General features: G+C 37.3%; 104 protein-coding genes, 2 pseudogenes and 2 CRISPR repeat arrays (1 of these 108 running past the window's edge). Of the genes and pseudogenes, 67 read left to right on the top strand and 39 right to left on the bottom strand.

Annotated features, from left to right (window positions below):
* Positions 1-805 precede the first annotated feature (805 nt).
* From VXS03_RS12440 to VXS03_RS12480, 9 genes are all read left to right on the top strand, one after another.
* Positions 806-1,309: a toxin-activating lysine-acyltransferase gene (locus VXS03_RS12440; RefSeq protein ID WP_327764052.1), complete on the top strand. Its 504-nt coding sequence runs from the start codon at positions 806-808 to the stop codon at positions 1,307-1,309.
* Positions 1,310-1,312: 3 nt separating this feature from the next.
* Entirely contained in the window at positions 1,313-2,680 is a 1,368-nt protein-coding gene (locus VXS03_RS12445) for a protein adenylyltransferase SelO family protein (RefSeq protein ID WP_327764053.1), read from the top strand.
* Positions 2,681-2,691: 11 nt separating this feature from the next.
* On the top strand, positions 2,692-3,864 hold the full coding sequence (locus tag VXS03_RS12450; RefSeq protein WP_327764054.1) for a glycosyltransferase family 2 protein: 1,173 nt from the start codon (positions 2,692-2,694) through the stop codon (positions 3,862-3,864).
* A 64-nt stretch (positions 3,865-3,928) separates the two neighbouring features.
* Entirely contained in the window at positions 3,929-4,216 is a 288-nt protein-coding gene (locus VXS03_RS12455) for a hypothetical protein (RefSeq protein ID WP_327764055.1), read from the top strand.
* Positions 4,217-4,257: 41 nt separating this feature from the next.
* On the top strand, positions 4,258-4,431 hold the full coding sequence (locus tag VXS03_RS12460) for a hypothetical protein (protein ID WP_327764056.1): 174 nt from the start codon (positions 4,258-4,260) through the stop codon (positions 4,429-4,431).
* A gap of 310 nt (positions 4,432-4,741) precedes the next feature.
* Positions 4,742-5,746, top strand: a complete 1,005-nt coding sequence (locus VXS03_RS12465) for a radical SAM protein (protein ID WP_327764057.1) — start codon at positions 4,742-4,744, stop codon at positions 5,744-5,746.
* A 6-nt stretch (positions 5,747-5,752) separates the two neighbouring features.
* Positions 5,753-7,027: an HlyD family secretion protein gene (locus VXS03_RS12470; protein WP_327764058.1), complete on the top strand. Its 1,275-nt coding sequence runs from the start codon at positions 5,753-5,755 to the stop codon at positions 7,025-7,027.
* A gap of 3 nt (positions 7,028-7,030) precedes the next feature.
* Positions 7,031-9,163 (top strand): peptidase domain-containing ABC transporter, encoded by a 2,133-nt coding sequence (locus tag VXS03_RS12475; RefSeq protein WP_327764059.1) that lies wholly within the window; start codon positions 7,031-7,033, stop codon positions 9,161-9,163.
* A gap of 4 nt (positions 9,164-9,167) precedes the next feature.
* The gene (locus tag VXS03_RS12480) at positions 9,168-9,809 is read left to right on the top strand and encodes a DapH/DapD/GlmU-related protein (protein ID WP_327764060.1); all 642 of its coding nucleotides are present in this window, start codon (positions 9,168-9,170) and stop codon (positions 9,807-9,809) included.
* Here the strand turns inward: VXS03_RS12480 and VXS03_RS12485 are convergent.
* A pseudogene (locus tag VXS03_RS12485) lies at positions 9,807-9,980 on the bottom strand (transposase); the annotation flags it as partial. The gene VXS03_RS12480 and the pseudogene VXS03_RS12485 overlap by 3 nt on opposite strands.
* 652 nt (positions 9,981-10,632) lie before the next feature.
* On the opposite strand from VXS03_RS12485, the gene VXS03_RS12490 reads away from it, so the two are divergent.
* Positions 10,633-10,833, top strand: coding sequence for a hypothetical protein (locus VXS03_RS12490; RefSeq protein ID WP_327764061.1), 201 nt, complete (start codon positions 10,633-10,635; stop codon positions 10,831-10,833).
* 140 nt (positions 10,834-10,973) lie between these two features.
* Here the strand turns inward: VXS03_RS12490 and VXS03_RS12495 are convergent, their stop codons facing one another.
* Entirely contained in the window at positions 10,974-11,825 is an 852-nt protein-coding gene (locus VXS03_RS12495; protein WP_327764062.1) for an SIS domain-containing protein, read from the bottom strand.
* Between the two features lie 251 nt (positions 11,826-12,076).
* Between VXS03_RS12495 and murQ the strand changes: the two genes are divergently transcribed.
* Both murQ and murP read left to right on the top strand, forming a co-directional pair.
* A complete protein-coding gene (gene murQ / locus VXS03_RS12500; RefSeq protein ID WP_327764064.1) occupies positions 12,077-12,982 on the top strand; it encodes an N-acetylmuramic acid 6-phosphate etherase in 906 nt (301 codons plus the stop codon).
* Between the two features lie 31 nt (positions 12,983-13,013).
* Positions 13,014-14,468: a PTS N-acetylmuramic acid transporter subunit IIBC gene (gene murP / locus VXS03_RS12505; RefSeq protein ID WP_327764066.1), complete on the top strand. Its 1,455-nt coding sequence runs from the start codon at positions 13,014-13,016 to the stop codon at positions 14,466-14,468.
* A gap of 1,069 nt (positions 14,469-15,537) precedes the next feature.
* Here murP and VXS03_RS12510 read toward each other — a convergent pair.
* Positions 15,538-17,205, bottom strand: a complete 1,668-nt coding sequence (locus VXS03_RS12510; protein ID WP_327764068.1) for an RluA family pseudouridine synthase — start codon at positions 17,203-17,205, stop codon at positions 15,538-15,540.
* Between the two features lie 246 nt (positions 17,206-17,451).
* On the opposite strand from VXS03_RS12510, the gene VXS03_RS12515 reads away from it, so the two are divergent.
* Positions 17,452-17,733, top strand: coding sequence for an HPF/RaiA family ribosome-associated protein (locus tag VXS03_RS12515; RefSeq protein ID WP_327764069.1), 282 nt, complete (start codon positions 17,452-17,454; stop codon positions 17,731-17,733).
* 111 nt (positions 17,734-17,844) lie between these two features.
* Here the strand turns inward: VXS03_RS12515 and VXS03_RS12520 are convergent, their stop codons facing one another.
* The 8 genes from VXS03_RS12520 to cyoA are packed head-to-tail and all read right to left on the bottom strand — an operon-like array spanning position 17,845 to position 24,414.
* Positions 17,845-18,345 (bottom strand): hypothetical protein, encoded by a 501-nt coding sequence (locus tag VXS03_RS12520; protein WP_327764071.1) that lies wholly within the window; start codon positions 18,343-18,345, stop codon positions 17,845-17,847.
* A 15-nt stretch (positions 18,346-18,360) separates the two neighbouring features.
* Positions 18,361-18,864: a copper chaperone PCu(A)C gene (locus VXS03_RS12525; RefSeq protein WP_327764072.1), complete on the bottom strand. Its 504-nt coding sequence runs from the start codon at positions 18,862-18,864 to the stop codon at positions 18,361-18,363.
* A gap of 9 nt (positions 18,865-18,873) precedes the next feature.
* Entirely contained in the window at positions 18,874-19,494 is a 621-nt protein-coding gene (locus VXS03_RS12530) for an SCO family protein (protein WP_327764074.1), read from the bottom strand.
* Positions 19,491-20,408 (bottom strand): heme o synthase, encoded by a 918-nt coding sequence (cyoE, locus tag VXS03_RS12535; RefSeq protein WP_327764076.1) that lies wholly within the window; start codon positions 20,406-20,408, stop codon positions 19,491-19,493. Before cyoE ends, VXS03_RS12530 begins: the two co-directional genes overlap by 4 nt.
* A 13-nt stretch (positions 20,409-20,421) precedes the next feature.
* Positions 20,422-20,790, bottom strand: a complete 369-nt coding sequence (gene cyoD, locus VXS03_RS12540; protein WP_327764077.1) for a cytochrome o ubiquinol oxidase subunit IV — start codon at positions 20,788-20,790, stop codon at positions 20,422-20,424.
* Positions 20,790-21,434, bottom strand: a complete 645-nt coding sequence (gene cyoC, locus VXS03_RS12545; protein ID WP_327764079.1) for a cytochrome o ubiquinol oxidase subunit III — start codon at positions 21,432-21,434, stop codon at positions 20,790-20,792. The genes cyoD and cyoC overlap by 1 nt, the downstream gene beginning before the upstream one ends.
* A 15-nt stretch (positions 21,435-21,449) precedes the next feature.
* Complete coding sequence (gene cyoB, locus VXS03_RS12550; protein WP_442957448.1) at positions 21,450-23,537, bottom strand: cytochrome o ubiquinol oxidase subunit I; 2,088 nt, start codon at positions 23,535-23,537, stop codon at positions 21,450-21,452.
* Positions 23,527-24,414, bottom strand: a complete 888-nt coding sequence (gene cyoA, locus VXS03_RS12555) for a ubiquinol oxidase subunit II (RefSeq protein ID WP_327764081.1) — start codon at positions 24,412-24,414, stop codon at positions 23,527-23,529. The genes cyoB and cyoA overlap by 11 nt, the downstream gene beginning before the upstream one ends.
* Before the next feature lie 514 nt (positions 24,415-24,928).
* Here cyoA and VXS03_RS12560 point away from each other — a divergent pair.
* The 4 genes from VXS03_RS12560 (at position 24,929) to VXS03_RS12575 (ending at position 30,303) form a co-directional block, all read left to right on the top strand.
* Positions 24,929-25,894: a LacI family DNA-binding transcriptional regulator gene (locus VXS03_RS12560; protein WP_327764082.1), complete on the top strand. Its 966-nt coding sequence runs from the start codon at positions 24,929-24,931 to the stop codon at positions 25,892-25,894.
* Between the two features lie 93 nt (positions 25,895-25,987).
* Positions 25,988-27,721, top strand: a complete 1,734-nt coding sequence (locus VXS03_RS12565; RefSeq protein WP_327764084.1) for an alpha-glucosidase — start codon at positions 25,988-25,990, stop codon at positions 27,719-27,721.
* A gap of 59 nt (positions 27,722-27,780) precedes the next feature.
* On the top strand, positions 27,781-29,403 hold the full coding sequence (locus VXS03_RS12570) for a PTS transporter subunit IIBC (protein ID WP_327764085.1): 1,623 nt from the start codon (positions 27,781-27,783) through the stop codon (positions 29,401-29,403).
* Positions 29,404-29,490: 87 nt separating this feature from the next.
* A complete protein-coding gene (locus tag VXS03_RS12575; RefSeq protein WP_327764086.1) occupies positions 29,491-30,303 on the top strand; it encodes an endonuclease/exonuclease/phosphatase family protein in 813 nt (270 codons plus the stop codon).
* Positions 30,304-30,365: 62 nt separating this feature from the next.
* Here the strand turns inward: VXS03_RS12575 and VXS03_RS12580 are convergent, their stop codons facing one another.
* Positions 30,366-30,974: a DUF3157 family protein gene (locus VXS03_RS12580; RefSeq protein WP_327764087.1), complete on the bottom strand. Its 609-nt coding sequence runs from the start codon at positions 30,972-30,974 to the stop codon at positions 30,366-30,368.
* A 186-nt stretch (positions 30,975-31,160) separates the two neighbouring features.
* Positions 31,161-33,275, bottom strand: a complete 2,115-nt coding sequence (locus VXS03_RS12585) for an FUSC family membrane protein (protein WP_327764089.1) — start codon at positions 33,273-33,275, stop codon at positions 31,161-31,163.
* Positions 33,276-33,512: 237 nt separating this feature from the next.
* On the opposite strand from VXS03_RS12585, the gene VXS03_RS12590 reads away from it, so the two are divergent.
* On the top strand, positions 33,513-34,172 hold the full coding sequence (locus VXS03_RS12590; protein ID WP_327764090.1) for a nitroreductase family protein: 660 nt from the start codon (positions 33,513-33,515) through the stop codon (positions 34,170-34,172).
* An 18-nt stretch (positions 34,173-34,190) separates the two neighbouring features.
* Here the strand turns inward: VXS03_RS12590 and VXS03_RS12595 are convergent, their stop codons facing one another.
* The 4 genes from VXS03_RS12595 to VXS03_RS12610 all read right to left on the bottom strand — a co-directional run bounded on the left by VXS03_RS12595 (position 34,191) and on the right by VXS03_RS12610 (position 37,662).
* On the bottom strand, positions 34,191-35,132 hold the full coding sequence (locus tag VXS03_RS12595; RefSeq protein WP_327764091.1) for a LysR family transcriptional regulator: 942 nt from the start codon (positions 35,130-35,132) through the stop codon (positions 34,191-34,193).
* 67 nt (positions 35,133-35,199) lie between these two features.
* On the bottom strand, positions 35,200-35,919 hold the full coding sequence (locus VXS03_RS12600) for a sulfite exporter TauE/SafE family protein (RefSeq protein ID WP_327764093.1): 720 nt from the start codon (positions 35,917-35,919) through the stop codon (positions 35,200-35,202).
* Between the two features lie 113 nt (positions 35,920-36,032).
* Positions 36,033-36,527, bottom strand: coding sequence for a hypothetical protein (locus VXS03_RS12605; protein ID WP_327764094.1), 495 nt, complete (start codon positions 36,525-36,527; stop codon positions 36,033-36,035).
* A 388-nt stretch (positions 36,528-36,915) separates the two neighbouring features.
* Complete coding sequence (locus tag VXS03_RS12610) at positions 36,916-37,662, bottom strand: hypothetical protein (RefSeq protein ID WP_327764095.1); 747 nt, start codon at positions 37,660-37,662, stop codon at positions 36,916-36,918.
* A 183-nt stretch (positions 37,663-37,845) separates the two neighbouring features.
* Here VXS03_RS12610 and VXS03_RS12615 point away from each other — a divergent pair, with 183 nt between their 5' ends.
* The gene (locus VXS03_RS12615) at positions 37,846-38,166 is read left to right on the top strand and encodes a hypothetical protein (RefSeq protein ID WP_327764096.1); all 321 of its coding nucleotides are present in this window, start codon (positions 37,846-37,848) and stop codon (positions 38,164-38,166) included.
* A gap of 76 nt (positions 38,167-38,242) precedes the next feature.
* Here the strand turns inward: VXS03_RS12615 and VXS03_RS12620 are convergent, their stop codons facing one another.
* From VXS03_RS12620 to VXS03_RS12640, 5 genes are all read right to left on the bottom strand, one after another.
* A complete protein-coding gene (locus tag VXS03_RS12620; RefSeq protein ID WP_327764097.1) occupies positions 38,243-38,701 on the bottom strand; it encodes an NfeD family protein in 459 nt (152 codons plus the stop codon).
* Between the two features lie 14 nt (positions 38,702-38,715).
* Entirely contained in the window at positions 38,716-39,672 is a 957-nt protein-coding gene (locus VXS03_RS12625; protein ID WP_080155856.1) for an SPFH domain-containing protein, read from the bottom strand.
* A gap of 309 nt (positions 39,673-39,981) precedes the next feature.
* On the bottom strand, positions 39,982-41,082 hold the full coding sequence (locus VXS03_RS12630) for a YdcF family protein (RefSeq protein ID WP_327764209.1): 1,101 nt from the start codon (positions 41,080-41,082) through the stop codon (positions 39,982-39,984).
* 133 nt (positions 41,083-41,215) lie between these two features.
* Complete coding sequence (locus VXS03_RS12635) at positions 41,216-42,469, bottom strand: winged helix-turn-helix domain-containing protein (protein ID WP_327764098.1); 1,254 nt, start codon at positions 42,467-42,469, stop codon at positions 41,216-41,218.
* A gap of 395 nt (positions 42,470-42,864) precedes the next feature.
* The gene (locus tag VXS03_RS12640; protein WP_327764099.1) at positions 42,865-43,317 is read right to left on the bottom strand and encodes a DUF3069 domain-containing protein; all 453 of its coding nucleotides are present in this window, start codon (positions 43,315-43,317) and stop codon (positions 42,865-42,867) included.
* Positions 43,318-43,530: 213 nt separating this feature from the next.
* Here VXS03_RS12640 and VXS03_RS12645 point away from each other — a divergent pair, with 213 nt between their 5' ends.
* From VXS03_RS12645 to VXS03_RS12665, 5 genes are all read left to right on the top strand, one after another.
* The gene (locus VXS03_RS12645) at positions 43,531-44,505 is read left to right on the top strand and encodes a GGDEF domain-containing response regulator (protein ID WP_327764100.1); all 975 of its coding nucleotides are present in this window, start codon (positions 43,531-43,533) and stop codon (positions 44,503-44,505) included.
* A 181-nt stretch (positions 44,506-44,686) separates the two neighbouring features.
* A complete protein-coding gene (locus tag VXS03_RS12650; RefSeq protein ID WP_327764101.1) occupies positions 44,687-45,346 on the top strand; it encodes a YceH family protein in 660 nt (219 codons plus the stop codon).
* 112 nt (positions 45,347-45,458) lie between these two features.
* Entirely contained in the window at positions 45,459-45,746 is a 288-nt protein-coding gene (locus VXS03_RS12655) for a GIY-YIG nuclease family protein (protein WP_327764102.1), read from the top strand.
* Positions 45,747-45,831: 85 nt separating this feature from the next.
* Positions 45,832-46,374 carry a YaeQ family protein gene (locus VXS03_RS12660; RefSeq protein ID WP_327764103.1) on the top strand — a complete coding sequence of 181 codons (543 nt, stop codon included), beginning with the start codon at positions 45,832-45,834 and terminating at the stop codon, positions 46,372-46,374.
* Positions 46,375-46,694: 320 nt separating this feature from the next.
* Positions 46,695-47,351 (top strand): YdcF family protein, encoded by a 657-nt coding sequence (locus VXS03_RS12665; RefSeq protein WP_327764104.1) that lies wholly within the window; start codon positions 46,695-46,697, stop codon positions 47,349-47,351.
* A gap of 100 nt (positions 47,352-47,451) precedes the next feature.
* On the opposite strand, the gene VXS03_RS12670 is transcribed toward VXS03_RS12665, so the two are convergent.
* From VXS03_RS12670 to VXS03_RS12680, 3 genes are all read right to left on the bottom strand, one after another.
* Positions 47,452-48,819, bottom strand: a complete 1,368-nt coding sequence (locus tag VXS03_RS12670) for a TrkH family potassium uptake protein (RefSeq protein ID WP_327764105.1) — start codon at positions 48,817-48,819, stop codon at positions 47,452-47,454.
* Positions 48,816-49,478 (bottom strand): potassium channel family protein, encoded by a 663-nt coding sequence (locus VXS03_RS12675; protein ID WP_327764107.1) that lies wholly within the window; start codon positions 49,476-49,478, stop codon positions 48,816-48,818. Before VXS03_RS12675 ends, VXS03_RS12670 begins: the two co-directional genes overlap by 4 nt.
* A gap of 539 nt (positions 49,479-50,017) precedes the next feature.
* Positions 50,018-50,377 (bottom strand): VanZ family protein, encoded by a 360-nt coding sequence (locus VXS03_RS12680; RefSeq protein WP_327764109.1) that lies wholly within the window; start codon positions 50,375-50,377, stop codon positions 50,018-50,020.
* Positions 50,378-50,588: 211 nt separating this feature from the next.
* Here VXS03_RS12680 and VXS03_RS12685 point away from each other — a divergent pair, with 211 nt between their 5' ends.
* Positions 50,589-50,918 carry a hypothetical protein gene (locus VXS03_RS12685; protein ID WP_327764111.1) on the top strand — a complete coding sequence of 110 codons (330 nt, stop codon included), beginning with the start codon at positions 50,589-50,591 and terminating at the stop codon, positions 50,916-50,918.
* A gap of 68 nt (positions 50,919-50,986) precedes the next feature.
* On the opposite strand, the gene VXS03_RS12690 is transcribed toward VXS03_RS12685, so the two are convergent.
* Positions 50,987-52,369, bottom strand: a complete 1,383-nt coding sequence (locus VXS03_RS12690) for an endonuclease/exonuclease/phosphatase family protein (RefSeq protein WP_327764112.1) — start codon at positions 52,367-52,369, stop codon at positions 50,987-50,989.
* Between the two features lie 164 nt (positions 52,370-52,533).
* Complete coding sequence (locus tag VXS03_RS12695) at positions 52,534-53,067, bottom strand: NADPH-dependent FMN reductase (protein ID WP_327764113.1); 534 nt, start codon at positions 53,065-53,067, stop codon at positions 52,534-52,536.
* Positions 53,068-53,200: 133 nt separating this feature from the next.
* Between VXS03_RS12695 and VXS03_RS12700 the strand changes: the two genes are divergently transcribed.
* Both VXS03_RS12700 and speG read left to right on the top strand, forming a co-directional pair.
* Positions 53,201-54,100, top strand: a complete 900-nt coding sequence (locus VXS03_RS12700; protein WP_327764115.1) for a LysR family transcriptional regulator — start codon at positions 53,201-53,203, stop codon at positions 54,098-54,100.
* Positions 54,101-54,238: 138 nt separating this feature from the next.
* On the top strand, positions 54,239-54,763 hold the full coding sequence (gene speG, locus VXS03_RS12705) for a spermidine N1-acetyltransferase (protein ID WP_327764116.1): 525 nt from the start codon (positions 54,239-54,241) through the stop codon (positions 54,761-54,763).
* A 65-nt stretch (positions 54,764-54,828) separates the two neighbouring features.
* Here the strand turns inward: speG and VXS03_RS12710 are convergent, their stop codons facing one another.
* On the bottom strand, positions 54,829-55,488 hold the full coding sequence (locus tag VXS03_RS12710; RefSeq protein WP_327764117.1) for a glutathione S-transferase: 660 nt from the start codon (positions 55,486-55,488) through the stop codon (positions 54,829-54,831).
* 183 nt (positions 55,489-55,671) lie between these two features.
* On the opposite strand from VXS03_RS12710, the gene VXS03_RS12715 reads away from it, so the two are divergent.
* Positions 55,672-57,105: a coniferyl aldehyde dehydrogenase gene (locus VXS03_RS12715; protein WP_327764118.1), complete on the top strand. Its 1,434-nt coding sequence runs from the start codon at positions 55,672-55,674 to the stop codon at positions 57,103-57,105.
* Complete coding sequence (locus VXS03_RS12720; RefSeq protein WP_327764120.1) at positions 57,098-57,532, top strand: RDD family protein; 435 nt, start codon at positions 57,098-57,100, stop codon at positions 57,530-57,532. The genes VXS03_RS12715 and VXS03_RS12720 overlap by 8 nt, the downstream gene beginning before the upstream one ends.
* A gap of 85 nt (positions 57,533-57,617) precedes the next feature.
* Here VXS03_RS12720 and VXS03_RS12725 read toward each other — a convergent pair whose 3' ends face one another.
* The gene (locus VXS03_RS12725) at positions 57,618-58,190 is read right to left on the bottom strand and encodes a PhnA domain-containing protein (RefSeq protein ID WP_065176687.1); all 573 of its coding nucleotides are present in this window, start codon (positions 58,188-58,190) and stop codon (positions 57,618-57,620) included.
* Positions 58,191-58,530: 340 nt separating this feature from the next.
* On the opposite strand from VXS03_RS12725, the gene VXS03_RS12730 reads away from it, so the two are divergent.
* The 6 genes from VXS03_RS12730 to VXS03_RS12755 all read left to right on the top strand — a co-directional run bounded on the left by VXS03_RS12730 (position 58,531) and on the right by VXS03_RS12755 (position 68,128).
* Positions 58,531-59,817 carry a trypsin-like serine protease gene (locus VXS03_RS12730; protein ID WP_327764123.1) on the top strand — a complete coding sequence of 429 codons (1,287 nt, stop codon included), beginning with the start codon at positions 58,531-58,533 and terminating at the stop codon, positions 59,815-59,817.
* 895 nt (positions 59,818-60,712) lie between these two features.
* The gene (locus VXS03_RS12735; protein ID WP_327764124.1) at positions 60,713-62,692 is read left to right on the top strand and encodes a HAMP domain-containing methyl-accepting chemotaxis protein; all 1,980 of its coding nucleotides are present in this window, start codon (positions 60,713-60,715) and stop codon (positions 62,690-62,692) included.
* Positions 62,693-62,751: 59 nt separating this feature from the next.
* Entirely contained in the window at positions 62,752-64,050 is a 1,299-nt protein-coding gene (locus tag VXS03_RS12740) for an ABC transporter substrate-binding protein (RefSeq protein ID WP_327764210.1), read from the top strand.
* A 164-nt stretch (positions 64,051-64,214) separates the two neighbouring features.
* The gene (locus VXS03_RS12745; protein WP_327764125.1) at positions 64,215-64,880 is read left to right on the top strand and encodes a response regulator transcription factor; all 666 of its coding nucleotides are present in this window, start codon (positions 64,215-64,217) and stop codon (positions 64,878-64,880) included.
* A gap of 15 nt (positions 64,881-64,895) precedes the next feature.
* Positions 64,896-66,287, top strand: a complete 1,392-nt coding sequence (locus tag VXS03_RS12750; protein ID WP_327764126.1) for an ATP-binding protein — start codon at positions 64,896-64,898, stop codon at positions 66,285-66,287.
* Positions 66,288-66,598: 311 nt separating this feature from the next.
* Entirely contained in the window at positions 66,599-68,128 is a 1,530-nt protein-coding gene (locus tag VXS03_RS12755) for a cytochrome c peroxidase (protein WP_327764128.1), read from the top strand.
* A gap of 66 nt (positions 68,129-68,194) precedes the next feature.
* Here the strand turns inward: VXS03_RS12755 and VXS03_RS12760 are convergent, their stop codons facing one another.
* Complete coding sequence (locus tag VXS03_RS12760) at positions 68,195-69,028, bottom strand: helix-turn-helix domain-containing protein (RefSeq protein ID WP_327764130.1); 834 nt, start codon at positions 69,026-69,028, stop codon at positions 68,195-68,197.
* 101 nt (positions 69,029-69,129) lie between these two features.
* Positions 69,130-69,945, bottom strand: coding sequence for a GNAT family N-acetyltransferase (locus VXS03_RS12765; protein WP_327764131.1), 816 nt, complete (start codon positions 69,943-69,945; stop codon positions 69,130-69,132).
* A gap of 192 nt (positions 69,946-70,137) precedes the next feature.
* Here VXS03_RS12765 and VXS03_RS12770 point away from each other — a divergent pair, with 192 nt between their 5' ends.
* The 4 genes and pseudogenes from VXS03_RS12770 to VXS03_RS12785 all read left to right on the top strand — a co-directional run.
* The gene (locus tag VXS03_RS12770; RefSeq protein WP_327764133.1) at positions 70,138-70,524 is read left to right on the top strand and encodes a transposase; all 387 of its coding nucleotides are present in this window, start codon (positions 70,138-70,140) and stop codon (positions 70,522-70,524) included.
* Positions 70,525-70,554: 30 nt separating this feature from the next.
* Positions 70,555-71,142 carry a Mobile element protein gene (locus tag VXS03_RS12775; RefSeq protein WP_327764134.1) on the top strand — a complete coding sequence of 196 codons (588 nt, stop codon included), beginning with the start codon at positions 70,555-70,557 and terminating at the stop codon, positions 71,140-71,142.
* A gap of 410 nt (positions 71,143-71,552) precedes the next feature.
* Positions 71,553-72,944: a multidrug transporter subunit MdtD gene (gene mdtD / locus VXS03_RS12780; protein WP_327764135.1), complete on the top strand. Its 1,392-nt coding sequence runs from the start codon at positions 71,553-71,555 to the stop codon at positions 72,942-72,944.
* Between the two features lie 257 nt (positions 72,945-73,201).
* A pseudogene (locus VXS03_RS12785) lies at positions 73,202-73,312 on the top strand (arginase family protein); the annotation flags it as partial.
* Between the two features lie 50 nt (positions 73,313-73,362).
* Here the strand turns inward: VXS03_RS12785 and panB are convergent.
* On the bottom strand, positions 73,363-74,154 hold the full coding sequence (gene panB / locus VXS03_RS12790) for a 3-methyl-2-oxobutanoate hydroxymethyltransferase (protein WP_327764136.1): 792 nt from the start codon (positions 74,152-74,154) through the stop codon (positions 73,363-73,365).
* 248 nt (positions 74,155-74,402) lie between these two features.
* On the opposite strand from panB, the gene VXS03_RS12795 reads away from it, so the two are divergent.
* Together VXS03_RS12795 and VXS03_RS12800 are read left to right on the top strand one after the other, a co-directional pair.
* Positions 74,403-74,813 (top strand): hypothetical protein, encoded by a 411-nt coding sequence (locus VXS03_RS12795; RefSeq protein WP_327764138.1) that lies wholly within the window; start codon positions 74,403-74,405, stop codon positions 74,811-74,813.
* Between the two features lie 148 nt (positions 74,814-74,961).
* Positions 74,962-75,393 carry a GNAT family N-acetyltransferase gene (locus VXS03_RS12800; protein ID WP_327764211.1) on the top strand — a complete coding sequence of 144 codons (432 nt, stop codon included), beginning with the start codon at positions 74,962-74,964 and terminating at the stop codon, positions 75,391-75,393.
* A 179-nt stretch (positions 75,394-75,572) separates the two neighbouring features.
* Here VXS03_RS12800 and VXS03_RS12805 read toward each other — a convergent pair whose 3' ends face one another.
* Positions 75,573-75,803 carry a PAS factor family protein gene (locus VXS03_RS12805; protein ID WP_327764212.1) on the bottom strand — a complete coding sequence of 77 codons (231 nt, stop codon included), beginning with the start codon at positions 75,801-75,803 and terminating at the stop codon, positions 75,573-75,575.
* Positions 75,804-76,210: 407 nt separating this feature from the next.
* Here VXS03_RS12805 and VXS03_RS12810 point away from each other — a divergent pair, with 407 nt between their 5' ends.
* The 8 genes from VXS03_RS12810 (at position 76,211) to cas6f (ending at position 90,525) form a co-directional block, all read left to right on the top strand.
* Positions 76,211-76,465, top strand: a complete 255-nt coding sequence (locus tag VXS03_RS12810; protein WP_327764139.1) for a hypothetical protein — start codon at positions 76,211-76,213, stop codon at positions 76,463-76,465.
* Positions 76,466-76,506: 41 nt separating this feature from the next.
* On the top strand, positions 76,507-77,307 hold the full coding sequence (locus tag VXS03_RS12815; RefSeq protein ID WP_442957449.1) for a RecX family transcriptional regulator: 801 nt from the start codon (positions 76,507-76,509) through the stop codon (positions 77,305-77,307).
* A gap of 54 nt (positions 77,308-77,361) precedes the next feature.
* Positions 77,362-81,891: direct repeats of the CRISPR family, unit length 28 nt; unit sequence TTTCTAAGCTGCCTGTGCGGCAGTGAAC.
* A gap of 202 nt (positions 81,892-82,093) precedes the next feature.
* Positions 82,094-83,071: a type I-F CRISPR-associated endonuclease Cas1f gene (gene cas1f / locus VXS03_RS12820; RefSeq protein WP_327764140.1), complete on the top strand. Its 978-nt coding sequence runs from the start codon at positions 82,094-82,096 to the stop codon at positions 83,069-83,071.
* Positions 83,072-86,344 carry a type I-F CRISPR-associated helicase Cas3f gene (cas3f, locus tag VXS03_RS12825; protein WP_327764141.1) on the top strand — a complete coding sequence of 1,091 codons (3,273 nt, stop codon included), beginning with the start codon at positions 83,072-83,074 and terminating at the stop codon, positions 86,342-86,344. It abuts the gene before it with no gap.
* Between the two features lie 387 nt (positions 86,345-86,731).
* On the top strand, positions 86,732-88,003 hold the full coding sequence (gene csy1, locus VXS03_RS12830) for a type I-F CRISPR-associated protein Csy1 (RefSeq protein ID WP_327764142.1): 1,272 nt from the start codon (positions 86,732-86,734) through the stop codon (positions 88,001-88,003).
* Positions 88,000-88,947, top strand: a complete 948-nt coding sequence (gene csy2 / locus VXS03_RS12835; protein WP_327764143.1) for a type I-F CRISPR-associated protein Csy2 — start codon at positions 88,000-88,002, stop codon at positions 88,945-88,947. Before csy1 ends, csy2 begins: the two co-directional genes overlap by 4 nt.
* A gap of 19 nt (positions 88,948-88,966) precedes the next feature.
* On the top strand, positions 88,967-89,965 hold the full coding sequence (gene csy3 / locus VXS03_RS12840) for a type I-F CRISPR-associated protein Csy3 (protein ID WP_327764144.1): 999 nt from the start codon (positions 88,967-88,969) through the stop codon (positions 89,963-89,965).
* 5 nt (positions 89,966-89,970) lie between these two features.
* Entirely contained in the window at positions 89,971-90,525 is a 555-nt protein-coding gene (gene cas6f, locus VXS03_RS12845; protein WP_327764145.1) for a type I-F CRISPR-associated endoribonuclease Cas6/Csy4, read from the top strand.
* Between the two features lie 180 nt (positions 90,526-90,705).
* Positions 90,706-94,217: direct repeats of the CRISPR family, unit length 28 nt; unit sequence GTTCACTGCCGCACAGGCAGCTTAGAAA.
* A 187-nt stretch (positions 94,218-94,404) separates the two neighbouring features.
* Here the strand turns inward: cas6f and VXS03_RS12850 are convergent.
* Positions 94,405-94,584 (bottom strand): hypothetical protein, encoded by a 180-nt coding sequence (locus VXS03_RS12850; RefSeq protein ID WP_327764146.1) that lies wholly within the window; start codon positions 94,582-94,584, stop codon positions 94,405-94,407.
* Between the two features lie 245 nt (positions 94,585-94,829).
* The gene (locus VXS03_RS12855) at positions 94,830-95,261 is read right to left on the bottom strand and encodes a hypothetical protein (RefSeq protein WP_327764148.1); all 432 of its coding nucleotides are present in this window, start codon (positions 95,259-95,261) and stop codon (positions 94,830-94,832) included.
* Between the two features lie 439 nt (positions 95,262-95,700).
* Here VXS03_RS12855 and VXS03_RS12860 point away from each other — a divergent pair, with 439 nt between their 5' ends.
* The 17 genes from VXS03_RS12860 to VXS03_RS12940 all read left to right on the top strand — a co-directional run bounded on the left by VXS03_RS12860 (position 95,701) and on the right by VXS03_RS12940 (position 111,634).
* Complete coding sequence (locus VXS03_RS12860; protein WP_327764149.1) at positions 95,701-97,776, top strand: TonB-dependent siderophore receptor; 2,076 nt, start codon at positions 95,701-95,703, stop codon at positions 97,774-97,776.
* A gap of 197 nt (positions 97,777-97,973) precedes the next feature.
* Positions 97,974-98,747 (top strand): DUF3450 domain-containing protein, encoded by a 774-nt coding sequence (locus VXS03_RS12865; RefSeq protein WP_327764150.1) that lies wholly within the window; start codon positions 97,974-97,976, stop codon positions 98,745-98,747.
* Position 98,748: 1 nt separating this feature from the next.
* Positions 98,749-100,116: a MotA/TolQ/ExbB proton channel family protein gene (locus VXS03_RS12870; protein ID WP_327764152.1), complete on the top strand. Its 1,368-nt coding sequence runs from the start codon at positions 98,749-98,751 to the stop codon at positions 100,114-100,116.
* Positions 100,116-100,649, top strand: a complete 534-nt coding sequence (locus VXS03_RS12875) for a MotA/TolQ/ExbB proton channel family protein (protein ID WP_327764153.1) — start codon at positions 100,116-100,118, stop codon at positions 100,647-100,649. The genes VXS03_RS12870 and VXS03_RS12875 overlap by 1 nt, the downstream gene beginning before the upstream one ends.
* Positions 100,646-101,050: an ExbD/TolR family protein gene (locus VXS03_RS12880; protein WP_080174088.1), complete on the top strand. Its 405-nt coding sequence runs from the start codon at positions 100,646-100,648 to the stop codon at positions 101,048-101,050. The genes VXS03_RS12875 and VXS03_RS12880 overlap by 4 nt, the downstream gene beginning before the upstream one ends.
* The gene (locus tag VXS03_RS12885) at positions 101,050-101,700 is read left to right on the top strand and encodes an energy transducer TonB (RefSeq protein WP_327764156.1); all 651 of its coding nucleotides are present in this window, start codon (positions 101,050-101,052) and stop codon (positions 101,698-101,700) included. Before VXS03_RS12880 ends, VXS03_RS12885 begins: the two co-directional genes overlap by 1 nt.
* On the top strand, positions 101,700-102,887 hold the full coding sequence (locus tag VXS03_RS12890; RefSeq protein ID WP_327764157.1) for a hypothetical protein: 1,188 nt from the start codon (positions 101,700-101,702) through the stop codon (positions 102,885-102,887). Before VXS03_RS12885 ends, VXS03_RS12890 begins: the two co-directional genes overlap by 1 nt.
* Positions 102,888-103,200: 313 nt before the next feature.
* Positions 103,201-104,850, top strand: a complete 1,650-nt coding sequence (locus VXS03_RS12895) for a phosphoethanolamine transferase (RefSeq protein ID WP_327764159.1) — start codon at positions 103,201-103,203, stop codon at positions 104,848-104,850.
* 221 nt (positions 104,851-105,071) lie between these two features.
* Positions 105,072-105,701, top strand: a complete 630-nt coding sequence (locus tag VXS03_RS12900; RefSeq protein WP_327764160.1) for a PepSY-associated TM helix domain-containing protein — start codon at positions 105,072-105,074, stop codon at positions 105,699-105,701.
* 37 nt (positions 105,702-105,738) lie between these two features.
* Positions 105,739-106,263, top strand: a complete 525-nt coding sequence (locus VXS03_RS12905; RefSeq protein ID WP_327764161.1) for a DUF2271 domain-containing protein — start codon at positions 105,739-105,741, stop codon at positions 106,261-106,263.
* A 14-nt stretch (positions 106,264-106,277) separates the two neighbouring features.
* Positions 106,278-107,111 (top strand): DUF4198 domain-containing protein, encoded by an 834-nt coding sequence (locus VXS03_RS12910; RefSeq protein ID WP_327764162.1) that lies wholly within the window; start codon positions 106,278-106,280, stop codon positions 107,109-107,111.
* Positions 107,112-107,202: 91 nt separating this feature from the next.
* Positions 107,203-107,520: a hypothetical protein gene (locus tag VXS03_RS12915; RefSeq protein ID WP_327764163.1), complete on the top strand. Its 318-nt coding sequence runs from the start codon at positions 107,203-107,205 to the stop codon at positions 107,518-107,520.
* Complete coding sequence (locus VXS03_RS12920; protein WP_327764165.1) at positions 107,517-108,095, top strand: DUF6162 family protein; 579 nt, start codon at positions 107,517-107,519, stop codon at positions 108,093-108,095. Before VXS03_RS12915 ends, VXS03_RS12920 begins: the two co-directional genes overlap by 4 nt.
* Positions 108,096-108,164: 69 nt before the next feature.
* Entirely contained in the window at positions 108,165-109,073 is a 909-nt protein-coding gene (locus VXS03_RS12925; RefSeq protein ID WP_327764166.1) for a metal ABC transporter solute-binding protein, Zn/Mn family, read from the top strand.
* The gene (locus VXS03_RS12930) at positions 109,070-109,825 is read left to right on the top strand and encodes a metal ABC transporter ATP-binding protein (RefSeq protein WP_327764167.1); all 756 of its coding nucleotides are present in this window, start codon (positions 109,070-109,072) and stop codon (positions 109,823-109,825) included. Before VXS03_RS12925 ends, VXS03_RS12930 begins: the two co-directional genes overlap by 4 nt.
* Positions 109,825-110,700: a metal ABC transporter permease gene (locus tag VXS03_RS12935; protein WP_327764169.1), complete on the top strand. Its 876-nt coding sequence runs from the start codon at positions 109,825-109,827 to the stop codon at positions 110,698-110,700. Before VXS03_RS12930 ends, VXS03_RS12935 begins: the two co-directional genes overlap by 1 nt.
* A 25-nt stretch (positions 110,701-110,725) precedes the next feature.
* Positions 110,726-111,634, top strand: a complete 909-nt coding sequence (locus tag VXS03_RS12940) for a metal ABC transporter solute-binding protein, Zn/Mn family (protein ID WP_327764170.1) — start codon at positions 110,726-110,728, stop codon at positions 111,632-111,634.
* Between the two features lie 74 nt (positions 111,635-111,708).
* Here the strand turns inward: VXS03_RS12940 and VXS03_RS12945 are convergent, their stop codons facing one another.
* The 3 genes from VXS03_RS12945 to VXS03_RS12955 all read right to left on the bottom strand — a co-directional run bounded on the left by VXS03_RS12945 (position 111,709) and on the right by VXS03_RS12955 (position 113,995).
* Positions 111,709-112,266, bottom strand: coding sequence for a manganese efflux pump MntP (locus VXS03_RS12945; RefSeq protein ID WP_327764172.1), 558 nt, complete (start codon positions 112,264-112,266; stop codon positions 111,709-111,711).
* Between the two features lie 151 nt (positions 112,267-112,417).
* Positions 112,418-112,933, bottom strand: coding sequence for an NUDIX hydrolase (locus tag VXS03_RS12950; protein WP_327764173.1), 516 nt, complete (start codon positions 112,931-112,933; stop codon positions 112,418-112,420).
* 9 nt (positions 112,934-112,942) lie between these two features.
* The gene (locus tag VXS03_RS12955; protein ID WP_327764174.1) at positions 112,943-113,995 is read right to left on the bottom strand and encodes a GGDEF domain-containing protein; all 1,053 of its coding nucleotides are present in this window, start codon (positions 113,993-113,995) and stop codon (positions 112,943-112,945) included.
* Between the two features lie 341 nt (positions 113,996-114,336).
* Here VXS03_RS12955 and VXS03_RS12960 point away from each other — a divergent pair, with 341 nt between their 5' ends.
* A complete protein-coding gene (locus tag VXS03_RS12960) occupies positions 114,337-114,546 on the top strand; it encodes a DUF465 domain-containing protein (protein WP_327764175.1) in 210 nt (69 codons plus the stop codon).
* A gap of 53 nt (positions 114,547-114,599) precedes the next feature.
* Here VXS03_RS12960 and VXS03_RS12965 read toward each other — a convergent pair whose 3' ends face one another.
* Positions 114,600-115,343 carry the 3' portion of an alpha/beta fold hydrolase gene (locus VXS03_RS12965; RefSeq protein WP_327764176.1) on the bottom strand. It continues 135 nt past the right edge of the window, so the window shows 744 of its 879 coding nt (coding positions 136-879); the start codon falls outside the window, past its right edge — the gene reads right to left on this strand; its stop codon occupies positions 114,600-114,602.

The following is a 115,343-nucleotide window of genomic DNA, read 5'->3' on the forward strand; positions in this document are numbered from 1 at the left end:
AATTTAATGCACTACTACAGCTTGCCCACAAATGTATTTAGACGTTACAGCGCGTTAAGCATGGTGAGTTATTGTTCAGGCGCTATCACTCAGTTGCAGCTAAGGCTTGCTGTAAGATACTAACCAAGCTTTGATCAAATAAGTAAAAGTTAATATATTGTTTAACCTTTAAAATTACAGCCAGTATTTATTGACTATTACAATATTGAGTAATGATTCATTTGGTGTAATACCACCATATTCATCGCTGCTGAGCATACTTGATCTAAAACGAGTTGTTCGGATCCCAATTGAAATTCAAGCGTATTCTTTTAGTCATCGTGTCAACCATTAAATTATAATGTGATGATGTCATTTCTGACGAGCTAGTTAAATTAACTATGCTTTTTGCATCGGAGGTTTATATATAAAAATAACCTTATTTTTTAAAGGATAATTACATTATGCTTATAGGTATAAATAAAATATTGAACTTAATCATATGTAAAAAATAAAATAGTAGAGAGTTATATGTGTATTTTTTTAAATTATGGTTTGATCTGTTATAAATCTAAGTATTAACCATTGTAATGTGGCAAAGTAAGTCATTTTTTTAGCAAGTTAAATTTAGTGTAATAATATGGTTAATTTGTAAATTATAAAAAATAAATGCGAACATAATCACATTTCTAAAATAGCTTAATATTATAGTTTGATTGTGAATGTTAAAAATTCATTACTTACTTACATTGAATTATATAATTTAAGTAGTTAATGATATTAATTAATAGAGTTGTTTTTAAATTTACTCATGGACACTTTTATAATGATTTTAGATAATTCTAACCTCTCGGTTAGCACTAAAAACTCTTTATTTATGGAGAGGAAACAATCAGGTAAAACGAAGAGTAATATATTACAAGAGATTGGGTTACTATTAGAAGTAACAGTTAAAGATGAGATTCATAAAAATGTAAATATTAATTCATTTTTATATTGGGTTAAGCCTGCTATATTACACGACCAGTATATATTAATTAAAGGAAAAGGTGATATTAATCCAATAGGTTATGTTTTTTGGGCTTGGGTTGGTAATAATACACTTACTGAATATTTATATGATGATAAGTTTGTTCTTCACCCAATGTGTTGGAATGATGGTGATAATTTGATTATTGTTGACTTCATGTGCACAGAAAAAACGTATATTTTATCGTTAATTAAATCATTATATAGAAGTGCTAGAAATAAAGCGTTTATATCATACAAAGATATCAATATATGTGTTCGAGATAATTCAGGTTCAGTCATAAAAAACAATAGGAAATAGATCGTGAGTATTAAAGCCATTTCTATAGATAAAAATAAATTATTAAAAAAAAGTTTACCTGATATATCTTTTTCTTCATTTGATACTTTCCGATTAAAAGGCGTCGAACTTGTTTGGTTTAATAATGATTTATTAAAAAAATACAATATTAATGGCTCAAAAGAAGAAATAGAGACATTTTTATTAAATGAATATTCTTATGTGTTACCTAATTATGCAGATTCTAATCGCTTAATATTCAATGAATGTAAAACGTTCTGGGCTGATCGTTATGGCTCTAGACATGAAGTTTGTAATGGGGGGAGTGCTCGTTGTGGGTTTGATGGTGCTTTTCAAGTTAAGGGGATTGGTGTGACACCATTAGTGGCACAAAATATGAGTAAATCACATTCTCATGGAAAACTATTTTTAGATGAAGCAATTTCTGAAGCTATTTGGGGCGAAATTTGTCATCAACATTTACCTTTTGGATCAATTAGGACTTTAGCTATTATTAAAACAAATGTTCAAGAAGGGTTTTCATATTCAGATAATTGTCCTAAGAAACCATGTGCTTTAGCGATAAGGGAGTTTTCTATTCGTCCTGCTCATTTTGAAAGAGCAACATTTTTTTGGCCCTTTCCTGAATATATTTCTTTAAGAAATGATGATACAGCTCGGGTGAAAGAGTGTATTAATTATTTACCGAGATCATTTGGCCTGAGTGATTCAATATTATCGTCAAAAAAAGAATTATTTGATTGTTTAAAAAACCTTGTACTTCGTATAGCAAAACAAATTGCATATTCTAGAGTAAAGGGAATACCACATGGCTCTTTGACTAGTTCAAATATAGGCATTGATGGTCGTTTTCTTGATTTTGGAACAATTACTGCTGTTCCTGATTTTGGTAACTATGTTATTGCTAATGGTGTCGGTGCTGTTTGGGATGATCATTTATTAATTACACAGTGGTTGAAAAATTTATTTTTTAACATAGAAAAGTATTCATGTTTGAATGATAATTTATCACAGAATGATATTAATACGTTAATTGAAAATTTCATCAATGAATTAAATTACCAAGAAAATTATGCAATTTTAGAAGAACTTGATGTTAAGAATAAAAGTAAAGATAACTTAATATTAGCAGGTGATATAAAAATAGATTTGATCTCTCGAAACAGAATAAATATTGGTGATTTTTGCGTTGAAGATTTTAAAAGTAAGATTGTTAATTTAGCGAAAGAAAAGAGGTTGAAAATTGGTAATGTTAAGTTTGAACTTCGAGATTTAAAGTATTCATCATTTACTATTTTGAATGATGAATACTTAAGTAAGAAAAAACATTCAAATGAATCAATCAACAGATTAATTGCTAATTATTGCTAAGGTGTCGAATAATGTTTGATTTTCTTGAGCTAATTTTAATTTTAACATCATCAATAACATTATTTATAACGGTTGTATTATTGGTGTTTTATAAATATGGAAAAGAACAAGTAAATGTTAATACATTACCGTCAGTGTCTGTTTTTGTTCCTTATTATAATGAAGGTTCTGATATTTTATTAAAGACATTATCTTATTTAGATAATCAAGAATATCCATTACTGCTTGAGGTTTTAATAATAGATGATGGGTCAACGAATGACAGTAAAAAAGCTGTTGAGCAATGGTTAAATGTTCCAAGGCGACAAAAGTACTTATTAATAAACAAACATAAAAATAATGGGCGTAAAGGTTTTGCGTTGGATTATGCTCTCAGCTTAGAGATTGCAACAGGAGATGCTTATGTCATTGTTGATAGTGATACGTTTATTGAACCAAATGGCATTAAAGCGTTAGTTAGTAAGTTATGGTCTGATGATAGATATGCGGCGGTATGTGGATATATTACTCCGAGCAACTATAAAGACAGTTTTATTGGATTATTACAGCATTATGAGCATATAAGTTTTTATGGTGCGATAAGAGCCGCACAGGATAAGTTAGGTTACGTCCCTGTTTTAGCAGGCGCTTTTGTTGCTCACCGCGCATCAGTAGTTAAAGATATTGGCGGTTGGAGTGAATGGTTGGTTGAGGATATTGCTTGGTGTTGGAAAGCAATATCGAATGGATATAGAGCAGGATATGCGCCAAAAGCAAAAGCTTCAACACAATGTCCAATTGATTCAAAAAGTTTATTTAATCAGAGACGAAGATGGGCTAGAGGGCGAGTAGAAGCGTATGTTGTCGCGTGGAAAACGCATTGGTTTGCAGGTTTTTGTTCAACCCCTTGGTTTGTTATTACAGCGTTACAATATATTTTTCCATCGAGTATGATTTTATTAGGGGTAATGGTGATATTTCATATTTGGATCCCTCTTCTTTTAGGTGGAATAAATATGATCTTTTATTTAATGCTTGTTCATTTATATATCAAAGATAACGATTTAAAACAGGAATTAACGACGAGTCAAATATTAAAGGCACCTTTGTTTTCATTAGTATTAGAGTCGATTACTTGGTTGCCAAACCTTTTGGGATATATAGATGAAATCGTAGGGAAAAAGAAAACATGGCTAACAAGGTGAATGATCTTTTAGCCTTAAATGAGTGCAGTACTTTTTTTACTGTAAAAATAAAAAGGAAATTATTATGTATAATTTAAATGCAAATGAGATATTACTGGTCGATGGTTGCGGAGATGGCGCAGGAACAAATCGTAATAATTCAGGTGGTTACCGTGGTAATCATACTTCTTATGGTGGTCAAGGTGGCGGATTTGTTGGCACTCAAAGTAATGGGCGAAATTTAGGTTCTGCCTGCGGTTTAGCTGTAGCTGGAGCTGTAGTTGGCGGACTAGGGATGATTTCTTCTGGAGGGCTTTCTGGTTATGCTGCTGTTTCTTCTGCCTTGGGGGCAGCATCAGCTTGTCGTAATTAATTTTTATAGAGGGAGTGCTATCACTCCCTCAAGGAATATAAATGAAAAAAATAATTTTCACTTTAGCTAACATATATTATTTATATTTGTTAGGTGGGATAATAAATACTCAAAATGATTTTTTATTATTATCTGTGTTATTTATAACACCTGTTGGATTATGGAATATAATAAATTTTATTGAAATTAAAGCTATAGAATTGTTGCGTAAATAAGTCGATGTTTAATTGAGTTTCTATTTTAAATAAAATCATATATTTACAATTGTTCAAGTTGCAGATTAAAATAAAGTAAAATAACCGATAGAATCCTCCCATTTTACAGTAAAAGAAAATGTAGTATCTGTAGAATTGAATGGAAACTTAAAATTATTATTTTTGCCATTATTTTATATGTAATTGTTAATCTTTTTGAGGACTATATTTTGTTTTATGTTTATATTTTTGTGGGGAGTTTGAAATATAACGGGTACATATAACGCCTGTTATATTTGTTGTTTTTTGTTGATATTAAGGTGATGTATTAATGGCGATAATAAAAGAAGCTATAAATATTAGAAGTAACTGTGAGGTTTTTTCAATAAACTGGGCTTTAATGAATAACTGTAACTATAAATGCAACTATTGTCATCCAGACTTAAATAGTGGGTCAATTAAAGCGCCATCGTATGATGTCGTGGTTAATTTTGTAGAAAATATAATGTCTCATTCTAAAAAACTTAGTTTAATTCCTTATTTTGAATTTGGAGGTGGAGAGGTCACTATTCTTAGATACTTCACTGATCTTGTTAAGTTTATTAATGAAAAAAATGGTGTGGTTTGTATTGTTTCAAATGGTTCAAAGTCTTTGTTATGGTGGCGAGAGAATGCTGAATATCTAAATGGCGTAAGCCTTAGTTACCATGTTAATGACATCAAAGATGAAGTTCATTTTTTGAAAGTGGCCAAAATATTAGAAAAATCGAAAAATACTCGATTGCATGTCAATGTGATGATGGATCCTCAAAAGTTTAATGATTGTTATTTGTTCGCTGAAAGTTTAAAAGAACAGGTTAAATGTTCAATTGCACTACAACCTCTATTTGAAGGTTTTGGTCACGGTGGTATTACAAAAAAATACAATTATACTGATAAGCAAGAGTCATTGATGCAAAGCTTCAAAGGCTGGCCAGACGAAAAGAATCTTCCAGAGCCGAGATCTTTTCTCGAAATTGAATATCTAGATGGCTCAAAAGAGACGCGATCAACTTTTGATTTACTTATTAATGATCAAGTAAATTTCATTGGTTGGGATTGCTATGCAGGGGTTGAAAGCATAGTTATTACGTTTGCTGGTGAAATATATCGTGCATGGTGTATGCAAGATGGATCAATTGGTTCTATATATGATAAAAAAGTTATTTTACCGATAAAACCTATTCGTTGTCATACAAAAATTTGTCAATGTGGTGCAGATCTTTCTTCAACTAAAATTAATAAGCGATTAGTTGAACCATTAGGTAATGCTATTGATGTGATTCAAATTATTTAAGAGATAATGGGTATGGTTGCACGAGGAAAAAATCTTTATCGACCAGAGTATTTTGAAGCACAAAAAATAAGTAATGAAGGACGTATATTACTTAATACTTCTTTTAATCAAAATATTTATCTTGTGCTATCAATATTTTTATTGATAGCTATCGTTATTTTTATTTCTTTTGCCGAATATACAAGGAGAGAAACGTTAATCGGTATTGTTAGTCCTTTAGGTGGCATGGTTAAAGTTCAAGCTAATGATTCTGGCTTTGTAGAACAATTATTTGTCAAAGAAGGGGATCGTGTTGAAAGTATGACATCTCTTTATGAAATAAAAACAGAGAGGTTTGATGATACAGGTGTTGGTGTCAAAAAACGCATATTAGCATCTATTGAAAATCAATATAGACTTTTATTTGAACGTAAGAAACAAGAAATACAAAAGGCAGCTTTTGAGCGAGAAGCGTTGACTGACGATATTAATAGATTAGATGATGAAGCTAGTATTTTACATCATGTATTAAAACTTTCAAATAGTGAACTTGAGCTTACTCGATCGTTATTTAATAAACAAAAGCCATTATTTAATAACAAATTCATATCAGAAGTTGAGCATCAAAAAAAACAACTTGAATTGTATTCTAAAGAGTCCCAAGTACAAATTCATAAATTAAATCTTCAAAAATTAATAAGAGAAAAAGAAAAGCTCATATTTACGCTTAAAAGTACTGATATTAACTTGAGTCTTATGCTGAAAGATATTGATAAACAACTTGAGGTTATTACACAAAATAAAGTGGAATTTATATATCAGAGTGATAGTCAAGTTCTTTCTCCTATTAAAGGCGTAATAGCCTCAATACTTGCGGTTGAAGGACATTCTGTGAGTAATGGTCAGACTTTATTAGTTATTTCGCCTGACAGTGAAAAAGCATTTGTCGAACTGTATGCCCCAAGTAGAAGTATTGGTTTTATAAAGGTCGGGCAAAAAGTTAGATTAAGATTTGATGCATTTCCTTATGAAAAATTTGGGGTACAGGCAGGGATTATTACTAGCATATCTAAATCAGCAATTGCAGCCGATATGATTTCAAATCACGGTTTGGTAAATAACACTGAAGTTGGAGGATTGTATCAAGTAAGGGTTGAGCTATTGAAGCCAACAATAACGGTTTATGGGCGTGAAGAGCGTTTTGTTTCTGGTATGACTGTTATCGCTGATGTTGAACTTGATACTCGCAAAATATACGAATGGGTGCTTGAGCCATTATATACAATTAAAGGGAAAGTTTAGTTCATGGAAATAATAAATGAATTGGATTGGGAATGGGGAGATAAACTTTCTTTAGTGCGCCAAACTGAAAGTGCGGAATGTGGCGTTGCTTGTCTAGCAATGATTGCTGATTGGCATGGTCATAAAATAAGTTTAAGGCATTTGAGATCAAAGTTTGGTATTACACAGCATGGAATGTCATTTACTCGTCTTATTGAGTGTGCTGAGCTTTTAAAACTTTCAGGTAGAGCGGTGAGACTTGATTTAGATGAATTGCATCAGTTGAGTACACCTTGTATTTTGCATTGGAATTTAAATCATTTTGTTGTTCTTAAATCTGTAAAAGAAAATAAGGTTGTTATTCATGATCCTGCAAATGGTGTCGTTAATTTAACGCTTGCTGATGTGAACAAACATTTTACTGGTATTGCTCTTGAGTTAACACCTACACATGAGTTTAAAAAAATAGATGAGAAAGAAAAAATAAGGCTATTCGAAATTATTGGTAAAACAATAGGTTTAAAATCTTCATTAATAAAAATTTTTGGATTTTCTTTAGTGTTAGAAGTTCTTTCTCTATTACTTCCAATGCTAAATCAAATCGTTATTGATGAGGTATTAGTAGGTTATGATAAAAATTTATTGGTATTGATTATACTCGCTATACTTCTTATTACAGCAACTCAAACATTAATAGGTTTAGCGAAGGAGTGGGCAACGATAACGCTGTCAGTTAATTTTAATATGCAATGGACAGCAAATGTTTTTCATCATCTATTTCGTTTACCGATAGATTGGTTTGAAAAACGTGATATTGGTAGTATTAGTGCAAAATTTTCAGCTGTGAATGTTATTCAAAATACGCTAACAACCAGTCTGATTCAAGCATTGCTTGATGTTGTTTTGGTTGTAGGCACATTGACAGTGATGTTTTTATATAGTCCATTACTTTCGATGATAGCGATTATTGCTGCTGGTATTTATGTGATATTACGTTTTGCATGGTTTGGTACATTTAAAAGAGCAGAAGAAAATACGTGGGAAGCCAATACTAAAGAGGAAAGTTACTTTATAGAAACAGTACGTGGAGTATTAAGTCTTCGAGTTAATGGAACATTACCATGGCGAGAATTAGCATGGAAAAATTTGAATATTAATAGACGAAATACACAGTTATATGAATTAAAGTTAGTGATGATATATAACACGATAAATATTACTATTATTAGTTTAGTTTCAGCAGCAGTGCTTTGGTTTGGTGCAAATTTGGTTCTAAGTGGACAATTTACAATTGGAATGCTTGTTGCTTTTCTATCATATCAAGGACGTTTTTCAGGAAGTATTAGTTCATTAATAGATAAATATTTTGAATATAAAATGCTTTCTGTTTATAACGAGAGACTGGCAGATATCGTTCTTAATCAGAAAGAAGTAAACAATGATTATATAATTGCATCAACTCAATATAAACCAGACGGTAATAATATTAGTTTGATTGATTTTTGTGAAGTTTCATTTTCTTATGGCATAAATGAACCACTCTTATTGAATAACGCTTCATTTAACGTAAAGCATGGGGAAATTGTTGCTTTGATCGGCTCCTCTGGATGTGGAAAATCAACAATATCTAAATTATTACTTGGTATTTATAAACCGACAAAAGGTTGTATACGTTTTTTTGGAAATTCCAATTTATCAATAAAAGAGATCCGAGGACGTATTGGTGCTGTACTTCAAGATGATCAATTGTTTAGCGGTTCAATAATTGAAAATATTACTTTTTTTGGTTCGGAATTAGATGAAGAATGGTTAGTTGAATGTGCTCAAAAAGCAGGTGTACATGATGATATTGAGCAATTGAACATGGGATATCACACTTTAATTGGCGAAATGGGAGCGAGTTTATCTGGAGGTCAAAAACAAAGAATACTCATTGCCCGAGCATTATATAAAAAACCAGAATTATTGATATTAGATGAAGCAACAAGTAGTTTAGATATTTATACAGAATCACTTGTTTGTCAGACTTTCAGAGATATAGGGATCCCTATTATTATGATTGCTCACCGACCAGAAACTATTGCATCTGCTGATAGAGTATTTTTATTACATGATGGTTCAATAAAGGAAGTACCTAATACATTTAGAGTGGGGTGAATTTATGTATATTTCAAAGAGAATACTGTGTTCACAAAATGATTCAAAATTAACAGATATACAAGTGATGGGACGATATGCTCAATATTTTAACGCTAACTTTTGGGTTAGTTTTTCGGGTTGTCCATCTATTACGATGACACAAGTAAATGGCTCTGGTGTGATTTCAAATTTAGATATCAAAACAAATACAATAGATATTGATTCTGGTTGTTATATTGAATCAACAGAGCTTCCAGCCTTTCCTTCTGGTCCAACTAAATTGACATGTGTTGCATTAAGAGATGAAAAATTTGGTCGAATTAGGATAGGAAAAAATTGCGTTCTCCAAGGAACATCTATCTGCTCATATAATTTAGTTGATATTGGTGACAGAGTTATTTTTGGTCCTAATGTGGTTATTATGGATTGTAGTGGACATGCAATTGAACGACGGGGGGATTCTGATGAATGGGAACGATTAAAAATATCACCTGTTTATATTGGGGATGATGCATGGTTAGGTTATGGCGTTATTGTATTACCAGGTGTTTCTATAGGTAAAAGAGCTGTAATTGGTGCAGGTAGTGTAGTAAGTAAAGATATTCCTGATGACTGTGTAGCTGTAGGGAATCCTTGTATAGTTAAGCGTTTATTGATCCAATAGTGAATTTGACTCTGGAAATACTTTTCTGTTTTTAATAGCTTTATGAATAACACTATTCAGTGACTCAATAGCGTTCGTTGTATAAATTGCTTTTCTGATATTCTTTAGGTGTCTGAAAAACGAATTTAAATTCTCCCAATTATTTATCCACGACCTTGATATTTGAGGATATGAAGTGGTCAAGGAAACGATTGGCGGTCTGGTGGGCTGTGCAGCAATTGGTATTGGTAATGGTTGGAGGGCTGAGGTTGGCTTGGTTTGCTCTAAGTTGTAATAAATAATAAGACGAGATAAAAACGGAGGAAGAATATGATATATTACAATGTCATATTCTTTAAAACATGGAAAGATGTTCTATCTGTAAAAAAAATTTAAATATTAAAATTATTTTTTAGGAATGATTACAGTTCATTTATCAACTATTCTATTGAGTGTGTTCATTAGAGAAAATAACAATGAGTTTAATTATGTTTATTTAATATAATTTTGGTTGATATGTTTTATTATTTATAATGGTTTTTTGAAGGTTAGTATTAGATGAAATGGTTAATCTAACTATTTCTTATTAAATGTTTTATTTGATACTGATTGAGTTAGTATAAATGATGAGAATAGAACTATATTAATATGCTTGATTAAGGTAACATTCTGTAGATAGGGGAATGTAACTCCACATGAAATAATAAACGTTGTAGTTACAGATATGGAATAAATAGAAAGGTTATCCAAGGTTGAATGATATAGTTAATGACTTATTTCACCTAATCAGTTAGTTCGAAATATCTTTATCTACTTAGTTATATTTATGAAAACGAGGTGTGTAATGGAAATATTATTTTTTATTGCTTTTGTTGTTTCGCTGTTAAATGTGGTGTACGCGTTAGCTACAAAAAATATATTATTTTCCGGTGGTTGGATTAGTTATTATGATAATAAGCTAAATTTTTTTGCCGGTTTGGTTACTTTTATAGCATTTATTTTTTTCTATGGTGGTTTTTACTTTTTTATTTTTCCATCATTATAATCTTCATACGCTAATGAAGTTTACTTTTTGCTATCTCCAGCAGTTTGCTTAGCTCGTTGTATATTAATATAAATGTTTAAACTAAGTGTTTTATTAAAAATACTATGTCCTTTATACCTACGCTATACATAAACAATAAATCAGATCCTTTCTACTGCGGAGGATATCTCGTTGAGTAATAGTTTTGCTTTATCACTTTTCAGTTGTAATAACGTCATAAAAAGTAGGTCTGTAATAACATTTTGTGCCGTTCGAGAAGAAATAGAAGAACTGCGAAACTGTTTTTCATCAGCAATGGTATCAATCGTGTAGTGGGCTAATTTTCGTAAGGGGCTTTTTTTAATATTGGTTAACGCAATAATTGTTGCGCCTTTATCATGGGCTGATTGGGCTGCAACAAGTATTTCTCTGCGTGTGCCTGAAAATGAAATCGCGATGAGTATATCGTCTTTAGTGAGTGTATTTGCTGTGGCAACTTGGACATGCGTATCTTGTTCGTTGAGTGCTGTAATCCCGATTTTTAACAGTTTAAAAGTAAGATCTTTCGCCGTTAATGCTGAACCACCAATACCGACAATTTGAATACGGTGCGCTTGATTGATCTGCTTAACAATAGCCTCAAATTCAGAAAAATCAATAGCATTGGTTGTTGCAATCATAGCGTGGGTTTTCTCTTGAATTAACTTTTGGGCAATGGTTAATGAAGAGTCATCGCTATGAATTTTGTTATGAATGGGTCTTTTAGGCTCTAGAATGGCCTTTTGTTGAGCAAGATCTTCAATAATGGCAAGTTTAAGAGCCGTAAAACCTTTAAATCCAAGCCGTTGGGCAAATTTGATGACACCAGATTGAGAAACGCCAACTTTGGCGGCTAAATCTTGGCTAACATAAGCGCTTAATGATGCTGGATCTTCAAGAATAAAGTCTAATATTTTCACTCCATTGCTCGATAAACTACTTCTCTGGTTTTGCATTTTCTCTAAAATACTCATAATTCCCTCATTTTTTTGAATTAATTATTCAATGTTGGCTAAAGATTATTCTTGTGATGATATTTTATTATTTTACTGAAATTAAAGGAATAAGTTTGGTTTTTCGCTCTGTATCTAGATATTGCTAACGCTATTTATTCTCTAATTTTGGCATGAAATGAATAATTTTAGTTGTGATTATTGTCACTTAATTGAATTTTTTATTCTATATGATTTCTCTCAAACCTAATAGTTAAGCAAGAGAGCAGATTATGAAGATCGACCTAACAACCTTAGTGACCGAAAGCCGAAATGTAATGAGTGAGAATATCGATATGCTTTCAACAATTGATATGTTGAAAGTGATTAATCAGGAAGATCAGAAAGTGGCTTTAGCGGTAGAAGCTATTATTCCTGAAATAGCGGAGGTTGTTGATCTTATAGCAAATGCTTTTCAATCTGGTGGTCGCTTGATTTACATAGGTGCTGGAACGTCAGGTCGATTAGGTATCTTAGATGCCAGTGAATGTCCTCCCACATATGGCTCAAACCCTGATGTTGTGGTTGGTTTAATCGCGGGTGGACACCAAGCTATTTTAAAAGCGGTTGAAAATGCAGAAGATAACCTTGAACTTGGTGCTGCGGATTTGCAACAAATTGGTTTTAATCAAAAAGATGTACTTGTAGGGATTGCTGCAAGTGGGCGTACGCCTTATGTATTAGGGGCGATGAACTATGCAAAAAGTATTGGTGCAACGGTTGCGACATTAAGTTGTAATGCCAACAGTCCAATGACGCAGATTGCAGACATTAATATGACACCCATTGTTGGACCTGAAGTCGTAACGGGTTCTTCAAGAATGAAGGCTGGTACCGCGCAGAAATTAGTTTTGAATATGTTAACCACTGGCGCAATGATTCGTACCGGAAAAGTATTTGGAAACCTAATGGTTGATGTTGAAGCAACCAATGCCAAGCTTATTCAGCGTCAGCATAATATTGTGGTTGAAGCGACGGGATGCTTAGAATCACAGGCAGCTGCTGCATTAGCCCAATGTAATAATCACTGTAAAACCGCCATCTTAATGATTTTACTTGATATTGATGCAGAGTTGGCAGCAGCAAAACTGAGTAAACATAATGGCTTTATTCGTCATGCACTTTTAGACCAAGAATGATTAAACAATAGGTTTTGTTAAGGAGCATAAGATGGCCAAAATAACCGCTTCAATGATACAAGAAATACTCACGGCAATTGGTGGCAAGGGAAATGTTATCAAATGTGGTAACTGTATGACGCGATTACGTCTTACATTACAAGATGATAACTTAGCTGATCGAGATTCAATTAAGCGCATTGCTGGCGTCATGGGATTAGTTGAAAGTGATGATCAATTTCAAATTGTTTTAGGGCCGGGTAAAGCACAAACGGCGGCTGAAATGATGAATAGCATGCTTGAGAAAGAACCGGGAGAGGCAGGGGATATATCAAACCAGCAAAGTGATCTTAAAGATGTTGCTTCTGCGCATAAGCAACAATTAAAGAAAAAACAAACCAGTGCAGCGCAGCGTTTTCTAAGTAAGTTTGCGACTATTTTTACGCCTTTAATTCCAGGTTTTATTGCCGCGGGTTTGCTACTCGGTATCGCGACATTATTAGAACAACTTTTTGTGCTTGGTCATGCAACACCTAATACGCATTTACTTGATTTAATTGCGTATATGAAAGTCTTTAGTAAAGGGTTGTTTAGCTTTTTAAGTATCCTAATTGGTTATAATGCTCAACAAGCATTTGGTGGTTCAGGTGTTAATGGTGCGATATTAGCGTCTTTTTTTGTATTAGGTTATAACCCAGATGCAACCACTGGCATTTACTCAGGAATGACGGATTTTTTTGGTAACGGTATTGATCCTCGAGGCAATATTATTGGGGTGTTAATAGCTGCCATTATTGGTGCCGGTGTTGAGAAAAAAGTCCGTCAATTTATTCCCGACAATCTAGACATGATTCTAACCTCGATGATCACCTTGTTGATTATGGGAGCGGTAACCTTTGTGATAATCATGCCGATTGGCGGTGAGCTATTTAAAGGTATGTCATGGTTATTCATCAACCTTAATGGTAATCCATTCGGCAGTGCGATCTTAGCCGGACTATTCTTAATCTCAGTAATGTTTGGTATTCACCAAGGTTTTGTACCTGTTTATTTTGCTTTGATGGATGCTCAGGGCTTTAATTCACTTTTTCCCATTTTAGCGATGGCAGGGGCAGGACAAGTTGGCGCAGCATTAGCGTTATATGCTAAAGCTAAAAAAGATTCTTTGCTACGAACGCAAGTCAAAGGCGCAATTATTCCGGGTTTCTTAGGTATTGGCGAACCACTTATTTACGGCGTTACGCTACCGCGTGTTAAACCTTTTGTTACTGCTTGTGTTGGCGGTTCTGCTGGTGGTTTCTTTATTGGATTAGTCTCTTACATGGGGTTACCAATTGGTTTAAATACGGTATTTGGTCCATCAGGTATTGTTGCCTTGCCATTAATGACATCAAGCTCAGGTATTTTTGCGGGTATGGCAATATTTACCATCGGTTTGCTAATTTCATATCTTGTTGGATTTGCAATGACATGGTTCTTCGGTACCAAAAATGTTGATTTAAGTTAAGAACACATGATTGAGAGGCCGATTTAATAAGCATTCTCTATTCATTGAACATTTAGGTTCAGCGGGTTAGTCAGGCCTGATTTCGATATTCAATCGGAGTCAGGCCTTTTTAGTTGTTTTTACTGCATTTTAGGCTGTGTTTACAGTGAATGACGGGGGTTGAGCTTGACAATCTCTCTGCTTAATTTACGTCATCTCGGAAGGCGAGGAATGAGGCTATCCGTGATCTACTCAACGCGTGCTTGAGCCTAAAAGACGCCAGTGAAACACGAAAAATTTCACAGATAAACACTAACTCTACAACGCGTGGATAATAGATTCCCTATCGCCCTCGTGGGCATTCACTGTAGGGAATGACGGGGGGGGAGCATGGCAATCTCTCTGCTTAATTTACGTCATTTCGGAAGGCGAGGGACGAGGATATCCGTGATCTACCCAACGTGTGCTTGAGCCTAAAAGACACCAGTGAAACACGTAAAATTTCACAGATAAATACTAACTTTACAACGCGTGGATAATAGATTCTCTATAGCCCTCGTGGGCATTCACTGTAGGGAATGACGGGGGGGAGCATGGCAATCTCTCTGCTTAATTTACGTCATCTCGGAAGGCGAGGGACGAGGATATCCGTGATCTACTCAACGTGTGCTTGAGCCTAAAAGACACCAATGAAATACGTAAAATTTCACAGATAAACACTAACTCTACAACGCGTGGATAATAGATTTCCTATCGCCCTCATAACCAGTTTTTAAATATTTAAAGGAAAATTATGGGGGTCCTATGTTCTTAATAACTAATTTCTGTCCAGTTTTTAGTTAGTCAGGGTGTGAGTTAACTTGTGATTACCAAGCGACTTTGTCATTACGATAACTACCAAGGGAATATGTCGGGACTCAATTAGCCACCCATTTCACATAACACCAGATATCTACCGAAGTTATAAACTGATGAATGACCTCTCTTTTAGTTATTTGACGGTAATATTCAGAGCAGCAATGATAAATAAATCAAAAAGATAACATTCGCTTTATTGCTTGTTAGCTTTATATCCGCTATCTAACCCGACTTAAAAATCGGCATCGACCTCAAATACCATTGGCTCACCAGTGATGGGGTGGGTTAGGCCAAGGTATTGTGCGTGCAAATGTAAGAGATCTGCTTTTTGACCATATAAGTCATCACCAATAATCGGCATGTTCATGCCGTTGTGGTGGGCAGAATGAATGCGTAGTTGGTGAGTACGGCCTGTTTTGGGGTAATAATATACCTTGGTTTTACCGTCTTTACGCTCAAGAACCTGCCACTTGGTGAGTGCAGGTTTACCGTGTTCATAACAGACTAATTGGCGCGGACGATCGTCTAAATCAACCCGCATTGGTAAGTTAATTTCACCATGATCCTGCTCGGCAATACCATCTAATAAGGCCACGTAACGTTTTTCTGCGGTGCGTTCAATAAACTGTTTTTGCAAGGCTTTATGCGCATCTTTGGTAAGTGCAATCACTATTAGCCCAGAGGTCGACATATCTAGACGGTGGACAATTAATGGGCTATCACTGTCAGGGAACATCGCTTGCATGCGGCTATAAACAGAATCGGTGATGGTTTTGCCAGGAACCGATAGAAACTCTGCCGGTTTATTGATAACCACCATCGCATCGTCTTGATACACAATCTCTAGCTCTTTGCCTTCCGCTGGGTTTTGTTCGAGCGGGTTCGCATCAATGTCTAATCCTGCCAGCATATGTTGTAAAATCGGCTCGCATTTGTTTTTACACGCTTCATAGAAGTATTTGTGCTTACGAATTTGCGCAGCAGGTGAGGATCCCCACCAAAATTTAGCCATAGCTAAAGGCTTCAGGTGTTGCTTAAAAGCATGCTGAAGTAATTTAATCGTGGCGCAATCTCCCGCACCTTGCGGCGGTGTTATACCATCAAAGAGATCATTTAAATCTTGTGTTTCGCCATACTGATTTAGAAATTGATATTGTGCGTAGCGCTGTTGTTGTAATGCTGCCATTAAGCTGTCGTATTCTGATTTGAGTAACGCCAACTCTGCCGTATCAGCTTGTAACTTATCGCTAATATCAGCCAGTGTTTGAGCCCATTGCTGACGAATTGTTTTCTGTTGGTGCTTATCAAATGCACTTTCACGGGCTAAGCGATGGAATTCTTGAGTCATGAACTCGCTATCGTTACTTTTTTCCGCCGCTTTGCGTTGTAATTTACGTTGTTTGCGCTGTTCTATCATTTGTAATCGAAATGACTCAGCGGCTAACTCGGCTTGAGTTTGAGCTGTTTGATACTGCTGTTGTAATTGAATGTAGCTTGGCTTGCACTCAATTGCGGTTATTTTAGTGCTAAGTTCATCAATCAATGCTTGCTGAGCCTTCATCGCAGGATCGATGTTGCGTTCACCAAACACAGGGGGAACAAAGTGAGGTAGGTGGGTTAGGTTGGCAATCTTGTCTGAAAATGCTGATAAATAACCGAGTTCACCTTGCTGGTTTTGAACCAATAACACGCCAAACATGTGACCCATGCCATCATCATTATCTAACCCAAAATTATGCTGCCATTGATCTTGAGTCGCGATATGGTGCTGTAACTCTTGAGCCGCTAATACACATAATGGATGAGGCGTGTAGCAAAAAGGAAACGTAAAATGCTCAGGTAGCGGTAGCGTATCAATAGCGGCAATGAAGCGAGTAAAATGATGATTAGATGCGTGCATGATGGTATCTATTACGAACAAGGGCGGCGATTCTAGCATTTTTAGCGTTAAAATTCGAGTTAACGTAAGTTTCCTCTTTTCGTGAGTGTTTAAATATAAGTTTTAATGAAATTTATTACCTCGTAATTGGATATATATTAAAGAACAAAAATTGGATATTAATATTACTTTTTTATGATGGCGACATTTTAAAACTTTAGGCTTATAGTTAATTTCAGATATTTAAGATAATTACTGAGGTGTATCATGAGCTTAAAAATCAAATGTGAACATATGGAATTAACAGATTCAATTAAATCATCAGTTGCTGGCTATATTGAAGAGATGATGATCATTGATCCTGAGTTTAAACATATCCATGTTGATATCATCAAAGAAGATACAGGTTATGCTGTTGATTTAAAAATGGATACAGAAGAATTTAATAAAGTGACAGCGAAAGCTCATAATGTCAATCTAGATGAGTGTATGAAAGAAGCATTCTTCCATTTTGAAAAAGTAATTGAAAAGAAAGTGGCTCACCAATAATAGGTGTTACGCATAAAAATAAAGAAAAGGCTCATATTTGAGCCTTTTTTATTGTGTATTAATTGATTATTTTAGAATAATGAAAATGGTTAAATAAAAAGAGGATACAGCTTAATTATTGATTATTTGACGGGTTGTAACTAAACAAATATTCGGTAATTGGTCGGTTAAAAAAGCCTGTTTTCCTTTAATTCGTTTACTATTTAAAACGTAAGTCCTGTCATTGAGTTTGCCTTGAAAATCCCACTTGCTGAATGCTTCGTGACGAGCATCAGAACACGAAGTTTGTAATACGTAACTTTCAGTGACCGATGTATCACAGCCTCCTGCTATATTTTTTACACCGTGAAAGGTGACGTGGCTATCACGATCTCGATAGCTGGTTACTGCCAGCGCATTGAAGAGGTGAACATCAGTAGGCTTATCATTATAAGGCAAAATACGATGTGGATTTGTCTTCAATGTTACTTCCGCTAATTGTATTAATTCATTTGAGCATGGGTTGTGTTGATGCTCAAGAACACTTTCCATTGACGTTTTGGCATTAACTGGTGCAATAAACACACTAGGCAATAAGCAAAGACCGGCAACTGCAATCTGCACACTTTTCATATTACCTTCTCCGAATTAATACTTTTTAATTGGCACGACTAAAAGTTGTACATCGAACTGTTTACCATTATCTTGTTTCATGGTCACTGTGATCACTTGATTTGGTTTAAGGTCTTGTTTGACACCCATAAACATTAGGTGATATCCCTTGCTTGCAAGAATTAGGTTGCCATTGGCAGGGATCTCAAGTTTATCCACTTTACGCATTGCCATCGTATTATCACGCATAAACATACGGTGAAATTCTGTATGTTTAGCAATAGCACTGCTTGCGCCAACGAGTGTGATTGCTGTATCACTGTTATTGATAATCTTCATATAGCCAGCGCTGACACTCGCGCCTGGGATTGTGGCTTTTGCTGTTGCATTTTCAATTGTTAATGTGGAATCTACTTTTTGAATATTACTGTAATTTGGCTGAGATTGAGTATGACTATCGGCATGAGCAACATCTGTAGCAAAAGCCGTAGAATGAAAACAACCAATTAATAATGCGAGGTATAAAGAACTTTTTTTCATTGTTATCTCCTATTTTTTAGCAATAGCTTTTGCATAAATACGTTCAATGCCCGCAGCTAGTTCAACTGGGGTAGTGTTATGGCTCATTGCTCCCACTAACTTACCTGTTTCATCAATAATGTAAAAACGAGAAGAGTGATCGACGGTGTAGCTTAATTCAGATGATTCCATATCAACAATGTCAAAATAGACACCATATTGTGTAGATAAAGCCTCTATTTGTTCGTTTGTACCAGTTAAACCAATAACTCGTTCATCAAAAAATTTAGCAAATTTATGTAATGACACTAAATCATCGCGTTCAGGATCAACACTGATAAACAATCCTTGTACATGTTTATAGGTGGTGGGTGATAGTTGAGCAAACGCACCTGATAATGTTCCCATGGAAGAGGGGCAGACTTCAGCACAGTTTAAAAAACCAAAATAGAGCACCACAATATTACCTTTAAATTGATCAAGGCTAACGTTGCCGTTAACACTGTTTAGCTCAAATGGACCACCAAGATCTTTGAGTGGTTTTACATTCTCACCAACAGGCGTTGTAGTGTTATAAATATAGCATCCCATTAAGGTAGCGAGAAATAGTGCGCCTACAAGGAGTACTATTTTAGTCGGATTTTTCGTCATGAATGAGGCTCCATTACTACGGTAGGTAATGCGCTAACTTGATAATCATCGACAAGGGTATCAGATGAAAAATCAAGAGAAATTAACGTACAAAGCACCATGATATTGAAAATGGAACATAGCAGCATTTTTTTACCCCATTGAGCATTTGGGACTTTCTGATAACCCACTTTGGCAATATATAACCAATGTAAGCTTACTAATCCCATGCCTAATGCATACCAACTTCCTACATAACCAAGGTAGGTTAGGGTTAATGCTGCTAGTGCAAATGCAATGATATAACCAATGATATGGTAACGTGCACGAGCAATGCCGATTTCAACGGGTAAAACTGGAATTGAGGCTGATTTGTAATCATCAAAACGGTAAATTGCAATTGCGTATGAGTGAGGTATTTGCCATAAGCAGAATGTGATAAACAGTATTGCGGCACCGCTATCAAATTGGCCTGTTACAGCGCAATAACCAATCACGGGAGGGCAAGCGCCAGATAAGCCACCAATTAAAGTGCCATAAATTGATTTACGCTTGAAATAGAGGCTATATAAACCGACATATACCACGAAACCAAGCACTCCAAATTGAAATGCGACGGTAGACGTGTATTTATAAAGCGTAAAAAAACCGCCAATACATAATATTGTCGCCCAAACTAATGCATATGAGACGGGAATGATTTTTTTGACTAATTCTCGCTCACAGGTACGTTTCATTAATTTATCAATATCTATATCGATGACATTATTGAACACGCAACCTGATGCGACTATCAAGGTAGTACCAATACAGACAGCCATAAGTAATAGGCCATCAATATTGCCTTGAGACGCCAGTAATACACCACCAATGGCAGCAATAAGATTGCCACCGATAATGCCGGGTTTGGTCAGTTTCAGATAAGGTTTAATCATAGAACATCCTTGATCAATGACCCATTAGCATGTTGTGGTTTAAGTGATCCATGATCCACAACGAACCAATAAGAATAATAGCCACAATAACGACTACGAAGACAGCTGATGATGTATTCCACATTTGTTCCGATGAGGTGTTCATATGCAGGAAGAACACCAGTTGGACTAATATCTGCGCAACAGCGAAAACCATGATCACGCCAATAATAAACTGGGTAGAGCCAACGCCAGCCATCACCATAGCGAAAGGTACAATGGTTAAAATAATAGAGAAGATCAGTCCTCGAACATACTCTTTTACACTGCCGTGAGCTTGGCCGCCTTGGCCATGTGCTGTTGAATGTTGATTAGTCGAGTGTTGATTAGTTGAATTGTCCATTACAATACCCCCATTAAGTAAACTACACTGAATACACAAATCCAGATAACATCAAGGAAGTGCCAGAACAAACTTAAACAAGCTAATCGTGTTTTATTTCCTGCAGAAAATCCGTCGCGCTTAAAATGGAAGAACAATACAATCATCCATACTAAACCTGCAAAAACGTGCAGTCCGTGCGTCGCAACCAGTCCATAAAATGCTGACCAATAGGCACTACTGTGGAATGTCGCACCTTCACTACTAAAGTGATAAAACTCATACAGTTCCATCACTAAAAAAGACAAACCAAGTCCAAATGTAATGCCTAACCATTTGAACATACCTTTCATATCTTCATGGTTGGCTTTGAGCATTGCCATGCCAAATGTGAAGCTACTGAACAATAATAGTGCCGTTTCAGCTAATACAAAGCTTAGATTAAACAGTTCGTTAGGTTCAATTAAGCCAGCAAAGCTATTGGAATAAACAGCATAAACAGCAAATAATGTACCGAATAATAAGCAGTCACTAAGGATATAAATCCAAAAGCCAAAAATAGTATCACCAGCATAGTCGTGATGGTCATGATCATCGCTATTATGACCATCGTTAGACTGAACAGGGACGTTGAGATTAAATGTATCTTTTATTTCTGTCGTCATAATTGTTTTCGCCCCTTATGCAATTGAGTCGGCAGGTTTCAGATCTGATGGATCGAAATCATCATCATCTTCACCATCTTTGTGCCCAAATGTTTTCTCACCATGAACGTTAGCAAGATGTTTACGTTCAATTGCTTCCACTTCAGAGACTTCAACATAGTAATCTTTACTGCGCTGAAAGCTGTAAACAATCCAAGAAGCTATCATGCCAACGGTTCCAGCAATGACCATCCACCAAATATGCCAAATGAAAGCAAAACCAAACATCAATGAAAACATACTGATGACGACACCTGCCCATGTGTTCTTCGGCATATGGATTCGCTTATAACGCTCAGGCTTTTGGTAAGCTAGGCCATCTTCTTTGGCGTAATAGTGTTCGTCACGATCATGAATCGTAGGCAATAAAGCAAAGTTATAGAATGGTGGTGGTGATGATGTTGCCCATTCTAAGGTGCGGCCATTCCAAGGATCACCGGTGAGATCTAGGTTTTGTTTACGATCACGAATACTAACGAATATTTGGTAGAATTGAACGGCAACACCAGCGGCAACAATACAGACACCAAATGCAGCAACCCATAAGTAAGGCGCCCATTCTGGATTGTCAGCAACATTAAGACGTCGAGTCATACCGTTAAATCCAAGGACGTAGACCGGCATAAAGGCAACGAAGAAGCCAACAGTCCAAAGCACACATGAAATCTTACCAAGGCGCTCATCAAGGGTGAATCCGGTGGCTTTCGGGAACCAATATGTTAAACCTGCAAAATAGCCAAAGAGGGCTCCACCGATAATCACATTATGGAAATGGGCAATAACGAATAGGCTATTATGTAGAACAAAGTTAGCCGCAGGGATTGCAAGCATTACTCCCGTCATACCACCAATGGTAAAGGTGATCAGAAAGGCAATTGTCCACCACATGCTAGCACTGAATTCAACTCGTCCTTTATACATGGTAAACAACCAGTTAAAGATTTTAACTCCGGTCGGAATTGAAATAATCATGGTTGCAATGCCAAAGAAGGCGTTAACACTTGCGCCTGCGCCCATAGTAAAGAAGTGGTGCAGCCAAACGATAAACGACAACACCATAATCACCATTGTTGCCCACACTAATGATGTGTAACCAAATAGACGTTTACGTGAGAATGTGGCTGTAATTTCAGAGAAAATACCAAAAGCAGGCAGCACCAGAATATAAACTTCAGGGTGACCCCATGCCCAGATCAGATTGACATACATCATTTGGTTACCACCCATATCCGTGGTAAAGAAATGGGTGCCAACATAACGGTCAAGAGTGAGTAAGGTCAGTGTGACGGTTAAAATCGGGAAGGCTAGTACAATCAATGCATTTGCGCACAATGATGTCCATGTAAATACGGGCATTTGCATCATTTTCATGCCAGGTGCACGCATACGGATAATAGTAACAACAAAGTTAATACCCGTTAATAATGTCCCTATCCCTGATATTTGCAGTGACCATAGCCAATAATCAACCCCGACCCAAGGGTTAGCATCCATACCAGAGAGTGGTGGATAGGCTAACCAACCTGTTGCTGCAAACTCACCAACAAAGAGCGACATATTAATTAAAATAGCGCCAACAACGAATAGCCAAAAACTCAAGGAATTTAAAAATGGAAAGGCAACATCGCGAGCACCTATTTGTAATGGCACGATAATATTCATGAGACCCACGACAAATGGCATCGCAACGAAGAAAATCATGATCACGCCATGGGCGGTAAAGACTTGATCGTAGTGTTCTGGTGGAAGATAACTTGCGTCAATTGTTGACGCAGCTTGTTGGGATCGCATTAAGATGGCGTCGGAAAAGCCTCGAACAAGCATGACCATAGACACAATGATGTACATAATGCCTATCTTTTTATGATCGACAGAAGTAAACCATTCACTCCATAAGTAGTGCCATTTTTTTTGATACGTAATTAAACCTAATAACCCTAGGCCGCCGAGTACTACAGCTATCATTACGGGAAAAACGACTGGATCAGAAAAGGGAATAACATCCCAATTTAACTTGCCGAAAATTGGATCCGCTTCGGCGTATACATCTCCTTTATAGGCCATTTTGGACTCCTGCATGTTTTTCAATAATATCTTTGAATTTTAGCGGTGCGACAGAGGCAAAGTATGTGACTGGATGCGGCTTTGAAATTTGCTCTTTGGCATTTGCTGTGAGTTGATCGTAACTGTTGTTATTTAAAACAAGTTCTGATGCTTTGACTTTTTGAACCCATTCTTTAAATGCAGCGTCTTTAACGGCATGGGCTTTAAAGCGCATGTTAGCAAAGCCATAACCGCTGTAATTGGCGGAAATACCGCGATAAGAACCTTCCTCTTTAGCCATGAGATTTAAACGGTTTTCCATACCAGCCATTGCGTAAACTTGGCTACCTAGTTGTGGAATAAAAAATGAATTCATGGCGGTATCGGAAGTGACTAAAAATTTCACAGGGCGATTAACGGGTAGTGCTATTTCATTGACTGTTGCAATTTGTTGTTCTGGGTAAATAAAAAGCCATTTCCAATTCATCGCAACAACTTGAATTGTTAATGGTTCTTGTTCAGAAACAATCTCTTTTCTTGGATCAAGTGAGTAAGATGTTTGATAAGTGATCCACCCTAATGCTAGTACGATCAAGCAGGGTACAGTCCATACGACCACTTCTATCTTGGTTGAATGTTCCCATTCTGGCGTGTATTCCGCCTTTTTATTGCTGTGGCGATATTTATAAGGAAAATAAATCGCCATGAATAAAACGGGCACGATAATGATGGCCATTAGAAGCACGGATGTAATGATTAAAGATGATTGGGCTTCACCAATACTGCCTTTTGAATCAAATAGTACCATGTTACTGCTGGTAAAAAGAGTTACCAAAAGTAATACTGAGAGTAATGTAAGCAGGATGATAATTACCTTCTTACTTCGAATTATTTTCATTTGTCCTCCGTGAACTTGATTACTCATAACAAGGCAAAGCAATAATCGTTATTTTATGACAACCCATTTGTTGCTTAATGTTTGCAATTTTGTTGCGATTGTATCATTTCAAGTGATGAAATATAACTCACTAATGAATAAAAATTACTTGTATATAAACATTTAAAAAACACAAAAAGTCTATATATTCATCACTTATTGTACATTAAACGATCTAAGTAAAGCTGTGTTATGAGTTTTATCACTCTATTCTTGATCAATTTAAGCAAGTAATAAAACGCTATTTTTACTTAAATGTGTTAAAAATGTTAAAATATGTACTTGGGTTGTGTTTTTGAAAAAAGATTTTGATTTATTGGCTATTTAGTAGACATTTGCTGAGGCATTGTTTGTAGCTTACGGAAGGGAATAATAATATTGATAATAATAGGTCGTGTTGTGCATTTAGTTACTGTGTAATTTACTAATATATTGGATACTATCAAAATGATAAGTACAGATTAATGAAGATATTATGACGCAAAAAATGACTATGGCTGATATTTCAAAACAGCTTGGAATTTCAAAAATGACAGTGTCACGTTATTTTAATGGCGGTTATGTTTCAGAAGAAAATCGTATTAAAATTGATGCGATCGTAAAAGAAAACCATTATACCCCAAATAAATTTGCACGTTCTATTCGCAGTCAATCGAACATTATTGGCTTCATTGCGCCACGCATTGAATCTTATACGACCAGCTTAGTAATTAAAGGCGCTTTAGCAGCAGCAAATGAATCTAATGCTCGTATGTTATTTCATGCAACAGGGTTTAGTCATGAATCAGAGCGCCAAGCGGTAAGTGAATTTAATGGTCTTAATGCCCTTGGCACTATTGTTATTGCTTCAAAGCACAGTGTCGAAGAGCCTTTTTATAAAAGATTAGAAAACCTGATTTTTATTGGTAAAGCTATTCCTGAACAGTGTTGTTTATATTATCCAGAACAAGCGGCGATTACGGCACTCGTTTCTCATACTATTCATCAGTTACAACAACAGCAAGCTCCCTTTACAGCCATACATTATATTTATGACGCGCGTATGTTGTCGTTACGTACTCAACTGATACAAGTGACGATTGCGACTGTTGCACCTGCTTTACCTCTTGATTTACAGCCATTAGTTGATTCTGAACAAAAAGAGGCTTATCAAACAATTACCTTACAAGCTAATCACATTTATTTTTGTGCTACCGATAATATTGCGATGCGGTTATATCGTTTAGCTAAAGAACAACATCTAAAAATTGGTCATGATATTTGGGTTATCGGTATTGGTGATTATGATTATAGTGATTTGTTAGTACCGAGCTTAACCACCGTTGCTTTTAATTATTATCAAATGGGATATCAGGCAGTAAAGAAGCTTATTAAGCGAGATTCAAGTTCTTGTGAAGGCCAATTTGAGTTAAAAATTAGAGAAAGCTCTCAGTTCATTTAAAAACCTTTTGCATATCGCTGCATTCGATCCTACCGTATGTGTTATCGGTAACACATACAAATAATGTACGATACGTTTAGTAAGGTTAAATGGATGAATCACCCTAATAATACGTCAGCAACATCGCTTGCATGGTGGAAAACTGCCACTGCTTATCAAATATATCCACGCAGTTTTTTTGACAGTAACCAAGATGGTATTGGTGATATTACTGGCATTATTGCCAAACTTGATTACTTGGTTGAACTTGGTATTGATTTGGTGTGGATTTGTCCATTTTATCAATCACCTAATGATGATAATGGTTACGATATTAGTGACTATCAAGCTATTCATCCCGATTTTGGTTGCCTTGCTGATGTTGATTGTTTAATCAGTGCAGCACATGAACGTGGTATTCGTATCATTATGGATTTAGTGATTAACCATACCAGTGACGAGCATCCATGGTTTATTGAATCACGCCAAAGTAAAACTAATCCTAAGCGTGATTGGTATATTTGGCGCGATGGTAATGCTCCAACCCCGACAAGTCCTACCAATGCTCCTAATAACTGGGAAAGTATATTTCATGGCAGTGCGTGGCAATATGATGCGGCTACTGCGCAATATTATTTGCATTTATTCTCTAAAAAACAGCCGGATCTTAATTGGCAGAATCCTGAAGTTAAACAAGCATTATTTAGCATGATTCATTGGTGGTTAGCGCGTGGTATTGATGGCTTTAGAGTGGATGCTATTAGCCATATTCAAAAACAGCCGGGTTTACCATCATTGCCTAATCCAACGGGTGATGATTATGTGTCTTCGTTTGACTACCACATGAATGTAAATGGTATTGAGCAACATTTATATGAGTTACGTGACCAAGCTTTTGCTCCTTTTGATATTGTGACTGTTGGTGAAGCCAATGGGGTTGAAGCACAAGATGCATTAACGTGGGTGGCTGAGCCCACTGAAAACGATAAAGGTGGCGTCTTTAATATGATTTTCCAATTTGAACACATGAAGTTGTGGTCAGAAGAGCAAAATCGTGAGCAGTTTGATTTGGTGGAATTTAAGCAAATTTTAACCCGTTGGCAAAATGCGTTAGAAGGTAAAGGGTGGAATGCTTTATACCTCGAAAATCATGACCAAGCTCGTAGTATTAATACGTTTGCAAATGCCAATTATTGGTATGGCAGTGCAACCGCATTGGCTGCCTGTTATTTTCTAATGAAAGGAACCCCATTTATTTATCAAGGTCAAGAAATTGGCATTGTTAATCATACGTTTACTGCATTAGATGATTTTAATGATGTGTCGGCTAAAAACTTAATAGCTAAATTGCAGCATCAAGGAAAGACAGATCAACAGATATTAGATTTGTTAAATCAAGTTTCACGCGATCATAGTCGTTTACCTATGCCGTGGAATGAACAGCTATTTGGTGGCTTTTCAGCAGTGACACCTTGGCTGGTCGTTAATCCTAATTACACCGATATTAATGTTGAACAACAACAGCGCGATCCGCACTCGATTTTACAGTTTTATAAACGGCTAATCACCCTTCGAAAAAATAATCCAAGTTTGATTACGGGACGCTATCAATTATTACTAGAAAATGATGCTCATATTTATGCTTATCAACGAATTGAGTCTGATAAAACATGGACGATTATTACGAACTTGAGTGATCACGAGACAAGAGTTGATCTTGATATTAATCAGCTAGGAGAGTTAGTTCTCGATAATCAAACGCCGAATAACACCAACATCCGTACTGACTTTATGACGACACAATTAGCGCCTGCTTATGCGGCATATGTGTTTGTAAAAAAACAATAGTTATATTTATGGCAGGTCAGTGATGACGTAAACCTGCCATCTCAATCAAGGAATTAGTTATGAGTAAATTACTTTCGTTTGATTTCTGGCAACGATTCGGAAAATCATTGATTGTTGTGATTGCAGTAATGCCCGCAGCAGGGATCATGATTTCGTTAGGTAAAGTTGTTGCTATGTATGCTGGTGGCATTGGTGCTATCGAAACCCTCGGTCATATTATGGAAAATATTGGCTGGGGCGTTATTGTTAACCTACATCTATTATTTGCCGTTGCAATTGGTGGTTCATGGGCTAAAGAGCGAGCGGGAGGGGCATTTGCTGCCGTGATAGCTTTTATACTGATTAACCGCACTACAGGGGTTATTTTTGGTGTTAATGGCGGCATGATGAGTGATCCTCATGCAACGGTCATGAGTCTGTTTGGTTCTGAGTTGCCGGTTTCTCAATTTTTCACCACTATTCTCGGCGCGCCAGCATTGAATATGGGGGTATTTATTGGCATTATCTCAGGCTATTTAGGGGCTAATTTATATAACCGTTATTATGATTACTCTCGTTTACCTGAAGCGTTAGCATTCTTTAATGGCAAACGTTTTGTGCCTTTTATGGTGATTTTATATTCAGTGATTATCGCATTTGCACTCGCGGTTGTTTGGCCATTAGTACAAGGTGCATTAAATGAATTTGGCCAATGGATTGCAAGTTCAAAAGATAGCGCACCTATTATTGCTCCGTTTGTTTACGGTACCTTAGAGCGTTTATTACTGCCATTTGGTTTGCACCATACACTAACTATTCCAATGAATTATACCGAACTGGGTGGGGCATATCAGTTATTAACCGGACCAAGTGCAGGTTCAAGTGTTTATGGTCAAGATCCATTATGGCTTGCATGGGTGAGTGATTTAAATAATCTTAAATTAACCGATCCTGCAGCTTACCAGCACCTATTGGCGACTGTTCACCCAGCACGCTTTAAAGCCGGTCAAGTAATCATTGCTGCGTCATCTTTAATTGGTATTGGTCTAGCTATGTACCATTGTGTTGATAGCGATAAGCGTCTGCAATATAAGCCAATGTTCTTCTCAGCATGTTTAGCTGTATTGTTAACAGGTGTGACTGAGCCGATTGAATTTATGTTCATGTTTATTGCACCGGTTCTGTATGTTGCTCACGCTGTATTAACGGGATTAGCTTTTGCGCTAGTGGATCTGATTGATTTACGTGTGCATGCTTTTGGTCTAATTGAACTGATTACTCGTGTTCCGATGATGATTTCTGCAGGAATTGGCAGTGATTTAATTAGTTTTGTGATGGTATGCATTGCTTTCTTTGCGATTAACTATGCTTTATTCCGTCTACTTATTATCAAATTTAATTTACCAACGCCAGGACGTGCAGGTAATTATATTGATGAGAAAGCAGAAGGCATGTCACAAGATGATAAGCTTGAAATTATTATTCAAAACCTTGGTGGTCGTAGCAATATTGCAGAGATTGATGCATGTATGACGCGTCTTCGTATTACAGTAAAAGATCCCGCATTGGTTGCTGATTATACCTTGTGGAAGTCAACGGGTGCATTAGGCTTAGTGATTAAAGATCAAGGGGTTCAAGCTATTTATGGCCCTGGTGTTGATGTAATTAAATCAGCGTTGATAGATAAGTTTGCAACGGCTTAATCCGCTGCTGTGAAGAATGACATTATGATAAGCGTAGGTAAAACACTGCGCTTTTATCTCAATACATCATTAGTAAGTGAATGATTTATGAAGTTATTGACATTAAATACTCACAGTTGGCAAGAATCAGATCAATTACAAAAGTTAGCCATAGTTGCTCAAGCCATTATTGATCAAGATTGTGATGTAATTGCATTACAAGAAGTTAATCAACACCATCTTAGTGCAACCATCAGCGATAAAATATGCGGTAATCATCCTGTGCATACTGATAATTATGGCTATTTATTGCAGCAAAAATTAGCCGAAATGGGGCATGATTATCAGCTGACATGGGATTTTGTCCATCAAAGCTATGAGGTCTACCAAGAAGGATTGTCTTTTTTAACCCGCTTGCCGATTATCGAGTATCAAGTGATCGATTTAAATGATAATTATGATGAAGATAATTGGAAGCATCGACGAGCTGTACGTATTAAAGTACTTTATCAGCAGTATGAGCTAGATCTGTATAATTGTCATTGCGGTTGGTGGAATGATGAACAAGGTTCGTTTGCTGAGCATTTAAATCGAATTACAGCGACATTATCACCACGATTGAGCTTTTTATTAGGCGATTTTAATAACCCGAGTCATATTCGCGATCAAGGTTATGATTATGCATTACAGTGTCACTTATTTGATTGTTATGCCATGGCTAAAATAAAAGACACCGGAATAACGGTTGTCAAAAATATTGATGGCTGGCAGCAAAATAGTGAATCATTACGACTAGATTATATTTTCAGTAATCAACCACTACCTGTAATAAAACATCAAGTTATCTTTAATGGTGATTTTTATGATGTGGTATCTGATCATTTTGGAGTAGTTACTGATGTTAGTATTGGCACTGAATAAATAACTATTTAATTTTTAATGAAAAAGCTCAAAGCTATACTATAGTTTGAGCTTTTTGTTGTTTATCTCATATCAACATCAGTGATTTCAGCATCAATAAAGTAACGATCAGCTTTTGGTACATCAAAGATAATTGGCTTACCTTGATGCTGTGTTTTAGGGCGGAAATAAGTCTCAGGCATGCGATTAATTGAGCGCCATATAGTGAACTCGTCCGTAGCTATTGTTTGGCCATTATTATTACTTAAACGCACTTTCATGGTGACATTGACCACTGATTTCGAACTTTGGTTTGTCATCATGGTTGGAATAATAAGTGTGCCATTTTCGTAATGTGCTGCCGTTAATAGAACATCCATGCCACTGTCACTGAGTTGTTGAATAGCTTTCGTTGTCCCTAATTCAATTTCAACACCTTTGGGAGCACTAATAATTGGAATCGCTACCGCTGATGTTGTAATAACAGGAATAGCCTTTTCTGTTGCAGGTGTTGTTTTGATTGCTGGGCTGGTGGTTTGTTCATTGGTTTGTGCTTTATATTGCCAAGTAAAGTTATCGTGCAGAATAACTTGGCGTCCGTCTTTAAGTGTGATGGTTTGATCCGCTGCCCATGCTGAACTTGAAGCGATTAAAGCAATAACAATACCGCACAGTTGCGTTTTTTTTAGCATTATTCTGTCCTTAACTTCTGATGCTTTTAAGGATGTAATTCTAACAGTTTTAAAGCTAAATAACGTTAATTCCGTTATAGATAACTGTTAGTAAATATAAGGGATAACTAACGTATAAAAAAGCCAGCACAATGGCTGGCTTGTCGACAAAAACGGCGCTGTTATCTGAACAATTATGCCGTAATATTATTGTGCTTGATGGTTGATGGCATTAAGAAAAAGTGCAATTTCTTTTGCTAGTAATGCGATTAACTGGTCATTATCAAGGCGATATATCTCATCTTCAATATAAGTAAAAGACTGATAAATCAACTGTTCTTGCTTAGATATATGTTTAAATAACTCGGTATGATTTAAGGTTTGTTGCAACAACTGTTGAAGTTGTATTAATGAATGAGTCGCACTTTTCATCTCAGATTCTATTTGAGTATTGAGTGTAATTTGCTCTTTATTTTCATTTATCTGGGTTAATATTCGTAAAATAATATTAGAACTACGGCTGCAAAGAAGAATGTGTTCACTTGTTTGTGAATTACGTTGCGGCTCACCTAAATATCCCATCCAGTGATCAAATAAGTTGGTATCGTAGACCACACAATCTTGAAAGTGACGCTGTAACTTTTCAGCGTGCTGAGGATCTTTATTTGATAAGTAAAGATGAAAGCTAACCAAGTAATCGGTATAACCTTTGATAGTGGTTGATAGCTGGGTTGGAAATGATTTCTTTTGCCAACCGGGCGTTAGAATAAATACAAAGACAAGAGGAATAAAGACGCCTAATACTGTGTTATCTAAGCGCGGTAACATAATGTTGTCTCCCTGCCCATTAAGCGAGAAACCAGCAAAAACAAATAAAGTAACGAAGAAGACTGCAAACCCATAATGTCGAGCAGAAGTATGAAAAAATAACACTGCAGCAATACAAAATACAAAAGGTAAAATGTCTGTTGATACTTGAAAGTGCAGTAACCCACCGACCATGATTAACCCACAAACGGTACCGGTAAGACGTTGTAGCAACCGCGTCCATGTCATTGATAAATTAGGTCGTAATATTAACAAACTAGTCATAAGTGTCCAAAAACCAAAATCAAGATTCAGTGAACGTACAATAATAAGGCCAGTAGTAAGACTTAATGTACCTCGAAGTGCATGACGGAAATAACTTGATTTTAGCGTCATTTGGCTTACGAGTTTAGAAACAATGTCTTGCCATTTCCAGGTGAGAACAATGGGTTTAGATACGGTTTGCTTAGCGATTGTAACTGACGTTGATTTGTTTTTAAGTTCTTGTAATAAAAGATAAATAATATCCAGTTTATTAATAAACGAATGCGCTGTTATTGCTTCGTCTTGTGCTTCTTCGGCTATCTGATATTGGCGTAGGGCTTTGAAATCGATGTCAGGTAGGGGTAAATGGTGCACATTATTAACACTAACTTGTGCCAAATATTGACTAATGTATTGATTCACTTGATGAATGTTTTCTAACCATTGAGGGTTATATTGTTTTAATAATGGCGTTGATGTGAAATACATTAAGCGTGTTTGTTCGTTAATACGCTCTGCTATTTTTAAAAAACGATAAATATCTTGTAATTTAGCGCTATCTTCACCGCAGCAAAATTGCTGATGAATACGGTATTCAAGCGTATGCGACAAGGTTGCTATTTGAGAGCGAAATTGAGCGGATTGAATAAAAAGCTGGTTTTTATCTGTCGCAAGGACAAAGCCTTGATCATGAAGCATGAGCTTCTTTGCTAATATTTGATAAAGATCTGACAAAATATCCTTTGATTCTTGGTTTGGCAGAAAATATATCGCTAGTATTTGCCAGAAAATATACCACATAGCTCCTCCTGTAAGCCAAACAGGAACCAGCCATACAGGACGACCGTCTAAGTGTAATAACATCGCGTAAATAGCTAATAGAATAGCGGCAAACCCAATAGCACCTAATCGAGGCGTTAATACCGCAAGCATAAATAGGGCAAAGCTAACAATAGCTAATGAACCAACAAAGAGTAATGAATGGGGAAAGACAACTTCAATGCCTAAACTGATACAGAAAAAGAGGGGTAAGGCTATCATAAAGTCATAGATGCGGTATTTAGTCACACTAGAAGTATCAGCAAAGCCACAACTTATACTGCCTAGTGAGAAAGCAATCCCCATAGTGACATGTCCCATTAGAAATAATGGAATAGAACAACTGACAAAACTGAGTGCCGCGATGTTGGTTCTTAAGTTTAAAAAAGTGCGTAGTGATGGGTAACGAAGCAAAATATTTGATTGAATCATGGTTAGCACGATAGTTAAAAGTACATAGACGAACTTATAATTTATCGCTTGTTGGTATGTTTAGCCAGTATCATAACGAATATTAATAAGAAAACACGATAAAATTGATGACTAAGTGGTAAGTTAATCTGTTTTATTATGGAAAAAAAAGCCATAATCATTGGACGTAAATGCTATTTATTGTCATTTAATATCTCTCTATTATTACTCCATCGATGAGTTAAGAGAGATATTATTATGCAACATCAAATTATTACTGATCTTCACAACCGTTATACAGCTAAACAATATGATAAAACTAAAAAAATTAGCGCTGAAAATATGGATGTGATCAAAGAAGCGATTCGTTTGTCTGCATCATCAATAAATTCACAACCATGGAAATTTATTGTATTAGAAAGTGATGAGGCAAAGTTACGTTTTCATGAGACATTTGCAAATAAATATCAAATGAATCAGCGACATGCAACTGAAGCCTCACACATTGTTTTATTTGCACATAATCCTTTTTATACTAAGGATGATTATCGTAAAGTCGTGGATGCTGAAGTATCGTCTGGTCATTTAGCAGCAGAGAATTATGATAATATGTTAAATGGTGCTTATGGGTTTGCTGAGTCAAATACAGATGAAAATGGCTTTAATGGCCATTGGACTAAAGCACAAACTTACATTGCTTTAGGTAATACCCTGCATGTACTTGCGCGATTAAATATTGCATCAACGCCAATGGAAGGGGTAGATTCTGAGCTTATAGGTTCTCTTTTTAATGTTGAATTAGATGGTTATGTTTGTGAGTTTGCATTAGCAATGGGTTACCATCTAGAAGGGCAAGATTATAATTACGGCTTACCCAAAGCACGTTTAGCAGCAGAAGATATTATTACTGTACTGTAACGTATTGAAATACAAGTATCATAGAATCAGTTGATGCGGTAGGTACATTGTCCAACGTGGTGGTGTACCGATATAATCTTGTACTGCTTGAATAAATTCCTTAACTAACATAGTGTGTTTTCGATGTGGGTATATGGCATAAATTGCGGTATCAACGCGTGAAATAATCATGTTAGGCAATAATTGCACTAATCCTTGTTGCTCTAATGAGCCTTCTAAATTAGATAAATCAATAAGTGCGTAGCCAATCCCATCTTTTGCTGCATTTATCATGGTTTTTACATCGCTGACTTTATATTTTGTTTGCATTTTATAGTGACAAAAGCGCTCATTTGTATGGGCGTTTTTGATTCGTAATTGGTCTATTGTTAAGTCAACATTACTGTATACAATCGCTGGAAGTTCAGAGAGTTGCTGTGGTGTTGTTGGTAAACCATGATGTTGAACAAAGTCGTTTGATGCTATTAAAATAAAATGAGTATCTGCAATTTTTTTAGCAATTAAATTAGATTCAGTCAGTTTTCCAAGTCTAAATGCAATATCAAATTGTTCTGAAATAATGTCCGACTTTCTATCGTCTAGTGAATGGGAAATTTGTATATTCGGGTATTGTTCCATAAAACGAGCGATTACAGGTTGTAAGTAATTTTGACCAAAATAAATAGGCGAAGTAATACGTAAAATACCTTTGGGTTGTGATTGATATGAGTTAGCAATTAGCTCTATATCATTTAGCACCTCATTAAGCTTGGCTGTTTGCTTTAGGATTTCCTCTCCTGCTGATGTTAATGAAAATGATCGCGTTGAACGGTTTAATAGTTGAACGCCTAACTCAGCTTCTAACTTTTTAATTTTTTTTGATAATGAAGAATTATCCATTTCATGCAATGCTGCTGCTTTTGAAAATGATCCTTGATTAACAACATCAGCAAATAATAATAGTTGAGTTGCAAGTGACATTTTTATTCCTTCAATAGACAATGACAATGTAGTTAGCTGCTTTAGATAAATATGATTGTTCGATTATCTACATTACACTTTTATAAACCGCGATAACACCGCAAGCTAGGCATAATGTTAATGCGCCATACCGAATGGTTTGTTTTGGTAAGGATTGAGTTGTTTTTAATGCCAACCAATATCCAGCCCAAGCTGCAGGCAGTAGAGGGAGAGTCAACCATAGTTTTTCGATATTCAAAAAACCAACGGGTATAAGTGTTATTAATGAAATTATCGAACTAAATACAAAAAAAGCCGATAAATTACCACGTAATTGATTTGCTTCTTGGTGCTGCAATAGAATTGCCATCGGTGGGCCGCCAATTGCAGAGCTAGTACCAAATAGCCCTGAGAAAAACCCTGCAATCACCATTCTTTTAGGTGTTGGCTCAATTCTAAATGGCATTACACTAATAAATACTGCGAGAAGTACTAATAGACCGACCCAAAGGGATAAGGTTTGTGTTGATATAAAAATAAGTAACATTGCACCTGCGATGGATCCAGGTATTCGACCTAAGATTGCCATTTTTAAACCGCCTAATTCAATACTATTACGGTGCTTTAGACTGTTAAGTAATGAAATAAAGAGGGCAACTAAACAGATCGGGGCAGGGACATACTGAGGTGCAATGATGATAAGAATAGGGGCTGAAACAATAGCAAGTCCAAAGCCTATGGCTGTTTGAACAAAAGAACCGACAAAGATCATTGCAATAGCCAGTAATGTTATTGGGTCAATAGTCATAGTTAGGTTTTTACATTAAGAATTATTGAATGTTGCTATTGTTATGCACCATGTCTTTTTATGCAATCAAGAAATTAATCAGCATGATATAAATCATGCTGATTGAAATATGCCTAATTGTTATATTTTTTTTCGAGTATTTTTTCTACAACTACGATGTAAATAATTAACACCATACTAATGCTGAATAAGTTTAATAAATACTCTGCATCACGAGCATTTGATAATGTTTGACTAAATAACATTATTGTTGTGGCTACAAATGATGTAAGTGCAGATCTCATTAACCATGGACGATCGTGGCCAATAAGAAATTCTTTATTTATAATTGACATGAATATAAATAAAAATGGTAGGCATTGTAAAATAATAATAATTGGAAATAAAAGTTCAAAAAAAGGTGAGAAAAACAAATGACCAATTCGACTTTTATCCCAACTACCTACTATATTATCATGCCAACCACCCCATGTTAGTCCGTAATAAGCAGTTTTAGGATGTATGATTCCTAAAGAAATACCAACTACTTTATCAAGAAATCCATTTTTAAACCAATATGCTGCTAAAAAAAGTTGTACTGGTATTATATATAAAGAAAGCTTTTTCACTCGTGACTATCCTAAAAATAATAGATGATTAATCATAGTAATGAATTATCAATTTCATGTTAAGTTAAACTAAAAGTAATGGATTTGGAATTTAAATCACAAAAATATCTATTGTTATTGTTATTGTTATTGTTATTGTTATTGTTATTGTTATTGTTATTGTTATTGTTATTGTTATTGTTGTTGTTGTTGTTGTTGTTGTTGTTGTTGTTGTTGTTGTTGTTGTTGTTGTTGTTGTTGTTGTTGTGAATGATACGTGCGGGATATATTTATCAAAACGTGCATATTTATGTGGTATTTGTTTTTTACCTGTAAATTATATTATTTTTTATAACATACTTGTGAGTGCTTTATAATCGGCTAATATTAACTAGTTAAAAGTAGAACGTTATTTCGATAATTTATCTAAGAAAAGTAAGCCTTGCCGTAAACCATGAGAGGTTAAAGTAGTATAAAAATTATCGATATCTGCTAAATATTGGCTGATGGCGTATTTTTCTTGACTATTTGTAGTCATATTTAAAAAAATAAGACACACCGTTCCTGTTCTTGAGTGGATCACTTGTTCCAATAATAATGTTCCAGCTTTGGATGATAATTTGATGCCTAAATCTAGAGTATTGTTTGTCATAGCATGGCTAAAAACAGATAAAAGTTCATTATCTATATCTTCAGCCTGTGAGAATAATGAAGAAAGGTATTTGACGTGTTTAGTCGCGAGTGCCGCTATCATATTTTCAAGGTTTTCTTGAATAGGGGCATGCTGCCACTGCAACATATCACTTGATGTCACTGTTATTACTTGGTCACAAGTGTTTGCTTTATCTATTGCAATATCATGATTTGATATATAAAACATATTAAAACACTGTTGGATCACAGTTTCGAAATTAACGTCGGGGATAGTAATGTTTTGTTGTGCCAATATTTGAGCTGTAGTGTTTTTAGCCTCACTGTGGAGTGATTGCACCATTAAATACAGGGTAAAAAAAATCTTTCCTTGAAAAATAGCCTCATGGATACGATCATCTACTGATGCTGATTGAGCTGTTAATCCAGTAAATGTAGCTATCTCTCTGACAGCAGCCTGAATTTGAAGTTCAATACTTATCGTGTCATTCAATCTTGTACTCATTAGCGTATTCCTTTTATCGCAGGTACATTTTAATTGTGGTACAAGTTATTGGTTTCTGCACAGTGTGAACGTCGATATTGTGAATAATGTTCACTTTTTTTGATAGCGTCTTTAATTTACTCCAACTATATTCTTTCTAAGTGACGTCATATACTGTAATAAAAATATAAAGACGTATTTATTATGAATGTTACTTACAGTGAAAATAGGCATTTACGTAAATTTTTCCATTTACATAATCAATATCAGGAAATTATTTGTCAGGATGTAAGAGAGCGATTACCTCAATTGATTATTCAACGTTCTGAAAAAATAAAGACAGCAAGACAATTACGTTGTAGTGGTTTGAGGATTTTTGAATATAAAATTGTTGTAGCAAAGGATGCTGTATTTAGATTGGCTTATACCTATTTTAATAATACTATTAATGTAATATTTATTAGTCAGACAATAATTAAAAATCAATTTTGTAAGTTATTAGAAAAAACAGAACTTGTTGATTAATCGATATAATAATGGATGAAAAAGCCGCTAGGTAATATTAGCGGCTTGGTTATAATGAGGTTTGTGAAGTAAGACGTTATTTTACAGGGTGATCAACAGGCTTTACCCATAAAATACCGACCTCTTTTTTTATGACCTCAACCATGACACCTTTTTCTATGGGTGTTTTTGATTTAATTTGCCATTGAATACCTGAGTAATTATAAGTATAACGTTCTGATGGCAATAACTCTTTTTCAAGTTCAAATGTTATAACAGCAAAATCACTCTTTATATCAGTCTTACTGGGTTTGTTCTGTAATCTTTTTAATGGCTTCCAAAGTGTGATAGCTAATACTAAGGTGATAATAGCTAAGGTTAATATCGTCGTTATCCAATTCGCCTCAAGCATACCGATGTAAATTAAGCCACTGGTAATCAACAGTGCAATGCCCAAAAAAAGCAGCACAAAGGTACTCAAGCCGAGTACTAACACTTCAATGATAAGAGTAAGTAATCCCAATATCATTAATATTTGTGGGATATTGCTAAACATATTGCCCCTTAGCTCTAAGCGTTACTTTTTTGAGCTTTATTAATTGAGTTTATAATTGATAAACCTTGAGCAACCATTGAACTTGCATTAGTGCCATCTTCAGGTAACAAAACAACTGAGGATTCTTTCGCGATAGCCTTTTTGGCTTCAATGGCTTTGGTCGCTAACTCAAGTTGAATTGCTTTTTGGCCTTGTTCTGTGTCTGCGGCTTCACCAATCTTACGTATTGCCTGAGCTTGTGCATCGGCAACAGCTAAAATAGCAGCAGCTTCACCTTCAGCTCTAAGAATTTGTTCTTGTTTATCTGCTTCTGCTGCTAGTACTTGGGCTTGTTTTTTACCCTCTGCGACGTTGATTGCTGATTGGCGATCACCCTCAGATTCAAGGATTTGTGCTCTTTTTTCTCGCTCTGCTTTCATTTGTGCTTCCATTGCTTCCATAACAGAACTTGGTGGCACAATGTCTTTAATTTCGTAGCGAAGTACCTGTACACCCCAAGGGTCAGAAGCCGTATTGATGGCAGCAACAATGTTTGCATTGAGTAGGTCACGCTCTTCAAATGTTTTATCTAATTCCATTTTACCTAATTCAGAACGCATTGTGGTTTGTGCTAGCTGAGTGACCGCAAATTTATAGTCATCAACACCATAAGTGGCTTTGTAAGGTTCTAAAACACGGAAATACAGCACACCATCGACAACAAGACTGATATTGTCTTTTGTTATTGCTGATTGTGAAGGAACATCAACGGCGGTTTCTTTAAGGCTTCGTTTGGCACCAATACTATCAATAAATGGAATAATGAAATTTAAACCTGCTTCTTTCGTTGCTCGGTATTTCCCAAAACGTTCAATAAGCCATGCTTCATTTTGTGGTACAAAGATAATGCTTAATTTTAGCGTAACAACAATAAATATGAGTAAGTATAATTGTGGGCTGGAGAGTAAGTTAGTAATTAGATCTAATGGCATGTGTTAAATTCCTTCTGTTTATTTGATATTACACGCAGGTTTTATGTTATTTACTGAGACTGATGTAATAGTTAATTGATATGCAATATTCTATTTGTTTGTGTCTTGAGCTAATAATATGTTATCACACCTGTTTCTTATCCTTGTTATACGCGATCACATTCGTGATGTATAATATGCGAATATTTACAAATGGTTTGTGAATAATGGCATTGCATGTTAACAGCAGGGTAATGACGATAGAAGGGGATTAAACAGGTACAAATACGCTTAGCATCGGGCTTTAAACGTATCTGTATTTGTAGATGTTTAGCGTTGTTCAAGCGGATATGAACGATAACTCCATAATCCATAAACGCGCAATGCATCACGATAAATACCAAGTAGCTCTTTGTCTGAGGGAATCGTTAATTCCGCCAATGGTTTATCTTCAACACCGACACTGTCAAAACTAATACCACGAGGCCCTGTTTGCCAACTGGCAATATCAAATAAAGTTTGTCCTCGTCTAACATGACTAGCTGAACTTACAATCGTCGCATGATCAATCTTGTGTCGTGCTAATGCATAACTGACATACAGCGCATTTTCAACAGTACTGCGTGCGTAATTATCTTCAATTATACGATGTGGAGATATACCGTGTTTAATTAACCAGTCAGCCATAAGTTTACCTTCAGTTTTATGATTCTGAGGTACACCGCCAGTGACAATAATAAGAGAGTTAGGGGATTGCTCTGCAAGTGTTAATGTTAGTTTTAGCCGTTGAATAAGAATCTCATTCATTGTTCCGTTAGGATTTAGTGCATAACCTAAGGTAATGATAGCTGTATTACCGCTATAAGGTTTGGTAGTCATTGTTTTTAGCGGTGTTGCAATAACATGATCGACAGTATTTATAATGTGTTCTATATCTGCTTGACGGCCAGGATTGATGGATGCAAGTTTAGCCATTTGTTGTATAGATGCTGCATTATTACCTTTAAAGTTTTGCCAAACTGCAAGATATGATAGAATGTCAATATCATCAGGGGCTGTTGCTTGTGCTTGTGTAAAGAGTGTAATAGCGCGATCTACATTACCATTATATATTTGCGCATTTGCAGCTGAAATAAGTAAATCAGTGCGGTATGGCTCGAGTTGGTATGCTTGTAATAAGTGGGTCGTTACAATTTCAAGATTACTGGGCATTTTTGCCGTAAAACCCGCGTGGGAGATGCGAGTAGGGGATTGAAAGGCAATCAATGCGTCTGTGAGCAGTTGATCGACTACTTGGCGTTTAGTGGTATATGGTGAAAGATCTGTCGTAGATGTAATACTTTGAGGTGTAGCTAAATTATTAGCTAACGAAAAAGTAGAATGTAAACCAAATAAACATCCAATAAGGAGTGAAGTTGTGTTTTTTTTCATCATTATTTAAGTATTATTGTTTTAACTATAAATATACTTAATTAAGATGATAAAAAACGTGATCGTTTCGTGTTATTTATTGTGAAAAAATTGTGTTTTTTAATGATGAGATCATCGTCTCATTAATGTTCATTTATTTGTAGTGTTCAGCTTGTAATAATGTTAGTGGATTGTTTCGACTGCTATGCAACCAATAAAGGCCTGAGTTTTCATTTAAAATGAGTTTTAAGCGTTTTTGAGCCATAACAATATGATCGTAATGGATAGTATTTTTTTTATACATATTAGTTCCGTTATCATCATCTGAAAAAAGGATGGCTTTATTACTGCTTAAACTGACATTATTTTGATAAGCCCAATGAAAAACTTTTGGTGTTATTTTTAATGTTGCAATAAATTGTGAATCTTTTTTAGTTAATGTTAGTGATTCAGCCGAGATTGACAGTGCTTGATAACGTCCTGTTTTGTTGTTGGTAATAAAGTTAACTTTTGAATAATCGAAAACATTATTTTTATCTGTTGATGATATATAAAAATTAGATATCTTTGAGACCATACCGTTGCTACTAACGTATGAACGATAGACAATCGATAAGGGTTCACGCATTGAATCTGTTTCATTATCAATTTTTAGATGAAAGTGTTTTTTATTTGTGATTATATTCTGTGCAAAATTTGTCCATGCATCAGGAGCGATTTTATAGTTGAAATCAGTGTTTGGCTTACATTGGTTGGTATCTAATATAATTTGACACCAAGCAATAGAATAAAACCCATTAGATTTATAAAAATATATTTTTTGATTTTTATCTAATTGCGGTGAAAAAATAGTTTTAGCCTTGTTTCTTAAATCCACTTGCTGCTCTAAATTTTTAGTAATAAAGGTAATATTATTTGAACCAATATTTTCATGTTCAATTAAAAAATTAGTCGGCTTTATTGTAGAAGGAGCCATATACCATGCACAGCTACTAAATAGAGTTGCAGCAATAATACCTAAAGAAATAATGACTTTTTTATTAATTTTTTCAATAATACTACTTGCTTTTTGTTCATTAAGATCAATTTCTTCACGTGTAAATTCACGAATTTGATAGCCTACTCGAGGTAATGTTTCAATAACATCACCTTTATTCTTTTCATTAAGTTTGACTCTTAATGCTCGAATAACTTGAAATAGCGAAGCTTCTGTAACAATACGGTCGGGCCAACCTACCTTTAATAGATCATCTTTAGTGATAGGTGTGCTGTGATTCTCAATAAGGTGGCTTAAGATATATTGTTCTGACAAATTTAGCTTGAGCGTAGATTCAGACGTTTTAAGTACACCTTGACTTGCTATAAAGCATACTTTTGTCCTAAATCTTATTTGCTCAGTATTTGCCATCTATAAACCTCAATGTTTTTTATTTTTATTCATTCTATCATAAAAGTGCGTAATATAACTTATAGGTGTTAAAAGTCATATTTAATGATTGTCATCATGTTAATGATATTAACTATAGTTATAGTGAACATTATTATCTATAGTTATTTAACTGATAAATAAAATATAATCAATCAATAATATAATTATAAATTAGCAATGAACAGGAATATGCCTAATGAGTACTCCTTATGTTATCAGAGGTTGTTTTTTATCAATAAACAGATATATATGACGTAATTTTGACAGTTGCTAATGTTAATTATGAGTATCTATAAATAAATGACGCCAGTAATTAAAAGAAAGAAAGAGCAAAACACTCTTTCTTTTCGTCTTATTTTTCGTGGAAATGAGGATTATTTTTGAAAAATCTCAGTAAACTCACGCTTCATTGGTGGGTTACGACGTGCTTTTTTCAATTGTTTACACATGTCTTTCACGCAGTTAGCTAATACTTTATCAAGCATTGATGCTTTGTATTCAGCTTGGTCGTCTGCACTCATGTCTTCTGGGAATTTAGTGTCTTGCATCTCACCTAGAAAATCAACGCCAGAGTAGCTTTGACTTAATGCAACTAGAGAATGGAATTGTTCAAAATTATCCAAAACATTTTGTGCGCTTGCTGGTAATGCATTCCATGCTTCACGTGATGTAGGTTCTGATACCTTATAAACGTTTACAAGCATATCAATCAACTCTGCTGGCACTTCTTCAAATGTCACGACTTGGCGAAGTTCTGGAGAACAGTCATCTAATGTATATACTGTCTCATCGATGATTTGCTCTTCGTTGTTATTAATTTCAGACATAGTTTTTCCTAACGCATTGTGTTTTGTGAGGAGGAATCCTATATTCCTACTGATAAATGTCAATATATGATTATAAAAGTCATAATAAAATTTATTTTAGTGAATAGTCATGGTGTAATCACGCTGTTAAGTTTTTTTTTTATAAATAGAACATATGGCATGAAGAATGCAATAAGTTTTATATTATATGGTTGCAATCGTAAAGGATTTAATATGGGAGTGATGCGGATTTTAATTGCCGATGATGTCGCCAGTGAGCGATTATATTTAACGGCATGTCTAACAAACCTAGGTCATCATGTTAAGTCAGTATCATCAGCAGCTGAACTGCTGAAGTGTTACACAGAATTTCAGCCTGATTTGTTATTAATTGATATTGAGATGCCAGAACAAAATGGTATTGATTTAGTACATACCATTCGGCTTCAGTATCCAGAGTGGGTACCGGTCATTTTTTTAAGTGGCATCGATGACCCTCATGTTATTGCAAAAGCTATTGATGTTGGTGGGGACGATTATCTAGTTAAACCCGTAAATCCAATTATATTAGCGGCTAAAATGCAAGCTATGAGTCGTATAGCAGTAATGCGGCAACGGTTAGAACATACAACGTCGCAGCTACAAAAAGTAAATAAATTATTGTTAGAACAAGCGAATAAAGATCCATTGACGAAATTGGCTAATCGTCGTTATCTTGATCAAAAGTTAACCGAATTTATTTCATTACATGGTCGGAATAATTTACCTCTGACTATTATTTTGCTAGATGTTGATTTCTTTAAGCTTTTTAATGATTATCAAGGGCATATTGAAGGGGATAATTGTCTCAAATTATTGTCATCAAATTTGAAAAAAACATTTAATAGAGCGGGGGAAATTTGTGGTCGATATGGCGGCGAAGAATTTATTATATTGATTTGTAATTGTGATGAGAAGCAAGCGATTAAAGAATGTCAGCGGCTAAAGGATGCAATTAAAAAATTGGCGATACCGCACGCTAATTCATTAATTAGTGATCAGCTAACGGTCAGTCAAGGTGCTATTTCTTGGGTACCTACAGGGTTGGAATTAGTTGAACATTTATATCAAGCCGTTGATACTTTGTTATACCAAGCAAAAGAAAATGGACGCGATCAATTTGTTACTGCTGAATATCCTCATTCTTTAGTGAGTCATAATGAAAACTAACTTTTACTTTGCTGTGGTTAAAAGAAGTGTATTTTGAGAACCTAACTACTTGCTGGTAAAGATAAATGTGCTAATCTTCTAAGAGTATTTTGACACTGTATTGTAGTAATGGCTTTTCAGAGATGAGTGTCGAGATCTTACGTTTATGAAAAAGCCATTGAGTGAGATGAATAGGATGATCATGGATATGCAATTAACAGAACAACAGGCTCGAGTGATTGGTTGTTTACTTGAGAAAGAAATTACTACTCCAGATCAATACCCATTAACGCTTAATGCGTTGACGACAGCATGTAATCAAAAATCAAGTCGTGAGCCTGTAATGGCACTCGATGAAGCAACGGTACTTGATACGGTTGAAGAACTGAAAGAAAAACGTATGGTGAGCGATGTATCCAGCTTTGGTAGTCGTGTCTCTAAGTTTCAGCATCGTTTTTGTAATACTGAATTTGGTTCATTACAATTTACCAAGCAAGAACTGGCAGCCATGATTGTACTGCTACTACGTGGTCCTCAGAGTGCTGGTGAAATTCGTACTCGGACTAACCGATTATGTGATTTTGCCGATACCCAAGAAGCTGAAGTGGTACTTGAACAGTTAGCATCAGCGGATAAGGGACCTTATATTATTAAGTTACCAAAAGAATCAGGTAAACGTGATTGCCGTTACATGCACTTACTCAGTGGTGATATTGATATCGATAATTACACTCCAGCTAAATCAGTTGTTGCAAGTACCGCTATTAGTGAAGAGCGAATTATTGCATTAGAATGCGAGGTTGAACAATTAAAGCAACAACTCGTTGAATTGCAATCAATGTTAGAGTCATTAACAGAGTAGTTTCTATTTTCTAAGAATACTGGTAGATTGTCTCGCCAGTTTTACTGTCGTTTTATCGTTTATATAGGCTCAACATTATATGTTGGGCCTGTGTGTTTTTAGGCCTGTTATTATGTCATCCACACCTTGGTTTGTTTATCTTATTCGAACTCACAAAGGAATGCTTTATTGTGGTGTCACGATTGATGTTTGTCGTCGGTTTGAAGAACACCAATATAGTAAAAAAGGGGCTAAATACCTAAAAGGTAAAGGCCCTCTAACATTGGCGTGGTCACAACAAGTGAATTGTAAACGTGACGCAATGCGGTTTGAATATTTTATTAAGAAACGACTAACAAAAGCACAGAAAGAAAATCTTATTCAACAAGATATATCGTTATATAGCTTGTTTTCAGATTAAAATAATATGTATATTTTGTGTAGGTAATAAGCATATACGCTGTTATTTGCACTTGTTGTTTAGTTATCATTTTGAAGGGTTACCCATGGCGATCAGTGCCACTATATATAAAGTAAACATGAACGTAGCAGACATGGATCGCCATGTTTACCTCGATGGTCAGCATACTATTGCTTGCCATCCATCTGAAACATTACAACGCTTCATGCTACGAGTGCTTGCTTGGGGATTAAATGCAGATCCAGAATTACAATTTACTAAAGGTGTAAGTTCTGCAGAAGAACCTGATTTATGGACTAAAAATTTAGTTGATGAAATTGAATTGTGGGTCGAGTTAGGTTTACCAGATGAAAAACGTATTCGTAAAGCATCACATCGCGCTAAGAAAGTGATTGTTTACGCTTATGGCGATCATGCTGCTCCTGTATGGTGGCAGGCGAATAAAGCTAAGATTAATGCATTGAGCAATGTATCTGTTGTCTTTATACGTGATGAAGAACTAAAAAGCTTAGAGACATTGGTTGAGCGTTCAATGCAACTGCAATTAACTATTGAAAGTGAGCAAGCGTGGTTAAGTGACCAACATGGAACCAGCATTGCGATTCTTCCTGAATGGTGGCAGCGTTAATTACTTCAGCTATATATGGAGTAATAATTAACTGAGTGGAGTAAGTGTAAGCTTGCTCCACTTTTTTTATGCTACGATAGTCTTATGGTATTTGTATGATGGTATAAATACCATGATTGTTGATGTAACATATATTGGTGTTTAGGATATTAAAATACGACTTATTATGAGATTAATATTTTGCATATTAGCAATTCGCAAATTATTATTTAATTTTTCGTTATTGAAAGAAAATCTTTAACGTTATATTTTATTATCAAGGCTAGTTATTTTAATCGCCTATGTTTTAAATGTAATGTATTGATACAAAGGGATTGATTATGTCCGTAGGAATTTATCGTTCAGCTAAAATTATTTGGGATTATCATTTATTGCAGCAGCCATTAGTAAAAAGTGATTGCTTGTTTGTATTGTGCAGTAATGATACTAGGGTTGCAGAATATGCAGCTCACCTATTTTTAAAAGGCTATGCACCTTATATTGTCTTCTCTGGTAATGTCGGTGAGATCACTCAGGGGTTATTTCCATGTTCTGAAGCTGAGTATTTTGCGAATATTGCTCGTGAATTGGGAGTGCCAAATGACTGTATTTATATTGAACCTTTAGCAACGAATACTGGGGATAATATAATAAAAACGCGTGAGCTACTTATCAATCAAGACCTTGATCCTCAACGATTTATCTTAGTTCAAAAACCATTTATGGAACGCCGAACTTTAGCTACATTTGAAAAGTTATGGCCAACCAAAACCGCACAAGTGACATCACCGCGATTAACATTTGATGAGTATGCAAATGATGTGATTAGCTACGGTGATATGATTAATGTGATGGTTGGGGATTTACAACGAATCCGTTATTATCCTGAATTGGGTTTTTCAACAGAGCAAGATATTCCAGCGGTGGTATGGCAAGCTTATGAGAATTTAGTTGCCGCTGGCTTTGATGATCATTTAGCCACAAATATTCCTCGCTAGCGATCTCATAGGTAAATAAAAAGGCGTGTTTCTTTGATTAGGAAACACGCCTTTTTATTGAGTATAGCTGGAGATATTACGTTACTGCTTTATATTGCTATTAACCAGCAGCAACATTATCTTCAGGATAACGTAATAATGTTGGCTTTGGACGAGCTAACATATAAGCCAGTGTTAGTGGACCTAAACGACCAATAATCATTACAATAATAATAATATATTTACCTGGTTCAGACAGTGTTGCTGTTAAACCCGCAGTTACACCCACCGTTGCAAAGGCTGAAATAGTTTCAAACATCACCTCATAGAACGGCGCTTTTTCTGTCAGCATTAAAGCAAACATCGCAATCAACAGTACAATGCCACTGACGACAATAATAGCTAATGATTTTGTTACCGTTTGATTTGATATTGTACGTTTAAAAAGTACAACACGATCACGCTGCTTTAAGAATGACCATGTAGCCAAAATAGCCACAACAAAGGTCGAGACTTTAATACCACCACCTGTTGATGTCGGACCGGCACCAATCAGCATTAATAACATCAGCACTAATAAACCAGGCTCTGTAAACGCACCAATATTGACGCTATTAAAGCCAGCAGTACGAACGGTTGCTGATTGAAAGAATGCAGCTAGCCATTGCCCAGAGGTATTCAAGCTTCCAAGTGTTTGCATATTATCGTGTTCAAGTAACCAAATCATCACCGTACCTGACAATAATAATATGGGTGTTGCAATAATCATTATTTTTGAATGCAGTGATAAAAAATGGAAACCACGATGTAAATTACGTTGTAAATCTGAAATAACAGTAAAGCCTAAACCACCTAAGATAAATAACATCGCAACAGTAATGATTACCAATGGATCATCAACATATTGAGTTAAGTTATCTGAAAATAGTGAGAAACCGGCGTTATTAAACGCTGAAATAGAATGGAAAACGGCAGTAAAAAGCCCTTTATCCCATCCCATCATTGGTACCCAGCGTAGTGATAGAAAAAAAGTACCAATCAATTCACAGACAATAACAAAGATAATAATGTGCTTAACGAGTAAACGAATATTGATGAATTTTTCTTGCCCGAGTTGCTCTTTTGTTAGCGATTGTTGGCGTAAGCTAACGCGTAAGCCAAACATATATAACAAAACAGCAGATAAGGTCATTTGTCCAAGACCACCAATCTGCATTAAGATCATTAATAACACTTTTCCGCTGGTTGAAAAGTGAGTACCAGTATCGACAACGCCTAATCCCGTTACACTAATAGCAGATGTTGCGGTGAACAGAGCATCAACAAAACTGAGTCCTGATACAGAAAAGACGGGTAATGTTAATAAAATTGCGCCAGGGATCAAAATAGCCAAAAAACTAAAGATGATAATTTTGGGTTCTGACCACCGTTTATCGCGCTTATTGGTTTTTATTGGGACATACATTGTCCGATTAGGGATAAAACTCATAACTTTCTTAATGTTTCTGATAATACATCTTCAGGGCCTGTAATAATAAGGATGTCACCAACTTGCATTTCCATATCCATATCAGGAGCCTTACGTACTTCTGGACCACGCTTAAGTGCTAATACTTGTGTCGCATCGCTACCAGCACAAGGGTGCTTAGATATAGGCTTGCCCATATTTCGAGCGGTAACAACAACTTCAGCTAATGAAATACCGCTACCTAGCTCTGAAAATTCAAATACACGTTTATCGAGCATGTTACGTGCAATACGAATACCCATATCAAGTTCAGGTCTTATGATCTTATCAGCGCCAATTTTTGAAAGGATTTTACAATGTGGGGCATCTTTGGCTTTGACCCAAACTGTTTTTACACCGGCATCTTTAAGTAATAGGGTCGTTAATATATTGGCATTGATGTCATCACCAATAGCAACCATGACTAAGTCATAATCATCAAGTTTAAGTTCAGCAATGGTTGCTTCATTTGAACAGTCAGCAACAACGGCTTGCGTTGCAATATCAGCAGCCTTACGAACACATGTCTCATTAATATCAATAGCCAGTACTTGTGCTCCTCGTTCGCTAAGCTCTTCACACAGAGACATACCAAAGCGGCCAAGGCCAATAACAGCAAACTGTTTGTCTTCAGGATTCATTTTCTTTCCCCACATTACTTTAGTGTAATGCTTTATTTGTTTTGTTGTTGATTGTAAAAACATTAAGTTAACAAATTAGCCATTACTATGCTATCTGAGCGTCCTTGTTCTTATGTCATTTTGTGTTATGACGATATACATAGAAACATCAAATTCCAGTTAGAGATAATTTTTCGGATATTGCTCGCATTTTTTAGGTAATTCAAGCTAGTGAATCATATGCATTGTTTATGGCTTTTTTTATAGAAATCACGCGATACCGATAACCATTTGATTAAAAATGTTTTTTCATTGATTTTGTTAATTATGATCAGTCTAACTATTGAAAATAGTAATCTTATATTTAGCTCTAAATATAATTGACACATAATATATGCTGCATTATCAGCCTATATAGTACGGCTTTTATTATTTTAGAATAGTTTAAAAGAAGTATCATAATAGGCTAGATATGCCGTTTTAGGTAAAATAGACGTAAACGATCCTGATTTTGTCATCGGCGAGTCAGGGAATATAGAAAGTTTTCTAGATATAAATGATTAATTTGTTTTCTTACAAATAAACGCAATAATTCTCGCGATAATGAAACCACAAATCAACCCGCCAGTATTTGCTGCAAGGTCAAGCCATTCACCATAACGGTTAACGTAAGGTTGAATTAACTCAATGGCACCACTCCAACAAAAGAAAAATACAGCGATCCATTGCCATTGTATTGGTTTAACAAAAGCGACTGCAAACATTAACGTTGCATAAGCGATAAAGTGATGGGTTTTATCTGTTCCTGAGACTACGGGTAACTCTGCTTGAGGTGTTAAAGATAAGACTGTTATCAGTACAAGAATCAATAGGCTAATAAGTTTCCAGTGCGAGTGAAAAAGTTGGCTAAAGCGTGACATGGTCGATGTATCTCGTAAGAAAATATTCTATAAATTATATCGTTGCTGATTAGTGATAACAACTGGAATGCATAGTGATAACTATGGTGAATAGACGTTAAATGAGTGTAGTGTCAAACTTATTTACATTCGTATTAATTATAATTGAATAGAGTATATTGATAGTAACATTCTATTATATATCGATATTATTCGTAAAATGACGTTCATCATGGCTAAAGTTCATATATCTAATTTATTTCATACTTTTCAACGGACATTATCTATTATGGTTGCTGGTGAGGCGATAGAAGCGAGAACGTTTAAAAAAGATCGCGGCATCGTGGTATTAAAGCAAGATGCGGAATATTTTGTGTTTAAGCAATTTGGTTTTGATTCACAAATATTAATGCTAAATAGCACAAGCTTACTAAAGCAATTAAAAAAATCTATTGTTAAAGAGTTTCCACGTAGCAATATGGCGTGGATTACTCATTTTGAGGAAGTGACTTCTATTGAGTCTCTTACAGCAGATCATCATCCTCAACAACGTTTGTTTTAAATAAAAAACGCTTAACCTAATGATTAAGCGTTTTAAGTACATTATTTAAGATATCAATATTAACTGGTTTATAATGCGGCTTTTATCCATACCATGCGGTGATCAGAAGAAACATCTTTTCCTTTGCCTGTTTTACCAATTCGCTCGTCATTCACAAGTACGCGGCCTTGTTCACCATGCGCTGGCCAATATACGCCAGAATCTGTAATAGTAAGGTTATTAGATGGAATTGCATGATCGACTTGTAAGCCAAAATTACTGGTTAACCGACTAGGATAAGGATTATCTTGACGACATTCTTTATCACTATAGCAACTTTCAGCGCCTAAACTTGTTGGTGTTAATGCGCCGTCACTTGCATTTTGGTTAACACGATGGTGCATTAATAAGCTTTCAATAGTTTGACGATAGCCATCACCAGCATAGGGATCAGCATTTAAATCGCCAACAATCACAAATTTCTCATTTTCAGCAAGGCCACCATTTGTGCCGTTATCATCATAAATGAAGTCGCCATTTGTGATGTAGTTATTCCAGAATTGAATTTCATCACGGTTCTTCATTTTATTATTTTGAGTCACGGTATCAAAAACGGGTGGTGTTGGATGTGACATTAAAATATGAAGCGTTTGTTCCCCTTCTGCGGTCGGAATAATAATTGGTGCATCGACATGATTTTTTGATGATAAGCGTAGTTGCTGCCATTCATCTGCGCTATACCATTTATCACCACATGCCATGCCTTCAGGAATGGGATTTTTAGCATCATTACAATTGGTGATTATTGGGTTTTCAGCTGAAGGTAGATCTTTCCATTTAAAGGTTTGGAATGTACGCGTCTTTGCTGTATCAATTTTATATTGAGACATTAATGCGAAGCCGTATTGGCCGTGATAGACGCCAAATCCCCAAGCATCATTAGGCCCCGAATTTACTTTGCCATCATTATTAAGGTCTAAGCTACTCATTAAACCGGTATTAGTGGCGTAGCTTTCAAAGAAAGGGTATTGAATAGGATCTAATGTATCGCCACCAGTGATGCTGTTAGGGCTTTGTCCAATGGATAAATAATTATTTTGGAAGCCAGTCAATGCCGCTGTATTTTCACCCGTTCCATCATTATTAAATTCAGCTAATAAAATAATATTCGGGCGTTGTGTTTGAATAATCGCCGCGACATTACGAATTTGAATAATTTTTAGTGCTTTGTTTGTTTGAGCACTATTTAGCGTCTTGGCGTTAAAACCATCGATTAATATTTGTTGTTCTGCTGGTGATGTTTGCATTTCATCAACCAGTTGTTCAAAACTATTACGATCAAACGAAAGATTAAAAGTTGCGACAGTAACATTATTGGCAATAGGTGCAATGTCATTGGTATTATGACTATTACACCCAGTTAATAATGCTGAAGTAATGGCAATCGCAGCAAGACGTTTAATTAATTTCATAAATAATCTCAGTAATTTAGCAACACGCTGTTCAATGGAGAATGTGCAGTATACTGATGAATTTGTTAATAATAGTGATCGCTATTGCACTTCCTTGCAATTAATACGTACATGGTATGAGGAAATTAATAACTCTGGAACTAAGATCAAAATATTATTAAATGTTATTTATGATTGGTTAAGCTATGCGCTGCAGTTGTTAATGCGGCATCTAATTCAATGTTAGTGATTTTGTTGATAGTCAGATCAAAATTATTATAAAAACTAGGAATAGAGAGTGATGCTTTTACAATTCCTGCAAAGTAAGGTGCTGAGTTAACTGCAGTTGTTAATACAGTGTTAGCGCCACCAGGACCCGGTGATGTGGCTAATAATAGCATTGGTTTATTTTGATATACTTTAGGATCAATGCGTGATGCCCAATCAAATAGGTTTTTATATGCGGCAGTATATGAACCGTTATGTTCTGCATACGATATAATTATGGCATCAGCTTGAGCAATACGATTTAAGAACGCTTGAGCTAGTGTTGGAATACCTGTTTCTGTTTCGCGATCAATACTATAAAGCGGCATTTCAAAATCATTAATATCTAAAATGTCTACATCAGCCCCAGGCACTAATGATGCGGCATACGTTGCGAGATGTTTATTGATTGATTGACGACTGTTACTTGCAGCTAAGGTTAGTAATTTCATTTGAGTTCCTTGCAACGTACATTACGTTGTTATCAATAATAAGGTTAGGTAATAAATCCCTAATTGCGTGAATTAAGTGTATATTAGTAGCTAAATATAATTAATAGCATAAAAGTGTTTTAACTGTTTCCATATGACTAATAATAAATTATTTGATGGTATTGTGGTTTTTGTTCAAGTTATTAAAAGTGGCGGTTTTGCCGCGGCTGCTGAGGCTTTAGGCCACTCTAATTCTTATATAAGTAAAGAGATTAATAAGCTTGAGGCTCGTTTAGGGGTTCGGTTACTCAATCGTACGACCCGATCTGTTGCTTTAACACCTGAAGGTGAGGTCTATTATCAAGAATGTTCGCAATTGATCATGGATGCTGAACAAGCGCTTGGTTTGATGTCACAAAATAGCGTAAACCCTAAAGGAACACTTAAAATAAGCTGCCCTGTATGGTTAGGGTCTCAATATTTACAACAGGTATTTAGTGAGTTTTTAACGCTGTATCCAGAAATGCAGCTAGATATAGATCTGAGTGATAAAACAGTAGATGTTGTTGCTGATGGGTATGATCTTGCGATTCGTGCGTCAGCGATGTTAGCGGAATCGAGTTTAATTTGTAAACGCCTTTTTAGTTGTAAAATACATACTGTGGCATCGCCTGAATATCTTCGACACTATGGCATGCCAACACACCCATCTGAATTACATCAACATCATTGTCTTTGCTACAGTAACTTAAAACAGGCCAATCGTTGGCAATATACCGATGCAGAAGAGAAACTTTTTAATGTTGATGTTCAGCCAAAGTTACGATGTAACAATACGCCAATGACAGTTGCAATGGCGGTAGATGGCATGGGTATTTGTCACGTGCCAGCCTTTTATATCGAGTCACAACTACAACGTGGTGAGTTAACAATATTATTACCTGAGTTTGATAAGACATTGGTGAATGTGTATGTTGTTTATCCAAGTCGAAAACATTTATCAGCAAAGGTAAGACGATTCATTGACTTATTAGAACGCAGAATGAGCAATTGACAGTGACTTGAGTATTTAGATGTAAAATTTTACATTATTTACCTTTTATTTTTACGTTTTAGTGATATTTTCTAGTCCTTAATAAGTTGATCTGTATATTATTCTAGAATAGTGATTTTTAGGAAATGGATAACCATAATGAATAATGAAATTCGCCTTCGCGCCTTAGAACAAACTGATTTACGTTTTATTCATCAGCTAAACAATAACCGTGCCATCATGTCTTATTGGTTTGAAGAGCCGTATGAGTCGTTTTATGAGCTGGAAGAGTTATATCGCAAGCATATTCACGATAGTACTGAGCGACGTTTTATTGCAGAAAATAATGATAAAGAGTCAATTGGGCTGGTTGAATTAGTTGAAATTAATAGCATTCACCGCAGTGCTGAGTTTCAGATCATCATTGCTCCTGATTTTCAAGGCTGTGGTTATGCACGCGCATTAATTAATCGAGCATTAAATTATGCTTTTACAATCTTAAATCTTCATAAAGTGTATTTACATGTAGCTACAGCAAATGAAAAAGCTATATATTTATACGAAGAATGTGGTTTTATTGAAGAAGGTCATCTAGTAAAAGAAATCTTTATTAATGGGCAGTACACTGACGTAAAACGGATGTACATGCTTCAAGATGAGTACCTGGCAAGTCGTAATAAATAATTGTTATCACCCAGACAGTGCAATATTGTCTGGGTGATTTAGACCAATGGTACATGAGAATAAAGTTATGCCGTTTCATAAGGTGATGAAGATGTGGATGGTTCTGATTGCCACAATGGTTTCTTTTTCATTACTCGCGAAAAAATAGGATCTTGATAATGCTGCTCTAGCCAAGCTTTTAATTTAGGGTAGGGGGCGTGGCGAAACCATTGTCGTTCAACATGAGAAAATTGACGAATAAAGGGCAAGATAGCGTAGTCAGCTAAACTTGGGTGATCGCACATAAAGAAGCGGTGTTTATTTAATCGTAACTCAAGATCATCGAGAAAAGATTGGCATAAATGACGGTAAAGCGCACCATCTGGATTATGGTAACGAACATTTGCTTTGTAATGTTCTAATGCAGCAATATATTTACAATCATTACGTGCTATAAGATTGATCATATCAGTGAATAAATGCGTACTATCGGCTAATAATAAATTGTGCGGATCGTGCTGATTTAAAGCCCACACCATAATTGATAAGCTTTCATCAATATAATCACCATTACTTAAGACTAATAGCGGAACGGTCCCTTTTGGCGTAATGCTAAGCATCTCAGCGGGCTTATCTGTGAGTGATATATCACGTATGTCTATTTCTTGCTCGGCAAGTCGCAGGCCTAAACGTGCTCGAATAGCATAGGGGCATTGACGTAGCGTGTACAGTATTGGTCGCGTCATTTTATCCCTCCGAAAAATTCCGTCCTTAATGGGGTAAGTTTAGTGCAAATCTTGATAATTGATAAATTTAACGTATTCAACTGTATTGTTATTAAAGATAGTGATACTACTATTTGCACATGCTTATTTTCATAATTCACTACAGCTAGATGTATTATGTAGCGAATATTATAGAGGAATATTATGAGCGATTTGTTGATAGCAAGCAGACTTGAGCAATATCGTCAGCGTCAATATGATGCTTTTATGCAGCAACCGATGCCGACAGTAGAAGAGCGTATTGTTGCTTTAAAAGCATTAAAGCAATTGATAACTCAGTATCAGGTACAAATTTGCCAAGCTATTGCAGCTGATTTTGGGTGCCGCTCTGCAAGTGAAACCGCATTATTAGAAATATTTACGTCTTTAGAATCGATAAACGATGCAATTAAACATGTAAAGATGTGGATGAAGCCTCAGCGTCGACAAACTTCTTTATGGTTTAAGCCCGCAAAAAATAGTGTGATTCCACAACCATTGGGAGTTGTTGGCATTATTGTACCTTGGAATTATCCGCTTTTTTTGACTATCGCACCGATGGTTGCTGCAATTGCTGCAGGTAATCGAGTCATGGTTAAAATGTCAGAAAATTCTCAACATCTATGCCAACTATTACAACAATTGTTTGTAGGTGAATTTAATGAAGAACAGATTTGTATTGTTGCTGAAGAAGGGCAAACAGGGATTGCTTTTTCACAATTAAAATTCGATCACCTTATTTTTACGGGTTCAACTACGACAGGTAAGGCCGTTATGGCTGCTGCGGCAACCAATTTAGTACCTGTGACGTTAGAACTTGGCGGTAAATCACCAGTTATTTTGACCGATGATTATGATGTGAAGATAGCATTATCTCGTATTCTGGGTGGTAAGGTTTATAACAGCGGTCAAACCTGTGTTGCTCCTGATTATATGTTGATCCCACAAGCATTAGAAGGTGAGGTAATTCGTCAAGCTCAAGCGATTATGGCACAGCGATTTAGTGATATTCAGCATCCTGATTATACCTCGATTATTGATGATACTTCTTTTTATCGTTTATGTGATACCACCAAAGATGCCATCGAACAGGGCGCAAAGGTCATTAATTTGATCCCTCAGTCAGAGCCAAATCCACAACTACGTAAATTTCCATTACAGCTTATTTGCCAACCAACAGAGACAATGATAGCTATGCAGCGTGAAATCTTTGGGCCATTATTACCAATAGTGACTTATCAAACACTTCAACAAGCATTGGATTATATTAATACACGCGAGCGACCATTAGCGCTGTATCTATTCAGTAATGATAAAGCGGTACAGCAACAAGTATTAAACCATACGCGTTCTGGCGGGGTTGCAATCAATGATGTTATGTTACATGTCGCGCAGGATGATTTACCTTTTGGTGGCATTGGGCATAGCGGTATGGGACATTATCACGGTCGAGAAGGGTTTGAACGGTTATCAAAAATGCGTCCCGTAATGCATCAAGCAGTGATAAGTTCAACTAAATATCTCTATGCACCTTATGGAAAAATCGGTAAACGGTTAATTAACTTTATTATAAATAGAAAGTTATCTCGATATGAATGAGCAAATAACAATAACGTATGTCGGATTTTGGCCTCGAGTATTAGCCAGCTTGGTTGATACTGCCATTGTCACTTTGATTACAGCGCCATTTATGTATCTCGCGTATGGTGAAATGCACCCATCTAGCGATAGTTTTGCTGTGGGACCGATGGATATAATGATCAATTATTTATTACCCTTTGTGGGGGTGATTTTATTTTGGATTTATAAATCAGCTACACCAGGGAAAATGGTCATTAAAGCGCAAATAGTTGATGCTAACACTGGTAACAAACCCAGTGTGAAACAATCGGTGATACGTTACTTAGGCTATTTTGTGTCGACCATTCCTTTCGGACTTGGCTTAATGTGGGTTGGTTGGGATAAAAAGAAGCAAAGTTGGCATGATAAATTAGCCAATACTGTTGTGGTCAAATCATTGCAATAGAAAAATAAAACCACCGATGTTATACAAGAAAGCCCCTGCTGATAATATCAACAGGGGCTTTCTTTATTCTCAAATACAGTAAGAATTACTTCTTAGTGTAAGCTGAGATGATCACCATTTGCACACCGTCAGCACGACCTTGGATGTGAAGTGGGTTATCAGTCAAGCTGATGTTACGTACTGGCGTACCACGCTTGATAACCATGCTTGAACCTTTAACTGGTAGATCTTTAATGATAGTTACGCTATCACCAGCTTGAAGGATTGCACCGTTAGCATCACGAGTAGGGATTGAAGCTTGTTCTTCTTCAACAAGACCTTTTTCAGCCCATTCTTTAACGTCATCTTCTAAGTACATCATGTCAACGAGATCCATTGCCCAATCAGTTTTAGTTGAAAGACGCTTAAGCTGGCGATATACCATAACTTGAACAGCAGGAACCTGGCTCCACATGGTGTCGTTTAGACAACGCCAATGGTTTTCGTCAGTCGTTTCTGGATTCTCAAGCTGACCACGGCAAGTATCACAAAGTAGTACACAGCAACCCGCGCTCTTGTCTTCAGAAGCAGGAACAGCGTATACCGCTAGATTGTTTTCAGAAGAACATAGCTCACATTTTGATTCACTACGCGTTTTTAATGCTTGTTCGATAGTCATGGGAATTGTCCATTGATTTATTGTGCCAATATTATGCCGTTCTATTGTACAGAAGAAAAGCAAACATGTCCCTGATCACGAAATTTATAGTACAACAGACTGTTTAATATCCAGCATGCTTTGTTTTATTAACTGAGTTAGTTAATTGTTGTTTCATATTTAACAATGTTGATACGGAGTGCATTTATAAGATAGTGCCAAACATTTATATAATAGATGAGTAATATATTGAGTAGTTACATTAAAAAATGAAGCTTATCGCACTGTGCTGGTTTCGATCTTTGCCTACAACATGTTAAGAGTAAACTATCGCGATTACTATTAAGTTTAAGGGAAAAGGATGTTCCAGTATAAATACAGTGTTTTGATGTTAGCGATTGCTGCAAGTATAAGCACGTCAGTATGTGCATCATCAGATACAATAGTTTCACCTTACGTTGTTGGTGGTCATGATGTTGATACTAATACTCCAGTTAGTGAAAATTTTATGGCATCACTACGCAATAATAAAGATGGAGAAACCCCTTTTTGTGGCGCGACGATTATCAATGATCAGTGGGTATTAACGGCAGCCCATTGCGTGGTAACAGGAAGTGATAAAAACGCAGAAATATTAGCACCGTCTAATATTACGATTACTGCTGGGTTACTTAATAATAGCTATCCACAAAAAAAACATATATTTTCAGCTACGCATGTGGTGATACATCCCGCTTATAGTCCAGTAGCAGTGATAAAAGAGACAACAGTTAATGATCAAGTGATCACTGAGATTGTTAGTTCGGCATTGGATAACGATGTTGCTCTAATTCGGGTAAATCGTAAGTTTGTTGGTTTAGGTAAAGTTGCATTATCGACCTTATCGCAAACACAATTGATTGAGGAACAGTTAAAACAAGAATGGGAACAAGCCAATAATCCTATTCCTACAGACCATCGTCCTGAAAATATTACCGTTTTAGGGTGGGGAGCAACGACAATAGAGGGAAGTAAGCCATCAAAAACACTTAAACAGGCTAAGTTGAGTTTCTTCCCTATTAATCTTTGTTATGAGCGTATTGAGTCTAATGATAACCCGGGCTTAATTATTGATAGCCCAGCAAATATTACTAAATTATGTACATTGCCTCCTGTGGTTATTGCCGATCTTACTGGTGCCGATGCTTGTAATGGTGACAGCGGAGGTCCTATTTTTGTTATTGATAGTGAGGGCAATCCGTTACAGGTAGGTATTGTCAGTGGCGGTACGGCTGGTAATCCTGTTTGTGGTTCAATGACTAGACCAGGTTTCTATGCTCGTGTAGGAAACTATACTGATTGGATTGTTGAAAACAGTAGTAAAGTGCCGACATATCCTATAACACCTCCTGATTTTCTTAATGATAAATACGGCGATCAAGATGGTGGTGACACAGGCGGCGGTGACACAGGTGGCGGTGACACAGGCGGCGGTGACACAGGTGGCGGTGACACAGGTGGCGGTGACACAGATGGTGATGGGTGCAATGATAGCATTTCAGCGAATAATTGTAATATAGGCAAAGATAGTGATGGTGGCGGTAGTTTCGGTTTTATAGGCTTATTATTACTTTGTTTAAGTGCGTTTTTTAGACGTTTAAGAAAGTAAGCAGAGGATTGTAACCGAGTCAAGTGAGTGTTGATGAGGTTCTAATTGTAGATTGAGACGTTATTGATGTGGAAAGTGGCTTTTTTAGCTACTTTCCATTTTTTTTATAATTTAAACAATATATTGCTTTTTTCAATATTAAATTTTTATAGTGCAGACTCTCATTTCTCAAAAGAGTACAAAGATGCTTTTATGGTTATTATTAGCTTGAAAAAGTCGTTCAAATCGTATGTATAACTTACATTTTTTTAACAACCAAAGCGTTTTAAATAATAAATAAAGTAAAAATAAGTTTTATCTATTTAGCTATTAAATTTATCAATATTGTGTTTTTTTATTATTATATAATAATATCAATGCGTTATGTTTGGGTATGGGTTGTTGTAATATATTTTTAGTTAATAATATAATGTTTTATTATTTTATCCACTAAAATGTATTTATCCACAGAAGCTGTGCATAACTCTGTGGGAAATTCGCTAAAGCTAGATTTGGTGCAGCCTCTGGTAAAGTCAACAGATAGTTAATTGAATTTCATTAATAACTATAAATTTATTGATTTAGTGCAATGATCAAACAGAAAGCGTGTTTTATGTATTTCGTATTCAAATAAAGTTTAATCTTTAAAATTTAAAACTAAGGAAAAATAGTATTTAAAGTAAAATGTTGAACGTTTGTTTTTATTACTGATAACGATATATCTGTTGATGGGATTTTGGTTTATACAATAAAAAAACCTATACCATAGAAGAATTTAGAAGCAAAATAGTGTGATCTGTGTTTTGAAATGAGGGATATTTTTTTATTTTAGGCGGTGAAATAATTATATTGAGCGGCTATCCATTATTGATGCAGTTATTGGTAATGGCTTCATTCCTTTTCAATAGAGTCAGGTATGTCACTCTCAATTGTTCAACGTACTATTGCTGGTTTTTCTTTAATGCTGGTACTTATTCTCATTCTTGGTGGAATAAGTTATGGCAATACCGATAGAATCCATAGCCGGTTACAACATGTTACTGAAGTCTCTACACCTATGGTTATTTCAGCAAGTCAATTATTGGCAAGTTTGCGAGAAAATCAATTGAAGGTAATTGACTATCAAACAACAACGAATATTGATGTGCTGGCTTTAAAAAAGGCAGATGTTCAAAAAGCAGAGCATAATTTTAGATTTTTAGAACAACAAGCACAGCTTTATGCGGTTGACTCAAGAGCTAAAACTGAGTTAACGACGGCATTATCGGCAGCCAATGCTTTTTTTGCTTCATCAAATATTGCTATTGAACGTTATAATCAATGGCTGGCCGTTAAGCGCCAGCACCAGCGATTAAACCTCGAATTTATCCATCTTGAAGATACTTACCAATCAGCGGCTAATCTTCTTATTCAAAGTGCCAGTCATAAACGTTCATTACGCAATCGTGCTGAGTTAATTTCCAGTGGTATTAGTCGTGATTTAAAAAATGTTCGACGTGCAAATTCTCAAACTGATCTTAAAATCTTGTCTGCAGTGCTCGTAAAAGATATTGAGATGGCAACTCAAGGTATTGCAAGGATTGATATCGCATCAGATGTTAAAGCAAGGTATAGCAAAAACTTAAACCGTGTTTATGCGCTTACATTAGGGGCGAATAGCATGTTAGAGGTAATGGCAAAGCAGCATAACTTAGCCTCACAATTAGCCTCATTAAATGAAAAATCAAATCAACAGGTAACGGCGACTCAGCAAGCATTAACTTCTTATATGGAATATGCACAAACTAATGCTAAAGCGAGCCAACAAGCGGCTGATGAAGCGGCAAATCAAGCAACATTGAGTATCGTTATTGCGGCATTGATATCGGCTGTTATTGCGTCAGTTATTGCTGTTACTACCGCAAAAAGTATTCATACGCCGTTGGTTAGAATTAATTCAGTTTTAAAGAAGATGACAGACGGAGATATGACTCAACGTACAAATTATCGTTCTCGATGTGAATTTGGTGCGTTATCTCGATCTATTGATCAACTATCAGTGAGTATGGCAGATATTCTTGCTCAGATACATGTTGGCTCTGCACATTTGGTATCAGAAGCGGCCAAAACTGCCACGACTAGCGAAAAAGCCATGAATCGAGTTGAAGACCAAAAATCACGCACAGATCAGGTTGCGGCCGCGATTTCAGAGTTGGAAGTGAGCGCAAAAGAAATCTCACGTTCATCAGAGCAAACGGTGGCAGAAGTGGATGAGGTTAATCAAGCAGCACAACAAGGACGAGAATTGGTATTAACGAGTCGAACGATTACAGAACAGCTTGCAGTAGAAATGACAGAGGCTGTTGCTATTACTCAAAAATTATCTGAATTTTCAAATAATATTGGCAGTATTTTAGGTGTTATTCGTAGCATTGCTGAACAAACTAATTTATTAGCACTTAATGCTGCGATTGAGGCGGCAAGAGCGGGCGAACAAGGTCGTGGTTTTGCCGTTGTTGCTGATGAAGTACGTGCACTAGCCAATCGAACTCAGCAATCAACTGAAGAAATTCAACGAATGATAACCAATTTGCAGCAAAATGCATTGCAAGTATCACAAGTTATGACGCGCTCACAAATACAGACTGAACAATGTGTTGAGCAAGCCCGATCGACAGATGTTGCTTTACAGACAATCGTTGATCGTATGCATCTTATTTTAGATATGGCGATTCAGGTTGCTCATGCGACAGAAGAACAAATTTCTGTTAGTCAAGATGTTTCTGAGCATATTAACGGTATTGCGGCTGTTGCTTATAACGCAGAAAACGAAGCGAGAGAATCAGCTCAAAGTAGTGAAGCACTGTCGCAACTAGCAGCGCAACAACGCCAATTGATTGAACGTTTTAAGGTCTAATTATGCAAAACTCACATATTGTTAAACGTACACGTTCAACTTCTAATCGCGTCATTAAAATGGTATGCGGTGCAGTGTTATTTATCCCAAGTTTAGTGTTGGCGAATACACAATCAATTAGCGGTCAGGTTATTATTGATTCTTGGCGTAACGATAATGCTATTTGGGATAAAACAATCATTCCAGCGTTTAATCAGCATTACCCTAATATTAAAGTGATATACCGATCGCCAGCTGATCCGTCGACATTTAATCAACAGTTAGATAGCGATCTCGCACAAGGCACTGCCGGTGATCTTATTGCTTGTCGCCCATTTGATGGCTCACTGGCACTTTTCAAGCAGGGGCATTTTAGTGATATAACTGAAATGCAGGGCATGGAGAATTTTCCCAGCTTTGCGTTAGGCCCATGGCAAACAGATTCCGGTGCTCAAACATTTTGCTTACCTATGGCCTCGGTTATTCATGGTTTTTTTTACAATAAAACTATTTTTTCTGACTTAAAACTTCAAGTGCCAACAACGACTGCTGAATTTAAACATGCACTTGAGAAAATCAAATTAAGTCAGCGTTATATTCCCATCGCTTTAGGGACTAAAGATAAGTGGGAAGCGGCGACAATGGGATTTCAGAATATAGGCCCTAATTATTGGCAGGGCGAAGACGGACGTTTAGGCTTAATTCAGGCGCAAGCACGTTTTTCTGATAGCCCATATCTGAACACTTATCGCGCTTTAGCCAGTTGGACACCATATCTGGGCAATAACTACCAGCAACGCAGTTATGCAGAAGCTATTGAGTTGTTTAAAAAGGGGCAAGCTGCGATTTATCCAACAGGTTCGTGGGATATCTCTACTTTTGCAAACAGTGTCGATTTTGGTGTTTTTCCACCTCCTGTCGTTAACAAAGGAGATGAATGTTATATCAGTGATCATACCGATTTGGGGATGGGGTTAAATACTAAATCAGAACAAAACGTAGCAGCAACCGCATTTCTACAATGGATGACAACCGCCGAGTTTGCTGAGTTATTAACAAACGGTATTCCTGGTTTTTTCTCATTATCTAATCATTTTTTTGATGTCAAAAATCCTATTGCCAATGAAATGATGACATGGCGTAACAGTTGTGATTCTACCATTCGTAATTCAGCTCAAATTTTGTCTCGCGGAAAACCCGATTTTGAATTGCAATTATGGGAAACCAGTGTGGGAGTATTAAATGGCACTATGTCGCCAGAAGAAGCGGTAATGACGGTACAAATGGGCCTAAATAGTTGGTATCAACCACAGCGTGAAGCAAAAACATTAGCCGAAATGTGCCAAGCACTAACGCCACTATCATCGACTGTGCCATAACCTATATCGACTAATACATTGTCGTTAATATGGAGGAAATTGTGTCAACAATCACTTATTGATCTGATGCTTGTCGTAGAGAATAACGTGATTGTTGATACATGGTTGATATATACAGGGTAGGCATATTACTATGCCGAAGGTTTTCTTTTGGATAATTTATTGTGTCAAAAATATTAGTTGTTGATGATGATATACAGTTGTGTGAATTACTCACTGAAGTGTTAGAAGATGAAGGTCATGATGTTAGTTGTGTTCATTGTGGTGAGTCAGCGATTGAGTATCTGCAAAATAAAGGCGTTGATCTAGTATTGCTGGATGTGATGTTACCTAATCTTGATGGTATGCAAGTTGCGCGTCGTATTTGTCAGCGTTTTGCGACCCCTATTTTGATGTTAACCGCATTAGGTGATGAAGCAACTATGCTTGATGGTTTACAAGCAGGAGCCGATCATTTTATTACGAAACCTTTTAAAGTTCCTGAATTATTGACGCGTATTAGTGCCATTTTACGGCGTGTAGGACTTGAACGTCAGCGTCATACTATTCGCTGTGGTGAAGAAAATATGGCGCTGGAAATGTCACGTCTGCCCTTAACGAGCACTGAAGCGGAATTATTAGATTATTTGATCAAGCATGACGGAATTGTGGTATCAAAGGCCGAATTACAAAAACAAGTGCTTAAAAAAGAATTAAGCCCATTTGACCGCAATCTCGATATGCATATCAGCAATATTCGTCGTAAGATTGTATTAGCCGGAATGTCTAAGCTGCATATTAAAACCGTACGTGGTCGAGGGTACAGTTATACCGAAAGTGTTAACCATTAATTAAAGGATCATCGAGTGGAAAGCCTTTCCCAGCGTAAAAAATGGTATAAACCGCATCAACAACATGGTTTGGTTGTACGGCTTTTTTCGTATTTTACCATTAGCTTATTATTAATTTTGTTGCTACAGAATTTAGCCGAAATTGCTTTGGTTAAAACCATGCTGCACGTACCAATGAAAGTACAGCAAAATATACGAGTAATGGCAGAGCAAGCCCAGCAGTTAATTGATACTGGTAATCAACAACAATTGGGTCAATGGGAAAAGCAACAGCCTTATTATTTATTTGTTCTTGATAAGAATCAACATGAAATGGGGGATAGAAAAATGCACCCCCATTTTGCTTTTAAACTGAGTTATGCCCGTGGAATTAATGCTATTTTAGATTCGCGTGTTAACCAACCTATTTTTGCGATCCCTTTAAAAAATGGCAATCAACTGATGGTGCAATTACCATCTCAATTACATCCTGCCAAATATTTTTCATTTTATTTTGGATTAATTCAGGTCGTGATTGCCACATTAATTCTGTTGATGTTTTCATTTCTTATTGCTCGTTATTTACAGCGTCCATTAAATACTTTGCGAGAGGCGAGCCGTAGCCTTGCGAGCGGTGATTTTTCTGTAAGGGTCGCCAATACAGTGAGCGATAGCACCGTTGAATTTAAGTCACTTGCCGCTGATTTTGATGAAATGGCTGAAAAAATTCAGATGCTATCAGAACGACAACGTCGCCTTATTCGAGATGTCTCACATGAGTTACGTACTCCATTGGCTCGTCATAATTTATCATTACATTTAATGAGAAAGCGGGTTGCATCGGAACATCAACACCTTGTAGATAGATTAGAACGTGAAGCTGAAGAGATGAATCAATTGGTCAATGAAATTTTAGAATTTAACCAACTTCAAAATACCACCGATAATGCGCAATTGATTCCAATTGATGTTGAGAGTTTATGTTTGACGACCGTGCCAGATATTGAAGCGTTATTAGGTGCGCGACAGACATTTACCGTTAATATTGATAATAATATGCCACTGGTGCGTGGTGATAGTCGTTTAATAGTAAGAGCTGTTAGCAATTTACTGGGTAATGCGATGAAATATGCGGGTGAAAATGCTCATATTAGTCTTATTACAGCGCTGGTGGATGTCAATGGACAACAATTTGTACAACTAAGTGTTGAAGATGATGGTCACGGTATTGCTCAACAACATCTTAAAAGGATTTTTGACCCATTTACTCGTATTGAAGGCGCGCGCGATAAACAATCTGGAGGGTATGGGCTCGGTTTGGCCATTGTTAAGGAAGCCATGACAGTGATGAATGGTACTGTGACAGCTAAAAATCGACAACCGCACGGTTTAATTATTCAGTTATTGTTACCCGTAATGGATAAATAACAAAATTGCTTAAATAACTATTATTTATCGAATCAAAAACAACCGCTTATACTTTAGGTTTTATAGATTGATAATGTCGTAATTAATCTATTTTTTAGATTGGTAGTATAAATATCACTCTGTTTTTCAATTGAAAATAAAGAGGTATTATTTTTGAATTTTTATGATGTGTAACTTTTATTAATACCACAAAATGTTTTTATTTATGATGTTGATTTATATCAATATATTGGTTTGTTTATAAATTATAGATTCTTGATTATTCTGTATAGGTATATATTGCCGAAGGAAGTTCTCAACAGAGTAATATCATGAATAATAAGAAATATATAAAAAAAGCAATTGTGAGTGCGATAGCATTAGGTATTGTTGGCTACGGCGCAATTGTGTACACCGTACATAAAGAAGATGTTAACTTAGCCAATAAACGTTTAGATGCTTTATCATTACATAATATTGATGATTTATCAGCGCAAGCAATGCGGTTGTTAGCTGAAAAAGGGTGTGCGGATTGTCATACACTTAATAGCCCATTACCGTTTTACGCTAAAGTATCTGGTGTGAAGCAGACAATGCAAGCTGATATTGATAAGGCTAACCAATCGTTTGAACTTGCTCCCGTAGTCAAAGCCGTTGAGCAACATCAAGCTGTAAATCAAGTCGCTCTTGCTAAGTTAGAGTTTGTTCTTAACAATAACTCAATGCCAATTCCTAAATATTTAGCGATACACTGGCCATCAGCATATCTCAGCAGTGCTGATCGACAGTTGTTGTTAGATTGGATCAAACACCAACGTCAACAATATTATCCAAACCCAACCGCAGCACCACAGTTTAAGAATTTGGCGATTCAACCAATTCATACCGTATTTAAAACAGATCCAGCGAAAGTTGCATTAGGGTTATCGCTTTATAATAATATTCACTTATCTGCTAATAATAAGTATGCGTGTTCAAGTTGTCACTCTATCCACACCGGTGGTACAGATAACTTACCAACCAGTTTAGGTATCAATAATCTTGATGATCCTATGAATGCACCCACAGTTTATGATTCTGCATTTAATATGAGTCAGTTCTGGAATGGTCGTGCTGCAGATTTAGCGGCGCAAGCGGCAGGCCCTATTTTTAACCCTGTCGAAATGGGTTCAAAAAATTGGGGTAATATCATTGCTAAATTGAAACAAGATCCTCAATTAGTTAAATTATTTGATGCTTCTTATAAAGATGGTATGACTGGTGCAAATATTACAAATGCGATTGCTGAATATGAAAAAACGCTGATCACACCTAATAGCCGTTTTGACCAATATCTAGAAGGTAACCTGAGTGCCTTAACGCCTGAAGAAATTGAAGGCTTTAAGTTATTCCTAAAAACAGGTTGTCAAACTTGTCACGTTGGTCAAAGTATGGGCGGGCAATCATACGAGAAGATGGGTGTTTACAGTAGTTTCTTTGCTAATATTAAAGGTAAGCATCTTGAAGGTGATCAAGGTCGTTATCTAGTTACTCATAATGAAAAGCAAATGCATTACTTTAAAGTACCTAACTTACGCAATATTGCAATAACAGGGCCTTATTTCTCTGGTGGTCGCGCTGCAACATTATCTGAGGCGGTTAGTGCAATGGCGAAATATCAGTGCAATACTGATTTTACCCCTCAAGAAACTAAAGCTATGGTTGCATATTTAAAGACGCTAACGGGTGAATATCAGGGTAAGACGTTAACTAACCCTAATTGTCATGATGTAAATGGTCAGCAAGTGTGTAGTAGTGCAAAAGATCAAGTTTGGAAACAAGTGACAGGACGTAAACTGCCTACCGAAATGCCGCTTAACTAAAATTCATATTGATTGATGATAGCCGCCACGTTATATGGCGGCTTTTTTGCTTTTGGACTTAAAATATTAGGTTTTTACGCCACCATAAATATCAATAGTCAGACCTCGTTTTAATGCATATTTTTGAGGAGTAAGACCAATCTGTTTTTTTAGATAGCGGATAAGATGAGGTTGATCACTAAAGCCAAATTGAACGGCAAGATCAGCCCAATTGATGCCACTACTTTTACGTTGATATAAATGCTCGAGCATTGCTTCTAGTTTCGCCATTGCTTGATATTGCTTTAGTGTTAGGTGTGTTACACGGCGAAAGCTTCTTTCTATTGTTCGTTGTGAACAGTGTAATTTTCCTGCTAATTCAGAAATGGGTGTTGTTTCTAATTCAGTAAAAACGCGACGAACAAGCTGGCTATGTTGATCATCACGTACATCCTTAATCCAAGCTTGCAAATAGTGCTCTAATTTTTTAATACAATGGATGGGTTGTTTTCTTGCGAGCTCAAATAAATGACTAATAAGAGCCTGATCGATTGTGATTAATTTTGTTAACTCCAGTGGTTCAACCACATTTATCGATGTTATAGCACTCGTAAGTCGAGAAAAAGAGTAGAGTGCTCCTGGTCGAAATTTAATTCCAATATGAGTAAAGGGCTTTGAGTGATCAAGCTCAAATGTATGCTGATGGGGATTGAGTAAATGAGATCCCATTCCCGAGTAAACTTGCTGTTCATGGGTGTAAGAATACTTATCTAATGCTGGTGAAAGAATCAAGTGTGCAGAAGGATCTGGATTAAGTTTAGGAAAACTATCACGATCTGATATTACGGTTTTTTCAATAAACCAATAACACTCGATAAACATATTTAATTCATCGGATGCAGGAATAATCCAATTCAACATTATTTTTCTTAGATAAGTACAATATTAATTACACTATAGATGAACTTATGTTTTGATAAAATAAGTATCTTTTTTTGAAATGAAGTTCATTAGTATGGCTGTTATTTAAACTGAATTTGAGTAATTCGATGTTTGGTTACCAAGCCCGCCGCAGAGATGGCTTTTTGTGCGCCAATATTGTCTATTTCTGTTGAGCAGATAGGGATTAAACTTTGCTTTTCAGCAATTGAAACTAATGAACGTATAACTTCTGTTGCAATACCTTTTCCTCTAAAATTCGAGTGTACAATTATGCCTAAGTCAGCGTAACCTGATTGGTATTGATCAAACTTTCTACATTCTCCAGATGCAATTAGCTGGTTATTTTTCCAGTAACCGAACAGTTCTTGACGTGAAATGAGCCCCTTAAAATAACCGGTCAACCATTCTTTAGGCGCGCCAATTGCCATTACTGCGAAATCGATAAATATATCAAGCTGTTCTGTTGTTGCTATCGTTAATGTCACATCTGAAGATCTTTGAAAGGCTTTATGTTGTGTACCACAATACATTAGAGAATGTACTATTACAGAAGCAGCATTATCTAAACAAAGCGAGAGAAAATGAGGTTCTGCTGTACTCACGAATGCTCCAGTAATAGATCTTATAATATGATTATTTTTTTGTGTTATAGATAAAAATAGCTCTGATGGCGAAATTTTAGCAACTGGCGATAGATAGTATTGTAATAAATAGCCTTCACTATTGATGCAACAGTAACCGACAAGTGAATTGTTTTCATAAAACCCAAAATGTTGAGACATTGGAACAAAGCCAAAATGCCACATACCATCTAGAGGCGCTGTTGTTTGTGCAAAATAGTGTTCTTTAAATTGCTCAATTGTTGCTATTGATTCGATTTTTTGAATATCTAACATTGTATTATCTCGTTACTTCTAAGGTGTTTTATTACATTTCGCTACTTAATGAACTGAATGATATTTATATTTAAACTGCAAAGATTGAACAAAAACGACAGCATCAGAGAAAAAATATAAATGGACAGCCATATTCTTCACATAAATAATGAGCGACTACAATTAAGCTTCATGTTGCTTATGGTGGAAGAAATGACAATTTCAAGACGGAAATTGATAGAGCCTCAAATCACCCCTTTTTATCATGTGATTAATCGCTGCGTGCGTCGTGCTTATTTGTGTGGAGATGACCCATACAATGGTAAAAACTACCAACACCGTAGAGGATGGATAGTAAATAAAATCAAACAATTAGCGACAGTGTTTTGTATTGATATTTGTGCTTATGCTGTGATGAGTAATCATTATCACCTAGTGCTTAAAATAGATATTGAACAACAACAAAAGCTAACGCCAGAAGAGGTAATATCACGTTGGTTACAGTTATTTAGTGGTCATCCTATTGCTGTGGAATATTTAAAAGAGGGTCAAATAGCAGCAGAGAAACAACAAGCGCTATCAACGTTAGTGGCGGAATAGCAACAACGGTTAGGCAGTATTAGCTGGTTTATGCGTTGTCTTAATGAAGAAATCGCACGAAAAGCCAATAAAGAAGATCAATGTAAAGGTGCATTTTGGGAAGGACGTTTTAAGTCTCAAGCTTTGTTGGATGAAAAAGCATTATTATCTTGCATGATGTACGTTGATTTAAACCCAATCAGAGCAGGCATTACACCGTCACTAGAGCAATCAGATTTCACTTCAATTCAACAACGTATTCGAGAATATCACCAAGTAAAATCCACCTCTAAACAAGTACCAACAAGTGATCACTTTCAACTTTTACCTTTTGTTAGTGGTGAGCATAAAGCTAAAAAAGCAGGAGTTAATGTCGCTTTTGCCGATTATCTTGAACTTATTGATTGGACTGGTCGAGTTATTCGAGATGATAAAAAAGGGTTTATTGCATCTAATCAACCAAGAATTTTGCAACAAATGGGTATAACAACAGATGCTTGGCTTGAGCATAGTGAACAATTTATGGAACATTATGCCAATGTGAGCGGTAAATGGTCTCAAATGTGTGCCTTCAAACAACGCGTTGGTGGGCAGTGGTGCAAGGGAAAATCAGCAAGCCACCAGTTACACCCAAGTTAGCAACTTGCTTATTATTAGTTTTTAAATACCGCAACCATGGTTTGGTATGTGGACATTGTCGATCCTCTCTCACTTTGAAATGTTAACTTTAAATGTGTTTTTAGATAATGGGTAGTAATTGAAGTTATTAAATTTAAAATTCAGCACAAAGTGATCAAGTCGTGGGGACATTCTTTCTAATAAATGATGATAGGTATCATTGTTGTCAGAATGAAAAGATATGGCTGTCCAATAATGGTCAAATAATAATGATGTTGTGCTAGGTAATTGAGACTTATTCATCTTAAGTTAAGTTGGTTCTGTTATTCTTAATCGATAGAAGTGTTTATTTCCCCCTTGCTGCTGTTACACATCATTAAGACTAAGCCGTCATCATGAGGGATATCACCATTGCTTTAAATGAGGTGGATATGACGAAGGTGACTCAATCGGCATCGCAAATAAAATGGTTACCATGGATTGCAGGTATAGCCTTTTTTATGCAGACTTTAGATGCCACAATCATAAATACTGCAATTCCATCACTGGCTGCAAGTTTACATCAATCGCCACTTAATATGCAGTTAACGATTATTAGCTACACGTTAACGGTGGCAATACTTATTCCTGTCAGTGGCTGGTTAGCGGATAAATTTGGTACTCGAGTTATATTTTTATGGGCCGTAGGGTTATTTACTCTTGGTTCATTAGCATGCGGTTTATCAACTACGCTCTTACAACTTGTCGTCGCACGAGTATTACAAGGGATTGGTGGGGCAATGATGGTACCTGTCGCTAGATTGGCATTACTGCGGTGCTATCCGAGAAAAGATTTTGTACGTGTATTAAATTTAGCAACAATGCCGGGCTTAGTTGGGCCAGTTGTTGGACCATTATTAGGCGGTTTATTAGTAACCTACGCGAGTTGGCATTGGATTTTTTTGATTAATATTCCGGTTGGTATTATAGGCTTATGGATAACTAAGCGTTATATGCCTAATCTTACCGCAACAACGTCCCATTTTGATTGGTTTGGCTTTATATTATTTGGTTTTAGCTTAATTTGTATGTTAGGTGGAATTGAATTATTTGGGAATCAATCTGTATCAATTTTATTTCCAATATTAATCTTACTAGTCGGTGCATTATTATTATTCGGTTATGGTTGGCATGCTTTTAACAATGAACAGGCATTAATTCCTTTATCTTTATTTAAAACTCGTACATTTAAAATTGGTATTCGCGGTAATATTTTATCGCGTTTAGGTACTGGTGCTATTCCTTATCTGGTGCCACTGATGTTACAGGTGGGAATGGGAATGTCTGCATTATATGCAGGGTGTATGATGGTTCCGTTAGCTATTGGTGCTTTATTTGGAAAATCTTTCGTTGAGAAAGTTCTGCATCGATTTGGTTATAGAACCACATTAATGTTAGCGACTGTCATTATTGGTGTTATAACTGCTGCATTTGGATTTGTTTCTAATCAGTTATCGTTGTGGTTTGCGGTGCCGTTGTTGTTTGGGCTTGGTGTGGTGCGAGCAACGCAATTTACGTCAATGAATACTATTACTTTAGCTGATTTAAATGACCAAAATGCCAGTGCGGGTAATAGTGCATTAGCAGTAACACAGTTATTAGCAATTAGCCTCGGTCTTGCTGTTTGTTCTTGCATATTAAAACTATTTAATTCATACGGTTATGGTGATTCAATTACCCATTTCCATCAGACTTTTATTTCTATTGGTCTACTAACAATTTTCTCTGCATTAACTTTTTTATCGTTAAAAAAAGGTGATGGCGATAATTTAATAAGTAAATAATGCATGTTCACTCCCATTTATTGCGATGTAATATTTACGAGATCGCTTAATTTTGATGTACTTATTAATAATGAAGTTAGAATAATTACATCATTTTCAAATATAGTATTTCGTTTATATATTATAGTCATACTTTGATTATCAATATTTTAAAGGGAATCAAGAAGGAAAGAGATGTACTTCGCTCAAAATAAAAAGACTTGGCTGTTCATCTATTATTCTAATTTATATGGCTGTCCACTTTAGCTTTAGTTTCTAAATTTATTGGTGCTGATTTTGTTGAGTATATGTCAGAGCTTGATGATAATGGAATATCTAAAGAATTAATGATAAAGCTTATTGATGCTGTATGGGGATTTCGGTCGTAAAGATTCAAGAAATAAAACCGATATGATTAATCGGTTTTAAATTGTTTATTTTAGAAACTGTGGTTGTCATCAGGGAACGCGTGTTGTTCCACTTCTTCACGATATTTTGTTACAGCCGCTTCAATTGACCCTGTTTCTGCGAGGAAATTCCTTGAAAAACGTGGAATATAATTAGCTGACACACCTAAGATATCGTGCATAACTAAAACTTGGCCATCGGTATCTTTACCTGCACCAATACCAATTACTGGAATATTGAGTTCATCTGTAATTTGTTGGGCTAATTTAGCCGGTACGCATTCTAGCACTAACACCTGAGCACCTGCTTGTTGTAACTGTTGAGCATTTTCCATTATTTCTGTGGCTTGTGCTTCCGTTTTTCCCTGAACTTTATATCCACCATATATATTAACAGCTTGTGGCATTAAGCCTAAGTGTGCACAAATTGGTACAGCCCGTTCTGTTAATATTTTAACGGTATCGATTAACCAACTACCGCCTTCAACTTTTATCATATTAGCTCCAGCTTTCATTAGCTTGGCGGCTGATTCGCATGCTGTATTAGGCGTGTGATAACTCATAAAAGGTAAATCTGAAATAATAAATGCATTTGGGCTGCCTGCTCTCACACATTGTGTGTGGTAAACCAAATCATCAACACTGACATCGAGTGTTGTGGTTTTTCCTTGTATAACGGAACCAAGGGAATCACCGACAACCAATACTGGTATATTTTGTGATTCAAAGACCTTTGAAAAACTTGCATCGTAAGCGGTGATTGCTGCAAATTTTTTACCTAATACTTTCCAATTATTTAAATCTGAAATGGTGATTTTTTTCATTAGTCATTCTTTTTTGTGTTAAAAAAAATGATGCTAACATGTCTTAATGTGTGTATATATTTCAATTAAGACAGAGCGCATTTGCTATGTGACAGCTTAATATGTGTTATCCATCTTGTTTTTATTCTATATGTATAATATTTGTCAAAGCAAAATTAAGTATCGAGATATTAATAAATACGTGTTTATTTTTACTAAGGTAATGTATATGTTTTATTTTTATTCTAGTAAGTTTAGGGGAGTAATATATGAAAGATAAAATAGTTAAATTGGGATTTATCGCTGCTGCCATGATGAATATCGGTGGTGTGTTAATTTTTTCTCGTTTATTTACTAATGCAGTTATTAATGATTTTGATCCTGTTGTTATGTCCAATTTTGGGTTGTTAATGATTGTTATCTGGGGATTTGCATATTTAGGTGCGGCGTCAATAACATCTAACCTAAAGTGGTTGGCCGGGGCATTTGTTATTGAAAAATTAGTTTATGTAATATCGTGGATCTTTTGGTTTAGAGGTCATAATCTGAGTGCCGTTTATGATCAAGATTTATTTGCAGGTATATTTTATAGTATCTATGGTGCTAATGATTTTGTGTTTATGGTTTTTTTCTTGTGGGTGTTTTTTACACAAACTAAAGCATTAAAACCAATAGTATAATGTTTTATATGCGCTGTATTTTCAATTTTAATCACTAGATTTCATTGAGTATTCTATGTTGCCTGAATTGTAGACATCTATACTGAATGTCGTTAGAATTTTTCTTGCTATTAAGTACAAAAATTTCATTCATTAAAGAGAAAATATGATGATTGTCGAAAAGGCAGTTCCAGACGATTATGCAGAAATGCTGAGTGTTTGGGAAAATTCAGTTCGAGCAACACATGATTTTATAACAGAAGCTGATATTGCATTTTTTAAACCAATGATCATTGAACATGCTTTTCCTGCTGTCATATTGGAATGTATAAAAAGTAGCAATGGTTCAATTCTCGGTTTTGTGGGTGTCCATGATTCAAAAATTGAAATGTTATTCATTCTAAATGAAGCGAGAGGGCAAGGTGTTGGTAAACTGTTATTGCAACATGCCACTGAACAGCTAGGTGCAACCCGCGTTGATGTGAATGAACAAAATCCATTAGCGATTGGTTTTTATGAACACATGGGGTTTAGTGTTGTTTCACGTTCGCCTATTGATGATATGGGTAAACCATTTCCCATCTTGCATATGACACTGTAACGTTTAATGTCATACCATATATTCGTAAGAAGAAACGCCTAAGGCTAATAACCTTGGGCGTTTCCGTATGTAGTCGATACGTTTCAACAATACCACACAATGATATTGTTTTACCTGAGAGCTTTGTTTCCCCAGCTAAATAGTGATTACTTTTTATATTGTTATTAATCTTCGTTAATTTATTTTTCAGGTGTCTCAAGCGCTTTAATAGCGATATTAACTGTGTTGTTAATATCAGCATTATTTTCTAGCATTCCTGAGCTTGCAGGCCCTAGTGCATTTGAATATAAGTCGCGTTGCTTGTTTAAGGGTAGATCTAATTGGTCGTATAAATTTTGACGGATTTTTGCATGTTGTTCTGGTGCATTGTTTGATAGATCGACCAAAGTATCATAAATAAGATTAGCGATGTTATTCATAGTAACTCCTTAATTACTTAGTCGTTTATAGTTACGTTATATCGACTAAATATCTGGGATATTAGTCACATAACGCATAAGGATGTACGCAACTGATATATTAAAGTGATTATTTTACACATTCATTCCTATGCGGTATGTGTTTTATTTAAATAACGTAGCGCGTTACTTCATTATCTTAGTTCATGATTTGAAATTTTCGAGTGTAAGTTATTAAAGTCTTGATGATTTTTAGCCATATGCGTCTTTATTGACAATTAAAGCTTAATGATGTCTAAAAAGTAGAGGCTTAATGTCTGCTATTTTGATCAAAAAAGAACGAAGCATAATAGTTAGCTTCTTTCATTATCAGTATACAATGGCGAACTAAAGGTACTTTTGCCTCAAAGGAATTGACTATGTTATGGTTTTTAATGATAACGTTACCGTTGGTGTTGGCGGGTGTTCATCAGCTATTTTTGATCTTAAACCTTTATCCTCGTAATAATAGTGTATTTATTATTCCTGCTATTATTATCAGTTACTGTATTTTTGCTGTTCATTCAGTATTTGATCGTGATGCGTTACCCGCTGTAATCATTGCTATTTACTATATTGGCTTAACCGCGATTACAGTTCGAGCAACGATTCGACGATCAACTGTGTTTAAATAACATTTTCATTCGAATTTTTATTTTCAATAAGGGTTAATCATATGAAGAAACCGTATCCAGCAAAAACTATCCAGAATGTGATTAACAGTGCTATTTATCATCTCAATTTACGTGATCATACCGAGTATGAACTACGAAAAAAATTAGAGGCCAAAACAGAGCAACAAGATTGGATTGAGACTGTATTACAACAAATGAAAGATTTTGGTTACTTAAAAGATGATCTTCCATTTGCGTTGCATTTTTGTGAGATGGCTTTCTCTAATGAACATGGACAACAGTACATTAAACAGAAATTAAAAGGTAAAGGTATTCCTGCAACAATCATTGAAGAAGCATTAATTGAGATTATTGAGAAAAAACAAGTGTCTGAACTTGATATGATCAAAAATCGTTTAGATAGTTATGATGATTTTAGTCAAACCACCAAAGAGAAAATAACCAACGATCTCACTAAGCGAGGGTACAGTTTTCAAGATATTTCAAGAGCGATTACTGAGCATGATGCTGCCGATACGCTATTAACTAAAGCTAAAATCAAAGGCATGAATGCGGATCTTGAAACCGAAGTATTGAAATTGGTGAGAAAGCTCAAAGGCAAAACAGTGATTAAGCAAGAGCTTAAAATGAAACATGTTGATATTACTAATCTTGAGCAAGTCTTCTATGATTTAGAGGAAGCGGGTGAGATCGATTTTTATGAAAATTGCCAATTAGTGTTAGCGAAAAAGCGGTTTGATTTGTCGAATTTTAAAGATAAAAGTAAAGCCTATGCGTATTTATCATCAAAGGGTTATAGCTCAGATGAAATCAAAGAAGCAATGGCAGCAGTAAGTCGTTAAAACTGCCTGTGCGGTAGTGAACGCAAATTGGGTGCTAAGATTAATGGCTGTTGTTTTCTAAGCTGCCTGTGCGGCAGTAAACATGAGAGTTTTACTTTTGATTGGTGTAGTCATTTTCTAAGCTGCCTGTGCGGCAGTGAACATCGCTGTGCATCTTCGGTCTTTTTCAGTAATTTTCTAAGCTGCCTGTGCGGCAGTGAACTCAAGAACATCTTTGTGCAATAGACCCGTTACTTTCTAAGCTGCCTGTGCGGCAGTGAACCGTCGACGCTATGTTGCATAAACTCATGTACTTTTCTAAGCTGCCTGTGCGGCAGTGAACTTTAACGCTTCGGCTATTAACACCCATCGTTGTTTCTAAGCTGCCTGTGCGGCAGTGAACAAGTTGGTTATCGAATTATCAACGCCAATCTGTTTCTAAGCTGCCTGTGCGGCAGTGAACTAAATTCAGCTAGAGATGCGACATTGTATGACTTTTCTAAGCTGCCTGTGCGGCAGTGAACGTGATGCGGGTAAGGTTACTCGCTCAATGTCATTTCTAAGCTGCCTGTGCGGCAGTGAACCGCTTGTTGCGATACTTGCAGCCATAGCTGCTTTTCTAAGCTGCCTGTGCGGCAGTGAACTTTAGTAATGTTACTATTGATGGTACATGCAATTTCTAAGCTGCCTGTGCGGCAGTGAACTAACTTTAGGATCTGGGATGGTTGTTAAGGTTTTTCTAAGCTGCCTGTGCGGCAGTGAACGAAAATTGCACTGGTATCCAAGTCGGTGCGATTTTCTAAGCTGCCTGTGCGGCAGTGAACCCCTCGGGCGTATACCAGTGATGGGTGCTGACTTTCTAAGCTGCCTGTGCGGCAGTGAACCTGTGACAGCTTGCCACCCCGACGCTGACGAATTTCTAAGCTGCCTGTGCGGCAGTGAACTTGGTAACGAATTTCACACGATAGGCGCAACGTTTCTAAGCTGCCTGTGCGGCAGTGAACCTTCAAGTGTCATATCAGTAAAGAACATGATATTTCTAAGCTGCCTGTGCGGCAGTGAACACCAGGATAATCTAGGTGTATGCCTGGTTGGTTTTCTAAGCTGCCTGTGCGGCAGTGAACCGGAACATATAGTGTGCCGTCATATGCTGCAGTTTCTAAGCTGCCTGTGCGGCAGTGAACCAGGTTTTGAGTTTATTCAGTCTGATGTTGTTTTTCTAAGCTGCCTGTGCGGCAGTGAACTGCTTAGGTTGAGAATTGTTGTTGCACCATATTTTCTAAGCTGCCTGTGCGGCAGTGAACTTTATTTCGCGTAAAGTGTTCCCGACTGTACCTTTCTAAGCTGCCTGTGCGGCAGTGAACCTGTTAATTCACCTGCTTTGGCTGTCGATGTTTTTCTAAGCTGCCTGTGCGGCAGTGAACATCAAGCGTCAACTCTAACGTTAGGTGTTTCTTTTCTAAGCTGCCTGTGCGGCAGTGAACATGCCCGTGTATCATGGCCATAAATTCTGCAATTTCTAAGCTGCCTGTGCGGCAGTGAACATACATCACAGATATGTTTAGTGAGTGCTTTATTTCTAAGCTGCCTGTGCGGCAGTGAACGAACACGATTCAGAAACAGGTGTTGATTATATTTTCTAAGCTGCCTGTGCGGCAGTGAACTTGGTGAAGAGATTTTAATAAATACTATTGACTTTCTAAGCTGCCTGTGCGGCAGTGAACTCCTCCTGGTGATTCAATTTTAATTGGAATCTTTTCTAAGCTGCCTGTGCGGCAGTGAACTTCCAGAAACATTTAAAAGCGTATGTAGACGCTTTTCTAAGCTGCCTGTGCGGCAGTGAACGGTGATCTGAATCTCACCGACCGTAGCCGTTATTTCTAAGCTGCCTGTGCGGCAGTGAACAAGGCTTAGCTAAAATCTTAATCAAAGTACTTTTTCTAAGCTGCCTGTGCGGCAGTGAACACGAAATGATCGCCGCGGCTGATTTAGCTATCTTTCTAAGCTGCCTGTGCGGCAGTGAACTTGAATGGTGTAATTGATAGTGAAGGTTACAGTTTCTAAGCTGCCTGTGCGGCAGTGAACCATTTCAAAGCATGTCAGAGGCGACGGTGATATTTCTAAGCTGCCTGTGCGGCAGTGAACACTGTGATATCCGCCTACCGCTGGATTTGGGCTTTCTAAGCTGCCTGTGCGGCAGTGAACTTCTCATCGCCGTTTTCGCCTATCTTTCCCGATTTCTAAGCTGCCTGTGCGGCAGTGAACATGAAAGTGGAACGGCTGGTTGTGGTACAAAATTTCTAAGCTGCCTGTGCGGCAGTGAACCAATTCGCTTAAATAAAAACATTGATCATTATTTTCTAAGCTGCCTGTGCGGCAGTGAACACGTACGCCCTGCTTGCGTACCACGTACCGCTTTTCTAAGCTGCCTGTGCGGCAGTGAACAATTGGTGAGGGAATTAGTGAGGGGTTTTTAATTTCTAAGCTGCCTGTGCGGCAGTGAACACCTTATGACCATGGCTACACCAATTTCAATTTTTCTAAGCTGCCTGTGCGGCAGTGAACGAAAGTTCCATTGCCGTTAGCGTTAAATCAACTTTCTAAGCTGCCTGTGCGGCAGTGAACGCTTATCACCTCAACTCCTTGTTCTACCAACTTTTCTAAGCTGCCTGTGCGGCAGTGAACCTTCCTTTCCGTCATTCGTTACAACTTTAAAATTTCTAAGCTGCCTGTGCGGCAGTGAACTGAGTTAATTCGCAAGGGAGTGATTTTTTAATTTTCTAAGCTGCCTGTGCGGCAGTGAACCTCACCACTATACACATGATGGGGGTAGATTTTTTCTAAGCTGCCTGTGCGGCAGTGAACAAGGGCTTAACCACTGCTCAGTCTATTGATATTTTCTAAGCTGCCTGTGCGGCAGTGAACATAGCATCTTCATCATCTAACTTTTTCAGCTGTTTCTAAGCTGCCTGTGCGGCAGTGAACATTCATTTTTAATAATTGCATTAATGATTTTTTTTCTAAGCTGCCTGTGCGGCAGTGAACCGGCTGTGAACTCACGACCTGCTGGTATGACTTTTCTAAGCTGCCTGTGCGGCAGTGAACGTGGTGCCGCCGTTCTTTCCTGGCAATCGTATTTTCTAAGCTGCCTGTGCGGCAGTGAACCTGTAGCATCACTGATAGTAAATGATGGATTTTTTCTAAGCTGCCTGTGCGGCAGTGAACATGCAGTCATGCGCTCGATCAGTAAAGTCTCATTTCTAAGCTGCCTGTGCGGCAGTGAACCATGCCCTGCATTGACAATCTTCTCTGACTCATTTCTAAGCTGCCTGTGCGGCAGTGAACTTTTGTTTTCTAGATCGAGTTCATTTCCGTTTTTTCTAAGCTGCCTGTGCGGCAGTGAACTCTACCCTGAACAGGATCACTACCTAATCGCATTTCTAAGCTGCCTGTGCGGCAGTGAACGCCCCGTCATATGCGGGGCTGTTATTTGCATTTTTCTAAGCTGCCTGTGCGGCAGTGAACAGCGCGTGAGAAAAAGTAAAACTTCCCTCTATTTTCTAAGCTGCCTGTGCGGCAGTGAACGCACTTTATAAACTGATACTTAGATCCCTCATTTTCTAAGCTGCCTGTGCGGCAGTGAACCGTATTCGTATGTAAAGTTCATACTTGTCATATTTCTAAGCTGCCTGTGCGGCAGTGAACACCATTACTGATGATATTAAAGATTCGATTCATTTCTAAGCTGCCTGTGCGGCAGTGAACTTGTTTATGAAGCCATCATCCAAACTGAATTTTTTCTAAGCTGCCTGTGCGGCAGTGAACACTATTTGACTGGGCAAACAAAGATTCATTCTTTTCTAAGCTGCCTGTGCGGCAGTGAACTTCGTTTGCTGGGAAAGCCCGCTAGAAAGACATTTCTAAGCTGCCTGTGCGGCAGTGAACCCATCTGTAATGACATGCGTTGAACGCAACGGTTTCTAAGCTGCCTGTGCGGCAGTGAACTTGCTGCGTAATCAGATGCAGTATCGAAGTTATTTCTAAGCTGCCTGTGCGGCAGTGAACTACCGTGATCAAGTGATTGAGTTGCGCCAGTTTTTCTAAGCTGCCTGTGCGGCAGTGAACCGTGACGGCATTAGCTCTTGAGTTGCTATCTTTTTCTAAGCTGCCTGTGCGGCAGTGAACTGGTTAGATAGTTCATCAATACGAGTTAATAGTTTCTAAGCTGCCTGTGCGGCAGTGAACACATGGGAACGCCTATATTAATGGCTGTCTTATTTCTAAGCTGCCTGTGCGGCAGTGAACCAAAATAATAGTCGTGTTGATTTTAGTCAAATTTTCTAAGCTGCCTGTGCGGCAGTGAACCGAGTAAAAACCCTAAAGCAGCCATTAATATATTTCTAAGCTGCCTGTGCGGCAGTGAACTACCGTGATCAAGTGATTGAGTTGCGCCAGTTTTTCTAAGCTGCCTGTGCGGCAGTGAACAATAGACCAAGAATAATTTGTCCTCGCTTGCGTTTCTAAGCTGCCTGTGCGGCAGTGAACAGTCACCTCAGCACGATTTGCGATTCAATATTTTTCTAAGCTGCCTGTGCGGCAGTGAACTGAAGCTCTATCAGTATAAGTTATTGCTTATAAAAGCCAAACAGTAAATTCTCATCAAAAACCCTTTTTTAAACTGATATTTTAAGTTGTTGTTTTATATAGCCTGAATAGTTACCAAATAAAAAAGGGTATTTGTGATTACACTCTAAACGAATTATATGCATTATGTATATAATTTGTTTTTTTATAGTTGGTGATTGCTATGTGCGCTAAGTCTTTCACACCGAGTGAGCTAAAAACAATTATTCATTCTAAACGTGCCAATCTTTATTATTTACAGCATTGCCGTGTGTTAGTGAATGGTGGACGGGTTGAATATGTCACTGACGAAGGTAAGCAATCATTGTATTGGAATATTCCTATAGCAAATACGACTGCAATAATGCTCGGAACAGGCACGTCCATTACCCAAGCGTCAATGCGTGAATTAGCCAAAGCTGGCGTACTAGTCGGTTTTTGTGGTGGTGGCGGAACGCCGTTATTCTCAGCTAATGAAGTTGAACCTGACGTTAGTTGGTTAACACCGCAATCAGAATATAGACCAACAGAATACCTTCAATGTTGGGTGAGTTTCTGGTTTGACGATATGAAACGATTAGAAGCTGCGATCCTGTTCCAGAGAGTCCGATTACAGCAAATTAAAAAAGTATGGTTATCTGCAACCATGCAACGTGATAATAATTTCATTATTGATGCGGAAAAGCTGGAACATATTTTATCTGCGTTTGAAAATAAACTCAGTCATTGTCAAAACAGCACTGATTTATTGTTATTAGAAGCGGTCATGACCAAAGCTTTATATAAACTCGCAGTTAATACGGTGAAATATGGTGAGTTTACTCGTTCGTCGCGAGGAAATAGTACCGATATTGCCAATCGCTTTTTAGATCACGGTAATTATTTAGCGTATGGCTTAGGGGCGACCGCGTGTTGGGTCATTGGATTGCCACATGGGCTCGCGGTTCTACACGGTAAAACCCGTCGTGGCGGATTAGTGTTTGATGTTGCTGATTTAATAAAAGATGCGATTGTGCTTCCAAATGCCTTTATTGCTGCAATGGCAGGGGATGATGAGCAAGAATTTCGGCAACGATGCCTAAATGGATTTAGAAAAGCCAATGCATTAGATGTAATGATCGATGCCATTAAAGACACAGCACAAGCGGTAGCAAAATTATAAATGAATATTCTTCTTATCTCTCAATGTAATAAAAAAGCCCTTGATGAAACCCGTAAAGTGCTGGATCAATTTGCAGAACGTAAAGGTGATCGCACATGGCAAACGCCGATTACTCTAGAAGGCTTAAAAACATTACGGCAGTTGTTAAAGCAAACTGCAAGACGTAATACTGCGGTCGCTTGTCACTGGATTCGAGGCGCGAATAATACCGAATTAATGTGGATTGTCGGTAATAAACGTCGTTTCAACGAACAAGGTACAATACCCACAAATACCACTGAGCGTAATATTCTGCGTTCGGAAGATGAGAATGGCTGGCAAAGTAACTATGCCGTTGCGTTAATGGCATCGCTGGCGGGTTTATTTCATGATGTCGGTAAAGCGAATAGTTTATTTCAACACAAACTAACGGGTAAAGGCGGCATTGCCGAGCCATTACGGCATGAGTGGCTATCGTTGTTGGTTTTTCAAGCATTTGCTAAAAATAAAACTGATGAGCAATGGTTAACAGAATTAGCGGATTTATCACCACAAAAAATCAGCAAGATTGTTAATGATGTGCACTATACCCCAGCGTTGTCACCGTTTATTGGCTTAACCGAATTAGCAAAAACGATTGGATGGTTAATTGTTTCTCACCATCGCTTACCAACCTATCAACTGTCAGACTTTAAGCCGACAATTGGTGATTCAGATGATTGGTTAGAACAAAAACTGTGCCCTGAGTGGAATGCAAAAAATCATAAAAATCCTGAGTTAATCGCAAAAATAGCGGATAACTTTATTTTTCCTCATGGAATTCCACTACAAAGTCAAACATGGCAAAACAAAGCGCAACAACTGGCGAAACGGGCATTATCACATCCTAATTTGCGTCATTTTGGGCGATGTGAGAACGCATTTCCACTGCACATGGCACGATTAAGTTTAATGCTTGCTGATCACTGTTATTCATCAAGTCAGCCTGTTATTGCTTGGCAAGATCCTCTCTATAAAGCTTATGCAAATACCGATCGTAAAACGGGGAAATTAAAACAAAAATTAGATGAGCATAATATCGGAGTAGCGCAGTTAGCCTATCGATTAAGCTTAGGCTTACCAAAATTACGTTTGAGTTTACCTGCGATTACTCGCCATTCGTTATTTAAAAAACGTACCACAATTAATAAATTTCGTTGGCAGGATAAAGCCTATGATTTAGCATGCTCTGTGCGTGATATTTCAGAAAATCATGGATTCTTTGGGGTCAATATGGCGTCAACGGGGTGTGGTAAAACCTTTGCCAACGCGAGAATTATGTATGGCTTAGCCAATCAACAACAAGGGTGCCGATTTAGCATTGCTTTAGGGCTGCGTACATTAACGCTACAAACAGGGGATGCACTTAAAGATCGTTTAAAATTAGACAGTGATGATTTAGCGGTGTTAGTTGGATCGCAAGCAGTGAAAGATTTGCACGAAAGACAGTTCACAACTCAGCAACAAGAAAAAGCGCAGCAAACGGGTAGTGAGTCAGAAACCTTATTTTCAGAGCATATGTATGTCAGTTATGACGGTAGCCTTGATGATGGCCACCTTAGCCAGTGGCTCAAGCAGAAACCGATTATTCATAAATTGGTTAGTGCACCGATTACGGTCAGTACTATTGATTATTTAATGCCAGCAACAGAAGGTACGCGAGGAGGTCAGCAAATTGCACCGATGTTGCGTCTGTTTAGCGGGGATCTGATTCTTGATGAGCCGGATGATTTTGGCTTAGAAGATTTACCTGCATTATGCCGTTTAGTCCATTGGGCGGGCATGTTAGGTTCACGAGTATTATTGTCATCAGCGACGTTAGCACCGTCATTAATTACTGCGTTATTTAAAGCCTATCGTCATGGGCGCCAACAATATAATCATAGCCATGGTATTACTGAAACAACAGTACAATGTGGTTGGTTTGATGAATTTAATGTGCAATCAGCTTGTATTGATGATGCTGATTTTAAACTACAACATATGCAGTTTATTACTCAACGAAAAAATACACTAAGCCGTAAATCAGTACCTTTACGTCAAGCTGAGTTAATCCATTTAGATGCGGAAAAATTAACGCAAACCGATGCAGTTAATTATTTATCGACTCATATTCAACAGGCAATTTACACCTTAGATGAGCGCCATCGTCAAGTTACATCAAACGGTAAAACACTCTCAATTGGCTTAGTGAGAATGGCAAATATTGAACCCTTAATTGCGGTGGGTGAATCGTTATTATCAATACCAACGACTGATAATACCTGTATTCATTACTGTTTTTATCACAGCCAGCACCCGATGGCAGTAAGAGCGCATATAGAGCAACAGCTAGACGCGGTATTAATGCGAGATTCTGCTAATCCACAAGCGATATTTGATGTACCACCAATTAAAGGTGTATTAGCGCAGCATCCTCAACAACATCATATTTTTGTGGTGGTCGCTACTGCGGTAGCTGAAGTTGGGCGCGATCATGATTATGATTGGGCAGTGGTTGAGCCCAGTTCAATGCGGTCGATTATTCAGCTTGCGGGGCGTATTCAGCGTCATCGCCAATGTGTTCCTAATTTGCCAAATATTATGATATTAAGTAAAAATATTAAGGCGTTATTAGGTGCAGATATTGCTTATTGTAAGCCCGGGTTTGAACAGAAAAAAGATAATTTAAACAGAGGGATTTTACAGCTAAATCAACATGATTTGACTCAGTTGTTAGTCGCTGATGATTATCAGACTATCTCTGCTTATCCACGATTTATTGAGCCTAATTTGAAAGTGTTAACTTTTCCTTCATTGGAGCATCGAGCCTTAATTTTTAGTCTATTTCAAGATCCAAACAAGAAAGTCGAATATTGGTGGTTACAACCGTATTTGCACTTGTTTGGCGAATATCAGAACCAAACCCGTTTTCGAGATTCACGACCACAAACGGAATACCATTTCTTTATCGACAATGAAGATCAAGCGCTAAGCATTAAAGTGCGTGATGAATACAGCGGTGAGTTTGTAAATAAAACCGAGCTGTTTCACCTTGCAGTAATAGACAATCTAGCGAGTGGTAATCACGCATGGTTTGATTGTCAATACAGCGCAGTGTATGACGAGTTAAGTGACATCTTTGATAAAGACAGTGAACAAATCAGTGAATTATTTGGCGGTATTAATCTTAATGAGTCCGATAAAACACCGCTATTTTACTACCACCCGTGGTTAGGTGTGTTTGAGGGGAAATATAGGAATTCAAAAAATTGAATATGATGAACTAGATACTACTAGTTCATCATTGCTACCAGTACGGTAGTATAAATAAGTACAACATACTTCTAAGCTGCTTGTTCAGCAGTTTTTTCATTGTACTCATTGTATCAGTTAAAGACAAATACATGATTAAATTATTTAGTACTACATAGGTTGATTTTATTTTTTTTGTTATGTATTATCATGCATAGTTTATTGTATATGCATAGGTAAGATGAATGAGTGCAAGGCAAACAAGGTTTTTAGATTTTATGTTGAAAGTTTTGACTAAAGTCTGTAGTCAATTAGCTATCCAGTGTCTCCGTTGGATTATTGATATTTTATTTTAGATTTATAGAGTAGTGGCGATATCTTTTGCTAAAGGTGAAATAGGGAGTTTCTATGCCAATGCACATCAGCACATTGATTCAAGCGTATATTGAACAACGACGTCAAACGAAACTTGATGAAATTGAAAAGAAAAAGAACGTCAAAAATGGGGTGTCGGAAATTGAATTAGCGACCTTGAATGAACAAATTCAAACAGCTTATCAAGATTTTGATATACAAACATGGCTTACAAGTGCTGCGGTGAGAGCGAAACAAATTAGCTTGGCAACTCATGCGGTGAAGTTTACTCATGGTAGTGCTAAAGGTAGCAATATTTTAGCATTAGCCTCTAATACTGATGCGCTATATCTTGATTCATCTGCAATAGTTACTCCCGCAGTAGATGCTGTGGGTAATGCCGCTGCATTAGATGTGGCAAAGTTACTTCAACTTGATGATGGTGATGCCACACTTGCTGTTTATTTGTCGCAAGGGGAAGATCATGTTTTACGCCCTCTGGCAAATAGTGATGAGCAATGCCAATTATGGGCGGATGGCTTGCGTCAAGCATTAGAAGTGAAAACTCCTAGCAGTCATACTTTAGCCAAACAGATTTATTTTCCTATTGGTGATAATCAATATCACCTTATTAGTCCGCTATATTCATCAGCTTTGGCTCATGAATTATTTCATCAGGTGCAACATTCACGTTTTAGTGATGAGATGAAAGCAGCCAGAGATGCGCGTAAGAAAAATCAACCAAGTGATGTTGATGTGGTGCGTTACCCTGATTTAGCCGTCACTATTAGCGGCGGCTCAAAACCACAGAATATCTCGCAATTAAATTCAAAACGCTATGGTAAAACATATTTATTCCCTTGCACTGCGCCTGATTGGAAAAGCCAATACCAACCACCGATGTTTGGGGGTAATTGGTTTGATAGCCGCGAAGTTGGACGTAATACTTATTATCTAATTAAGTTATTGGCTGAGTTTTTAGTCAAAGTAAAACCTTTAGATAGCAATATCCGCATTCGTCAACGCCGTGATCAATTAACAGATCAGATCCTTGATAGCATTTTAACTTTGGCTGCAAATCATCAGGTTTCCCCTCAAGGTTGGAGCGAAAACAGTGAATTATCACCTGCACAGCAATGTTGGTTAGATCCACAAGCAAGCCATTCTTATAGCGGTGATTGGCAAGTTGAAGTCAGTCGTGATTTTGGTTTATGGCTCAATAACCGTTTAGAAAAGGCCAGTCAACAGCAATTAATGTTAGGCAGTGAAGCATTGCAACATTGGCAAACGTTATGTCATGACGCTATTCGTGAGGCAGGACGATGAGTTTATTCCTTATTAAAAATATGCACATTGAAGGTGCAAATGCGATTGCAGGTTTCACTTATGGTTTTCCTGCTATTACTCAGTTTTTAGGTTTTGTACATGCATTATCACGCAAAATTGACCCACTGCACGGGATCAGTTTTGATGGCTGTGCAGTGATGTGTCACCAACATCAGGTGCATGCTTATCGAGGCAGTGATTGGGATGATTATGGTTTTTCATTAACTCGAAATCCTTTAGCCAAAGACGGTAAAACAGCACCTATCGTTGAAGAAGGAAAAATGAACCTTTGTGTATCGTTATTGATTGAATGCAAAGGTTTTAGTGGTGGTAACAGCGACCAAGAGCAACTTATCAGTGATGCCATAAAAACCCAGGCATTAAGCCAACGTTGTGCTGGTGGGCGTATTACAAATATTGAAGCATGCCAATTTAAACCGATGCCAAATGAGGCGGGTGATTGTCGCAGACTTTTACGACCATTGTTACCTGGATTTATTTTATGTGATCGTAGCGATTATCTACAGCAACATGCTGAAAATAAAAAAGATAGTCAAAATATGGTCATGAGTTGGCTCGATTTTAGTGCCTTGCGTTATCGTTATGAAACGCTAACTGAAAGTGTAGCGGCAGAGCAGGGGCAGTGGCAGCGTGTCAATAAGCCTCAAAGTGGTTATTTAGTACCACTGATGATTGGTTACAAACAAATTAGCGATGTATTTGCTGCCGAACAGGTGGCTAACGTTCGTGATAACACCACCCCATTTGCATTTACTGAGGCTGTTTATAGTGTCGGTGAGTGGATAGGCAGCCCAAGTCGAGTTGAATCTATCAATCAAATCTTATGGCGTTATCAATATAGCTCACCGTATTACTTATGCCGCGCTCAACAATCTATTCATTCTATTGAAAGTAATGAAGAAGATTTCGACTTTTCTTATTAAATAGCCAAGGATGTATACAATGACAACTAAGTTAACTACACCATCAGTTTTAGCGTTTGAAGGCAAATTGGCTTGCTCAGATGCCGTTATGGCAGCGGGTAATTGGAATGAAATAGCTTCTAGTGCAAATTGGCAGCCTATCGCTGTTAATGAGAAATCAGTGCGCGGTACCATTTCTAATCGCATGAAAGGACCAAAAGCCAATGATCCCGCTAAATTAGATGCAGAAATTCAAAAAGCCAACTTACAAACAGTAGATAATGCTGCATTACCATTTGATTGCGATACGCTCAAATTGACCTTTACGTTGCGTGTACTTGGCGATTTAAATATCCCTTCTACATGTAATAGCCCAGGTTACCAAGCCGCATTAAGTCAATTAATTAAAGGTTATGTTATTGAGCATGGATTTAAAGAATTAGCGACACGTTACGCGACCAACCTTGCTAATGGACGTTTCTTATGGCGCAACCGTGTTGGCGCAGAAAATGTGATGGTGACAGTACAGTACCATGATCAACAATGGACATTTGATAGTTTAGATTACAGTCTACGTCAATTTACCGCGGTGAATGATGATTTAGCGGCATTATCAGCGGTGATTGAACAAGGTTTATTAGGCGAAAAAGCGACATTATTAACAGTAACTGCTTTTGTACAATTAGGTCATGGACAAACAGTATTTCCATCTCAAGAATTGGTTATGAATACAGGCTCTGGTGATAAGAGTAAGTATTTGTATCAACTTAATGGTCAAGCGGCGATGCACTCTCAAAAAATTGGTAATGCGCTTCGTACTATTGATACATGGCATCCTGAAACAGATGAAGTTGGGCCAATTGCAGTTGAACCTTACGGCTCGGTGACTAATCGCGGTAAAGCCTATCGTCAACCTAAAGAAAAAACCGATTTTTATAATTTATTAGATAATTGGTTATTAAAAGATAAAGCCCCAGAGTTAGAGCAACAACATTATGTGATGGCAATGTTAGTACGTGGTGGTGTGTTTGGAGAATAGCGATTATGTTGTATTACATTGATATTCAAGTGTTGCCAGATTTAGAAACCTCTGCGCCAGTATTAATGAATAACCTATTTGCGAAATTACACCGTCAATTAGCGGCGGTAGGTAGTGGTAAAGTGGGGATCAGTTTTCCTAATATGCATAAAACACTAGGTGATACGTTGCGCTTACACGGTACTCAAGCTGCACTTGAAATGATGATGGCGAATACTTGGCTGAAAGGGCTAAGGGATTACACCCGTGTTACTGCTATTACGGCAATTCCGAGTGACATTAAAGGCTATCAGACTGTTAAACGCGTGCAGACTAAAAGCGCCAATAACAAGCGTAAACGTTCGATTGCTAAAGGTTGGATCAATGCAGATGAAGCTATTCATGCAATTCCTGATACTGCCGAGCGCAAGTTAACTTTGCCTTATGTTCAAATTCAGAGCTTATCTAATCAGAATGTTATGCGAGTATTTATTGAACATAGCAAGGTAGTTAGTGATGCAACGGATGGTGTATTTAGTAGTTATGGACTAAGCGCTACTGCAACGATCCCTGTGTTTTAAGTGTTGTTGTGATTATAAGAGTAAGAATGGGTTAGATGAGCATTCATTTAACCCTTTTTTTGTGCCTTTATTTATAATATTTAAAATCAACAACTTATAAATGGTCGATTAAAAAGGGGTAAAAGATGTTTTTTGGGGTTTTATTTAAATTAAACAATCGCTTATTATAGTTAAGCTTCAGTTCACTGCCGCACAGGCAGCTTAGAAAATGAGTAATGAGTGGACAGTCAGGCGATAACGGTTCACTGCCGCACAGGCAGCTTAGAAAAAAGGAGCAGCAATTGAAGATATTAGAAATCCGTTCACTGCCGCACAGGCAGCTTAGAAAGATAGTCGGATATCGCAGTATAGGGTTTTCAAAGTTCACTGCCGCACAGGCAGCTTAGAAATTTTTAATTATAACTTTCGTTTTATCAATAGAGTTCACTGCCGCACAGGCAGCTTAGAAATTTTTTTCTTAGTGATAGCAATAAAGATGCGTGTTCACTGCCGCACAGGCAGCTTAGAAACGATAGAGAACATGAATTTAGTTGTTAATGTAGTTCACTGCCGCACAGGCAGCTTAGAAAAACAAGTTAATTTTAGTGGCAGTGAATCTGTTGTTCACTGCCGCACAGGCAGCTTAGAAAAGATTCAAGTGCAGCAACGGACGCTGAAAATGGTTCACTGCCGCACAGGCAGCTTAGAAAAAAAGGACTCACGACCATGACTAACTCAACAGGTTCACTGCCGCACAGGCAGCTTAGAAATGCATTTCTTGGGACATAACAAGCATCAAATAGTTCACTGCCGCACAGGCAGCTTAGAAAGTGGAAAACATGGTGGGAAGAAATGGCGCGTAGTTCACTGCCGCACAGGCAGCTTAGAAAGTAAGTAAACGAGCAATTGACCGATTTAGAACGTTCACTGCCGCACAGGCAGCTTAGAAAATTACAGCCTGGCAATCACGAACCTTTAAAAAGTTCACTGCCGCACAGGCAGCTTAGAAACTTACTATCCATCATTCCTAAAATTGATTTTCGTTCACTGCCGCACAGGCAGCTTAGAAAAGAAGTTCAAGCGGCTCGTATTGGGAAATTAAGTTCACTGCCGCACAGGCAGCTTAGAAATCAAGCGGGGATAAACACAGTTAATAAGGGTCGTTCACTGCCGCACAGGCAGCTTAGAAAAATGAACCGCACTTCCACCTCGCCAATATTGAGTTCACTGCCGCACAGGCAGCTTAGAAAAAATCTAATTTAAAGTCATAGCGCATTCAAAAGTTCACTGCCGCACAGGCAGCTTAGAAAATTACTAATCTTACGAAAACTTACATCTAAATGTTCACTGCCGCACAGGCAGCTTAGAAAACATACAATGATGTATGCTGTGCATTCGGTACGTTCACTGCCGCACAGGCAGCTTAGAAATTTGAAAATGAAATCCTTATAGTTAACGCCTTGTTCACTGCCGCACAGGCAGCTTAGAAAAATGTCATGAAACAGAACGTTTTCAAGATACTGTTCACTGCCGCACAGGCAGCTTAGAAACACACAATCAGAATCACCATCAACGATACGATGTTCACTGCCGCACAGGCAGCTTAGAAAAGCGGGAAGCGAGTACGCATAAGAGGACAAAAAGTTCACTGCCGCACAGGCAGCTTAGAAATAATCCAGACGCTGAGTTTGATTCATATAAAAGTTCACTGCCGCACAGGCAGCTTAGAAAAGAGCCATTAATTAATACTTTACGATTTATTTGTTCACTGCCGCACAGGCAGCTTAGAAACCGCATACACGGATACGCTAGGCGTTAATGTGGTTCACTGCCGCACAGGCAGCTTAGAAATCCATTCCATCCCTGCCATTTTTAGACCATGAGTTCACTGCCGCACAGGCAGCTTAGAAAGTTAAGAAACAACATAGCAACTATGAAATTTTGTTCACTGCCGCACAGGCAGCTTAGAAAAATGAACCGCACCTCCACCTCGCCAATATTAAGTTCACTGCCGCACAGGCAGCTTAGAAATAAAGTAGCATTTGTTGATCGCTATGTTGAATGTTCACTGCCGCACAGGCAGCTTAGAAAATAAAACGCTAATTCAATATATTCGATCATACGTTCACTGCCGCACAGGCAGCTTAGAAAATGAAAGTAAACCCAAACTGGCTGATCGCTTTGTTCACTGCCGCACAGGCAGCTTAGAAAATTTAGTAGTAAACGCCCACCATTCACGCGTTGTTCACTGCCGCACAGGCAGCTTAGAAAGTGAGTTAGGTCGTAAAATAGCGCGCGACAACGGTTCACTGCCGCACAGGCAGCTTAGAAATAAACTACAGGTTTTAACACTGCTGTGTACGTGTTCACTGCCGCACAGGCAGCTTAGAAAATTTACAAACGCTCAATCAGTACAAATAGACGGTTCACTGCCGCACAGGCAGCTTAGAAATGAACTGGCCGCCTTTTCTTAAGTAAATTATTGTTCACTGCCGCACAGGCAGCTTAGAAATTTCAGATTGGGAAGTGGTTATATCTATGCTGGTTCACTGCCGCACAGGCAGCTTAGAAAATTTACAAACGCTCAATCAGTACAAATAGACGGTTCACTGCCGCACAGGCAGCTTAGAAAATGAACTTGGCGATATCCCTAGCCCACACAACGTTCACTGCCGCACAGGCAGCTTAGAAAACTAGTTGCTGTTATATCACCGCTAATATTCGGTTCACTGCCGCACAGGCAGCTTAGAAATCATCCTCGAACAAGATGTTAAGCGAGGTGATGTTCACTGCCGCACAGGCAGCTTAGAAAAGATATCACCAGTCAACATATGGAAGATATTTGTTCACTGCCGCACAGGCAGCTTAGAAAAGAGGTAATGCGACGTCTTGAAGTGCCACTATGTTCACTGCCGCACAGGCAGCTTAGAAAATCTGAACAATACAAATATCCAATATCATTTTGTTCACTGCCGCACAGGCAGCTTAGAAAATCTGAACAATACAAATATCCAATATCATTTTGTTCACTGCCGCACAGGCAGCTTAGAAAAACGACTACCCACGGTCATTAACGTACACAGCGTTCACTGCCGCACAGGCAGCTTAGAAAATGTGTATAGGGGTGAGTACCCCACATTGTCCGTTCACTGCCGCACAGGCAGCTTAGAAAAACCGCTGTTAGGTCTACTTCTGCGTATGTGTGTTCACTGCCGCACAGGCAGCTTAGAAATATCACGAAAGTCAATTTTTCTTCCGTTGTCAGTTCACTGCCGCACAGGCAGCTTAGAAAGAGTACAATAGCTAAGAAAGGAACGAACAACCGTTCACTGCCGCACAGGCAGCTTAGAAATTCAAGCCACTGCTCAATATTCATTAGTCATAGTTCACTGCCGCACAGGCAGCTTAGAAACACATCACGCACGTTAACGATTAGATGAATATGGTTCACTGCCGCACAGGCAGCTTAGAAACGACGGTGTCACTGTTGGTGGTGATAAGTTTGGTTCACTGCCGCACAGGCAGCTTAGAAATCATAAATTAGCACAATTTAATATATCAGTTGGTTCACTGCCGCACAGGCAGCTTAGAAAAGAAAAAATTGATTTTAAAGGCACGACTAATCGTTCACTGCCGCACAGGCAGCTTAGAAAATCACGAATAATTCAGGCAGTGCATGAATACGGTTCACTGCCGCACAGGCAGCTTAGAAAAAGTGCTGCTAAGTTTTGTGCCGTTTCCATGTGTGCACTACTGCATAGGTAGCTTTTAGATGATTAGAAAGCGTATAAGGAAAACGAAAGGATAAATTGGGGTGCTTATAGCCGTTAGATCGAAGATTAAATAGTTCAGTATAAAGTCCAGTACTTGCTGGACTTTATGTTGTTAGTCACACGCAGTTTACTGATTATTCTCATATTCAAATTCAATCCACGCTTTTTCCAATTCAATGAGGCTGGCTGCAATCTCAACGTGGCTTCTTTTTTGAATGATTAATTGTCTAACGTGTTTTTGCTGTATAAAAATATGTTGGCGCTTATTGTCTATAAAGTAATTTCGCAATCCTTTTGCCTGATCCATATACTGATATCCAATATAAAACGGTGTATATCAAAATAGTACATTTATTGTGGTTATTCTCAAGTGCTTGATTGGCTGAATGGATAGGTTAAGCAACTATTTGCCTATGACGTATCAAGTTTGAAACAGTTTATGCCATTATATAAAAGGGAGGGGATGTGACGAATTATGCTAATTTTTATAGATTGAGGCTGGTTAGAAAAGAAATACCCGTCATTAAAGCTTAATAACGGGTATAGATACAGTTATCGAATTACGTTTTTGAAGTGCTTCTTACGTGTAAATAAGAAGTCTACATCTGGCGGGAAGTCTTTATTGTTTTTAGCATGTGTCATCATGTCAAAGACTTTAAATTCCGCTAAGACAGCAAAAGGATAAGGGACAAATTCACCTTCGCCATTTGCTTGTAAAGTAGGATCGTAATACTTACCATCTTTAAAAATAATCGCTTGGTCAATGATTGTTGCTTCATTACAGCGATAACCTAAAACATAGCGATCACCACGACAGTAAATCACATTCATATAACTGTTATAGAATGTTTCATCTTCAGTGGTTGTACAGGCCGCTAATACCTCAGGATCCATTGCCTCTACCGTTACAATACGGACTTTCTCGGCAATAAAATTGCGTTCTTCTAGTTGTTGATGAATAGCTTCAAGACTTAATTGAGTCACTTTTAATACCGCAGAAATCAATAAAAACGGCAGAATTATACGCCCGTTTGCTCTTAATGTCTTCGAAAAAACAGTATTGAGTACGGAATAATTGTGTGTTCTAAGGCGCGCAATCCTTTCTAATTTGAGAATAGGTTGTAATTATTGATAACGAATTGATTATCAATTGTATTTATTGACAAAAAATTCACGAATGCAAAGAATGTAAATTTAATGCAAATGGTAATGGTTATCACTTATATTCCTGTTCGTGGTTTAACACTAACGTTTGATAAAACAAACAGTGGACAGCCAAAATCACCTCTACGGTGGGCAGGTTTCAATACCGAGTATCTTCAAAAGCGGGCTCTTGTTCGTTTTTTAAGATGCAGTAATGGTAAGAACGACCCATCTACATTGGTTTTATTCTCAAAGATACGGTAATTGGAGATAACGGAATATGTTTTCTAAAAGTCAGCTAACACTATTGATTGGTGCGGTATTATCAGCGCCGATTGCTCATGCAGAAATAACAGATACCGATGAGCATATGGTGGTCACCGGGCGTGATTATGGCTATAAGGCTGACACGAATTCGACTGCAATGCGAATGGAGATGACACAACTAGAAACTCCAGGACAAGTTGCCGTTATCGATGAGAAGCTAATTGATGAACAGCGTGCAAGTACTTTAGGGGAAGTTTTACAGAACGATGCGAGTATTTCAGCGGGAGGCACTAGCCGTAACCGTGAGCGTTTTTCTTTACGTGGTTTTGAATTAGGCAGTAGTAGTGGTTTCCTACGTGACGGTCACCAACATTGGTCACATTACCGTCAGCCAGTTGAGTTATTAGAACGTGTTGAAGTAATGAAAGGCCCTGCAGGTTTGCTTTATGGCCAATCAGCACCTGGTGGCTTAGTTAATATGGTGTCAAAGAAGCCAACCTATGAAACACAAATGAATTTCAGCCAGGATGTAGGCTCAAATAATCATACTCGTAGCGTATTAGATGTCAGTGGTTCACTTAATGCTGATCAAACATTACGTGGACGCGTAGTACTAGCGAAAGAAGATTACGACTCATGGCGTAAGTTCAGTGATGGTTCAACGCCATCAACAGATCGTTTTGTTGGCGGTATGTTCCTTGATTATGATGTTAATGATAACGTGATGGTGTCATTACATTATGATCGCACTCAAGATAAGGGTAGCGTAGATTCTGGCGCTTATATTGTTGATGGTAAGCCAGTTATGGGCCGTGATCATGTGTGGGACGCACAATGGTCTGAAATTGATAACGATGTACAGAATGTTGGCTTTGATGTTAAAGCTCAATTGAATGATACATGGGCATTGAATACTGGTTTTAATTACCAAGATTTTGTTCGTAACGATAAAGAAAGTTACCCAAATTTCAGTAATTTTGAAGAAAATGGCACCATTAAACAAGGCGGTAATGATCGTCATGATGAATGGGCATTTAAAACCGCTTATACCGATTTTGTTGGTGAATTCGATACATTAGGCATGCAACATCAGCTATTAGTTGGTGCAAACTGGTTAGGTTATAGCTACGACCGTTTCCAACGTTCATTTGATTCAGTCGATGTTAAGCCGGGTCAAACAACGCCAACCCCAGTGTATTCAAATAAAGATCCAAAAGTGTCTAATTCTTCATACGATGCATGGGGTTTCTATGCGCAAGATATGATCACGATGAATGATAACTGGCAAGTGCTGGCTGGTATCCGTTTTGATCGCCAAGTGAAGAGTGGCATTGCGGAAGAAGCGGTATCACCTAAATTAGCGGCAATTTATCACCCTGCTGAGAATGGTTCTATTTACTTAGCTTATTCTGAAAGTTTTGAGCCTCAAGGTGTAGTGTCTTCTGATTACACCAATGCTGGTGATAACCTTGATCCTCTACGTGGTAAGCAATATGAGCTTGGCACCAAGTGGGAATTATTGAATAAACGTTTATTTGCAACAGCTGCAGTATTTAATATTACGCAAGAAAATTCAAAGATTGCCGTTGGACCTGATAATAATCAAACACTAACTCAAGCGGGTGAACGTGTACATAATGGTGTCGAGTTTGCGTTACAAGGTAATATTACTGAAAAACTAAGCATGAACGCTTCTGCAATGTATCTTGATGCGGAATACACCAAAGATCAGAACTATGAAGGTAATCGTCCTGTAGATGTGCCTGAGTTTGCTGCAAGTGTATGGTCAACGTATAACGTAACACCTGCAACGGATGTAAACCTAGGTGTTATCTACGAAGGTTCACGTTTTGGCGATGCGGCCAATACCTTTAAGAAAGATGGCTATACGCGTGTCGATGTTGGTGTGGCTCATACTTATAAATATGACGATAAGCTCGATATCATTGGTCGTGTAAATGTAGAGAACTTATTTGATACCGATTACATGGCCGGTGGTGGTTCAACCAGCAAAGACTATGTGGGCGCAACAGGTGTAACGCTTGGTGAAGGCCGTAACTTTATGGCAACTATCGAGTTTAAATATTAAGGTCTTAACTGAATAAATAAAGGGGAAGTATTAACTTCCCCTTGCTTTGATCTAGATAGTTAGATTTAGATGTTGCATCTATAAACTGTTCATCACCATTGTTATTGTTTATAGTTCGCCAACTTCTGCGGTGCCTTTTCTTTTTAACACCCGTTTTTTATTTTTTGGTTATTACAGATAACGATTGATTGAATATTATGAATTTTATTAAAACGAGCCTTGCTATTGTTATTATCAGCATTACTTCTGGAGCGCATGCTTCGAGTCTTGATAATGCACGTTCGATTGAAAATAGCACTAATACTGCATCTGCAGTGAGCCAGAATAAGATAGATAAAAGTGCTGATTCTGTCTTAGCGATGAAAGCTAGCATGGAACAATTGCAAGAAGAAGTAAAAAACTTAACGGTTTATCATGATCATCTTGCACGCTTAGTCGAAAACCAAGCACAAGAAGTTGCCTCGATTGATCAGCAAATCACTGATATCAAACAAACTCGTCAAGGTGTTGTGCCATTGATGTATCAAATGATTGATGGTTTAAAGACGATTGTTGAGAACGACAAGCCGATTAAACGCCAAACACGTATGGTTCGAGTGGGTAAACTGGAAACCATGATGTCACAAGCCGATATTAGTGATGCTGAAAAATTCCGCCGTATTTTAGAAGCTTATCAAATTGAAATGGACTATGGCACTAAGCTTGCCGCTTACCAAGCTAAAATCACCCTTGCTGATAATAAAACCCTTGAAGTAAATGTGTTGCATTTAGGGCGAATTGCATTGGTAGCGAAAAGCCTAAATGGTAGCCATTATTGGAGTTGGAATACCGCCACGAAACAATGGCAGTCTATTGATGCAAGCGATGGTGCAAATATCGATAAAGCATTTGCGATTGCAGATAACCAAGCAGCCCCAAGTTTAATTACCTTACCTGTATCAGGTGTATCAACTAACGTAGAGAGTAAATAACATGAAATTAAAAACGTTAGTTGCCGCATTATGTATTGCTAGTTTACCACTGACCGCAAATGCAGAATCTGTAGTAAAGCAAGCACAGCAAGAACATAGCCAGCAGGCTCAGCATAATGTTCAACGTGAAGCGGGTTTTAATAGCACTCATCATAATATTAAAGCGCAATATAATGCGTTATTAGCTGAACGCAATAAATTAAAGGCTGCCACAGAAGTATTAAGTACAACCTTTAGTGCCAATGAACAACAGCTAGCGACTTTAGAACAACAATTACGTTTAGAAAGCGGCAGCTTAGGCGAACTATTTGGTGTTGTTCGCCAAACAGCCAAAGAAGTGCAGGCTGAACAACAACATGCTGTAACCGCGATTGATAACAGCCAAGATAACGCCGTTGTGAATGAGATTGTAGCAGCGAAAGCCTTGCCATCAATGACACAATTGCAAGGTTTATGGCAAGCCATGACCGATCAAATTGTTGCGAGTGGACAAATTGCGAAAGTCACCGTGCCATACATTAACGGTGATGGTGAGCAAAGTGATATTCAGGCATTGCGTTTAGGCAGTATTGGTTTGGTGGGTGATAACGGCTATCTCAATTGGGATGGCAGCCAACATGTGGCAATGGCGTATTTACAGCAACCTGAACATGCACCGACATTGGCCGATTACGATCAACTAATTTCTACGGGCAATGACATGCTGGTGGTCGATCCTTCACGTGGGGTGATGCTAGAGCAATTAGCACAAGCACCGACATTAATGGATCGTCTGCAAGCGGGTGGCGCAGTTGGTAAAATCATTCTATTACTACTGGCTATTGGTGCCGGCATTGCGATTTTCCGCGGTGTGAAATTAGCCATTATTCGTCAACAAATTAAAGCACAACTAAAACAACCTTCTAAGCCGGGTAATAATCCATTAGGTCATATTTTAGCTGTTTATAACAAAGAACAAAGCCGCAGCGTTGAAGCGTTAGAATTGCGTTTATTAGAAACGATTGTTGATGAACAACAAGGGCTAGAAAAAGGCTTGTCAATGCTAAAACTGTTTGCTGCGTTAGCGCCGATGTTAGGTTTGCTAGGTACAGTAACAGGCATGATTGAAACCTTCCAAGTGATCACTCAGTTTGGTAATGGCGATCCAAAAGTGATGGCGGGGGGGATTTCAATGGCACTGGTGACCACGGTTCTAGGCTTAGTGGCGGCGATGCCATTGCTATTGGCGCATAACATTTTAAGTTCGCAAGCTGAAAATATTCGTATGATCCTTGAAAAGCAGGGTATTAGCTTGGTGGCGGAACAAGCCGAGAAAAATGACCACAGTGGTATCAAAAATTCTGGCATGACAACTGAACAGGCCGCCTAATGGATAGCAGCGTATTACAAACCTGGTGGTTATCACTGTCGCATTTTATGGCGCAAGGCGGTGTGATTCTATGGTGGCTAGCCGCTGTGGTTGCGGTGTTGTGGTTGTTAGTCTTTGAGCGGGTTATTTACCTTGTGTTTTACTTTCCACAACAACAGCAACAATGGATAGCATTATGGGCTGCACGAGCTGATCATCAATCTTGGTATGCCCATGCTATTCGAGATGGTTGGTTAGCCGATGCTAAAATAGCACTAAACAAAAACCTTAATTTTATTAAAGTGTTAGTTGCTATTTGTCCAATGCTAGGCTTACTTGGCACTGTGACGGGTATGATTTCAGTGTTTGATGTTATGGCCACCCAAGGCAGTAGTCAGCCGAGATTAATGGCATCAGGAATTTCATTAGCGACATTGCCGACTATGGCTGGCATGGTGGCTGCATTAGCGGGAATGTTTATCCATGCTCGATTGGCAAAAGCGTGTCAAATGCGTGAATTAAAATTAGAAAAATCATTAAGGAGTCAGCTATGAGACTCAGCCGTCGCTCGTCAGTGCGTGAAGATGCACAAATAGATTTAACCTCGATGTTAGATATCGTTTTCATCATGTTGATTTTCTTTATTGTGACTAGCTCTTTTGTGCGTGAATCTGGGGTTGAAGTGAATCGCCCGCAAGCAAGCCATGTCGTTAGCCAAAAAGATGCAGGAATTTTTGTAGCGATCACTGCAGCAAATGATATTTATATTGATAAGCGAGTTGTTGATGCCGAACGTGTGCAAGCAACACTTGAGCACATGCTAACGGAACAGCCTGATGCTGCCTTGGTGATCCAAGCTGATGAACATGCTTATAACGGTACGGTTGTTAAAGTTATGGACGCTGCAAAAGGTGCAGGGGTGAAGAATATTGCTCTGGCGGCGGAGAAAAGCTAATGATGCGCATATTGATGGCGTTGCCATTGGCGCTCGCGGTGGCTTTAGGTCTATTTACGCTAATGGCATGGATGGTGGATAACGGTAATCATCAGCCACAAGATAATGCATCGCCGTTAGCGTTTAATATGGTGATGGTAGAACACGAACAAGCGCCTCAACGTCGTCAGCGTGTTGCACCACCACCGCCTGAGACGCCAACGCCACCACCTGAAGCGCAACCATCACAGTCACAGGCGGCAACATCAACCACTATGCCAATGGCATCAATTCCAAGTTTAGGGTTAGATACGTCGATTCATGGTTTAGCGGTTAATGCGCCAAAATTTACCGACTTTAGTAGTGCTGCAGCGGTTGGTAATGGGTTAGGGCAATCTCAACAAGCAATGCCACTTTATCGCGTAGAGCCACGTTATCCATCGCGTGCGCTACGCCAAGGTAAAGAAGGTTATGTGGTGCTTAAATTCACCATTGATACTCAAGGTCGACCGATTGATATTGCTATTATGGATGCGAAACCACGGCGTTTATTTGATAAAGAAGCCATTCGTGCATTACGAAAGTGGAAATACCAGCCACAAGTTGTGAATGGTGCCGCAATCGCGCAGCAAGGGCAGACAGTACGTCTTGAATTTAGGTTGAATCAATAATGAAAAAGATCGCTTTTATTGTCGCGTTAACCTTATCGGCCTCATTGCCATTATCTTATGCTTATGCAAGTGGTGGTCAGTTATCACAAGCAACAGCCAATAAGGTTCAACGTGCCAATAATTTACAGTTAGATAATAAGCTTGATCAAGCGGTGGCAATGTTGGCTGAAATGAGGCCAAGTTCTGCTTACGATAAAGCTTATGTACAGCGAATGTTAGGTGTATTTTATTGGCAGCAAGGGAAACAGCCACAAGCTATTTCCCTGTTAACAAAAGCAGTAAACAGTGGTTTGTTGCATGATGATCAAGCATGGGCGACTGAACGCATGTTGGCGGATATTTTGTTATCAGAAGCTAAATATAGTCAGGCGCTACCGCATTATTATAAGTTAACTAAAAATATTCCTGCTAAGCAAAAAGGGGATGAATTGTGGCTTCGGATTGCCCAAGCGCATTACCAGCAAGCACAATGGCAGCAAGTATTAACGGCAATGAAACGTTATGATCGCTACCGCCTTAAAGACAGTATGTCGCCATTATCGATTAAACTTGGTGCGCAGTTACAATTGAAGCATTGGTCTGGAGCAACATCAACACTGAATCGATTGATCGCACTTGAACCAAATAAGTTAATTTGGTGGCAGCAATTAGCCAGTATTCAAATGCGAACAGGTAAAAATGCTGATGCATTAGCGACATTAAAGTTAGCAAAATACCAAGGCGTGGCACTGAGTCAGCAAGATCTTAAAATACTAGCACAATTATATGCTCAACGTGGTATTCCAGAACGTGCTGCAGAACAAATAGCCGCATTGAAAGGTGCCAATAATGATAAGACCTTATTAATTGAACAAGCTAATTACTGGCAAATGGCACGGGAATGGAATAAAGCTATCGCATTATGGGCAGTCGTAGCGAATAAAGATAACCATTATCGCTGGCAGTTATCACAATTGCTATTGCAGGAAGGACATTATCAACGGGCATTAACTGAACTTAATCGTGTTAAACGTAAAGATAAACGCGCTGACGTTGAATTAGCAAAGGTGCGAGTTTATTACAAATTGAATAAATTCGATCAAGCCATTATTCATGCTAAGCAAGCAAATAACATTCAGGCGTCATCTGCTGCTAAAAGTTGGATTAAATATTTAGGTCAAATGCGAAAAATGGACGCAAGTGCCTAATACTAAATGGAATGAATTAATATATTATGATTAAAGAGAAGCGAGCTATAGAGCTCGCTTTTTTATTTATGAAATAGAGCAAAGTATAAAAATATTTTTCATAACGACCTGACTAATCAATATTAATGATTACTATTAACAAAAAGATGTTACGCCAAAATTAGAGACAATAAATATCATTGTTGCTTATATATCATACGAAAAAAGCATAGTCATTTAGTGCTATTATTTGTATAGGTATATAAGTATACTTGCGCACATAAAAAACGTCATTGGCTGACATTTCGTTGAGCAATTATTTTAGGTTAGATAAATGAAGCGTTCTTCTTCTATTTTTAATAAAGAATTAAATTATAATATATTGGTTTTTTTTATTGCTATATATTTTGGCATTATTTTAAATGCGCCATTATGGGAAAGTTTTTATGAAATACTCTCAAAATTAGAAATAGTTAATATTGGTTTTATAATATCACTCCCTATATTTTTGATTGCGGCACTTAATATTATATTTCAACTTCTTGCATGGCCTTATATAGGGCGTGTTTTGTTTAGTGTTCTTACTTTTTTCTCTGCTATAACCGCTTATGCATCATATCATTATGGGATTATTTTTGATTATGGAATGATGGAAAATATTTTTGAAACCAATAGTAGTGAGGCATTTTCTTACCTAAGTATACCTGGTTTTATAACTATTTTTATTATGGGCGTTATACCTTGTTTGTTCATTATAGCTATAAAGATAAAGAAGCAGGATTTTATTAAAACGTTTGTAATATATAAACTAATATCTATTGTTGCATCTATGGTGGTTATTGTCTTAATTGCAGCATTCTTCTATAAAGATTATGTATCTGTTGGGCGTAATAATAAATATCTTAATCGAGTAATTAACCCTTCATATGTTTACACCGGTATTAAATATATTGATAGAACTTATTTAACTAAACCTATCCCTTATCAATATATAGGAACCGATGCTAAGTTGGTAACGACGGCAACATCTAATGGTAAACCGACGTTGTTTGTGTTTGTTCTTGGTGAAACCGCACGCTCTCAAAACTACCAAGCAAATGGCTATGATCGCCCGACAAATCGATATACTCAGCCTGATAAGATGATTTCATTTAAGAATGTCACCTCATGTGGAACGGCGACTGCTGTTTCTGTACCTTGTATGTTCTCAGCAATGAATCGTAATAATTACAAAAAAGCCATTGCTTATAATCAAGATACATTTATTGATATTCTGCATCGCGCTGGCATTTCGATGTTGTGGAAAGAAAACGATGGCGGCGATAAAGGTGCTGGTGATCGTATTCAAAAAATAACCTTGGACCATAGCACTGAAGATCCTTTATGTGATGGTGAATCATGTCTTGATATGGCGCTATTGAATAATTTTGATCAAGACGTCGCGAATATGAAGGGTAGCAAGTTTATTACGCTACATATTATGGGAAGTCATGGGCCAACATATTATAAGCGTTACCCTAAAGATCGTGCATTTTTTAAACCTGATTGTCAGCGGGCTGATATTGAAAATTGTACTAAAGAACAAATAGTAAATAGTTATGACAATACAATTTTGTATACCGATTATATGATTAGTCAGTTGATCCAGAAATTAAAAGGTTACAGTGATAAATATAATACAGCGTTATTTTATATTTCAGACCATGGTGAATCACTAGGTGAGGGCGGTTTATATTTACATGGCACACCTTATAGTTTAGCGCCTAAATACCAAACAACAGTGCCAATGATGATGTGGTTCTCTAAAGGTTTTTCTCAAGATCGTGGGTTAAATCTCACTTGTCTTAAGAATCTGGCGGCTAACGCGAAACAAGGAGATTATTCACAAGATAATATCTTTAGTTCCATGCTTGGTATTATGAATGTGAAGACGTCTGTTTATAAACCGAAGCAAGATATTTTCCGTCAATGTCGTACTAATTAGACGGTTTATATAGATCAACGTTAAATTTTACAAATTACCCCTAATTATTTTTTATTAGGGGTTTATTTGTTAAAGCCTTTATTATCCTCGCACCTCGCACCTCGCACCTCTATTTCGTAACGCGTTTCTAACCAACGTAAACAATGTAAATTGAATGCCAATAAGAACGATTATCAATTAAATTATCATTATTCCAGTTACTCTTATGCATGATGTTAGTGATGGTGTTAAAAAATAAAGCCGTGCAATTATGGGCGCGACGCTTACATATTTATATTTCAATGGCACTACTGCTGGTGGTGTTATTTTTTGCTATCACAGGCATTACATTAAATCGGCCCCATCTTTTTGTTAGCCAATCACCAAATGTGGTTGAGCAACAACTTGTAATTCCCCATGAGTTATTAGCGTCGGAAAAAGGGCCTTTTTCACCAAACCGTTCTGCATTAATAGCATATCTTGCCAAGCATGGTGAAGTTCGCGGAACACCGTCAGCTATAGATATTTTTACAGATATCGATGGCAATGAGTTAGTCGAAGGTGAAATTTCGCTTGATTACAAAGGCCCTGGTTATAACGCCACGGTTTTTATTGATATGACAACGGCTGAAGCAACAATTGAAAGCACAAATTATGGCGTAATTGCAGTGCTTAATGATCTCCATAAAGGGCGTAACAGTGGCGAGGTTTGGCGTTGGTTTATTGATATTACTGCAGTGTTAATGGTGTTGTTTGTTTTAACTGGCGTGTGTTTGCTTATCCCAAAAAAGAAAACGTTTCGTACTTCATTGAAATGGATGGGGTTGGGCTCTGTGGTGAGTTTACTGATTTATATTGTTGCTGTGCCATAAGCCAGTATTTGATTGTCGATTTTATTGAAGGTTCATTATGACCGCGTTTCACATCATTAAAAAACCATTATTAGTTGCGTTATTGCTAGCACCATTAACGGGTGTTATAGCGAAACCTGTACCTGAAACGGCACAACTGGAGATTAGTTTTGCGCTACCGGCTATTGATACCACCATGTATGCCCGTCCTTATGTTGCGGTTTGGATAGAAGATCAACAGCGTAAATCCGTACGTACAGTGCAGTTATGGGTCGGTAAGGATGAGTGGCTGAAAGATTTACGTAGTTGGTGGCGAAAAGTCGGTCGTTATGATCGTGAGTTAGTTGATGCGGTCACGTCAGCCACCCGTCCTGCTGGTGAATATAAATTTGCCTGGGATGGTTTAAATGATAAAGGCCAACGTGTTGAACAAGGTAATTACACTTTCTACGTTGAAGTTGTGCGCGAGCATGGTGGTCGCAACTATTTACGACAAAAAATTGAGCTAGGCGAAAATGCGTTTAGCCATGTTATTGCACCGACAGAAGAAACAGGTGCTATTCAACTTAATTATAAACTTTGAGTAATAGTAACGTTATGAAAAATAATAAAATAAAAGCGTTTTCTCTGGCATGTGCGGTGATTGCAGGCTTAACGGTATCAGCAACAGCAAATGCACACCCTCGTTGGATATTACCTTCACATTTTACCGTATCAAAAGAGGGGGGCGATTGGTTATCTTTTGATGTTACCGCGTCACATGGCACGTTTGTTTATGATAAGCCAGCAAGTACAGAAACAGCTGAAGTAATCATGCCTGATGGGCGTAATGAGCGTCCTAATTTTACTATTCGTGGTAAACGTCGTGCTATTTTTGATTTTTACTTTGAAGAGCAAGGCACACATAAAATTCAAGTAAATCAAACGCCAGTATATTTTACTCAATACAAAGCGGGTCGTCGTGACACCGTAAAATGGATCGCTGCTAACAAAGTTGAGCGTGATGCTGTATTACCACCAAAATCTCGTGACGTTGTCACTCAAGTGGGTTACACCCGTGCTGAAACATACGTAACCGTAGGTAAGCCAAGCACTAAGGCAATGGAGATTACGGGCAAATATTTAGAGTTGCTTCCGATCACTCACCCTGCCGATATTATTGAGGGTGAGCCTGTGACATTCCAATTTTACTTTAATGGTAAACCACAAGCGGGTGTTGTCGCGGAAGTGACCCGTGAAGGAACGCTGTACCGTAATCATCAAGAACAAATTGATGTCGTGAGTGACAAAGAAGGAAAGGTGACTTTTACACCTGAGATTGCGGGTCGCTATATTATGAAAGCTAACTACCGCGGTGAAGTTGCTAATAACCCAATGGTAGATACTGCTAACGTCAATGTGCATATCACCTTTGAAGCGTCGTTACAGTAAGTCTTATCAATGTGCTGTTTTATGACAGCACATTTCCTTCACTCATAATGTATTACTTAATTCCCATAACATGGGCCAGTTTGAGGTTGTTATGAAAAGCCATGTACCACTAATTACGTTACTAACGTTAGGACTTTTCTCAAGTGCGGCGCAAGCGCACTTTCCATTAATGAGCTGTTGGTTTGAAAGCGATAAAGTAGCATGTGAAACAGGCTACAGTGATGGCAGTAAAGCGGTTGATTACAACGTTAATATGTATGATTACGACGATAATTTAATTGCTAAAGTGAACACAGATAAACGATCTATTGCTGAATTTGCTAAACCAGCCACTGACTTTTATTTAGTCTTTGATTCGGGGCACGAAAGCCCAGTAGAAGTCGATGTTGTTGAGATTAAAGAAAAATGATCCGTCAATCCGTATCTTCAGATAATGGCAGTAAGGAAGGGAAATGGGTCGGTGGTATTATCGTTTCTATCCTATTACTTGCCACCATATTATTACCGTATCATCAAAATAAAACAAAATCACAGCAATTGGATACTCATCAAATTGCGGTCACTGAGTTAAGTTCAGAAGAACTCGCGATGGTGGCGGAATTACGTTTGGCTCATGAAGAAATTCGTAATTTAAATCAAGATAGCCGTGAATTCAATCACCAAGACCATTGGCCAAATATGGCGGAGTTATCTGAATTATGGCTAGCACCATTTATTGAAGATAAAAGCTGGGAACGTAAAGGTCGTCATCAGTGGCAGCATATTAATGGTGCTATTTACCAAGGCCTACGTAGTGAAAAACAGGGCTCATCATCTGTTGTTTTAAATAGTGGCAGCATTGAACCTGATATTTGGTTAGCACTTTCTAAAAATACAACACCATTGATCATTAACGATGAGGGTGTTTTTGAACCGCAACAATTGATTGATCGTGGCTGGACACAAATCGTATTTAATAACGATAAACAAGCATCGGTGTATTAATCTTTTTTGCTTTACTTAATCGTGTATGGCTTGCGGTGTATTCATTTCTTAACCTTGAAGTAAAATATTATGAAAATAGTCTTTAAAACAGCATTAACGGCTGTTGCATTATTCGCAAGCTTTTCAAGTGCCGCCGCTGAAAAATTAACTATCGGTATTACATTGCAGCCTTATTATAGTTACGTTAAAGCGGTCGTTGGCGATAAGGCCGATATTCTTCCTCTAGTTGATGCCGGTTTCAATCCGCATAACTATTTACCACAACCTAATGATTTACGTCGTTTAAAACAAATGGATGTGATTGTTGTAAATGGTATTGGTCACGATGACTTTGCTCTGAAAGTTATTGATGCGGCTCAACGTGATGATTTAGTGGTTATTAAAGCAAACAATGATGTGCCATTACTGCCTGCAATGGGTCAATCAGTAGGAGATGGTGCAGTAAATCCTCATACTTTTGTTGGATTATCAACCACAATTCAAAAGGTTTACACCATTGCTAATAAATTGGCTGAACTTGATCCTGATAATGCGCGTGAATACCGTAAAAATGCCCGTGATTATGCAAAAACATTTCGATTAATGAAACGTAAAGCCATGTTAGCTCTCGGCGACTTAGATACTTCAGGTATGAAAGTTGCGACAACCCACAATGCGTATGGTTATTTATTACAAGAATTTGGTGTTGATGTTGCTGCAGTCATCGAACCTGCACACGGTGTTGAACCTAGCGCTAGTCAGCTGCAAGAAACAATCGAAAAAATAAAACAATCAGGTATTGATGTATTGTTTTATGAATTAAATATGCCTAACCGTTATGTTGATACCATAGAAAAAGCGACAGGGGTGAAGTTATACCGTTTTTCACATATGACGCATGGCCAGTACGATGCGAATAAAGTAGAAATTGAAATGCAGCAAAATTTAATGACATTAGTTGAAGCAATGCAATTTGCTGCCAGTAAGGATCAAGCATGAGTTTGGGACCGAGTATTGAGATTGCTAACCTTGAGTTGCAATACGGTGAAAACCAGATTTTATCTAATATCAACCATACGTTTGCAGCAGGGCAATGCCACGTTGTTATGGGACCCAATGGCGGTGGAAAAACATCGCTATTACGATCAATTTTGGGCCTAACACCTTTTAAAGGAAATGTTGATATTCTATGGAGCGATGCGGCCAATAACGGTAAGCCAGGTTCTGTTGGTTACGTTCCACAAAAAGCAATGTTTGAACAAAGTTTACCACTAACAGTGATGGATTTTATCTTATTAAATTTAACTCGTTCACCATTGTTTTGGCGTAAACGTCAGCAAGATAAGTTATTTGCATTAAGCCAACTTGAGCGAGTAGGAATGGCAAATCGTGCCGATCGGCGTATGGGACAGTTATCCGGCGGTGAACAGCAACGAGTATTATTTGCTCAAGCATTATTAGATGATCCTGATTTATTAGTGTTGGATGAACCAACGACAGGAATGGATGAGCAAGGAGTTCGCTATTTAGAGTCTTTGATTCATGAATTTGTTACTCAAGGTAAAACAGTATTAGCAGTTCATCATGACGTAACAGCGGTTCGAAGACTAAACGCGCAAGTGCACGTGGTTAATCGTATTGTTGTGGATTCTGGCCATCATTCAGAAGTGTTGATCCCTGAAAAAATAGAACGGTTATTTAATCATTACAGTCATGCGCCAATTGCGGCAAATCAACACGAGGTTGCGTAATGGAATTACTTCGACATTGGGCACAACGGGGTGTTGATGCGGGCATACTAAGTGACAGCTTTTCATATGTTTTCATGGTTAATGCCATAGTCGCAGCATTGTTACTTGGGCCTTTATTAGGTGGATTAGGGACGTTAGTTATAGCTAAACGGTTAGCCTTTTTCTCTGAAGCTGTTGGTCATGCAGCGTTAACCGGTATTGCTCTAGGAGTATTATTAGGTGAACCGCCCGAAAATCCCTTTATAGGTTTATTTAGTTTTTGCATGATCTTCGCGTTACTGCTGCACTTTGTTCGTAATCGAACTAATGTGCCTTACGATACGCTGGTCGGTGTGTTTTTAGCGTTGGCATTAGCCGTTGGCGCCGCATTACTGATGTATGTTGCGCGTAAAATAAATATTCATATGCTTGAAAATGTTCTGTTTGGTTCAATTCTAACAGTAACCGATCAAGATTTGTGGGTCTTAGGGATAAGTTGTGGGTTGATAATATTATTATTAATACCGACATTTAATCGAATTTTATTAACCTGCATTAGTCCTGATATTGCGCGAGTACGCGGTTACAACACTAATTTTTATGACTATTTGTTTGTGATCATGATAACTCTTGTCACGATCGCTTCTGTTAAAATTGTGGGAGCAGTATTAGTAGGTGCATTGCTGCTGATTCCTGGTGCAACGGCACGTTTACTTACCAAAAATATGGGCAGTTTTGTTTTATTGTCATCGTTATTAGCGACCATTAGCTGTGTGATTGGTACTGTGTTGCCGATGGAGCTTAAATTACCTATTCCATCAGGAGCGGCAATTATTATTGTTTCTGCTACGTTCTTTTTAACCGCCACCTGTTACCGCATTGTTCGTAAAGGGTAGTCACTGTATTTTTTAAGGGATCATCATGAGTCATATTCAACTCCACCCTATACGTTCTTTAATTCAATCTGTTTGTGCTGTTGCTATGATTGCAACAGGTGCCAGTTATAGTTATTCAGTAAAAGCTGAAGATATTCTAACGGCGACTCCTGTTACCTATATGTTGGCATCTGAACTGACTCATGAGACAGGGATAACGACAAAATTCCTACCACCCAAACGTTACGGTGTGTCACGTTTACCAAATTGGTTTGCCACTAAAGGTGACGAGGTAACAAAAGAGGCCAGTAAAAACGCACAAGCAGTCATTACTTTAGGTGCTGTTTGGCCACAAGACCCGCTTTATATCTATGCTCGTCAGGGTAATATTAAGGTTGTTGAAATTGATGCATCACAGGCAATTTCACCTCGCGGACAAGGTGTTGCAGCACTTCGCTTGAGTGATGGTACAACATCAATGTATACATGGTTAAACCCGACTAATTTAACGCGAATGGCTGCGATTGTGAGTGATGATTTGCAACGCTTATGGCCAAATAAAGCACAACAAATTGAAAAAAATCAACAGCAATTAATGGGTAATGTTCGTAAATTGATTAATGCCCAACAACAAGTGCTAATGGATGCAGAAATTGATTCTGTGGTTTTACTGTCGACAGAACTAGAAGATTTTGCTTCTGGCAATCAGTTATTTGTTGTCGATCGTTTAACAAAACCGGAACTTGAGTGGACAGATGCCGATAAACAAAAACTGGCAGCATTATTAGCAGAAGATAAAACATTGTGGTTACTGAGTACTAAAAAACTAACGTCATCTCAGCAAGCATTATTGCCAGAAGGCACATCAGTATTAGTTGTTGATAGTGTTGATCGCTGGGGGCGTGTTGGTATTAATCATAGCGATCCATTAAAACGTTGGCAGATTAAATTATAATCTTAGAAATAGAAGCCCAGATTGTTGTTTTACGAGATAATTGTTGGGCTTCATACTATTTAAGTGTATTTGTTTTAAAACGAAAAGAACAAAGACAGAATACCTAATAAAATCAGTAACCCGCCAGAGATCAAATCGTTATATTTCCCCACCATTTTTCCTATCACACTATCGCCAATATTGTTACCAGCATAAGTGAGCATCATGCCTGTAATAAAGGTCAGTGCGACAACCAAATAAATACTAAGATGAGTAATACTACCTAAAATACCCACGCCAATATTATTAATTGAAAGTAATAAACCTAGCATTACTGCACCTTTAAAATTTAGCACAGTGCTTTGCTTTTCTTCTTTTTGTTGCTGTTTTTTTAGCATATCGGCACAAATGAACCACGTTCCCATTAAAATGAAAATCACAGAACCTAATTCATTAGAGACTTTATGAGGGATCAGTTGGGTGACTAATTGTCCACCAAGCATAGAGATAAAGGTAACCAATGCAGTAATAAAAGCAATGATTGCATTAGATACAAGTGGGATCCTTTCATTCTTTACGCCATAAGTTAGGCCAATAACGAAATTATCGAGATTTGATGAAAGGGAGAATATCAAAGCGAGTAAGAAAGACACGATATATCATCTCGTAAAAATGTTTTTATAAACTGAAATGCAGTTTAACGCGATGTATTTGTGTGAATAGTAATTTTTCAGATATGAGCGAGATTAAGCATATTGCGCTATTTATTATCGAATATCGCAATATGTTTATATTTATTTGTTTTTAAATAAAGCCTGAAATCCGTGCCTTTAAAAAAGCTGCTAAGGTTTTGTTGTCTTGGATGTGGTTATCTGCAATTTTTTGTTCTACTTCAGCGACAGATAATGTCACAACATTAATAATTTCATCATCATCTAGTTGCCCTTGAGTCGCTGATAGTCCTTGTGCTACATAAAGGTATTGTATTTCATCACAAAAACTAGGGGCAGGCAGTAATTCTCCAAGTGGATGCCATTTGTTTGCTGCAAGGTTTGTTTCTTCGGCTAATTCTCGTTGCGCACAAATGAAAATATCTTCTTTTGCTTCTAGTGTGCCTGCTGGAAATTCAAATAACCATTGGCTGATTGCTGGACGGTATTGATGAACAAGTATTAGATCACCGTTATGATCAATCGGAACAATAATGACCGCACCAGGATGTTTGATACTGGTACAGGCTATTTCTCTACCATCGGGTAGAAAATGAGATTGTTCTTCAACGCTAAAACATTTCCATTGATAGTGTTTTTTTATATTCATTGTTGTGCTCTATTCATTGGTTGCTATTTGATTAGATCCCCAGCTTTTTGCTCGCATCAATGCACTTTCTGCTTTGATATAGTCATACCTAAAATCTTGATATTCAATATTAGTAATACCAATACTGACACTGATTTTTATTTGATGTCCTGACGTTAATTCTAATATCCATTGACTAATTTCATCACGAATTTTAATGGCAAATTGCTCTGCTGATTGAATATTAGAGTCTGGGATAATAATACAAAACTCTTGACTGCTTAAACGAGCAATATGCATGTTTTTACCACAAATCTCACGCAGGCATTTTGCTGCCATCATCAAGGTTTTATCTCCAGCATCAAGTCCGAAACGATCGTTAACATCTCTAAATTTATCAATATTGATTAATAACATCGAAATATCACGGCGGTAACGCTTACATCGAGACGATTCACTTTGATAAAAAGGTAATAATCCTTCACGGTTTAGTAACCCTGTCAGAAAATCATTGGTGGTGGTTTTTTTTACCTGCAAAATAGCATCATAACGATGTCGAGATAATAAAAATGCCATCACAAAAATAATTGAATATGCACATATATTTTGAAGAGCAGATGCAATTTGCATTTGTTTACTGGCTATTTCAGATACACTCAACACAATATAGAGTAATCCAAAAATAGCACTATACCAAGCCGCGGTTCTAATTTGTAAAGCAAAAAAACTTAATAGGGGAATGGTTAACCCGATAGTATTACTGATATGGCGAGCACCAGTAAAATAAAACCCCGCTGAACAAATAAGCGTAGTAGCGATTAAAAAGATCCAAAAAAGAATAGTAGCAGAAAAGATGGTTCGATTTAATGCAGCTAAGGTGTAACACAGTGTCATGCCGAGTATACCGACAACAGTAAAATAATGTGCTTGTTGTGATACAAAATAAGTAAAAGCGATAATGGCACAGATAGCACCAGCAAAAGGGAATAATAAGGAAAGTTGTTTTTTTAATGTTTTCTCACTCAATTCAATATAGGCAAAATTTGTTGCTTGTAGCTGAGTACTTTTAATCAATGTAGCCATGATATAAAAAAAACCTTTATAACAACATTTGGATAAATACAACACATAGTGTGTTTTTTTGGGAAGCATATCAGTATTGTGATTGATGTCTAATTATTTTTAAACTTTAATGTAAAAAAATATATAAAAAAGAGATCTTATTATCATAAAATATCTAGACATAAGACTGATTAACAATTAAGATATTGATAATCTTAAGTAATTTTTTGTTTTGTAAATCTGTTTATTTATAAGAATGCAACGTTTTTAACTTAAATGATTAAAAATGAGATCTGCAACCATGAATAATTATTCTAATTTAGTATAAATAAGATGTGTTCAAAAAATCACTAGGAGTGACAATGTTTCCAGAATATAGAAGCTTAATTACATCGCTAAAAGGTCATGATGTGCATTTTGACCGTCTATTTAAAAAACATAATGAATTAGATGATAAAATTAATCTAATGACTTCCGCTAATGGTTTTGATGAAACGCTCATTGAACAGCTGAAAAAAGAAAAGCTATTATTAAAAGATGAAATATTTGCTTATTTACAACAGAAAGCATAAACAAAAAAGAGAAGCAGAAGTGCTTCTCTTTTTTATAATAACTGTATTGGCATTTATAGCGAAGATAAAAAATTATCGATCAAATCAGCGGTTATTTGAGGCTGTTCGTTTGCAATACCATGCGCGGTCTTAGGCAATACAATGATAGGAGCTTGAATATATCTACTTAATTTTATGCCGCTTTTGAGAGGAAATATTTGGTCATTTTGTCCCCATATAATAAGCGCTTGAGGCAATTTTTTAGGGTCAAATTGCTGTATACGATCTCTGTCTTTGGGTAATGTTCTAATTAATTGTGTTCGTTGTGGTTTCCATTGTGAAAAATAATCAAGGTATATTTGATTTGCTATAAAATCAGGGATGAGCTTTTTCTCAATAAATACATTGTCATAAAGACGTTTAACATCATCGCCGCTATTGGGTACAAATAACTCTTCTGGTGAGTCAATACCTGCGCGCTTAACTAAATCGTATAAATCATCATCATTAAACAGTGGACCAGGGCTAGCGATGATCACTGCTTTATTGATACGCTCAGGTGTCAACATCATGTCATAGGTGATAAAACCACCATAAGAAATACCCGCGACATCAATTTTTTGTAGTTGTAATTTATCAACGAGTTGCCAAATAGCATTAGTTTGAGTTGATAGCTGCGCAGCATTATCGCTGTATGACTCACCAAACCAAAGTAAATCAGGAGCAATAACGTGGTATTTTTTACTTAGCTGTAGCATCTCTGTTTTCCATGTTGCAGCAGCCGTGCCACCAAAGCCATGCAATAATAATAAAGGCTG

It is taken from the genome of Photobacterium sp. S4TG1 (assembly GCF_036040035.1).
In the GTDB taxonomy this organism is placed as follows: Bacteria; Pseudomonadota; Gammaproteobacteria; order Enterobacterales; family Vibrionaceae; genus Photobacterium.

Excerpts from the sequence above, each read along its gene's own strand:
- VXS03_RS12580 (WP_327764087.1), bottom strand. The coding sequence starts at position 30,974 with ATGCTAAAAAAAACGCAACTGTGCGGTATTGTTATTGCTTTAATCGCT.
- VXS03_RS12850 (WP_327764146.1), bottom strand. The coding sequence starts at position 94,584 with ATGGATCAGGCAAAAGGATTGCGAAATTACTTTATAGACAATAAGCGC.
- VXS03_RS12515 (WP_327764069.1), top strand. The coding sequence starts at position 17,452 with ATGAGCTTAAAAATCAAATGTGAACATATGGAATTAACAGATTCAATT.
- VXS03_RS12660 (WP_327764103.1), top strand. The coding sequence starts at position 45,832 with ATGGCGATCAGTGCCACTATATATAAAGTAAACATGAACGTAGCAGAC.
- VXS03_RS12725 (WP_065176687.1), bottom strand. The coding sequence starts at position 58,190 with ATGACTATCGAACAAGCATTAAAAACGCGTAGTGAATCAAAATGTGAG.
- VXS03_RS12490 (WP_327764061.1), top strand. The coding sequence starts at position 10,633 with ATGGAAATATTATTTTTTATTGCTTTTGTTGTTTCGCTGTTAAATGTG.
- VXS03_RS12865 (WP_327764150.1), top strand. The coding sequence starts at position 97,974 with ATGAATTTTATTAAAACGAGCCTTGCTATTGTTATTATCAGCATTACT.
- VXS03_RS12570 (WP_327764085.1), top strand. The coding sequence starts at position 27,781 with ATGAGTAAATTACTTTCGTTTGATTTCTGGCAACGATTCGGAAAATCA.
- VXS03_RS12885 (WP_327764156.1), top strand. The coding sequence starts at position 101,050 with ATGATGCGCATATTGATGGCGTTGCCATTGGCGCTCGCGGTGGCTTTA.
- VXS03_RS12930 (WP_327764167.1), top strand. The coding sequence starts at position 109,070 with ATGAGTTTGGGACCGAGTATTGAGATTGCTAACCTTGAGTTGCAATAC.
- VXS03_RS12720 (WP_327764120.1), top strand. The coding sequence starts at position 57,098 with ATGAATGAGCAAATAACAATAACGTATGTCGGATTTTGGCCTCGAGTA.
- VXS03_RS12925 (WP_327764166.1), top strand. The coding sequence starts at position 108,165 with ATGAAAATAGTCTTTAAAACAGCATTAACGGCTGTTGCATTATTCGCA.
- murQ (WP_327764064.1), top strand. The coding sequence starts at position 12,077 with ATGAAGATCGACCTAACAACCTTAGTGACCGAAAGCCGAAATGTAATG.
- cyoA (WP_327764081.1), bottom strand. The coding sequence starts at position 24,414 with ATGAAAATAATTCGAAGTAAGAAGGTAATTATCATCCTGCTTACATTA.
- VXS03_RS12695 (WP_327764113.1), bottom strand. The coding sequence starts at position 53,067 with ATGAAATTACTAACCTTAGCTGCAAGTAACAGTCGTCAATCAATCAAT.
- VXS03_RS12440 (WP_327764052.1), top strand. The coding sequence starts at position 806 with ATGATTTTAGATAATTCTAACCTCTCGGTTAGCACTAAAAACTCTTTA.
- VXS03_RS12495 (WP_327764062.1), bottom strand. The coding sequence starts at position 11,825 with ATGAGTATTTTAGAGAAAATGCAAAACCAGAGAAGTAGTTTATCGAGC.
- VXS03_RS12735 (WP_327764124.1), top strand. The coding sequence starts at position 60,713 with ATGTCACTCTCAATTGTTCAACGTACTATTGCTGGTTTTTCTTTAATG.
- VXS03_RS12665 (WP_327764104.1), top strand. The coding sequence starts at position 46,695 with ATGTCCGTAGGAATTTATCGTTCAGCTAAAATTATTTGGGATTATCAT.
- VXS03_RS12755 (WP_327764128.1), top strand. The coding sequence starts at position 66,599 with ATGAATAATAAGAAATATATAAAAAAAGCAATTGTGAGTGCGATAGCA.
- cyoC (WP_327764079.1), bottom strand. The coding sequence starts at position 21,434 with ATGACGACAGAAATAAAAGATACATTTAATCTCAACGTCCCTGTTCAG.
- VXS03_RS12620 (WP_327764097.1), bottom strand. The coding sequence starts at position 38,701 with ATGTTTAGCAATATCCCACAAATATTAATGATATTGGGATTACTTACT.
- VXS03_RS12950 (WP_327764173.1), bottom strand. The coding sequence starts at position 112,933 with ATGAATATAAAAAAACACTATCAATGGAAATGTTTTAGCGTTGAAGAA.
- VXS03_RS12765 (WP_327764131.1), bottom strand. The coding sequence starts at position 69,945 with ATGTTAGATATTCAAAAAATCGAATCAATAGCAACAATTGAGCAATTT.
- cas1f (WP_327764140.1), top strand. The coding sequence starts at position 82,094 with ATGTGCGCTAAGTCTTTCACACCGAGTGAGCTAAAAACAATTATTCAT.
- VXS03_RS12710 (WP_327764117.1), bottom strand. The coding sequence starts at position 55,488 with ATGACGCGACCAATACTGTACACGCTACGTCAATGCCCCTATGCTATT.
- murP (WP_327764066.1), top strand. The coding sequence starts at position 13,014 with ATGGCCAAAATAACCGCTTCAATGATACAAGAAATACTCACGGCAATT.
- cyoB (WP_442957448.1), bottom strand. The coding sequence starts at position 23,537 with ATGGCCTATAAAGGAGATGTATACGCCGAAGCGGATCCAATTTTCGGC.
- csy2 (WP_327764143.1), top strand. The coding sequence starts at position 88,000 with ATGAGTTTATTCCTTATTAAAAATATGCACATTGAAGGTGCAAATGCG.
- VXS03_RS12615 (WP_327764096.1), top strand. The coding sequence starts at position 37,846 with ATGAATGTTACTTACAGTGAAAATAGGCATTTACGTAAATTTTTCCAT.
- VXS03_RS12880 (WP_080174088.1), top strand. The coding sequence starts at position 100,646 with ATGAGACTCAGCCGTCGCTCGTCAGTGCGTGAAGATGCACAAATAGAT.
- csy3 (WP_327764144.1), top strand. The coding sequence starts at position 88,967 with ATGACAACTAAGTTAACTACACCATCAGTTTTAGCGTTTGAAGGCAAA.
- VXS03_RS12530 (WP_327764074.1), bottom strand. The coding sequence starts at position 19,494 with ATGACGAAAAATCCGACTAAAATAGTACTCCTTGTAGGCGCACTATTT.
- VXS03_RS12770 (WP_327764133.1), top strand. The coding sequence starts at position 70,138 with ATGACAATTTCAAGACGGAAATTGATAGAGCCTCAAATCACCCCTTTT.
- cas6f (WP_327764145.1), top strand. The coding sequence starts at position 89,971 with ATGTTGTATTACATTGATATTCAAGTGTTGCCAGATTTAGAAACCTCT.
- VXS03_RS12630 (WP_327764209.1), bottom strand. The coding sequence starts at position 41,082 with ATGAAAAAAAACACAACTTCACTCCTTATTGGATGTTTATTTGGTTTA.
- VXS03_RS12575 (WP_327764086.1), top strand. The coding sequence starts at position 29,491 with ATGAAGTTATTGACATTAAATACTCACAGTTGGCAAGAATCAGATCAA.
- VXS03_RS12525 (WP_327764072.1), bottom strand. The coding sequence starts at position 18,864 with ATGAAAAAAAGTTCTTTATACCTCGCATTATTAATTGGTTGTTTTCAT.
- VXS03_RS12940 (WP_327764170.1), top strand. The coding sequence starts at position 110,726 with ATGAGTCATATTCAACTCCACCCTATACGTTCTTTAATTCAATCTGTT.
- speG (WP_327764116.1), top strand. The coding sequence starts at position 54,239 with ATGAATAATGAAATTCGCCTTCGCGCCTTAGAACAAACTGATTTACGT.
- VXS03_RS12460 (WP_327764056.1), top strand. The coding sequence starts at position 4,258 with ATGAAAAAAATAATTTTCACTTTAGCTAACATATATTATTTATATTTG.
- VXS03_RS12600 (WP_327764093.1), bottom strand. The coding sequence starts at position 35,919 with ATGACTATTGACCCAATAACATTACTGGCTATTGCAATGATCTTTGTC.
- VXS03_RS12960 (WP_327764175.1), top strand. The coding sequence starts at position 114,337 with ATGTTTCCAGAATATAGAAGCTTAATTACATCGCTAAAAGGTCATGAT.
- VXS03_RS12875 (WP_327764153.1), top strand. The coding sequence starts at position 100,116 with ATGGATAGCAGCGTATTACAAACCTGGTGGTTATCACTGTCGCATTTT.
- VXS03_RS12480 (WP_327764060.1), top strand. The coding sequence starts at position 9,168 with ATGTATATTTCAAAGAGAATACTGTGTTCACAAAATGATTCAAAATTA.
- VXS03_RS12670 (WP_327764105.1), bottom strand. The coding sequence starts at position 48,819 with ATGAGTTTTATCCCTAATCGGACAATGTATGTCCCAATAAAAACCAAT.
- VXS03_RS12900 (WP_327764160.1), top strand. The coding sequence starts at position 105,072 with ATGGTGTTAAAAAATAAAGCCGTGCAATTATGGGCGCGACGCTTACAT.
- VXS03_RS12675 (WP_327764107.1), bottom strand. The coding sequence starts at position 49,478 with ATGAATCCTGAAGACAAACAGTTTGCTGTTATTGGCCTTGGCCGCTTT.
- VXS03_RS12635 (WP_327764098.1), bottom strand. The coding sequence starts at position 42,469 with ATGGCAAATACTGAGCAAATAAGATTTAGGACAAAAGTATGCTTTATA.
- VXS03_RS12510 (WP_327764068.1), bottom strand. The coding sequence starts at position 17,205 with ATGCACGCATCTAATCATCATTTTACTCGCTTCATTGCCGCTATTGAT.
- VXS03_RS12870 (WP_327764152.1), top strand. The coding sequence starts at position 98,749 with ATGAAATTAAAAACGTTAGTTGCCGCATTATGTATTGCTAGTTTACCA.
- VXS03_RS12640 (WP_327764099.1), bottom strand. The coding sequence starts at position 43,317 with ATGTCTGAAATTAATAACAACGAAGAGCAAATCATCGATGAGACAGTA.
- VXS03_RS12590 (WP_327764090.1), top strand. The coding sequence starts at position 33,513 with ATGCAACATCAAATTATTACTGATCTTCACAACCGTTATACAGCTAAA.
- VXS03_RS12450 (WP_327764054.1), top strand. The coding sequence starts at position 2,692 with ATGTTTGATTTTCTTGAGCTAATTTTAATTTTAACATCATCAATAACA.
- VXS03_RS12910 (WP_327764162.1), top strand. The coding sequence starts at position 106,278 with ATGAAAAATAATAAAATAAAAGCGTTTTCTCTGGCATGTGCGGTGATT.
- VXS03_RS12775 (WP_327764134.1), top strand. The coding sequence starts at position 70,555 with ATGCGTTGTCTTAATGAAGAAATCGCACGAAAAGCCAATAAAGAAGAT.
- cyoE (WP_327764076.1), bottom strand. The coding sequence starts at position 20,408 with ATGATTAAACCTTATCTGAAACTGACCAAACCCGGCATTATCGGTGGC.
- VXS03_RS12610 (WP_327764095.1), bottom strand. The coding sequence starts at position 37,662 with ATGAGTACAAGATTGAATGACACGATAAGTATTGAACTTCAAATTCAG.
- VXS03_RS12520 (WP_327764071.1), bottom strand. The coding sequence starts at position 18,345 with ATGAAAAGTGTGCAGATTGCAGTTGCCGGTCTTTGCTTATTGCCTAGT.
- VXS03_RS12935 (WP_327764169.1), top strand. The coding sequence starts at position 109,825 with ATGGAATTACTTCGACATTGGGCACAACGGGGTGTTGATGCGGGCATA.
- VXS03_RS12810 (WP_327764139.1), top strand. The coding sequence starts at position 76,211 with ATGTTATGGTTTTTAATGATAACGTTACCGTTGGTGTTGGCGGGTGTT.
- csy1 (WP_327764142.1), top strand. The coding sequence starts at position 86,732 with ATGCCAATGCACATCAGCACATTGATTCAAGCGTATATTGAACAACGA.
- VXS03_RS12860 (WP_327764149.1), top strand. The coding sequence starts at position 95,701 with ATGTTTTCTAAAAGTCAGCTAACACTATTGATTGGTGCGGTATTATCA.
- VXS03_RS12955 (WP_327764174.1), bottom strand. The coding sequence starts at position 113,995 with ATGGCTACATTGATTAAAAGTACTCAGCTACAAGCAACAAATTTTGCC.
- VXS03_RS12890 (WP_327764157.1), top strand. The coding sequence starts at position 101,700 with ATGAAAAAGATCGCTTTTATTGTCGCGTTAACCTTATCGGCCTCATTG.
- VXS03_RS12905 (WP_327764161.1), top strand. The coding sequence starts at position 105,739 with ATGACCGCGTTTCACATCATTAAAAAACCATTATTAGTTGCGTTATTG.
- VXS03_RS12690 (WP_327764112.1), bottom strand. The coding sequence starts at position 52,369 with ATGAAATTAATTAAACGTCTTGCTGCGATTGCCATTACTTCAGCATTA.
- VXS03_RS12565 (WP_327764084.1), top strand. The coding sequence starts at position 25,988 with ATGAATCACCCTAATAATACGTCAGCAACATCGCTTGCATGGTGGAAA.
- VXS03_RS12680 (WP_327764109.1), bottom strand. The coding sequence starts at position 50,377 with ATGTCACGCTTTAGCCAACTTTTTCACTCGCACTGGAAACTTATTAGC.
- VXS03_RS12730 (WP_327764123.1), top strand. The coding sequence starts at position 58,531 with ATGTTCCAGTATAAATACAGTGTTTTGATGTTAGCGATTGCTGCAAGT.
- VXS03_RS12455 (WP_327764055.1), top strand. The coding sequence starts at position 3,929 with ATGTATAATTTAAATGCAAATGAGATATTACTGGTCGATGGTTGCGGA.
- VXS03_RS12700 (WP_327764115.1), top strand. The coding sequence starts at position 53,201 with ATGACTAATAATAAATTATTTGATGGTATTGTGGTTTTTGTTCAAGTT.
- cyoD (WP_327764077.1), bottom strand. The coding sequence starts at position 20,790 with ATGGACAATTCAACTAATCAACACTCGACTAATCAACATTCAACAGCA.
- VXS03_RS12595 (WP_327764091.1), bottom strand. The coding sequence starts at position 35,132 with ATGTCACTTGCAACTCAACTATTATTATTTGCTGATGTTGTTAATCAA.
- VXS03_RS12920 (WP_327764165.1), top strand. The coding sequence starts at position 107,517 with ATGATCCGTCAATCCGTATCTTCAGATAATGGCAGTAAGGAAGGGAAA.
- cas3f (WP_327764141.1), top strand. The coding sequence starts at position 83,072 with ATGAATATTCTTCTTATCTCTCAATGTAATAAAAAAGCCCTTGATGAA.
- VXS03_RS12795 (WP_327764138.1), top strand. The coding sequence starts at position 74,403 with ATGAAAGATAAAATAGTTAAATTGGGATTTATCGCTGCTGCCATGATG.
- VXS03_RS12915 (WP_327764163.1), top strand. The coding sequence starts at position 107,203 with ATGAAAAGCCATGTACCACTAATTACGTTACTAACGTTAGGACTTTTC.
- VXS03_RS12685 (WP_327764111.1), top strand. The coding sequence starts at position 50,589 with ATGGCTAAAGTTCATATATCTAATTTATTTCATACTTTTCAACGGACA.
- panB (WP_327764136.1), bottom strand. The coding sequence starts at position 74,154 with ATGAAAAAAATCACCATTTCAGATTTAAATAATTGGAAAGTATTAGGT.
- VXS03_RS12655 (WP_327764102.1), top strand. The coding sequence starts at position 45,459 with ATGTCATCCACACCTTGGTTTGTTTATCTTATTCGAACTCACAAAGGA.
- VXS03_RS12760 (WP_327764130.1), bottom strand. The coding sequence starts at position 69,028 with ATGTTGAATTGGATTATTCCTGCATCCGATGAATTAAATATGTTTATC.
- VXS03_RS12800 (WP_327764211.1), top strand. The coding sequence starts at position 74,962 with ATGATTGTCGAAAAGGCAGTTCCAGACGATTATGCAGAAATGCTGAGT.
- VXS03_RS12895 (WP_327764159.1), top strand. The coding sequence starts at position 103,201 with ATGAAGCGTTCTTCTTCTATTTTTAATAAAGAATTAAATTATAATATA.
- VXS03_RS12815 (WP_442957449.1), top strand. The coding sequence starts at position 76,507 with ATGAAGAAACCGTATCCAGCAAAAACTATCCAGAATGTGATTAACAGT.
- VXS03_RS12585 (WP_327764089.1), bottom strand. The coding sequence starts at position 33,275 with ATGATTCAATCAAATATTTTGCTTCGTTACCCATCACTACGCACTTTT.
- VXS03_RS12625 (WP_080155856.1), bottom strand. The coding sequence starts at position 39,672 with ATGCCATTAGATCTAATTACTAACTTACTCTCCAGCCCACAATTATAC.
- VXS03_RS12470 (WP_327764058.1), top strand. The coding sequence starts at position 5,753 with ATGGGTATGGTTGCACGAGGAAAAAATCTTTATCGACCAGAGTATTTT.
- VXS03_RS12560 (WP_327764082.1), top strand. The coding sequence starts at position 24,929 with ATGACGCAAAAAATGACTATGGCTGATATTTCAAAACAGCTTGGAATT.
- mdtD (WP_327764135.1), top strand. The coding sequence starts at position 71,553 with ATGACGAAGGTGACTCAATCGGCATCGCAAATAAAATGGTTACCATGG.
- VXS03_RS12650 (WP_327764101.1), top strand. The coding sequence starts at position 44,687 with ATGGATATGCAATTAACAGAACAACAGGCTCGAGTGATTGGTTGTTTA.
- VXS03_RS12715 (WP_327764118.1), top strand. The coding sequence starts at position 55,672 with ATGAGCGATTTGTTGATAGCAAGCAGACTTGAGCAATATCGTCAGCGT.
- VXS03_RS12475 (WP_327764059.1), top strand. The coding sequence starts at position 7,031 with ATGGAAATAATAAATGAATTGGATTGGGAATGGGGAGATAAACTTTCT.
- VXS03_RS12740 (WP_327764210.1), top strand. The coding sequence starts at position 62,752 with ATGGTATGCGGTGCAGTGTTATTTATCCCAAGTTTAGTGTTGGCGAAT.
- VXS03_RS12645 (WP_327764100.1), top strand. The coding sequence starts at position 43,531 with ATGGGAGTGATGCGGATTTTAATTGCCGATGATGTCGCCAGTGAGCGA.
- VXS03_RS12465 (WP_327764057.1), top strand. The coding sequence starts at position 4,742 with ATGGCGATAATAAAAGAAGCTATAAATATTAGAAGTAACTGTGAGGTT.